Annotated in this window: 106 protein-coding genes and 2 pseudogenes (1 of these 108 running past the window's edge); 66 read left to right on the forward strand and 42 right to left on the reverse strand. The window is 61.4% G+C overall.

The features are described from left to right. A partial coding sequence (locus WH91_RS00365; protein WP_046169027.1) for an IS5/IS1182 family transposase occupies positions 1-230 on the forward strand: 230 nt, incomplete at its 5' end. A 93-nt stretch (positions 231-323) separates the two neighbouring features. Here the strand turns inward: WH91_RS00365 and rpmG are convergent. The 3 genes from rpmG to rnr form a co-directional block, all read right to left on the reverse strand. Further along, on the reverse strand, positions 324-491 hold the full coding sequence (gene rpmG / locus WH91_RS00370) for a 50S ribosomal protein L33 (protein ID WP_035096841.1): 168 nt from the start codon (positions 489-491) through the stop codon (positions 324-326). Between the two features lie 93 nt (positions 492-584). After that, on the reverse strand, positions 585-974 hold the full coding sequence (locus tag WH91_RS00375) for a DUF983 domain-containing protein (protein WP_244542298.1): 390 nt from the start codon (positions 972-974) through the stop codon (positions 585-587). A gap of 4 nt (positions 975-978) precedes the next feature. After that, on the reverse strand, positions 979-3,264 hold the full coding sequence (rnr, locus tag WH91_RS00380; protein ID WP_046169182.1) for a ribonuclease R: 2,286 nt from the start codon (positions 3,262-3,264) through the stop codon (positions 979-981). A 94-nt stretch (positions 3,265-3,358) separates the two neighbouring features. Between rnr and WH91_RS00385 the strand changes: the two genes are divergently transcribed. Beyond that, positions 3,359-4,402, forward strand: coding sequence for a dipeptidase (locus WH91_RS00385; protein WP_046169029.1), 1,044 nt, complete (start codon positions 3,359-3,361; stop codon positions 4,400-4,402). A gap of 60 nt (positions 4,403-4,462) precedes the next feature. Here the strand turns inward: WH91_RS00385 and topA are convergent, their stop codons facing one another. Further along, a complete protein-coding gene (topA, locus tag WH91_RS00390; protein WP_046169030.1) occupies positions 4,463-7,102 on the reverse strand; it encodes a type I DNA topoisomerase in 2,640 nt (879 codons plus the stop codon). A gap of 199 nt (positions 7,103-7,301) precedes the next feature. On the opposite strand from topA, the gene WH91_RS00395 reads away from it, so the two are divergent. Beyond that, positions 7,302-8,327 carry an aldo/keto reductase gene (locus WH91_RS00395; protein WP_046169031.1) on the forward strand — a complete coding sequence of 342 codons (1,026 nt, stop codon included), beginning with the start codon at positions 7,302-7,304 and terminating at the stop codon, positions 8,325-8,327. A 147-nt stretch (positions 8,328-8,474) separates the two neighbouring features. Here the strand turns inward: WH91_RS00395 and dprA are convergent, their stop codons facing one another. The 5 genes from dprA to ruvX all read right to left on the reverse strand — a co-directional run bounded on the left by dprA (position 8,475) and on the right by ruvX (position 13,025). After that, complete coding sequence (gene dprA / locus WH91_RS00400; RefSeq protein WP_046169032.1) at positions 8,475-9,596, reverse strand: DNA-processing protein DprA; 1,122 nt, start codon at positions 9,594-9,596, stop codon at positions 8,475-8,477. Positions 9,597-9,600: 4 nt separating this feature from the next. Next, positions 9,601-10,200 carry a glycerol-3-phosphate 1-O-acyltransferase PlsY gene (gene plsY, locus WH91_RS00405; protein WP_046169033.1) on the reverse strand — a complete coding sequence of 200 codons (600 nt, stop codon included), beginning with the start codon at positions 10,198-10,200 and terminating at the stop codon, positions 9,601-9,603. 4 nt (positions 10,201-10,204) lie between these two features. After that, positions 10,205-11,497, reverse strand: coding sequence for a dihydroorotase (gene pyrC / locus WH91_RS00410; RefSeq protein ID WP_046169034.1), 1,293 nt, complete (start codon positions 11,495-11,497; stop codon positions 10,205-10,207). Further along, positions 11,494-12,483: an aspartate carbamoyltransferase catalytic subunit gene (locus WH91_RS00415; protein ID WP_046169035.1), complete on the reverse strand. Its 990-nt coding sequence runs from the start codon at positions 12,481-12,483 to the stop codon at positions 11,494-11,496. Before WH91_RS00415 ends, pyrC begins: the two co-directional genes overlap by 4 nt. A gap of 71 nt (positions 12,484-12,554) precedes the next feature. Further along, positions 12,555-13,025: a Holliday junction resolvase RuvX gene (ruvX, locus tag WH91_RS00420; RefSeq protein WP_046169036.1), complete on the reverse strand. Its 471-nt coding sequence runs from the start codon at positions 13,023-13,025 to the stop codon at positions 12,555-12,557. A 69-nt stretch (positions 13,026-13,094) separates the two neighbouring features. Here ruvX and WH91_RS00425 point away from each other — a divergent pair, with 69 nt between their 5' ends. From WH91_RS00425 to WH91_RS00455, 7 genes are all read left to right on the forward strand, one after another. Then, a complete protein-coding gene (locus WH91_RS00425; RefSeq protein WP_046169037.1) occupies positions 13,095-13,628 on the forward strand; it encodes a hypothetical protein in 534 nt (177 codons plus the stop codon). A gap of 87 nt (positions 13,629-13,715) precedes the next feature. Further along, the gene (gene gatC / locus WH91_RS00430) at positions 13,716-14,003 is read left to right on the forward strand and encodes an Asp-tRNA(Asn)/Glu-tRNA(Gln) amidotransferase subunit GatC (RefSeq protein WP_046169038.1); all 288 of its coding nucleotides are present in this window, start codon (positions 13,716-13,718) and stop codon (positions 14,001-14,003) included. Further along, a complete protein-coding gene (locus tag WH91_RS00435; protein WP_046169039.1) occupies positions 14,003-14,485 on the forward strand; it encodes a GNAT family N-acetyltransferase in 483 nt (160 codons plus the stop codon). Before gatC ends, WH91_RS00435 begins: the two co-directional genes overlap by 1 nt. After that, the gene (locus tag WH91_RS00440) at positions 14,482-14,970 is read left to right on the forward strand and encodes a hypothetical protein (RefSeq protein WP_046169040.1); all 489 of its coding nucleotides are present in this window, start codon (positions 14,482-14,484) and stop codon (positions 14,968-14,970) included. Before WH91_RS00435 ends, WH91_RS00440 begins: the two co-directional genes overlap by 4 nt. Next, complete coding sequence (locus tag WH91_RS00445) at positions 14,967-15,422, forward strand: hypothetical protein (RefSeq protein ID WP_046169041.1); 456 nt, start codon at positions 14,967-14,969, stop codon at positions 15,420-15,422. The genes WH91_RS00440 and WH91_RS00445 overlap by 4 nt, the downstream gene beginning before the upstream one ends. Next, positions 15,415-16,899: an Asp-tRNA(Asn)/Glu-tRNA(Gln) amidotransferase subunit GatA gene (gene gatA, locus WH91_RS00450; RefSeq protein ID WP_046169042.1), complete on the forward strand. Its 1,485-nt coding sequence runs from the start codon at positions 15,415-15,417 to the stop codon at positions 16,897-16,899. The genes WH91_RS00445 and gatA overlap by 8 nt, the downstream gene beginning before the upstream one ends. A 120-nt stretch (positions 16,900-17,019) precedes the next feature. Continuing rightward, positions 17,020-17,337, forward strand: a complete 318-nt coding sequence (locus WH91_RS00455) for a hypothetical protein (RefSeq protein WP_046169043.1) — start codon at positions 17,020-17,022, stop codon at positions 17,335-17,337. A 7-nt stretch (positions 17,338-17,344) separates the two neighbouring features. Here WH91_RS00455 and WH91_RS00460 read toward each other — a convergent pair whose 3' ends face one another. After that, positions 17,345-17,983, reverse strand: coding sequence for a DUF998 domain-containing protein (locus tag WH91_RS00460; protein WP_046169044.1), 639 nt, complete (start codon positions 17,981-17,983; stop codon positions 17,345-17,347). A 154-nt stretch (positions 17,984-18,137) separates the two neighbouring features. On the opposite strand from WH91_RS00460, the gene WH91_RS00465 reads away from it, so the two are divergent. The 3 genes from WH91_RS00465 (at position 18,138) to gatB (ending at position 20,724) form a co-directional block, all read left to right on the forward strand. After that, the gene (locus tag WH91_RS00465; protein ID WP_046169045.1) at positions 18,138-18,449 is read left to right on the forward strand and encodes a chorismate mutase; all 312 of its coding nucleotides are present in this window, start codon (positions 18,138-18,140) and stop codon (positions 18,447-18,449) included. Positions 18,450-18,467: 18 nt separating this feature from the next. Next, on the forward strand, positions 18,468-18,980 hold the full coding sequence (locus WH91_RS00470; protein ID WP_046169046.1) for a GNAT family N-acetyltransferase: 513 nt from the start codon (positions 18,468-18,470) through the stop codon (positions 18,978-18,980). Positions 18,981-19,224: 244 nt separating this feature from the next. Continuing rightward, positions 19,225-20,724, forward strand: a complete 1,500-nt coding sequence (gatB, locus tag WH91_RS00475; RefSeq protein ID WP_046169047.1) for an Asp-tRNA(Asn)/Glu-tRNA(Gln) amidotransferase subunit GatB — start codon at positions 19,225-19,227, stop codon at positions 20,722-20,724. 299 nt (positions 20,725-21,023) lie between these two features. Here gatB and WH91_RS00480 read toward each other — a convergent pair whose 3' ends face one another. From WH91_RS00480 to purM, 3 genes are all read right to left on the reverse strand, one after another. Beyond that, a complete protein-coding gene (locus tag WH91_RS00480; RefSeq protein ID WP_046169048.1) occupies positions 21,024-21,914 on the reverse strand; it encodes a DMT family transporter in 891 nt (296 codons plus the stop codon). Positions 21,915-22,098: 184 nt separating this feature from the next. Then, on the reverse strand, positions 22,099-22,686 hold the full coding sequence (gene purN, locus WH91_RS00485; protein WP_046169049.1) for a phosphoribosylglycinamide formyltransferase: 588 nt from the start codon (positions 22,684-22,686) through the stop codon (positions 22,099-22,101). Continuing rightward, positions 22,683-23,759 carry a phosphoribosylformylglycinamidine cyclo-ligase gene (gene purM, locus WH91_RS00490; RefSeq protein WP_046169050.1) on the reverse strand — a complete coding sequence of 359 codons (1,077 nt, stop codon included), beginning with the start codon at positions 23,757-23,759 and terminating at the stop codon, positions 22,683-22,685. The genes purN and purM overlap by 4 nt, the downstream gene beginning before the upstream one ends. A 132-nt stretch (positions 23,760-23,891) precedes the next feature. On the opposite strand from purM, the gene WH91_RS00495 reads away from it, so the two are divergent. From WH91_RS00495 to WH91_RS00510, 4 genes are read left to right on the forward strand one after another with little or no spacing between them, the layout of a single operon-like run. Further along, positions 23,892-24,977 (forward strand): AI-2E family transporter, encoded by a 1,086-nt coding sequence (locus WH91_RS00495; RefSeq protein ID WP_046169051.1) that lies wholly within the window; start codon positions 23,892-23,894, stop codon positions 24,975-24,977. Beyond that, positions 24,961-25,707, forward strand: coding sequence for a P-loop NTPase family protein (locus WH91_RS00500; RefSeq protein ID WP_046169052.1), 747 nt, complete (start codon positions 24,961-24,963; stop codon positions 25,705-25,707). The genes WH91_RS00495 and WH91_RS00500 overlap by 17 nt, the downstream gene beginning before the upstream one ends. After that, entirely contained in the window at positions 25,700-27,868 is a 2,169-nt protein-coding gene (locus tag WH91_RS00505) for an RNA degradosome polyphosphate kinase (protein ID WP_046169053.1), read from the forward strand. The genes WH91_RS00500 and WH91_RS00505 overlap by 8 nt, the downstream gene beginning before the upstream one ends. After that, a complete protein-coding gene (locus WH91_RS00510) occupies positions 27,865-29,400 on the forward strand; it encodes a Ppx/GppA phosphatase family protein (protein WP_046169054.1) in 1,536 nt (511 codons plus the stop codon). Before WH91_RS00505 ends, WH91_RS00510 begins: the two co-directional genes overlap by 4 nt. A 41-nt stretch (positions 29,401-29,441) precedes the next feature. Here the strand turns inward: WH91_RS00510 and rnd are convergent, their stop codons facing one another. After that, positions 29,442-30,611 carry a ribonuclease D gene (gene rnd / locus WH91_RS00515; RefSeq protein WP_046169055.1) on the reverse strand — a complete coding sequence of 390 codons (1,170 nt, stop codon included), beginning with the start codon at positions 30,609-30,611 and terminating at the stop codon, positions 29,442-29,444. 200 nt (positions 30,612-30,811) lie between these two features. Between rnd and aspS the strand changes: the two genes are divergently transcribed. The 15 genes from aspS to WH91_RS00590 all read left to right on the forward strand — a co-directional run bounded on the left by aspS (position 30,812) and on the right by WH91_RS00590 (position 47,163). Then, a complete protein-coding gene (gene aspS / locus WH91_RS00520; RefSeq protein ID WP_046169056.1) occupies positions 30,812-32,602 on the forward strand; it encodes an aspartate--tRNA ligase in 1,791 nt (596 codons plus the stop codon). Between the two features lie 168 nt (positions 32,603-32,770). Continuing rightward, positions 32,771-34,372 carry an EAL domain-containing protein gene (locus tag WH91_RS22255; RefSeq protein WP_052952491.1) on the forward strand — a complete coding sequence of 534 codons (1,602 nt, stop codon included), beginning with the start codon at positions 32,771-32,773 and terminating at the stop codon, positions 34,370-34,372. Positions 34,373-34,474: 102 nt separating this feature from the next. Continuing rightward, positions 34,475-36,781: an NADP-dependent malic enzyme gene (locus WH91_RS00530; protein WP_046169057.1), complete on the forward strand. Its 2,307-nt coding sequence runs from the start codon at positions 34,475-34,477 to the stop codon at positions 36,779-36,781. Further along, the gene (locus tag WH91_RS00535) at positions 36,778-37,068 is read left to right on the forward strand and encodes a Dabb family protein (RefSeq protein WP_046169058.1); all 291 of its coding nucleotides are present in this window, start codon (positions 36,778-36,780) and stop codon (positions 37,066-37,068) included. The genes WH91_RS00530 and WH91_RS00535 overlap by 4 nt, the downstream gene beginning before the upstream one ends. Positions 37,069-37,173: 105 nt before the next feature. Next, entirely contained in the window at positions 37,174-37,572 is a 399-nt protein-coding gene (locus WH91_RS00540) for an FtsB family cell division protein (protein ID WP_046169059.1), read from the forward strand. A 115-nt stretch (positions 37,573-37,687) separates the two neighbouring features. Continuing rightward, a complete protein-coding gene (gene pdhA / locus WH91_RS00545) occupies positions 37,688-38,707 on the forward strand; it encodes a pyruvate dehydrogenase (acetyl-transferring) E1 component subunit alpha (RefSeq protein ID WP_046169060.1) in 1,020 nt (339 codons plus the stop codon). 8 nt (positions 38,708-38,715) lie between these two features. Then, positions 38,716-39,105: a hypothetical protein gene (locus tag WH91_RS00550; protein ID WP_046169061.1), complete on the forward strand. Its 390-nt coding sequence runs from the start codon at positions 38,716-38,718 to the stop codon at positions 39,103-39,105. Between the two features lies 1 nt (position 39,106). Next, positions 39,107-40,495: a pyruvate dehydrogenase complex E1 component subunit beta gene (locus WH91_RS00555; protein ID WP_046169062.1), complete on the forward strand. Its 1,389-nt coding sequence runs from the start codon at positions 39,107-39,109 to the stop codon at positions 40,493-40,495. Between the two features lie 50 nt (positions 40,496-40,545). After that, positions 40,546-41,904 (forward strand): pyruvate dehydrogenase complex dihydrolipoamide acetyltransferase, encoded by a 1,359-nt coding sequence (locus WH91_RS00560; protein WP_425285331.1) that lies wholly within the window; start codon positions 40,546-40,548, stop codon positions 41,902-41,904. A 12-nt stretch (positions 41,905-41,916) separates the two neighbouring features. Then, positions 41,917-42,564 carry an SGNH/GDSL hydrolase family protein gene (locus WH91_RS00565; RefSeq protein ID WP_046169064.1) on the forward strand — a complete coding sequence of 216 codons (648 nt, stop codon included), beginning with the start codon at positions 41,917-41,919 and terminating at the stop codon, positions 42,562-42,564. Positions 42,565-42,566: 2 nt separating this feature from the next. Further along, positions 42,567-43,151 (forward strand): GNAT family N-acetyltransferase, encoded by a 585-nt coding sequence (locus WH91_RS00570; RefSeq protein ID WP_052952492.1) that lies wholly within the window; start codon positions 42,567-42,569, stop codon positions 43,149-43,151. Between the two features lie 3 nt (positions 43,152-43,154). Further along, on the forward strand, positions 43,155-44,594 hold the full coding sequence (gene lpdA, locus WH91_RS00575) for a dihydrolipoyl dehydrogenase (protein WP_046169066.1): 1,440 nt from the start codon (positions 43,155-43,157) through the stop codon (positions 44,592-44,594). Between the two features lie 47 nt (positions 44,595-44,641). Continuing rightward, entirely contained in the window at positions 44,642-45,679 is a 1,038-nt protein-coding gene (locus tag WH91_RS00580; RefSeq protein WP_046169067.1) for a Gfo/Idh/MocA family protein, read from the forward strand. 87 nt (positions 45,680-45,766) lie between these two features. After that, on the forward strand, positions 45,767-46,720 hold the full coding sequence (gene lipA, locus WH91_RS00585) for a lipoyl synthase (RefSeq protein WP_046169068.1): 954 nt from the start codon (positions 45,767-45,769) through the stop codon (positions 46,718-46,720). After that, positions 46,720-47,163: a type II toxin-antitoxin system RatA family toxin gene (locus WH91_RS00590; RefSeq protein WP_052952493.1), complete on the forward strand. Its 444-nt coding sequence runs from the start codon at positions 46,720-46,722 to the stop codon at positions 47,161-47,163. Before lipA ends, WH91_RS00590 begins: the two co-directional genes overlap by 1 nt. 149 nt (positions 47,164-47,312) lie before the next feature. Here the strand turns inward: WH91_RS00590 and WH91_RS00595 are convergent, their stop codons facing one another. Next, positions 47,313-47,819, reverse strand: a complete 507-nt coding sequence (locus WH91_RS00595) for a CinA family protein (RefSeq protein WP_082101922.1) — start codon at positions 47,817-47,819, stop codon at positions 47,313-47,315. Continuing rightward, positions 47,819-49,009: a bifunctional 2-C-methyl-D-erythritol 4-phosphate cytidylyltransferase/2-C-methyl-D-erythritol 2,4-cyclodiphosphate synthase gene (locus WH91_RS00600; protein ID WP_046169069.1), complete on the reverse strand. Its 1,191-nt coding sequence runs from the start codon at positions 49,007-49,009 to the stop codon at positions 47,819-47,821. Before WH91_RS00600 ends, WH91_RS00595 begins: the two co-directional genes overlap by 1 nt. 178 nt (positions 49,010-49,187) lie before the next feature. Between WH91_RS00600 and dusB the strand changes: the two genes are divergently transcribed. The 7 genes from dusB to hflX all read left to right on the forward strand — a co-directional run bounded on the left by dusB (position 49,188) and on the right by hflX (position 58,554). Continuing rightward, complete coding sequence (dusB, locus tag WH91_RS00605; RefSeq protein WP_074797224.1) at positions 49,188-50,189, forward strand: tRNA dihydrouridine synthase DusB; 1,002 nt, start codon at positions 49,188-49,190, stop codon at positions 50,187-50,189. Then, positions 50,186-51,331: a two-component system sensor histidine kinase NtrB gene (locus WH91_RS00610; protein ID WP_046169070.1), complete on the forward strand. Its 1,146-nt coding sequence runs from the start codon at positions 50,186-50,188 to the stop codon at positions 51,329-51,331. The genes dusB and WH91_RS00610 overlap by 4 nt, the downstream gene beginning before the upstream one ends. Then, positions 51,328-52,776 carry a nitrogen regulation protein NR(I) gene (ntrC, locus tag WH91_RS00615; protein WP_046169071.1) on the forward strand — a complete coding sequence of 483 codons (1,449 nt, stop codon included), beginning with the start codon at positions 51,328-51,330 and terminating at the stop codon, positions 52,774-52,776. The genes WH91_RS00610 and ntrC overlap by 4 nt, the downstream gene beginning before the upstream one ends. 196 nt (positions 52,777-52,972) lie before the next feature. Next, positions 52,973-55,309 (forward strand): sensor histidine kinase NtrY-like, encoded by a 2,337-nt coding sequence (locus WH91_RS00620; protein ID WP_074797227.1) that lies wholly within the window; start codon positions 52,973-52,975, stop codon positions 55,307-55,309. Further along, positions 55,309-56,691, forward strand: coding sequence for a nitrogen assimilation response regulator NtrX (gene ntrX, locus WH91_RS00625; protein ID WP_046169073.1), 1,383 nt, complete (start codon positions 55,309-55,311; stop codon positions 56,689-56,691). Before WH91_RS00620 ends, ntrX begins: the two co-directional genes overlap by 1 nt. 183 nt (positions 56,692-56,874) lie before the next feature. After that, positions 56,875-57,123 carry an RNA chaperone Hfq gene (gene hfq / locus WH91_RS00630; protein ID WP_046169187.1) on the forward strand — a complete coding sequence of 83 codons (249 nt, stop codon included), beginning with the start codon at positions 56,875-56,877 and terminating at the stop codon, positions 57,121-57,123. Between the two features lie 75 nt (positions 57,124-57,198). Continuing rightward, entirely contained in the window at positions 57,199-58,554 is a 1,356-nt protein-coding gene (hflX, locus tag WH91_RS00635; protein WP_082101923.1) for a GTPase HflX, read from the forward strand. Here the strand turns inward: hflX and mazG are convergent. Next, complete coding sequence (gene mazG, locus WH91_RS00640) at positions 58,551-59,360, reverse strand: nucleoside triphosphate pyrophosphohydrolase (RefSeq protein WP_046169074.1); 810 nt, start codon at positions 59,358-59,360, stop codon at positions 58,551-58,553. The two genes, hflX and mazG, sit on opposite strands and share 4 nt — an antisense overlap. Before the next feature lie 400 nt (positions 59,361-59,760). On the opposite strand from mazG, the pseudogene WH91_RS22955 reads away from it, so the two are divergent. Next, positions 59,761-59,955: pseudogene (locus WH91_RS22955) on the forward strand (transposase); the annotation flags it as partial. A gap of 8 nt (positions 59,956-59,963) precedes the next feature. Here WH91_RS22955 and WH91_RS00645 read toward each other — a convergent pair. Next, positions 59,964-60,284 (reverse strand): hypothetical protein, encoded by a 321-nt coding sequence (locus WH91_RS00645; RefSeq protein WP_143078000.1) that lies wholly within the window; start codon positions 60,282-60,284, stop codon positions 59,964-59,966. Positions 60,285-60,764: 480 nt separating this feature from the next. Beyond that, positions 60,765-61,685, reverse strand: coding sequence for an MYG1 family protein (locus tag WH91_RS00650; protein ID WP_046169076.1), 921 nt, complete (start codon positions 61,683-61,685; stop codon positions 60,765-60,767). Positions 61,686-61,840: 155 nt separating this feature from the next. On the opposite strand from WH91_RS00650, the gene fgd reads away from it, so the two are divergent. The 6 genes from fgd to WH91_RS00680 all read left to right on the forward strand — a co-directional run bounded on the left by fgd (position 61,841) and on the right by WH91_RS00680 (position 67,635). Beyond that, entirely contained in the window at positions 61,841-62,857 is a 1,017-nt protein-coding gene (gene fgd / locus WH91_RS00655; RefSeq protein ID WP_046169077.1) for a glucose-6-phosphate dehydrogenase (coenzyme-F420), read from the forward strand. Positions 62,858-62,872: 15 nt separating this feature from the next. Beyond that, positions 62,873-63,688, forward strand: a complete 816-nt coding sequence (gene cofE, locus WH91_RS00660) for a coenzyme F420-0:L-glutamate ligase (protein WP_082101931.1) — start codon at positions 62,873-62,875, stop codon at positions 63,686-63,688. Positions 63,689-63,695: 7 nt separating this feature from the next. Further along, positions 63,696-64,637, forward strand: a complete 942-nt coding sequence (locus WH91_RS00665) for a putative F420-0 ABC transporter substrate-binding protein (protein ID WP_052952494.1) — start codon at positions 63,696-63,698, stop codon at positions 64,635-64,637. Between the two features lie 97 nt (positions 64,638-64,734). Next, positions 64,735-65,751, forward strand: a complete 1,017-nt coding sequence (locus WH91_RS00670; protein ID WP_046169079.1) for a putative F420-0 ABC transporter permease subunit — start codon at positions 64,735-64,737, stop codon at positions 65,749-65,751. Continuing rightward, positions 65,748-66,560: an ABC transporter ATP-binding protein gene (locus WH91_RS00675; protein WP_046169080.1), complete on the forward strand. Its 813-nt coding sequence runs from the start codon at positions 65,748-65,750 to the stop codon at positions 66,558-66,560. Before WH91_RS00670 ends, WH91_RS00675 begins: the two co-directional genes overlap by 4 nt. 73 nt (positions 66,561-66,633) lie before the next feature. Next, a complete protein-coding gene (locus WH91_RS00680; RefSeq protein WP_046169081.1) occupies positions 66,634-67,635 on the forward strand; it encodes a TIGR03842 family LLM class F420-dependent oxidoreductase in 1,002 nt (333 codons plus the stop codon). Positions 67,636-67,769: 134 nt separating this feature from the next. Here WH91_RS00680 and WH91_RS00685 read toward each other — a convergent pair whose 3' ends face one another. From WH91_RS00685 to WH91_RS25705, 7 genes are read right to left on the reverse strand one after another with little or no spacing between them, the layout of a single operon-like run. Beyond that, on the reverse strand, positions 67,770-68,606 hold the full coding sequence (locus WH91_RS00685; RefSeq protein ID WP_046169082.1) for an MBL fold metallo-hydrolase: 837 nt from the start codon (positions 68,604-68,606) through the stop codon (positions 67,770-67,772). A 3-nt stretch (positions 68,607-68,609) separates the two neighbouring features. Then, the gene (locus tag WH91_RS00690; protein WP_046169083.1) at positions 68,610-69,389 is read right to left on the reverse strand and encodes a TatD family hydrolase; all 780 of its coding nucleotides are present in this window, start codon (positions 69,387-69,389) and stop codon (positions 68,610-68,612) included. Between the two features lie 3 nt (positions 69,390-69,392). Beyond that, positions 69,393-70,943 (reverse strand): methionine--tRNA ligase, encoded by a 1,551-nt coding sequence (metG, locus tag WH91_RS00695; RefSeq protein WP_046169084.1) that lies wholly within the window; start codon positions 70,941-70,943, stop codon positions 69,393-69,395. After that, positions 70,940-71,962: an AAA family ATPase gene (locus WH91_RS22260; protein ID WP_052952495.1), complete on the reverse strand. Its 1,023-nt coding sequence runs from the start codon at positions 71,960-71,962 to the stop codon at positions 70,940-70,942. Before WH91_RS22260 ends, metG begins: the two co-directional genes overlap by 4 nt. Further along, positions 71,959-72,645: a dTMP kinase gene (gene tmk / locus WH91_RS00705; protein ID WP_046169085.1), complete on the reverse strand. Its 687-nt coding sequence runs from the start codon at positions 72,643-72,645 to the stop codon at positions 71,959-71,961. Before tmk ends, WH91_RS22260 begins: the two co-directional genes overlap by 4 nt. A gap of 20 nt (positions 72,646-72,665) precedes the next feature. After that, positions 72,666-73,811, reverse strand: a complete 1,146-nt coding sequence (locus tag WH91_RS00710; RefSeq protein WP_158409493.1) for a D-alanyl-D-alanine carboxypeptidase family protein — start codon at positions 73,809-73,811, stop codon at positions 72,666-72,668. Between the two features lie 29 nt (positions 73,812-73,840). Next, positions 73,841-74,875, reverse strand: a complete 1,035-nt coding sequence (locus WH91_RS25705; protein WP_074797231.1) for a septal ring lytic transglycosylase RlpA family protein — start codon at positions 74,873-74,875, stop codon at positions 73,841-73,843. 256 nt (positions 74,876-75,131) lie between these two features. Between WH91_RS25705 and metH the strand changes: the two genes are divergently transcribed. Continuing rightward, positions 75,132-78,884 carry a methionine synthase gene (metH, locus tag WH91_RS00720; RefSeq protein ID WP_046169192.1) on the forward strand — a complete coding sequence of 1,251 codons (3,753 nt, stop codon included), beginning with the start codon at positions 75,132-75,134 and terminating at the stop codon, positions 78,882-78,884. 141 nt (positions 78,885-79,025) lie between these two features. Further along, positions 79,026-79,376 carry a hypothetical protein gene (locus tag WH91_RS00725; RefSeq protein WP_046169087.1) on the forward strand — a complete coding sequence of 117 codons (351 nt, stop codon included), beginning with the start codon at positions 79,026-79,028 and terminating at the stop codon, positions 79,374-79,376. Here WH91_RS00725 and WH91_RS00730 read toward each other — a convergent pair. After that, complete coding sequence (locus WH91_RS00730; protein WP_046169088.1) at positions 79,373-79,924, reverse strand: DUF1643 domain-containing protein; 552 nt, start codon at positions 79,922-79,924, stop codon at positions 79,373-79,375. The genes WH91_RS00725 and WH91_RS00730 overlap by 4 nt on opposite strands. Beyond that, the gene (folD, locus tag WH91_RS00735) at positions 79,921-80,823 is read right to left on the reverse strand and encodes a bifunctional methylenetetrahydrofolate dehydrogenase/methenyltetrahydrofolate cyclohydrolase FolD (protein ID WP_046169089.1); all 903 of its coding nucleotides are present in this window, start codon (positions 80,821-80,823) and stop codon (positions 79,921-79,923) included. Before folD ends, WH91_RS00730 begins: the two co-directional genes overlap by 4 nt. A 500-nt stretch (positions 80,824-81,323) precedes the next feature. Here folD and WH91_RS00740 point away from each other — a divergent pair, with 500 nt between their 5' ends. Together WH91_RS00740 and arr are read left to right on the forward strand one after the other, a co-directional pair. Continuing rightward, positions 81,324-82,799, forward strand: coding sequence for an AMP nucleosidase (locus WH91_RS00740; protein ID WP_046169090.1), 1,476 nt, complete (start codon positions 81,324-81,326; stop codon positions 82,797-82,799). A 139-nt stretch (positions 82,800-82,938) separates the two neighbouring features. Next, positions 82,939-83,340, forward strand: coding sequence for an NAD(+)--rifampin ADP-ribosyltransferase (gene arr / locus WH91_RS00745; protein WP_046169091.1), 402 nt, complete (start codon positions 82,939-82,941; stop codon positions 83,338-83,340). A 72-nt stretch (positions 83,341-83,412) separates the two neighbouring features. On the opposite strand, the gene eno is transcribed toward arr, so the two are convergent. The 7 genes from eno to tpiA form a co-directional block, all read right to left on the reverse strand. Beyond that, positions 83,413-84,690: a phosphopyruvate hydratase gene (eno, locus tag WH91_RS00750; RefSeq protein ID WP_046169092.1), complete on the reverse strand. Its 1,278-nt coding sequence runs from the start codon at positions 84,688-84,690 to the stop codon at positions 83,413-83,415. A 116-nt stretch (positions 84,691-84,806) separates the two neighbouring features. Further along, on the reverse strand, positions 84,807-85,763 hold the full coding sequence (locus WH91_RS00755; RefSeq protein WP_046169093.1) for an NAD-dependent epimerase/dehydratase family protein: 957 nt from the start codon (positions 85,761-85,763) through the stop codon (positions 84,807-84,809). Positions 85,764-86,002: 239 nt separating this feature from the next. Beyond that, positions 86,003-87,070, reverse strand: a complete 1,068-nt coding sequence (locus tag WH91_RS00760; RefSeq protein WP_046169094.1) for a Gfo/Idh/MocA family protein — start codon at positions 87,068-87,070, stop codon at positions 86,003-86,005. 72 nt (positions 87,071-87,142) lie between these two features. After that, on the reverse strand, positions 87,143-87,319 hold the full coding sequence (locus tag WH91_RS22960) for a DUF4169 family protein (RefSeq protein WP_074797233.1): 177 nt from the start codon (positions 87,317-87,319) through the stop codon (positions 87,143-87,145). A 24-nt stretch (positions 87,320-87,343) separates the two neighbouring features. Beyond that, on the reverse strand, positions 87,344-88,972 hold the full coding sequence (pyrG, locus tag WH91_RS00765; protein ID WP_046169095.1) for a CTP synthase: 1,629 nt from the start codon (positions 88,970-88,972) through the stop codon (positions 87,344-87,346). Positions 88,973-89,083: 111 nt separating this feature from the next. Continuing rightward, positions 89,084-89,599 (reverse strand): preprotein translocase subunit SecG, encoded by a 516-nt coding sequence (gene secG / locus WH91_RS00770; protein ID WP_046169096.1) that lies wholly within the window; start codon positions 89,597-89,599, stop codon positions 89,084-89,086. Between the two features lie 111 nt (positions 89,600-89,710). Further along, positions 89,711-90,466, reverse strand: a complete 756-nt coding sequence (gene tpiA / locus WH91_RS00775) for a triose-phosphate isomerase (protein WP_199533482.1) — start codon at positions 90,464-90,466, stop codon at positions 89,711-89,713. Between the two features lie 125 nt (positions 90,467-90,591). Between tpiA and WH91_RS00780 the strand changes: the two genes are divergently transcribed. The 10 genes and pseudogenes from WH91_RS00780 (at position 90,592) to WH91_RS22965 (ending at position 99,908) form a co-directional block, all read left to right on the forward strand. Next, positions 90,592-92,463: a peptidylprolyl isomerase gene (locus WH91_RS00780; protein WP_046169098.1), complete on the forward strand. Its 1,872-nt coding sequence runs from the start codon at positions 90,592-90,594 to the stop codon at positions 92,461-92,463. 38 nt (positions 92,464-92,501) lie between these two features. Beyond that, the gene (gene trpE / locus WH91_RS00785) at positions 92,502-94,010 is read left to right on the forward strand and encodes an anthranilate synthase component I (protein ID WP_046169099.1); all 1,509 of its coding nucleotides are present in this window, start codon (positions 92,502-92,504) and stop codon (positions 94,008-94,010) included. 86 nt (positions 94,011-94,096) lie between these two features. Further along, the gene (locus tag WH91_RS00790; protein WP_046169100.1) at positions 94,097-94,696 is read left to right on the forward strand and encodes an anthranilate synthase component II; all 600 of its coding nucleotides are present in this window, start codon (positions 94,097-94,099) and stop codon (positions 94,694-94,696) included. Next, positions 94,693-95,712, forward strand: coding sequence for an anthranilate phosphoribosyltransferase (trpD, locus tag WH91_RS00795; RefSeq protein WP_046169101.1), 1,020 nt, complete (start codon positions 94,693-94,695; stop codon positions 95,710-95,712). The genes WH91_RS00790 and trpD overlap by 4 nt, the downstream gene beginning before the upstream one ends. Continuing rightward, entirely contained in the window at positions 95,712-96,524 is an 813-nt protein-coding gene (gene trpC, locus WH91_RS00800; RefSeq protein WP_046169102.1) for an indole-3-glycerol phosphate synthase TrpC, read from the forward strand. Before trpD ends, trpC begins: the two co-directional genes overlap by 1 nt. Next, entirely contained in the window at positions 96,524-97,000 is a 477-nt protein-coding gene (gene moaC, locus WH91_RS00805; protein WP_046169103.1) for a cyclic pyranopterin monophosphate synthase MoaC, read from the forward strand. Before trpC ends, moaC begins: the two co-directional genes overlap by 1 nt. Next, positions 96,997-98,199 (forward strand): molybdopterin molybdotransferase MoeA, encoded by a 1,203-nt coding sequence (locus WH91_RS00810; protein WP_046169104.1) that lies wholly within the window; start codon positions 96,997-96,999, stop codon positions 98,197-98,199. Before moaC ends, WH91_RS00810 begins: the two co-directional genes overlap by 4 nt. A 107-nt stretch (positions 98,200-98,306) precedes the next feature. Then, positions 98,307-99,023 carry a transcriptional repressor LexA gene (gene lexA, locus WH91_RS00815; RefSeq protein ID WP_046169105.1) on the forward strand — a complete coding sequence of 239 codons (717 nt, stop codon included), beginning with the start codon at positions 98,307-98,309 and terminating at the stop codon, positions 99,021-99,023. Continuing rightward, complete coding sequence (locus WH91_RS00820) at positions 99,023-99,355, forward strand: hypothetical protein (RefSeq protein ID WP_046169106.1); 333 nt, start codon at positions 99,023-99,025, stop codon at positions 99,353-99,355. Before lexA ends, WH91_RS00820 begins: the two co-directional genes overlap by 1 nt. A 368-nt stretch (positions 99,356-99,723) precedes the next feature. Next, a pseudogene (locus WH91_RS22965) lies at positions 99,724-99,908 on the forward strand (cold-shock protein). 190 nt (positions 99,909-100,098) lie between these two features. Here WH91_RS22965 and WH91_RS00825 read toward each other — a convergent pair. Next, positions 100,099-101,907 (reverse strand): IlvD/Edd family dehydratase, encoded by a 1,809-nt coding sequence (locus WH91_RS00825; RefSeq protein WP_046169107.1) that lies wholly within the window; start codon positions 101,905-101,907, stop codon positions 100,099-100,101. A gap of 289 nt (positions 101,908-102,196) precedes the next feature. Between WH91_RS00825 and WH91_RS00830 the strand changes: the two genes are divergently transcribed. Genes WH91_RS00830 through WH91_RS00845 form a run of 4 tightly spaced genes read left to right on the forward strand, consistent with a single transcriptional unit; the run spans position 102,197 to position 106,589 of the window. After that, complete coding sequence (locus WH91_RS00830) at positions 102,197-103,117, forward strand: 2-dehydro-3-deoxygalactonokinase (RefSeq protein WP_046169108.1); 921 nt, start codon at positions 102,197-102,199, stop codon at positions 103,115-103,117. A gap of 16 nt (positions 103,118-103,133) precedes the next feature. Beyond that, positions 103,134-103,745, forward strand: coding sequence for a 2-dehydro-3-deoxy-6-phosphogalactonate aldolase (locus tag WH91_RS00835; RefSeq protein WP_046169109.1), 612 nt, complete (start codon positions 103,134-103,136; stop codon positions 103,743-103,745). Continuing rightward, positions 103,742-104,620: an SMP-30/gluconolactonase/LRE family protein gene (locus WH91_RS00840; protein ID WP_046169110.1), complete on the forward strand. Its 879-nt coding sequence runs from the start codon at positions 103,742-103,744 to the stop codon at positions 104,618-104,620. The genes WH91_RS00835 and WH91_RS00840 overlap by 4 nt, the downstream gene beginning before the upstream one ends. Positions 104,621-104,630: 10 nt before the next feature. After that, positions 104,631-106,589, forward strand: a complete 1,959-nt coding sequence (locus WH91_RS00845; protein WP_074797235.1) for a beta-galactosidase — start codon at positions 104,631-104,633, stop codon at positions 106,587-106,589. Here the strand turns inward: WH91_RS00845 and WH91_RS00850 are convergent. Continuing rightward, positions 106,558-108,678, reverse strand: coding sequence for a ComEC/Rec2 family competence protein (locus WH91_RS00850; protein WP_046169111.1), 2,121 nt, complete (start codon positions 108,676-108,678; stop codon positions 106,558-106,560). The genes WH91_RS00845 and WH91_RS00850 overlap by 32 nt on opposite strands. Positions 108,679-108,755: 77 nt before the next feature. Here WH91_RS00850 and gltX point away from each other — a divergent pair, with 77 nt between their 5' ends. Continuing rightward, entirely contained in the window at positions 108,756-110,174 is a 1,419-nt protein-coding gene (gene gltX, locus WH91_RS00855) for a glutamate--tRNA ligase (RefSeq protein WP_046169112.1), read from the forward strand. A 147-nt stretch (positions 110,175-110,321) separates the two neighbouring features. After that, positions 110,322-111,611 (forward strand): citrate synthase, encoded by a 1,290-nt coding sequence (gene gltA / locus WH91_RS00860; protein ID WP_046169113.1) that lies wholly within the window; start codon positions 110,322-110,324, stop codon positions 111,609-111,611. Here gltA and WH91_RS00865 read toward each other — a convergent pair. The 5 genes from WH91_RS00865 to bamA form a co-directional block, all read right to left on the reverse strand. Continuing rightward, entirely contained in the window at positions 111,587-112,741 is a 1,155-nt protein-coding gene (locus WH91_RS00865; RefSeq protein WP_046169114.1) for a lipid-A-disaccharide synthase, read from the reverse strand. The two genes, gltA and WH91_RS00865, sit on opposite strands and share 25 nt — an antisense overlap. Then, on the reverse strand, positions 112,742-113,551 hold the full coding sequence (gene lpxA, locus WH91_RS00870) for an acyl-ACP--UDP-N-acetylglucosamine O-acyltransferase (RefSeq protein ID WP_046169115.1): 810 nt from the start codon (positions 113,549-113,551) through the stop codon (positions 112,742-112,744). It abuts the gene before it with no gap. Then, entirely contained in the window at positions 113,548-114,024 is a 477-nt protein-coding gene (gene fabZ / locus WH91_RS00875; RefSeq protein ID WP_046169116.1) for a 3-hydroxyacyl-ACP dehydratase FabZ, read from the reverse strand. Before fabZ ends, lpxA begins: the two co-directional genes overlap by 4 nt. Beyond that, positions 114,021-115,049 carry a UDP-3-O-(3-hydroxymyristoyl)glucosamine N-acyltransferase gene (gene lpxD / locus WH91_RS00880; protein WP_046169117.1) on the reverse strand — a complete coding sequence of 343 codons (1,029 nt, stop codon included), beginning with the start codon at positions 115,047-115,049 and terminating at the stop codon, positions 114,021-114,023. The genes fabZ and lpxD overlap by 4 nt, the downstream gene beginning before the upstream one ends. 76 nt (positions 115,050-115,125) lie before the next feature. Then, a protein-coding gene (bamA, locus tag WH91_RS00885) for an outer membrane protein assembly factor BamA (protein ID WP_143078004.1) crosses the window boundary here: on the reverse strand, positions 115,126-115,343 show its end. Its footprint extends 1,903 nt past the window's final position; only the last 218 of its 2,121 coding nucleotides appear in the window; its start codon lies off the right edge, out of view — the gene reads right to left on this strand; the stop codon is at positions 115,126-115,128.

Consider the following 115,343-nt stretch of genomic DNA (forward strand, 5'->3'; position numbering starts at 1 on the left):
TGTTGAGCGGCATTGTTCCGGTGATCCCACCCAAAGCCAACCGCAAGAACCCGCCCCCATGCGACTTCAAGGCATACAAGGACCGCAACCGCATCGAACGCATGTTCAACAGGCTCAAGCAGTTCCGCCGCATCGCAACACGCTTCGACAAGACCGCGAAATCCTTCGCGGCCTTCCTCGCCTTAGCCGCTGTAAGGATATGGATACCGTACTTTGTCAACAGGACCTAGCGTCGAGATTAGCATTCTGTACGTTTCGATAGCAAAAAGCCCCGCATCGGTGATGCGGGGCTTTTTGATGTCATATAACCGACAGGCGCCAGATTACTTAATCTTGGCTTCCTTGAACTCGACGTGCTTGCGCACTACGGGATCGTACTTGTTGTACGAGAGCTTCTCGGTCTGGGTACGAGCGTTCTTCTTGGTGACGTAGTAGAAGCCAGTATCAGCCGTCGACACGAGCTTGATCTTGACGGAAGCGGCTTTTGCCATTTGTCAGTCCTTACAATAACAACAGCGCCGAGGGTTCCCCGGCGCCGGAATTTGAGCGCAAACTAAGGATTTGCGTCTGAATGTCAAGCTAGATCAATCGCTCTGGCCGGTGCCGAAACCGTACATGTGGTTGGCCCACTGCAGTCCGACGATGGCGCCCTTGATCGAGGGCAGCAAGGCCAATGGAAGGATAACCGCGAGAGGGACCATGGTGTAGAGATAGGTCAGCGGATTGACCTGTCCTACCATTTCCATGTGCATCATGGCCAGGATGAGGATGTGGCCAACTATCGTGATGGCGATATAGGGCGGGAAATCGTCGGCGCGGTGCAGGTTGAGCTGCTCGCCGCAGACGTTGCATTCGTCCGCCACCTTTAGGTAGGCGCGGTACAGCTTGCCCTTGCCGCAGTGGGGACACCTGCAGAGGGTGCCACGCCAGATTGCCTGGCCGACGCTGCGCTCTTCGAGACTCTTCGTGCCCACTACATCACCTCTTTGTACGACCTTTGGGGCCATAACTCTTAGGTGGGCGCTTCTGGTTCCGTCTGACAGATGACGGATTGCCGCGCGCGCCCTCGGAGAGCAATTCAAAGCGCAGGGCACCGGCCACTGGTGCGGCTTCGAGTAGCCGGACGGTTACCCGATCCCCAAGTGCGAATTTCTCGCCGGTACGATCGCCGATCATGGCCTGCTGGTCTTCGGTGTAGCGATAGAAATCCTGGCCCAGGGTGGACGCGGGAATGAAGCCATCGGCGCCGGTTTCGAGCAGGCGCACGAACAGGCCGGAGCGGGTGACGCCGGAAATGCGGCCGTCGAACTTTGCACCGATCTGGGCTGCGAGGAATTGCGCCAGCAGGCGATCGGCGGTTTCACGCTCGGCCATCATGGCGCGGCGCTCGGTGGCCGAGATGTGTTGGGCAATGCCCGAGAGGCGCAAGCCCTCGTTTTCGCTGAGGCCGTCGTCGCCAAGGCCCAGGGCCGCAACCAGCGCCCGATGCACGATCAGATCGGCATAGCGGCGAATCGGCGAGGTGAAGTGGGCGTAGCGGTCGAGGTTGAGGCCAAAGTGGCCGAGGTTTTCGTTGTCGTAGACAGCCTGCGCCTGGCTGCGCAGCACCATCTCGGACACCTGCTCGACATTTCCGGCCTTACGGGCCTGACGTAGGATGCCGTTGAAGTCGGAAGCGCGAACGCTGTCGGACTTCTTGATGGCGATATCGAGCGAACCGAGGAAGTCGCGCAGGGCCTGCAGCTTTTCCGAGCTTGGCTCGTCGTGGACGCGGTAGAGCAGGGGCGAGCGCTTGGCCTCCAGCGTCTCGGCGGCGGCTACGTTGGCGGCGATCATCATCTCCTCGATGAGGCGATGGGCAACAAGCCGCTCAGGGATGCGGATGTCTTGCACCATGCCCTTGTCGTCAAGCACGATCTTGCGCTCGGGCAGGTCGAGTTCCAGCGGGCCACGGGCATCGCGGGCTGCGGCCATGGCGTCATAAGCGGCGTAGAGGGGCCGCAGGATTGGATCGAGCAGCGGGCCGGTCTTGTCATCTGCCTGACCGTCCATCGCCGCCTGGGCCTGCTGGTAGCTCAGCTTGGCGGCCGAGCGCATCAAGATGCGATGGAAGCTGTGGCTGCGCTTCTTGCCATCTGCACCGATGACCATGCGGACGGCGAGGGCAGCGCGTGGCTCGCCTTCCTTGAGCGAGCACAGCTCGTTGGAAATGCGCTCGGGCAGCATGGGCACGACGCGGTCGGGGAAATATACCGAGTTGCCGCGCAGGTAGGCTTCGCGATCAAGCGCTGTACCGGGGCGCACATAGGCGGCGACGTCGGCAATGGCGACATAGACGACGTGACCGCCGGGGTTGGCCAGATCGTCGTCGGGCTGGGCATAGACGGCGTCGTCGTGGTCCTTGGCATCGAACGGGTCGATAGTGATGAGCGGCAGGTCGCGCCAGTCCTCACGGCCCTTGAGGTTGGCCTCCTTTGCCTCCTCGGCCTCGCGAATCACCGAGGCGGGGAAGTTGTAGGGGATTTCGAGATTGTGGATGGCGATCAGGCTGACGGCGCCTTCCGACATCGGATTGCCGATGACCTTGGTCACCTTGGCGCGCGGGATCATCAGCCGGCCGGACAGCTTGACGTCGACTTCGACGAGATCGCCCTCGCTGGCGTCGAGCAGGTCACCCAGCGGGATGCGCATTTCCTTCTGCTTGCGATCGACCGGGATGAGGCGAGCGCCATCGTCGTCCATGCGGACGATGCCGATCTGGCCCCGACGCGGCTTGTCGAGGATTTTCATCGCCTTGGCGGTGTAGTGCGGCACGTCGTCTTCGCCGGCATCGATGCGGGCAAGAATACGATCGCCGGGCGCTGGCACGACGCGGGCATCGCGGCCGCTCAGCACGGTGACGCGGGGCTTTTCGCCTTCTTCGTCGTTCCACTGAGCCGGATAGGCATGCATGTCATCGGGATCGGAGTCGGCCGGAATGTCGAGTACGGTCACATGGGGCAGGGCGGCAGTGCGGCGCAACGCCTTGCGAGTGCGCGTGATGATGCCATCGCCCTCCAGTTCGGCCAGCATGGCCTTGAAGGGGCGGCGCATATCGCCACGAATGCCGAACACTTTCGCCAGGTCGCGCTTGCCCTTGATGTCAGACTGCTCGGCCAACGCGGCGAGCAGTTGCTCGCGGGTTGGCAGCGTATCGGCGCGGGGCTGGGACGGACGGCTGGGGCCGGACGTGTTTCTCGGTCTTGCAGGTTTTTTGGTTGTCATGTTGAGCGATATGTAGGGGATGATGGGCGGTTTGCCAAATGGCGCCTCACTTGGTGCTAGACTCAGCTTGATTTCTTGATTCCCGGACCCTGTGATGACCATTCCCTTTTTTGACGGCCACAACGATACCTTGCTGCGTTTGCTCGAGGCGCCGATTGCCGAGCAGGACAAGCTGTTCATCGAGGGCAACGGGACGGGACACATCGATTTGCCGCGCGCCAAGGCAGCGGGCATGGCGGGCGGGTTTTTTGCGATGTTTCCGCCGCCTTTGAAGAGCAATTTGGCGACAGTTGCGAACAGTCCGGGCCTGAGCCCCAATCTGCCGCCGGAGCTAGCGGTGACAGATGCACTGGCGTCGACCAATGGCATGGCATCGGTGATGTTCCGGCTGGAGCGGGCCGGGGCGCTGGCGGTGTGCCGCACTGCGGCAGAAATCCGCGCGGCGATGGAAAAGGACGCGCTGGCGGCGATCTTTCATATCGAAGGCGCGGAGGCGATCGACACGGATTTCCGCTCGCTGGACGTGCTGTATGCCGCTGGCCTGCGCTCGATCGGCATAAGCTGGAGCCGGGCCAATGCCTTTGGCACCGGCGTGCCGTTTCGTCATAATGTCGATCCAGACATTGGACCGGGACTGAGCGATGCCGGCAAGGAGCTGGTGCGGCGGTGTAACGCCATGGGCGTGATGATCGATCTAAGCCATCTCAATGCGGCTGGTTTCCGCGACGTGGCGGCGGTGAGTTCGCATCCGCTGGTGGCGACGCATTCCAATGTGCACGCTATCTGCCCGCATGCGCGAAACCTCGTCGACTGGCAACTGGCGGCGATCCGCGAAACAGGCGGCATAGTGGGGCTGAACTTTGCCACTGGCTTCCTGCGGCCGGACGGCAAGTTCACGACGGACACCGATATCGAATTAATGGTGCGCCATGTCGATGCCCTAGTGAAGGCGCTGGGCGAGGATGGCGTGGCGCTGGGCAGCGATTTCGACGGCGCCCAGATGCCGGCGCCGATCGCCGACGTGACCGGTGTGCCCAAGCTGCTGCAGGCCCTGTTGGACAAAGGCTATGGCGAGCAACTGGTGACCAAGATCGCGCTGGGGAACTGGCTGCGGATGGTCGAGACGGTGATGGGCTAGAAGGCTGGAGTTCCTGACTTGGCCTCCCCCGTGTTGGGGGAGCCCAAGAGATAGTTTCCGCTAAAAGGGCACGTCTTCGGCCTTTATGGTCTTTTTTGCCGGCGATTTTTTGGCAGCCGGCTTTTTTTCATCCGTCGCTGCCTTGGTCGCGGTCTTTTTTGCGGCAGGCTTTTTAGCGGCGGCTTTCTTGGCCGGGGCCTTCTTGATTTTTGTGCCGCTGGCTTCGGCGCGGGCAGCGATCAACTGCAAGGCCTGGTCCAGGGTCACGGCTTCCGGCGCCACGTCCTTGGGGATCGTGGCGTTGATCTTGCCCTGGTTGACATAGGGGCCGTATTTGCCCGGGCGGACCGTGATGGGTCCGTTGTCGTGCTCGAAGGTCTGGATGGCAGCCACAGAGGCACCGCCGCCGCGCTTGAAGCCGCCAGCGGCCTTCTGGGCCAACAGGTCGACGGCGCGGTTAAGGCCGACGGTGAAGATTTCCTCGACGTCCGGCAGGTTGGCATATTTGCCGTCATGCAGGATGAAGGGACCATAGCGGCCGAGACCGGCGACGATGGGCAGGCCGCCATCGGGATGCAGGCCCACATCGCGCGGCAGTGACAGCAGCTGCAGCGCCTTGTCGAGGGTCATCGCCGCCGGTTCCCAGCCCTTGGGCAAGGACGAGCGTTTCGGCTCCTTGCCGTCGCCGAGCTGGACATAGGGACCAAAGCGCCCGGACTTGAGATGGACTTCCTCGCCCGATTCCGGGTCGGTGCCGAGTATGCCGTCGCCGGCTGCAGCTTCCGAGGACGTGCCATTGGCCGCGTCGGACAGCTGCATGGTGTGCTTGCACTCGGGGTAGTTCGAGCAACCGATGAAGGCGCCGAACTTGCCGAGCTTGAGCGAAAGCTGGCCGGTGCCACAGGTGGGGCAGAGGCGCGGATCACCACCGTCTTCCTTGGGCGGGAAAATGCGGCTGGCCAGCACCTCATTGAGGGTATCGAGCACTTCGGAGACGCGCAGATCCTTGATTTCGTCGGTGGCGGCGGTGAAATCCTTCCAGAAATCACGCAGCACGATCTTGTAGTCGAGCTCGCCGGCCGAAACTTGGTCGAGCTGTTCCTCGAGGCCGGCGGTAAAGCCATATTCGACATAGCGGTTAAAGAAGCTCTCGAGAAAAGCCGTGACGATGCGGCCGCGATCCTCTGGATGCAGTGCCTTGCCCTCAAGCCGGACATAGTCGCGGTCCTTGAGCGTGGTGAGCGTCGCCGCATAGGTCGAGGGACGGCCGATGCCGAGCTCTTCCATCTTCTTGATCAGGCTGGCTTCGGTGTAGCGGCTCGGCGGCTGGGTGAAATGCTGCTCGATCTCGACAGCCTTCAGCTCCGGCTTGTCGCCAACGGCCATCGGCGGCAGTTCGCGATCGTCCTCGTCCTCGGTGTCTTCGTCGGACTTGGCTTCGACACCCCAGAGCTTGAGGAAGCCGGGGAAGGTGACGACGGAGCCGACAGCGCGCAGTTCGACTGCGCGGCCGGGGACGTTGACGGCGATGTCGACGGTGGTGCGGTCGATCTCGGCAGACTTCATTTGCGACGCCAGCGTACGGCGCCAGATCAGGCCGTAGAGCTTACTCTGGTCGGCATCGAGATGCAGTTGTTCCGGGCGCTTGAACATATCCGTCGGGCGGATCGCCTCATGCGCCTCCTGGGCGTTCTTGGCCTTTGTCTGGTAGATGCGCGGCTTGTCCGGGAGGTATTCCTCGCCAAAGTATTTGCCGATCACCGAGCGCGCCATGGCGATGCCTTCGGGCGCCATCTGCACGGCGTCGGTACGCATGTAGGTGATGAGACCGTCTTCGTAGAGGCGCTGAGCGATCTGCATGGTGCGCGACGGCGACAGGCCGAGGCGGGAGGAGGCATCCTGCTGCAGCGACGAGGTGGTGAAAGGCGCATAGGGATTGCGCTTGGTGGGCTTCTTCTCGACCGAGGAAACGTTGAACTGGCCGCTCTCGATCAGTTTTTTCAGCTCGGCGGCATTTTCGCCGGTCTTGATATCGAGCTTGTCGGTCTTCTTGCCATCGACCGAGAACAGGCGGGCGAGGAAGCTCTTGCCGGACTGCGCCAGCTTGGCTTCGACCGACCAGTATTCGTCGGTCTTGAACTTCTCGATCTCGGCTTCGCGGTCCGAGACCAGGCGCAAAGCCACTGACTGCACGCGTCCGGCCGAGCGGGAGCCTGGCAGCTTGCGCCACAGGATCGGCGAAAGCGTAAAGCCGACGAGATAGTCGAGGGCGCGGCGGGCCAGGTAGGCATCGACCAGCGGCATGTCGATTTCGCGTGGATTGGCCATCGCGGTGGTGACGGCATCCTTGGTGATGGCGTTGAACACCACGCGCTGAACCGTCATGTCCTTCTTGATCGACTTCTTGGCCTTGAGCACGTCGAGGATGTGCCACGAAATGGCTTCGCCTTCGCGATCCGGATCGGTTGCGAGAATCAGACCATCGGCGCCCTTGAGCGCGTTGGATATGTCGGCAAGGCGCTTCTTGGAGGCGGTATCGACCTCCCAGGACATTGCGAAGTCTTCGTCGGGACGAACTGAGCCGTCTTTGGCGGGTAGGTCGCGGACATGGCCGAACGAGGCGAGGACTTCATAGCCCGAGCCCAGATATTTGTTGATTGTCTTGGCTTTAGCCGGACTTTCAACGACGACGACCTTCATGGAGTATCCGTTCCGCAACGCTTGGTAAGAAGTGGCGGAACATGGTGGAGCGAGGGGAAGGTGTCAACGGGCGGAAAATGGGGTCTGCGGCGCTCTCTCTTAGAGAGAGGAAAATTTGCGGCCTTGTTGAAAGCTGTGGCGTTGTCTTGCATCTGCCATACCAGCGGTGCATCGCTGGGGCCTACTAGAGGAGTCTACAATGCAATATCGCAAGCTCGGCAATAGCGGCGCGGTGGTTTCGGCCTACTGCCTCGGCACCATGACCTTTGGCGCGGAATCCGACGAGGCGACGTCGTTCAAGCTGATGGATGACTATGTGGCGGCTGGCGGCAATTTCATCGACACCGCAAATGTGTATAGCGCTGGCGTGTCGGAGGAGATCGTTGGCAAATGGCTCAAGGGCAAGAAGCTGCGCGACCTGGTCATCACCACCAAGGGTCGGTTTCCGATGGGCGACGGCCCCAATCATCACGGCCTGTCGCGCAAGAACCTCAATGAGGCGCTGGATGCGTCTCTGAAGCGGCTTGGCGTCGAGCATATCGACCTCTACCAGATACACGCCTTCGACGCGCTGACGCCGCTGGAGGAAACACTGCGGTTTCTCGATGATTCTACCCTTAACGGCAAGATTGCCTATTACGGTCTGTCCAACTTTCTCGGCTGGCAGTTGACCAAGGCTGTGTGGCTAGCGAAAGCCAATGGCTATCAGCCACCGGTGACGCTGCAGCCGCAATATAACCTGCTGGTGCGCGACATCGAGCATGAGGTGGTGCCGGCGGCGCTGGACGCTGGGATCGGGCTGCTGCCATGGTCGCCGCTGGGTGGTGGCTGGCTCAGCGGCAAGTACAAGCGTGACCAGATGCCGACCGGCGCAACGCGGCTGGGCGAGAACCCGGCGCGCGGTATGGAAGCGTTCGACAAGCGCAATTCCAAGTCGGTGACTTGGGACGTGATCGGTGCGGTAGAGGACATCGCAGAAGCACGCCGCGCGACGATGGCGCAGGTGGCACTTGCCTGGGTGGCGGCGCAGCCGGCGGTGACATCGGTGATCCTCGGGGCGCGGACGACGGAGCAGTTGGCGGATAATCTCGGAGCCGCGGGATTGGAATTGTCGACCCATGAGATTGCGACGCTGAGTGCTGTTAGCAAGCCGGAGATGTCGGATTATCCGTATGGCGAGGGCGGGATTGGGCAGCGGAACCGGAAGCTTGAGGGTGGAAGGTAAGAGTCATTGTTAGAGGTACCCCCACCTCGCCTCCCCCTGATGAGGGGGAGGAATCTGGCCGGTGGTTTGGACTCGATAGTGCCCAATACTTGATGGGATTCCTCCCCCTTTTCAGGGGGAGGCGAGGTGGGGGTATTCTTCCCTCGCCTACGAATACCGCAGTGCCACCAACTGCCCGCTCGACCATTCGATCTGGCCGGCGAGGTCAAGTTCCAGCAGCAGCATTTGCATGGCGGAGACGGTGAGGCCCGATTGGCGGACCAGTTCGTCGACTTCGATTGGTGTGGCGGTTAGGGCAGACAGCAGTCGGGATTTGTCGTCTTCGGTGGGTGGGGGCGTGTCGGGGGTCAGGTCCGGTTCCCAGTCGCGGTCGAAGAGGGCGCCGCTAGCGGGGTCGGCGCTGCCGAGGGTTTCGATGATGTCTTCGGCGCAGGTGATCAGCCGGGCGCCTTGTTGGATCAGCGCATTGCCGCCTTCGGCGCGGGGATCGAGCGGCGAGCCGGGGACGGCGAAGACGTCGCGGTTTTGTTCCAGCGCCAGGCGGGCGGTGATCAGCGAGCCGCTGCGCTTGGCGGCTTCGACCACGACGATGCCGAGCGACAGGCCGGAGACCAGGCGGTTGCGGCGCGGGAAATCGCGGGCGCGGGGCTCCCAACCCAAGGGCATTTCGGTGAGTAGCGCGCCGCCGTTGTCGAGAATGTCGTGGGCCAGGGGGATGTTTTCGTCCGGGTAAATCTTGTCGAAGCCACCGGCGAGCACGGCGATGGTGCCGGTGATCAGCGTCGCCTGGTGGGCTGCGGTGTCAATGCCGCGAGCGAGGCCGGAGACTACGGTGTAGCCGCGCTCGCCGAGATCAGTGGCAAGCATTCGCGTCATCTTGATACCGGCAGACGATGCATTGCGGGCACCGACGATGCCAACGGTGCGCTGCCAGTCGAGGTTGACGCCCCCGGCCATGGTGACGAGGGGCGGCGAGGCGGGAATGTAGCCCAGCAGTTCCGGATAATCGGCCTCGCCCGAGGCAACGAGGCGGGCGCCAAAGCGCATCAGGCAGGCGATCTCGTCTTCCGCCGCGGCCTGGCTAGCGATTCGAGCCGGCTTGCCGGTGCGTTGCAACAGGCCGGGCAGGGCGTCTAGGGCTGCCTCGGCGGTGCCAAAGCGGTTGAGCAGTTGGCGGAAGGTGGCCGGACCCACATTGTCGGTGCGGATCAGGCGGAGCCAGGCGACGCGCTGCGCATCGGTGAGAGCGGCACTCAGGCGCGCCGCCACCGGACTACTTCGCCGTCTTTTCGGAGCCGATTTTCGGCTCCGTTCCAGCCATCAGGCGAACGATATTGGCGCGGTGCTGGAAGAACAGCATCAGGGCCATGACGGCGACGGCTCCGGCCAGCCATTCATTGACCACGACGAAGGCAAAAATCGGCGCGGTGGCGGCGGCGGTGAGCGCGGCAAGCGAGGACAATTTCTGGGCAAAAGCGATGACCAGCCAGACGGCGCAGAAGATCAGGCCGACGGGCCAGCTCAGTGCGAGCAGCGAACCGATCATCACGGCGACCCCTTTGCCGCCCTTGAAATTGAGCCAGACCGGAAAGCAATGGCCGAGGAATGCGAAGATGGCGGCCAGCATGGCGGCGTTTTCGCCCCAATAGTAGCGCGCGACGAGGATAGGCAGGGCGGCTTTGGCGGCGTCGAGAATCAATGTGGCGGCAGCGAGCCAGCGGTTGCCGGTGCGCAGCACATTGGTGGCGCCGATATTGCCCGAGCCGATGTTGCGGATATCGCCGAGGCCGGCAGCCCGGGTCAGCAGCAAGCCAAACGGGACCGAGCCGCAGAGATAGGCGAACACCGCCGCGTAGAGCAGATTGACGTCCATTGGCTTAGTCCTCGTGCGTGTGAACGGTTTGCCCGCCCACGATGGTTCGCATCACCTTGCCAGCAAGCCGCGCGCCTTCAAAGCTGGTATTGCGCGATCTTGAGCGTATTTCCCGTTCCGAGACCTGCCACGGGTAATCCAGATCGAACAGGATCAGGTCGCCCGGGGCGCCCTTGGCGATGCGGCCTGAGGGCAGGCCGAGAATTTCGGCGGGGCGACTGGTCATGGCGCGGAGCACTGTGAGGAGGTCTACATCGCCGGAATGCACCAGACGCAGTGCGGCAGCCAGCAGAGTTTCGAGACCGATGGCGCCATCGGAGGCTTCGGCGAAGGGCTGGCGCTTGACCTCGGTGTCCTGCGGATCGTGATCGGAGTGGATGGTGTCGATGGTGCCGTTGCGCAGGCCCTCGATCATCGCCTGCCGGTCGTCTTCCGAACGCAGCGGGGTGCTGAGCTTAAAGAAGGTGCGGTAACGGCCAATGTCGTTCTCGTTGAGCGCGAGGTTATTGATGGAAATACCTGCGGTAACTGCCTTGTTACGCTTCTTGGCGGCAGCCATCAGCTCTACCGAGCCGGCGCAGGAGATTTGAGCGGCGTGGTATCTGGTACCGGTCAGCGCCGCCAATTGCAGGTCGCGGGCCAGTGGAATGGTCTCGGCTTCCCGCGGAATGCCCTTGAGGCCAAGGATAGTGGCGAACAGGCCCTCGTTCATCACGCCTTCGCCGGTGAGGCTGTGATCGGAGACGTGGTGCACGACCGTCATGCCATAATTGGCGGCATAGCTCATGACGGTGCGCAGCAGCGAGGCCGACTGGATCGAGTGGCGGCCATCGGTGAGGCAGACGGCGCCTGCTTCCTGCAGCAGGCCGAACTCGGTCATTTCGAGACCAGCCAAGCCCTTGGTGATGGCACCGGCGGGCAGCACATTGACCTTGGAGGTGGCCTTGGCACGGCGGATCAGGAAATCCACCAGTGCGCCATCGTCGACCACCGGAGCGGTATCGGGCATCATGACGAAGCTGGTGACGCCACCGGCTGCCGCGGCATCGCCGGCAGATTGAAGGGTTTCGCGATATTCCTTGCCGGGTTCACCGGTGAAAACCCGCATGTCGATCAGGCCCGGGGCGAGAATCAGCCCGCCTGCATTGATGACTTCGGCGTCGTCTGGGACGCCGACCGGGCCGTTCAGCGCCACCTCAGTGATCAGGCCGTTTTCGACAAGAACAGCGCCGCGGGCATCGGTGCCCGAGGCAGGATCCAGGATACGGGCATTTTCGATCAGCAGCGGTCGGATCATGCGTGGTCTCCCGCGGGGAGCAGCGCATCGAGTACGGCCATGCGGACGGCGACGCCCATTTCGACTTGTTCAGTGATGACGGACTGCACGCCATCGGCGATGGCCGGGTCGATCTCGACGCCGCGGTTCATCGGGCCGGGATGCATGACGATGGCGTCGGGCTTGGCGAAGCTGAGCTTTTCGGCGTCGAGACCGTAGAAGTGGTAATATTCGCGGACCGAGGGGATCATCCGGCCATTGGCGCGCTCGTGTTGCAGGCGCAGCATCATTACCACGTCGCAGCCTTTGAGGCCTTCGCGCATGTCGGTGAAGACCTCGGTGGCGAGGTGTTCGATGCCGGCCGGCAGCAGGTTGCGCGGTGCAATGACCCGGGTGCGGACATTGAGTGCGCCGAGTAGCAGCAGGTTTGAGCGGACGACGCGGGAATTGGCGATATCGCCGCAGATGGCGACGGTGAGCCCGGAAATGCGGCCCTTGTGGCGGCGGATAGTCAGCGCGTCGAGCAGGGCCTGGGTGGGGTGCTCATGCGCGCCGTCGCCGGCGTTGATCACCGCGCAGCCAACCTTTTGGGACAGCAGTTCTACCGCGCCGGCTGCCGAGTGGCGCACCACGATGACGTCGGGGCGCATGGCGTTTAGAGTCGCAGCGGTGTCGACCAGGGTTTCGCCCTTGGAGACCGAGCTGGACTTGACCGACATGTTCATCACCAGCGCGCCGAGGCGCTTGCCGGCGATCTCGAAAGAGCCCTGGGTACGGGTCGATGGCTCAAAGAACAGGTTGATCTGGGTCTTGCCAGCCAGCGTCGGATGACTTTTCCGCTCCTGCCGCGAGACCGGGACCATGCGCTCGGCCCGATCGAGCAGGTCGATGATCTCGTGCTGCTTGAGATCGGCGATCGACAGCAGATGGCGCTGTTTGAAAGGGGGAAAATCGCCGGACGAACCGGCGGGCGTGGTGGTGGCTGTCGCCGCGCTTGCTTGGGCCATGCGCTCCCGTCCCTGATGTTCAGCGGGGTGTAGTGGAGGGGGGCGTCGTAATCAACATATTGTTGAGCCGCCTACAGCCGAAGCCGATCCAGCGCGCCCTGCAGAATGTAGCTGGCGGCGAGTTTATCGACCACTTCGGCACGGCGGTCGCGGCGCAGGTCGGCCTCGATCATCATACGTGTAACGGCGCTGGTGGAGAGGCGTTCGTCCCAGAAGGCGATCGGCAGCGCGGTCTTTTGCGCCAGGTTGCGGGCGAAGGCGCGGGTCGATTGCACGCGCGGCCCCTCGGAGCCATCCATATTGAGCGGCAGGCCGAGGATGATGGCGGCGATCTGATTCTCGCCGATCAACTGGATCAGGCGCTCGGCATCCTGGGTGAACTTGGTGCGCCTGATGGTTTCGAGCGGCGTGGCCGAATAGCGCATGCCATCGCTGATGGCCACGCCGATGGTCTTGGTGCCAAGATCCAGCGCCATGATGCGGCCGGTCGCGGGAATGGAAGCGAGCGGATTGGCAAACTCGGGAATGGGCTCTTCGGTCATCTGGGGCTCGCTTGCCACTTTGGCGTCGTCCTATAGGGTGCGGACGGACTTGGCGACAGGAAAGCGCGGATGAAACTCACCTGGTTTGGCGGCACGACGATCCGCATTCATATCGGCGGGGCGATTCTGGTAATCGACCCGGAAGGGGCGCCGGCTGGGATTGCCACGGCGGAACTGGTGAGTGGGGCGGATTCCATTATCGAGGGTTTTGGAGTTGATCTGGAGGAAGTTGACTTGGTTACGTGGAAGCCTCGCAAGGTGCCACGGCTGCTGGATGAGGGTGATTCCCTGCCTTTAGTGCAGGCGTGGGTCGCCGACCGGGGTGCGATACTCATCGAAGCTGTTGGCGAACCGCCCTTGCTCCTCGTGAGCCTCGATATTCCGACAGTTGGCCGTTGGACAGAACATGCCGTTGTCGTTGTCTTTGGTGACGCAAATGAGCTGCGGGCGAGGGGAGGGCACGTTGTCGGGCAGTTCGGCGCAAGACTGCTTGCGCTGGCCGGGAACGAGGCCGCTGTGGACGAGGCGATACCCGCTTTGCGCGACTCGCTCGATGAAACCGGACTGGTCGCGCTCGAAGCTGGGCTGGCTCTTGAAGTCTGATCTGTCGCATCAGCCATTTTCATTGTCTTTTGTGGCCGGTGATTGCTAATACGGCCATCAACGAGCCGTTCTTTTCTGGAGTTTCCCATGTCCGTCGACGCAGCAACCGTAAAGCGCATCGGGCGCCTGGCGCGCATTCGCATCGAAGAGAATGAGGTGGAAAGCTATCAGAGCGAGCTCAATGCCATCCTTGGCTTCATCGAGCAGCTTGGTGAAATCAACGTCGACGGCATCGAGCCGATGACCTCGGTGACGCCGATGACGCTGCGCCGCCGCGACGACGTGATCAGCGACGGCGGCTATGCCGAAAAGATCGTCGCCAATGCGCCGCTGACCGAAGACAATTTCTTCATGGTGCCCAAGGTGATTGAATAATGGCGGTTTCCATCGCCATCGAGACACCGCTGCAGGACGATGTGCGCGGCCTAGTGGCGCGCCTCAACGACCATTTGCAGCCGCTGTCGCCTCCTGAATTCCAGTTCAAGATGACCGTGGATCAGATGGCCGGCGCCGATACTACTGTGTTTGTGGCCCGCGACGAAAGCGGCAAGGCTATCGGCATGGGCGCGCTGAAGCTGCATTCGGCTGAACTGGGCGAAGTGAAGCGCATGTTCACCGACGCCGAAGTGCGCGGCAAGCGCGTCGGTTCGGCGCTGCTGGAGGCTATCGTCGGCCTGGCGCGCCAGAAGAACCTGTCCACGGTCGTGCTGGAAACCGGCACCGGCGAGGGAATGGCGGAGGCGCATCGTCTCTACACCCGCAGTGGGTTCGTGACCCGCGGGGCCTTTCTGGATTATCCCGCTAGCGAATGGTCTGCATTCTTTGAAATGCCGTTGAACCAGGAACAGCCCGCATGAAATTTCGTTTTGCGACAGTGATGATGCTCGCTTCGATCGGTTCTGCCATGGCGGCGGATCAGTATGATGCGGTTTATGCCACCGACCCGGCGGCCTGCGAACGTACCGGCGCGGAGCTGGGGCAGGCGCTGTTCGAGCTGCAGGCAGCTATCGTCGCGCCGCGGGTCGGCATCTGGATGGGCGAGCTGGAGTGCATTTTCAACGATGTACGGATGAACCCGTCGCCTTGGGGCGCCGTCAAGGAAGTCTACGCGACCGCACGTTGCGAGGGGCCGTATCTGGCGTTCATTGACCAGGTCGCTGTCACCTCGGATTCGGGCAATATCAACCTGGCCTGGGGCGACCAGGAGGGCACGCCGCCGGCCATGGTGGAAATCCTCTCGATGAAGCACGGTGAAAGCACCGATGCTGCACGCGAACCGCTGGATTATGCCGGCGTTTACACGCTGTGCGAAGGGCTGACTGCGGCGGACCTCGTGCCATGATGCGATTGGCGCTGGCCTTTGCTGTGCTGGCGACGCCTGTTGTGGCGCAGGAAGACATGGTTATCGACCAGACCAAGATCTATGCCAGCGATCCGGCTGCCTGCGCGGCGCTGGAGAGCAAGGGAATCGATGCCTTCACGGACAGTGATTTTCTTGTATTGAAATTCCCCGACGGCATTCAGTCGATGGAATTCCAGTGCAATTTCTATGATATCAAGAGCCGACCCAACACGCCGCTGCTGCATGTTTCTGCGGTATGCGAGGCGCCGGGAGAGCTTTATCCCGATACGTTTGCCATCGCGCCTTTTGCTGAGAATGCCATCCAAGTGGTTTCGAGCTATGATGCCATGATGGTGACGGCCGGCATTTATCCGCCACCCGGGCCGACCACCAATCCCGGCGTGACCATCTATACCCGCTGCGACAATCTGAGCGAGATTCCCGTTGACTGACCTGACCAAACTCAGCCTGGCCGATGCCCGCAAGGGCCTCAAGGCAAAGAGCTTTACCGCTACCGAACTGACCGGCGCCTATCTCACGGCGATCGACGCGGCCAACCCGAGCCTCAACGCTTATGTGGCGGTGACGCCGGACAAGGCGCTCGAGATGGCGAAAGCCAGCGACGAAAAGCTGATGCAGGGGCAGGGCGGCACGCTGGAAGGCATTCCGCTCGGCATCAAGGACCTGTTCGCCACCAAGGGCGTGCATACCCAGGCGGCCAGCCACATCCTCGACGGCTTCAAGCCCGAGTATGAATCGACCGTCACGGCGAACCTGTGGCGCGATGGTGCCGTCATGCTGGGCAAGCTCAACATGGACGAGTTCGCCATGGGGTCGTCCAACGAGACGTCCTATTACGGCCCGGTAGTCAGCCCGTTCCGCGCCGAGGGCAGCAATGCCAAGCTGGTGCCGGGTGGCTCGTCCGGCGGTTCGGCGGCGGCGGTGTCGGCATGGCTCTGCGCCGCCGCGACGGCAACAGATACCGGCGGCTCGATCCGCCAGCCAGCGGCATTTACCGGCACTGTCGGCATCAAGCCAACCTATGGACGTTGCTCGCGTTGGGGCACGGTCGCGTTTGCATCTTCGCTCGATCAGGCTGGCCCGATCGCCCGCACGGTGGAAGACGCCGCCATGATGATGACCTCAATGTCGGGCTTCGACGTCAAGGATTCCACCAGCGTCGATCTGGCGGTGCCGGACTTTGCCGCTGCCGTCGAACGTGGCGTCAAAGGCCTCGTCATTGGCGTGCCGCGCGAATATCGCATGGACGGCATGCCGGTGGAGATCGAGAAGCTGTGGAGCCAGGGCCTTGAATGGCTCAAGGCCGAAGGCGCCACTGTCCGCGACATTTCACTGCCACATACCAAATACGCCCTGCCTGCATACTACATCGTCGCCCCGGCCGAAGCCTCGTCAAACCTTGCACGCTACGACGGCGTCAAGTATGGCCTGCGTGTTTCGGGCAAGGACATCACCGACATGTACGAACTGACCCGCGCCGCCGGCTTCGGCCGCGAGGTGAAGCGCCGCATCATGATTGGGACATACGTGCTGTCTGCAGGTTATTTTGACGCATTCTATGTCAAGGCACAGAAAGTCCGTACGCTGATCAAGAAGGATTTCGAGGACGCCTTCAATGACGGCGTCGACGCCATCCTGACGCCCGCCACGCCATCTGCCGCTTTCGGCATCGGTGACGAGGCGCTGGCTGCCGATCCGGTGGCGATGTATCTCAACGACGTCTTTACCGTGACGGTCAACATGGCGGGCCTACCGGGTATCGCCGTGCCCGCCGGCAAGGACGCTGCCGGGTTGCCGCTCGGCCTGCAGCTGATCGGCAAGCCGTTCGACGAGGAAACGCTGTTTGCGGCCGCTCGCGTCATCGAAAAGAGCGCCGCCATGGACTTCTCGCCGAAGCCCTGGTGGTAAGCCTAAAGCAAGGCGCCCCTTGATCGGGGCGCCGTTCGGCCTTATTTGGCCCCCATGCACAAATTGAAATTGGTTGTGATGCCGCCCAGGCAGGCGTCCGGGCCAACAAGGGTTTCACCGATGGCCGCTGACATTTTCTCATCGCTCGACTGGTCCGAGCCGCCCAAGGACATGAGCAAACCGCTCCAGGCCCTATGGTGGCTGAAGAAGGGCGAACTGCGCGTCGGCCCCGAATGGGAGCAGGCGCATAACATTGTGCAGTCGATGGAAGGCGTTGCCGCATTCGACTGGGTGCATGCGCTGATGCACTGGATAGAGGCCGACATGGGCAACGCGGATTATTGGTATCGCCGCGCCGGCAAGAAGCGGGCGACCGCGAGCGTGGCCAACGAGTGGGAACACATCGCGGCATCGCTGAGTGACGTGACGAGGCACTGAGGGCAGACTATACTGCGCGGGTAAAATATCCGCGCAGGATCAAGCCGCCAGCCACGATATACCATAGTGTATGCGGCCAGGCGGCGATGCGCTCCATAGTGCCGCGGCCAAGGCCGAGATAAATTTCCAAAGCGTAGAGCACGAAGGCGACCAAGGTGATAGCGCCGGTGGCTAGGGTGTAGACCGCGAAACCCCTGTATCGGCGCCATAGTGCTGCGCTCATTGCCAGCATGCCGAAGCCCGCGACGAACAGTGCCAGGATGGCGCCGACTATGTGCATTGGCAATGAGATATCGAGCGGGAACAGGCCAACGAGGATGCTGCCGTCACCGCCGCCAACAGCGAGAATCCAGAGCGCAGCCGTGGTCAGTGGACCCTGCGGCCACAGTTTGCGGGTGAACCAGACACCAAGCACCACCAGCGCGCCATTGATAGCCATGCCGGCATTGAACACCAGGCTGAGTGGTGAGCAGACCGGGGCGAACGCATTGGGGTCGACGCCGGAACAGGAGGAGACACCCAGCAGGCTGATATCCATGTGTGCAAGCGAATAGCCTGGGAAGGCCGCCTGCGCCACGGCTTGGGCGATGAAGAATTCCACGGTCAGCAGCCAAAAAATGGCGCCAAGACGAATCTGGCTGGTCATAAAGCCTCCTGTAGTACGCGCAGTGGGGAGCGGGTCAGGGTTTTTGTCAAATCACCGCTGTGCGTGGCCATGGCATTTGCATGCCGGACTGTTGAAATCGCGGCGCGGGCGGTGCAAACCAGCATCAGCAAGACAAGCCAGACGGGAAGCCGAAGTGAGCGCCACCAAATTGCCCGACGCCTGCGAAACCAAGGATGACGTCCGCGCCCAGATCGATCGGATTGATCACGCGCTGCTGACGCTGTTTGCCGAGCGGCACGCCTATGTGACGCGCATGGCGCAGATCAAGACCGATCCGCATGAGGCGCGCGACCCGGCCCGCATCGAGGCCGTCATCGCCAAGGTCCGCGACCGCAGTTTCGCTCTTGATCTTGATGAGGATCAGGCCGAACTTGTGTGGCGGACCCTGATCGATTGGAACATCAATTACGAGAAGGGCATCATCGCGGGGCGGCGCCGCAGCTAGTCATCGGCAGGAGGCACTATGCCAAGGATCAGCATTCGCAAGGCGGAAAAGACCGACGCCCATCGGCTGGCCGACATCGCCTATCGCGCCTGGGAAGCCGGAATTTATCCGCTGCTGACCAAGCAGCCGGGCCTCAGAGAGGCCGAGCAGCGCCGGCTGTCGCAGGCCGTGGCCGAAACTCTGGGCCGGATTATTGTAGCGGAGATGGACGGGATCGTCGTGGCCTGGTGCTCGCGCTCGGCGCGGCGGGCGTATATTCCGTTTCTGTTCGTGATGCCGGAGCTGCAGGGCAACCGCATCGGCTCGATGCTGCTGCGCCGCATGGAGAGCATGCTGGAACTCGAAGGCGCCGAACGCGTGCAGCTCGAGACGCCTGCCGACAATGTGCGGGCGGTGAAGTTTTACGAAAAGCAGGGTTATAGGATTTTGGCACTACGGCCAGATGGGCGGGCGGCGCATGAGCCGTTTATGAGCGTGCATCTGGAAAAGCGGTTGGCGCCGTTTTATGGAGAGATTGACGAGGAGGACTGAGGGGACTCTTCGTTAAGTGGGGTATCCCCTCATAGCCTCCCCCTGATGAGGGGGAGGAATCCCTCTGGTGGTTGCCCGCAAATCTAGTCTCGAACTGGATTGGCTCCTTCTCATTTTCAGGGGGAGGTTAGGTGGGTATTCTTCCTTGCTTTCAGAGGTGTGGTGACGGTCCGTGGGTTGCAACGCCGGGTCAACACCAGTAATCACTTATTCAACTTTCGCCTTGCCTCGCAGGACCGCAAAATTGACCCTTATCGACACGCGCACGCCCAATCCCAAGAGCTTTATTTCCGGCTCGACCGGCGACTGGGAGGTGGTCATCGGCATGGAAGTGCATGCGCAGGTGACCAGCGAGAGCAAGCTGTTCTCGGGTTCGTCGACCCAGTTCGGCAATCCGCCCAATTCCAACGTGTCGTTCGTGGACGCGGCCATGCCTGGCATGCTGCCCACTATCAACGAAGAATGCGTGCGGCAGGCCGTGCGCACCGGGCTTGGGCTCAAGGCCGCGATCAACAAGCGCAGCGTGTTCGACCGCAAGAATTATTTCTATCCGGATCTGCCGCAGGGCTATCAGATCAGCCAGTTCAAGGACCCGATCGTTGGCGAAGGCGTCGTTTATCTCGACATGCCTGATGGCCAGATCGAGATCGGCGTCGAGCGCCTGCATCTGGAGCAGGACGCCGGCAAGTCGATCCATGACCAGCATCCGAGCATGAGCTATGTCGACCTCAACCGGTCCGGCGTGGCGCTGATGGAAATCGTATCGAAGCCCGACCTGCGCTCGTCCGAGGAAGCCAAGGAATATCTCGGCAAGCTGCGGACCATCCTGCGCTATCTCGGCACCTGCGACGGCAATATGGAGCAGGGTTCGATGCGCGCCGACGTCAACGTCTCGGTGCGCAAGCCGGGTGGCGAGTTTGGCACGCGCTGCGAAATCAAGAATGTGAACTCGATCCGCTTTGCCGGCCAGGCGATCGAGTACGAGGCACGTCGCCAGATCGATATTCTGGAAGGTGGCGGCAAGATCGACCAGGAGACCCGTCTGTACGATCCAAAGACCGGCGAAACGCGCTCGATGCGCAGTAAGGAAGAAGCGCATGATTATCGCTACTTCCCCGATCCTGACCTGCTGCCGCTCGAATTCGACGACGCTTTCATTGCCAAGCTGGCCGAAGGCCTGCCCGAACTGCCGGACGAAAAAAAGGCGCGTTTCGTGGGCGACTATGGTGTAACCACCTATGACGCCATGGTGCTGACTCTGGACCGCGAAACGGCCGATTATTACGAGAGTTGCGTGGCTTTCGGCGGAGCCAAGCGCGACGGCAAGGCCGTGGCCAATATCCTCAATGCCGACGTGGCGGCCTTTGCCAACAGCCAGGGCCTCGCTGTGTGGGAAACCCATATCAAGCCGAGCCAGGTTGCCGGTATCGTTGACCTGGTCGCAGCCGGGACCATCTCGTCCAAGGGCGCCAAGGACCTGTTGCAGGTGATCATCGCCGAGGAGCCCGAGGGCGAACCGGCCGAAATCGTCGAGCGCCGGGGCATGACGCAGGTTACCGATCTCGGCGCCATCGAAGCGATCATCGACGAGATTATCGCCGCCAATCCCGATCAGGTAGCCAAGGTACTGGCCAAGCCGACAATGATAGGCTGGTTTGTCGGCCAGGCCATGAAGGCCTCGGGTGGCAAGGCCAACCCGCAGGCGCTGAACGACCTGATGAAAAAGAAACTCGGCATCGAGTAGAGAGGGAACGGCGCCCACGAGGCGCCGTTTTTGATTTCAGGTTCAGAGCCGCGTCGGGGGCTGGTCGTTGCCCGGGCCAGGTATAGGGTCCGGCTGTCCCGGCGTTGGGTCCTCTACTGGCTGAGGCACATCGGGCAGTTCCTGCGGGTGCGGCGGTACCGGGTCGACCGGCTGCGGCGGTAGCGGTACGGGTTGCGGTACGATCTCGGGGATCGGGCGCGGATCGATGTCGGGCTTGTTCTGGTTCATGGGCTGGCTCCTATTAGAAACGCAACTCCATTGGCCGAATGCCGGTTCCGTCAGGCCGCTGCGGGCTTGCGGCGCCGCACCAGCCGCCCATCCATGAAAATCAACCCGGTGAAGATAACGCAGATGCCCAGCACATGGGCCATCTCGAACCGCTCGTGCAGCACCAGCACGCCGAGCAGGATGGCCGAAATAGGCGTAATGAAGGTGTTGAGCGACAAATTGGTGGCGCCCACCTTGGGAAGCAGCCAATAGACCAGAAGGAAACTGAAGCTGGTCGAGAAGGCCGCAATGCCGAACAGCGCACCCCAGGTTTCGATGCGGGTGATGACGGGGATGCCGCTGACCATCAAAGCGATGGGGACAGAGAACAGTGCTGCCGCGGTCAGCGAGACCGTGGCCACGGCCGCCGAGTCGATGTCCTTGAAGCGGCGGGCATAGTTGAGCGTTAGCGCGTAGCAGAGGGTGGCACCAAGCGCCGCGAGCAGGCCGAGCACCTGGCCGGATGCGCCGGCGCCCAGGGATGGCGAGGCCAGGATAATGGCGCCGCCGAGACCGATGAAGACGCCGACCACCTTGTTCCAGGTGGCCTTTTCGCCGCCGGGCCACAGTTGGGAGACGATCACCGTGCTCATCGGGGTCAGGCCGTTGATGACGCCGACGATGGAACTGGCGACGGTCTGCTCGGCGAAGGGGAACAGCGTGAAGGGAATGGCGTAGTTGAGGATGCCGAGCACCAGCAACTGGGCATAGATGCGCCAGTCATTGGGCAGGGTTTTGCGCATGGCGAGGAAATACACCCAGCAGATGGCGGCCCCGATGGTGACGCGGCCGGCCGAGACCCAGAACGGGCTGATTTCGCGGATCAGTACGGCGTTGAACAGGAACGAACAGCCCCAGACTGCGCCAAGCAGAAAGATCAGTAGCCAATAGCGCAAGGGCATTCGTGTTCTCCATTTGTGCCGAGGTGTAGTGGAGATGCAGAGGCGCGTCGAACCGATTTTGACGATGGGGCGGATCAATTTGGGTGATGGGAGCACTTATTGGTGCCGCGTGCGGAGTCAGCACCTCTCTCCTCGACGGAGGAGGTTGGGTAGGGTGCGAGAGCCCGATGTGGGGCGGATTGGCTTAGGGCGCCAGAGCTTGCGTCGAGGCCAGCGTCCGCAGGGCCTCGGGGTAAATCCGGTGTTCTTCGATTAGTACGCGCGCCGACAGGCTTTCCGGCGTATCGCCGGGCAGTACCGGCACTTCGGCTTGCAGGATGGGTGCGCCCTCATCGAGGCCGGGCGTCACAAAATGCACGGTGCAGCCGTGGACTTTGGCGCCATCGGCCAGCGCCCGCTCATGGGTGTGGAGGCCCTTGTAGAGCGGTAGCAGCGAAGGGTGGATGTTGATCATCTTGCCGGCCCAGCGGGTGACGAAATCCTCGCCGAGGATGCGCATGAAGCCGGCGAGGCAGACGATGTCGACGTCCCAGCTTTCCAGCATCTGGGTCATGATGTCTTCGAACATGTCGCGGCTGGGAAAGCGGCTCTGCGCCAGCGAGGCGGTGGCAATGCCATGCGACGCCGCGATCTCGAGGCCCGGCGCGGCGGCACGATTGGACAGCACGCCGACAATCTCGGCCGGGTAGTCGGGCGCCTTGGCAGCCTCGATCAGCGCCGACATATTCGAGCCGCGGCCTGAAATCAGGATAGCGACCCTGATGCGGCTCATAGGGCCAGCTTGCCTTCGAAGGTGACGGGCTCGCCGGTGCGGGCGGTGAGCTTGCCGACCACGGATGCAATCTCGCCGGCTGCGGTGAGATGGGCGACCAGGGTGTCGGCGTCTTCCGGCGTCACGGCGACCAGCATGCCGACGCCGCAGTTGAAGGTGCGCAGCATTTCGCGCTCCTCGATGCCGCCGACATGGCTGAGCCAGCCGAACACTTTCGGGACGGTGACGGCGTTGAGATCGACATGGGCAGCCAAGTGCTCGGGCAGCACGCGCGGGATATTGTCGATGAAGCCGCCGCCGGTGATATGCGCCAAAGCCTTGATGGCGATGCCTGCCTTGAGCGCTGAGAGCAGCGGCTTCACATAGATGCGGGTCGGGGTCAGCAGTGCCTCGGAGAGCGAGGTGCCGGGCGCGAAGGGCGCGTCCATATACCAGTCGATGCCCGAAAGCTCGACGATCTTGCGGACCAGCGAATAGCCATTGGAATGTACGCCCGACGAAGCGATTGCGACCAGAGTGTCGCCTTCGGCAATATCGGGGCGAGGCAGCAGGGTACCACGCTCGGCAGCGCCGACGGCAAAGCCGGCCAGGTCATAATCCTTGCCATGATACATGCCCGGCATTTCGGCGGTTTCACCACCCAGCAACGCGCAGCCGGCAATGCGACAGCCTTCGGCAATGCCGTTGACGATGGCGGTGCCCTGTTCGACATCGAGCTTGCCGGTGGCAAAGTAGTCGAGGAAGAACAGCGGCTCGGCGCCCTGCACGATAATGTCATTGACGCACATCGCCACGAGGTCTTGCCCGATGGTCGAATGATTGCCGGTATCGATGGCGATCTTGAGCTTAGTGCCGACGCCGTCATTGGCGGCGACCAATACCGGATCGATAAAGCCGGCGGCCTTGAGATCGAACAACCCGCCGAAACCGCCGATTTCGCCATCCGCTCCGGGCCGGCGCGTCGAACGCACCGCGGGCTTGATGGCTTGAACCAAGGCATTGCCAGCATCGATATCGACGCCGGCCTGCTTGTAAGACAGACCGTTTGATGTCAGGTTTTGCGGATCGGACATGGGCCTCAACACCGTGTAGTGAAAGTGTGCAAACGCGTTACCGGAAGACCAAGGCGGTTGCCAATTCCGGAGCCGGAAGCTAGATGGCCTGATAGCTTCTCCACCACACCGACGCAAGGGCTGCACGGCACCATGACGCTACGAAATCAAGTGCTGATCTGGGTAGGGCTATTTGTCGCCCTCGTCCTCATGCTGTGGGTGTTCCGCAGCATCATGCTGCCCTTCGTTGTCGGTGCGGCGCTGGCCTATCTGCTTAACCCGCTGGTCAACCAGTTGCAGAAGTGGCGCTTCAACCGTGCATGGGCGACGACGGTGGTGCTGCTCAGCGTCATCACGATCGTGCTCAGCATATTCTTCATGTTCGTGCCGCTGATCGGCCAGCAGATCATTGGGCTTATCCAGCGCATGCCGGGCTATGTGGCCGATCTGCAAGCCTTGTTCGCGCGCTGGTCGCCCCAGATCAACGAATGGCTTGGCCCTGAACGGGCCCAACAGCTGCAGACCAGCCTCAACGACCTGGCGCGCCAGGCGCTTGGCTTTATCGCCACTATTCCCGGCGAGCTGGTCAATATCGGCATAACCGGCGCCACCGTTATCGGAGTGACGGTGCTAACCCCGGTTGTGGCGTTTTACCTGTTGCTCGATTGGGAAGGCATGGTGCGCGGCATCGAAGGTCTGCTTCCTAAGGAGCATAAGGGCGAGATCAACGCGATCCTTCGCGATATCGACAAGTCCATGGCCGGGGTGATCCGCGGGCAGGGCGGCGTGTTGCTGATCGATGCCGCGTTTTATGCCACGGCGCTGAGCCTGATCGGGCTTAATTTCGGTCTGGTCGTCGGATTGATCGCGGGCCTTCTCAGCTTCGTGCCATTCGTGGGCTTCGTGTTTGGCTTTGGCCTGTCGGTTGGTATTGCGCTGGTTCAGTTCTGGCCGAACTGGTGGATGGTGTTGCTGGTAGCCGGGATTTTCATGTTCTGGCAGTTCATCGAGGGCAACATTTTATATCCCAAGCTGGTGGGCTCGGCGATCAGCATCAATCCGGTCTGGATGATGTTTGCGCTGCTGGCCCTTGGCGCGGTGTTCGGCTTTGTCGGGCTGCTGCTGGCGGTGCCGATGGCGGCCATTGCCTCGGTGCTGGTGCGCTACGGCGTGCGAAAGTACAAGGAGAGCACGCTCTATCTTGGGCGGAACGGCGGCCCCGATGGCAGCGTCGGCTAGTCCCGATATCGGCACGGTCAAAGAGCAGTTGGCGCTTGAGCTGGGCCATACGGCGGCTCAGGGAGAGGGCGATTTCCTCGTTGGTGAAGGCAATGCGCTGGCGCATAGCCGCATCATGGCCTTTCCGCAGTGGTCCGATGCGATCACGCTGCTGACTGGCCCCGCCAAGTCGGGCAAGTCACACCTGGCGCGCATTTTCGCCGACCGCAGTGGTGCGTTGTTTGCCGCGACCACCGACCTCGAAAACCTCGCCACCCAGGGCGGCACCGCGCCGCTGATTATCGAGGATGTCGACCGGCTCGACTATGACGAGGCCGGGCTGTTTCATTTGCTCAATCAGTCGATGCGCGAGCAGCGGCCAATTTTGCTGACGGCGCGGGAAGACGTTGCGAACTGGCCGCTGGCGACCGATGATGTGCGATCGCGGATGCGTCGTGCGGCCGCCTTCACGCTTGAGCTGACCGATGACATCCAATTGTCACAGATGTTCGTGAAGCTGTTCGGCGATCGCCAGATTGCGGTCGATCCGAAAATCATCGCCTATCTGGTGGCGCGCATGGAGCGGTCGACCGAGGAAGTTGTGATTCTCACCGACCTCATGGACCGGATGGCACTCGGCAAGGGGACGGCCATCACCCGCAGTATCGCGGCCGACGCGCTGGACCGCAGGCGGGCGGCGCGCGGCCAGGCAAGCCAAGAACAGGACCGGGAAGTAGAAGACGATGAATGAGATGGGTGAGTTTGCCGAAACCGACGTCTCGGCCACGGATATCGAGGCTCTGCGCAAGAGCCCAGCGCGTTTCGTCAACCGCGAAGTCAGCTGGCTGCAGTTCAACATGCGCGTTCTGGAAGAGGCGGGCAACGTCAATCACCCGCTGCTCGAGCGGCTGCGCTTCGTCTCCATCTCGGCCAATAATCTCGACGAATTCTATATGGTCCGTCTTGCCGGCCTCAAGGGCCAGATGCGGGCTGGCCTGACCAAGCTGAGCGCTGACGGACTGACGCCTGCCGAGCAGATGGAAGAAATTGCGACGCTCGCGCAGCATTTGCAGCTTGAGCAGCAGGACCATTGGCAGGGCTTGCGCGAGGAGCTGTTTGCACAGAATGTGGTGATCCATGAGGCCGATGACCTGACCATCGAGCAGATCAGCTTTTTGCAAAAACTATTCCGCGAAGAGATTTTCCCGGTTTTGACGCCAATCGCCGTCGATCCGGCGCATCCGTTTCCGTTCATTCCCAATCTTGGATTGGCGCTGGCTTTTGAACTGAAGCGTCCGGACAATGATATCTCGCTGACTGCGCTGGTGCGCATTCCCGGCATTCTAGACCGCTTCATCAATCTGCCGAGCGGTCTGGTTTCGGAAGGCCGCAGCGAAGTCGTGACCATCGATACGCTGGTCAAGCTGTTCTTCCACAAGATGTTTCCGGGCCATGAAGTGGTTGGATCGGGTGCCTTCCGCGTCATCCGCGATAGCGAAATCGAAATTGACGACGAAGCCGCCGACCTGGTGGTGGAGTTCGAGTCGGCCCTGCGCCAGCGCCGCCGCGGTCAGGTAATCCGTCTCGAAATCGAAAGCTCGATGCCGCGTGCGCTGAAGCGCCAGATCGGCGAGCAGCTTGGCGTCAAGGAAGCCGATGTATTCGAAGTGCAGGGTTTCCTCGGCCTCGCCGATGCCCGCAAGGTCTGCGACGTCGATCGTCCCGACCTCAAGTTCACGCCATACCATGCGCGTTTCCCGGAGCGCATCCGCGACTATAACGGCGACAACTTTGCCGCCATTCGTGCCAAGGACATCCTCGTGCATCATCCGTTCGAAAGCTTCGACGTGGTGGCGCAGTTCCTGATGCAGGCAGCGCGCGACCCCGACGTGGTCGCCATCAAGCAGACGCTGTATCGCACCTCGGCCGATAGCCCGATCATCAAGGCGCTGGTGCTGGCTGCCGAAGCCGGCAAGTCGGTGACCTGTCTCGTCGAACTCAAGGCGCGTTTCGACGAAGAGGCCAATATCCGCTGGGCGCGCGATCTGGAGCGGGCAGGGGCGCAAGTGGTGTTCGGCTTTATTGAGCTCAAGACTCACGCCAAGCTCAGCCAGGTGGTGCGGCGCGAAAAAGGCAAGCTGGTCAGCTATTGCCATATCGGCACCGGCAACTATCACCCGATTACCGCCAAGATTTATACCGATCTGAGCTACTTCACCATCGACCCGGCGATCACCCGCGACGTGGCCCGCGTGTTCAATTTCATCACGGGCTATGCAAGGCCAACCGAACTCGAAACCATTGCGGTGTCGCCGGTCAATCTGCGCCAGACCTTGCTGAACGACATCGCGGCCGAGATGGAATTTGCCCGCAACGGTCAGGCGGCGAGCATCCTGCTCAAAATGAATTCGCTGGTCGATCCCCCGATCATCGACGCGCTTTACGATGCCAGCCAGGCCGGGGTGAAGATCGACCTCATCGTGCGCGGCATCTGCTGCCTGCGGCCAGGCATTCCAGGTTTTTCGGACAATATCCGGGTCAAATCGGTGGTCGGTCGTTTCCTCGAGCACAGCCGCATCTATTGCTTTGGCAATGGCGAGGCCATGCCAAACCCGCGCACCAAGGTGTATATTTCTTCGGCGGACCTGATGGGCCGCAACCTCGACGGGCGGGTCGAAGTGATGGTGCCGATCCTCAACAGGACCGTGCATAAGCAAATCCTCGACGTTATTCTGGTTGCCTATCTGCGTGACAACCAGCAGAGCTGGGAAGTGCTGCCCGATGGCAGTTCGCATCGCCTGCGTGTTGCCGAGGGTGATGAGCCCTTTAATGCGCAGAATTATTTCATGACCAACCCCTCGCTGTCCGGCCGTGGCAGCGCCGGGGGTGTCGACGACGAGGGTCTGGCTTGAATCAATTCTGGGGCGTCGATGCCGATCCGACCGCGCAGGGCCGCATCAAGGGCGCGAGGCCCGTGGCCGTGCTCGACATCGGATCGAACTCGGTCCGTCTTGTGGTCTATGAACGCCATGCACGGGCGTTAACGCCGCTGTATAACGAGAAATCTGCTTGCGCCCTCGGGCGCGGAGTAGGCCAGACGGGACGGCTTGCTGACGCGAATGTGGCGCAGGCACTCGACGCCATCAAGCGCTTCGCGCTGGTGGCCCGCATGATGCGGGTCGGCAAGGTGCATGTGCTGGCGACGTCGGCGGTACGTGAGGCTGCGAACCGCCAGGAATTCGTCGATGCTGTCGAGGCGCTGATGGAAACCAACGTTAACGTGCTGAGCGGCGAGCAGGAAGCCCATTTTGCGGCGCTGGGAGCCGTCGCGGGCATTCCGGGTTTTATCGGCGTGGTCGGCGATCTCGGTGGCGGCAGCCTCGAATTGTCCAGCATTCGTAATGGGTCAGATACCGATGGCGTTTCATTCGAACTCGGCGTTATCCGCCTGCAGGACGACAGCAAGGGCGCGCCGTCCCGCGCAGCCGTGATCGTGCAGGAGCAGTTGGCCAAATCACGGCTGGCCGAGGTCGAGAAGGGTCTGTCGTTCGCGGCTATCGGCGGTACCTGGCGCTCGCTGGCCAAGCTGCACCAGATCGTTCGCGGTTATCCTTTGCGCATGGTGCAGCACTATGTCGTGCCAGCAGCCGAGATGATCGCCTTCTGCGAAGCTATCGTCGGCGCCAACTCACTCAAGGGCTACGAAGGCTCAGAGAATGTCAGCTCTTCGCGCCGCGAATTGGTGCCGTTCGGCGCCGCGGTGATGCTGGAAGTGCTCAAGGCCGGCCAGTTCGCCGATGTGGTGTTTTCAGCGCTGGGCGTGCGCGAAGGCTACCTATATGGCCTGCTCGACAAGCGCGAACAGGCCATAGATCCATTGATCCAGGGGGCGGAAGAACTGTCGGTCCTGCGATCGCGGTCACCGGCCCATGCCAACGACCTTATCGAATTCACCGGGCAATTCCTGAGCGTATCGGGAACCGCCGAATCCGCCGAGGAGAGCCGGTTGCGCAGGGTGGCCTGCCTGCTCTCCGATATCGGCTGGCGTGCCCATCCCGATTATCGTGGTCCGCAAAGCGTCGATGCCGTGGCCTATGGTTCGCTGAGCGGGGTGGACCATCCGGGCCGGGCCTTCCTCGCGCAGGTCATAGCCATGCGGTATGACGGGCTCAAGAGCAAAACGGCCGCACCGCTGTCGGGTTTGGGATCGCCTGAATTGACCGCTCGTGCCAGGCTGATTGGCGCGCTGTTCCGTGTCGCTTACCCGATGACGGCGGCAATGCCGGGAATCCTGCCGCGCATTCGCTTCGACGCGCAGAATGATGTCTTGTCACTAGTCCTGCCCAGGGACCTGACCTTCCTCGGTGGGGAACACCTGCGCGGCCGACTGGACCAGTTCGCCACTGTGGCGGGGTTCAAGAACTCCGCGGTTCGGGTGGAGTAGCGGCAATCATTGCGTCGATGGCGACCTCCAAATTCGCCGAGTTACTCCGCCGGTGTGGTGTCCTTGATGGCGATCTCGACGACGCCTTTGCGGGTGGCGACGAGGCCGATGCGGCCGTGTTTGATGTCGAGCGCTTTGTCGCCGAACAGCTTGCGGCGCCAGCCTTTGAGGGCAGGGACGTCGGCGTCGTCATCGAGCACCAGTGCGTCGATTTCGTCCGAGGTCGCGAGGATGCGGGCGGCGACGCCATGCTGCTCGGCAACTGATTTCAGAAGCACGCGGATCAGGTCACCGACTGCGCCCTTCGGTGACGGTCCGCGATAGCGCTCCGGCATGATTGGCAGGTCGGTCTTGCTCAGCGCTTCCACATCCCTGAGCAGGACCATGATCTCGCTGGCGGCCGAGCTGCGGCCAAAACCGCGCGGCACGGCGCGGAGTTTTTCGAAGGCATCGGCAGTTAGCGGGCGCTGCTGCGCCAGTTCGAACAACACATCGTCCTTGAGCACACGGCTGCGCGGCTGGTCGCCGTCCTGGGCGCGCTTCTCACGCCAGGCGGCCAGCTTCTTGAGCGCTGCCAGGTCGCGTGGCCGATTGATCTTCATCTTGAGGCGTTCCCACGCCTGCTCGGGCTGCACCACATAGGTGTCGATGCTGCGCAGCACGCCGAGTTCGTCCTCGACCCAATCCCAGCGTTTGGTGGCGTCGACCTGCTTGCGCAATTCGCGGTAAATGTCGCGCAGGTGGGTCACGTCGGCCACCGCGTAAAGCAGCTGCTTTTCCGTGAGGGGACGCACCGACCAGTCGGTAAAGCGCGATGACTTGTCGAGCTCCACATTGGTGATCGAGCGCACCAAGTTGTCGTAGGAGACGCTGTCGCCGAAGCCGCAGACGCTGGCGGCGATCTGGGTGTCAAAAATATTGACCGGTACTTTGCCCGTCATCTTGACGAAGATTTCGATATCCTGACGGGCGGCGTGGAACACCTTGGTGATGTTCGGATTGGCCAAAAGCACAAAGAAGGAAGACAGGTCGAGGCCCGGCGCCAGCGGATCGATTAGTACAGCCTCTTCATCGGTCGCCACCTGGATCAGGCAGAGTTTTGGCCAATAGGTGGTCTCGCGCAGGAACTCGGTATCCACTGTCACAAAATCAAACTTGTCCGCGCGCTCGCAGAATGCAGCGAGCACATCTGTGGAAATTATGAGGTTCATACCGCCGTCCGTCTCAAATTCGTCAATATTCTTCCTAGCAGGTGAACAAGGCCCACTCCAGACCGGAATTGTCGAGTGGATAGGATGAGTTATGCCGACTACGTACGCCGATGGCGTGAAGCGTCCCTTTACCTTGACAAAAACCGGCTCACATGCGCTTTTCCCGCGCAGATTCCGGCCTTTTTCCTAGAGTTTCGACCATGACAACACATCGCTATCGCTCGCATACCTGCGGGGCCCTCACTGCCCAGGAAGCCGGCCAAACCGTGCGCCTCAGCGGCTGGGTGCATCGTATCCGCGATCATGGCGGCCTGCTGTTCATCGATCTGCGCGACCATTACGGCCTGACACAGGCTGTCATCGACCCCGATTCTCCCGCTTTTGCCGCTGCCGAAAAGGTGCGCTCCGAGTGGGTGATCCGCATCGACGGCGAAGTGAAACTGCGCGATGCCTCGGTGGTGAACCCCAACCTGCCCACCGGCACGATTGAGGTGTTCATTCAAGAGATTGAAGTGCTATCGGTCGCCAAGGAATTGCCACTGCCGGTGTTCGGCGATCAGGATTATCCCGAGGATGTCCGCCTGCGGTATCGCTTCCTCGACTTGCGCCGCGAAAAGCTGCATGCCAACATCGTCCGGCGTACCAAGGTGATCGCCGCGATGCGTAACGGCATGACCGAGCAGGGTTTTGCCGAATATTCGACACCGATCCTGACCGCGTCTTCGCCTGAAGGCGCGCGCGATTTCTTGGTGCCGAGCCGCATCCATCCCGGCAAGTTCTTTGCGCTGCCGCAGGCGCCGCAGCAGTATAAGCAATTGCTGATGGTGGCGGGCTTTGACCGCTACTTCCAAATCGCGCCATGCTTCCGCGACGAAGACCCGCGCGCCGACCGCCTGCCGGGCGAATTCTACCAGCTCGACATGGAGATGAGTTTCGTTACGCAGGAAGACGTGTGGAACACCATGACGCCGGTGATCACGGACATCTTCGAGAAGTTCGCGGATGGCAAGCGCGTTACGAAGGAATGGCCGCGGATTCCCTATGACACGGCCATCCGCAAATACGGCTCGGACAAGCCCGACTTGCGCAACCCGATCGAACTTCAGGCTGTGACCGAGCATTTCGCCGGTTCCGGATTCAAGGTTTTTGCCGGTCAAATCGAAGCCGATCCAAAGGTCGAAATCTGGGCCGTGCCGGCCAAGAACAAGGTGGGCGCCGAGCCCATCGGCCGCGCCTTCTGCGATCGCATGAACGCCTGGGCGCAGGGCGAAGGTCAGCCGGGTCTTGGCTATATCTTCTTCAAGGATGGGCAGGGCTCGGGTCCTGTCGCCAAGAACATTGGTGAGGAACGCACTGCTGCGCTCAAGGCTCAGCTTGGCCTAGAAGACGGCGATGCGGTGTTCTTCGTCGCTGGTCGCCCGGAGAAGTTCTACAAGTTTGCCGGCGAAGCCCGCACCAAGGTCGGCACCGACCTAGGGGTGGTCGATACCGAGCAGTTCGCGCTGTGCTGGATCGTCGACTTTCCATTCTATGAGTGGAGCGAAGAAGAAAAGCGCGTCGATTTTGCGCATAACCCGTTCTCAATGCCGCAGGGCGGCATTGATGCGCTGAATAGCCAGGATCCGCTAACCATCAAGGCCTATCAGTATGATGCGGTCTGCAACGGCTACGAAATCGCCTCTGGCTCGATCCGTAACCAACTGCCTGAAACCATGGTCAAGGCGTTCGAACTGACTGGCAAGAGCCGCGACGAGGTCGAAGAGCAGTTCGGCGGCCTTTACCGCGCTTTCCAGTATGGCGCTCCGCCGCATGGTGGCGCTGCCTTTGGCGTGGATCGTATCGTGATGCTGATCTGCGGCGTGCAGAACCTGCGTGAAATCACGGCGTTCCCGATGAACCAGCAGGCCGAAGACCTGTTGATGGGTGCCCCGAGCCCGGCCGCTGCCAAGCAGCTGCGCGAGCTGAGCATCCGCATCAACGTCCAGCCGTAGCGAAAATCATGCTGCAGGAAAGGCGGCGTCCGGAAACGGGCGCTGCCTTTTTGTTTTGTGGCAGCACTTGGCTGGTCGTGCGTTCGCACTCGGTTAATGAGCATTAATGATCCGTTAAAGGCTGAGGGTTACCGATGGAAGGGCAAAGGTCTTTTTCGGATTCGTATCGTGAAGTCGAAATACTCTCATATCCTGACGCTGCTGGGTGCGTTGCTCGCATTCGTACCCATTGTCGCCGTGGATTTCCTGCTGGACAGCTATGTCCGCGTGAGAGAAAAGATCAATACGGAGCAATATGTTCAGTCTGTTAGCTCACAGATTGAAATAGGCGTGACCGACGCGATTAACTCGATGAGACGCATTCTTGCCGAGAGCCCTTCGCTCTGCACTCCTACCTTTATCGCCAATGTGCAGCGAGAGATCGAATCCAGCCTCAATATGAAACAAGTGCTGGTCGAGAACGCCGATGGCGTTCAGTATTGCGATGCCGTTGGCCGAACGGTCGCTTACTCGCCGCTATCGACCAGTTTACCGATACCCGGCCACACCGAAACGATTACCGTAGTTAAGCTCGGTGAAATGGCCATGCCGGCACTCAAGATAACCCAGTCTTTCGGCGAAACACGGCGTGTCTCCGCCTTTGTGCCGCTGGTCGGGCAGACTGAGGGCAGTCTTGCACAGGCCCTCGCCAATGCGGCCATGATGCGCATCCAGCTAACCAATGGCACATCGGTGCTGACCGTCGGAGACTCGGCTGCTTTTGACCGCCGCGACGGCACCACCGAATTCGTCTTCGCTCAGGGCTTTGCCGGCGAGCTGCCGCTGAAGGTGGAATATGCCATCCCGTTTGCCATGGCGCGCGCCAGCTATACCGACCTCGACATCAGTTTCACCATCATTGCCTGCATCATGAGCGCGGCATTCCTGATCCTGTCGCTGAACTACGTGCGCCGCTCCAGGGTGCCGGCCTTCGATTTGGAGCGCGCTATCGCACGAGGCGAGATCAAGCCCTATTACCAGCCGGTGATCAATTTGCGGACCGGGGAGCTGATGGGCTGCGAAGTGCTGTGCCGATGGGAGAAAAAGAACGGCGAGGTTGTGCCCCCGGGTGCCTTCATCGACTATGCCGAAATCACCGGCCTTGCCATTCCGATGACCCTGTCGCTGATGCAGCAGGTCAAATTCGATTTGGGCGACCTTAGTCAGATGATGCCGGGTCTAAAAATTTCTATCAACCTGTTCGAGGGTCATTTCCGCGACGGCAGCATCGTGGAAGATGTGCAGGCGATTTACGGCAACTCCAAAATCGCCTTCCGACAACTGGTGTTCGAGATCACCGAGCGCCATCCGCTTGGCAATTCGCAAGTGGCGCACAGCGTCATTGCTGGCCTGCATGCCTTGGGCTGCAAGCTGGCGCTGGACGATGCCGGCACCGGCCACTCCAACCTAGCCTACATTGGAACACTAGGCTGCGACATCATCAAGATCGACCGCGTTTTCGTCGATATGGTCAAGCCGGGTACCACGCAGGTCCCGGTGCTCGACGGCTTGATAACCATGGCGCGGGACCTCGACTGCGAGATCGTTGCCGAGGGCGTCGAGACCGAGGAACAGGCGCTCTACCTGCGCGCCCGCGGCGTGATCCAGGCCCAGGGCTTTATTTTTGCGCCAGCCCTCAAGGTCGGCCCCTTCCGTGACCTGGCAACGGCGCTGCATGCCTCGTACGAGCCGCGCAATGGCCTGCAGAACGTGGTCGCCAGCGCGGCATGACCCGAGTGCAACTTTAGTTGCACTATCCAACCGACATAGAGACTTTTCATTGTCGTGGTTTGGTGGCACCTACGCTGCCATAAACATGCGAGCCGCACGACTATGCGGGCCAGGAGGACTTCTGTGACGACTGACGTCAACGAACAGCGCAAGGCCCTGCGCGAAGCGGCACTGCATTTCCATGAATTCCCCAAGCCCGGCAAGCTGGAAATCCAGCCCACCAAGCCGCTCGGCAACCAGCGCGACCTCGCCTTGGCCTACTCGCCGGGCGTTGCGGCTCCTTGCGAGGAAATTGCCGCCAACCCCGATAGCGTCTCGCGGTACACCTCGCGGCAGAACCTCGTGGCCGTTATCTCCAATGGCACGGCCGTGCTGGGCCTTGGCAACATCGGCGCACTGGCGAGCAAGCCGGTGATGGAAGGCAAGGCGGTGTTGTTCAAGAAGTTTGCCGGCATCGACGTGTTCGATCTCGAAATCGACGAAACCGACCCGCAGAAGTTTATCGACGCCGTCGCGCCGCTGTGGCCGACGTTTGGTGGCATCAATCTTGAAGATATACGCGCGCCGGACTGCTTCGAGATCGAAGAAACCCTGCGCGCCCGCATGCCGATTCCGGTGTTCCATGATGACCAGCATGGCACGGCGATCATCGTCGGTGCCGCGGTGCTCAATGGGCTGGAGCTCAAGGGCAAGCGGATCGAGGACGTCAAGATTTGCGCCTCCGGGGCAGGGGCGGCCGCCATTGCCTGCCTCAACGTGCTGGTGGCCCTCGGCGCCAAGCATGAGAATATCTGGGTTGCCGACAAGGATGGCCTCGTCACCCACAAGCGCAATGACGTCAACGACAAGTGGCGCGGCCAGTATCGCCGCCAGAGCGAAGCGACCACGCTGGCCGAAGTCATCGACGGCGCTGATATTTTCCTCGGACTGTCGGCTGCAGGCGCGCTCAAGCCTGAAATGCTGGCGAAGATGGCGCCCAAGCCGCTGATCCTGGCGCTGGCCAATCCGAACCCTGAAATTACGCCGGAACTGGCTAAGGCGACGCGTCCCGATGCGATGATCTGCACCGGCCGGTCGGACTATCCGAACCAGGTCAACAACGTGCTGTGCTTTCCGTTCATCTTCCGTGGCGCGCTCGATGTCAGTGCCACGACGATCAACGAGGAAATGAAGCTGGCGGCGGTGCGCGCCATCGCCAAGCTGGCGCATGAGCCGGGACTGGAAGTGTCGCCATCCGGCGCGCCTGCCGTGTTCGGCCCTGACCACATTATTCCCAATCCGTTTGACCAGCGGTTGATCCTGCGCATCGCGCCAGCCGTGGCGCGCGCCGCCATGGAATCGGGCGTTGCCAAAAAGCCGATCACCGACTGGAACGCCTATCAGGACAGCCTGAACCGCTTTGTGTTCCGCTCGGGCCTCGTGATGAAGCCGATCATCGATCGTGCCCAGGGCCAGAACAAGCGCATCGCCTTTGCCGATGGTGAGGACGAACGCGTATTGCGCGCGACGCAGGTGCTGCTCGAAGAGCGCATTGCCCGCCCGATCCTGATCGGCCGTCCGGCGGTCATCGAGCAGCGCATCGAGCGCTTTGGGCTCAACCTGCGTCCGGGCGTGGATTTCGAGATCATCAACCCCGAGGACGATCCGCGCTATCGCGATTATGTCAGCCTGTTCCACTCGCTGGTCGGCCGAAATGGCGTCACACCCGATACCGCACGTCAGGTGGTCCGCACCAATACGACGGTGATCGGAGCGCTCGCCGTCAAGCGCGGCGAGGCCGATGCGCTGATCTGTGGCCTGCAGGGTCGCTACATCAAGCATGTGCGCGACATTCGCTCGATCATCGGCCTGCAGGATGGCGTTGCCGACGTGTCGGCGCTGTCGCTGCTGATCATGCCGCGCGGCGCCTTCTTCCTCGCCGATACCTATGTGAACCCAGACCCGACGCCCGACGAAATCGTGGGCATTGCACTGCAGGCGCGCCATCATCTCAAGCGCTTCAATATCGAGGCCAAGGTGGCGCTGCTGAGCTATTCCAACTTCGGTTCGCGCGATGGCGACAGCGCCTTCAAGATGCGCGAGGCCTATAACAAACTCAAGGCTGTGGCCCCCGACATGATCGTCGAAGGCGAAATGCAGGGCGATCTGGCGCTGAACCAGGAGCTGCGCGAGCGCTATGTGCCCGACAGCGTGCTGGGCGGCGAAGCCAACCTGCTGATCTTCCCGAACCTCGATGCCGCCAACCTTTCGATGACCCTGCTCAAGGAAATGAACAACGCGCTGGCCGTCGGCCCCATCCTCATGGGTCCGAAATCGCCAGCACATATCCTCGCGCCATCAACCACCAGCCGTGGCATCGTCAACATGGCGGCTATTGCGGCCACTGAATCGATCGGAATGGAAGCGTGATCCGTCACACTGTTGTTTTTACCCTCAAGCACGCCGCTGGTTCGGCGGAGGAGGGCGCTTTCCTCCGCGACGCCAAGGTGCTCGCCGCCATTCCGGGCGTCGAAAAGTTCGAGCAGTTGCGCCAGGTCAGTCCCAAGACCGACTATGCCTTCGGCTTCTCCATGGAGTTTGCCGACCAGGCTGCCTATTCGGGCTACAACGAGCACTCCGACCATGTGGCTTTCGTGCGTGACCGTTGGGTGCCGGAAGTCGCGAAATTCATGGAAATTGATTACGTGGCGATTTGACAGGCTAGACTTTGCTCACCTCTTCTTTTGGGGAGAGGTCAGCGCCTCAACCCGATGTTAAACCCTTGTCAGTCATAGTGGTCTTATTCATTCCCTGGTTTGCTCATGCCCACTCGCCTCAAACGTCCCGCAATCTGGCGCCCACTGGCACTGACCGTGGCGCTGCTTGGCTTTCAGGGCTATCTCGGCTTTTCGGCGATCGGGGGCCAGTTCGGCATTGAAAGCCGGACGCAGATTCTGCTCGATATCGATCAGCTCAAGGGCAAGTCCGCCGCGCTGCAGGCCGAAATCGACTCGTACCGGCACCGTGCCACACTGATGGACACACGCCGGCTCGACCCCGATATCGTCACCGAACGGGCTCGTGCACTGCTGAATATGGCCAATGCCGACGACATCATCGTCATGGTTGACCCGGTATCCGGTAAACCACTTTCCGGTAAATTCGAAGAATTAGCCGGAGATAAGTTAACTCACCTTCTCGAAGCAGATTCAATCCTTTAGCTCCGGTTTGGTACGGAGCAGGGGCATTGCTTTCTGCCTTATCCTTGCGCTATGATAGGCAAGTGTGGCCAGATCGGGCCAAGCGGCAATTCCATTCCGATGCGGAGCGTTTTCTATGGCGCGTAAGGCTGTGGCCACCAAGGCCAAGACGCAATCCAATATTCCCGAATTTACCAAGGAACAGGACCTCGAAGCGTATCGCGAAATGCTGCTGATCCGGCGTTTCGAGGAAAAGGCCGGCCAGATGTATGGCATGGGCCTGATCGGCGGGTTCTGTCACCTTTATATCGGCCAGGAAGCGGTCGTGACCGGCATCACCATGGCCAGCGAAAAGGGCAAGGATGCCCAGATCACCGGCTATCGCGATCACGGCCACATGCTGGTCATGGGCCTCGACCCCAAGGGCGTCATGGCCGAGTTGACCGGCCGCTCCGGCGGTCTCAGTCGTGGCAAGGGCGGCTCGATGCACATGTTCTCGAATGAGCATCGCTTCTATGGCGGCAACGGCATCGTTGGCGCCCAGGCTTCGCTCGGCACCGGCCTGGCTTTTGCAGCGAAATACAAAGGCGACGGCTCGGTCTCAATAGCCTATTTCGGCGACGGTGCAGCCAACCAGGGCCAGGTCTACGAGAGTTTCAACATGGCCAAGCTGTGGAAGCTGCCGGTCGTGTTCATCATCGAAAACAACAAATACGCTATGGGCACCTCGATCGAGCGCGCCTCGGCAACCACCGATTTCTCGCAGCGCGGCGCCTCGTTCGATATTCCGGGCGAGCAGGTCGACGGCATGGACGTTCGCATGGTTTATGACGCTGCCCAGCGCGCTATCGAACATGCTCGCTCCGGCAAGGGCCCGTTCATCCTCGAAATGCTGACCTATCGGTATCGCGGCCACTCGATGTCCGATCCGGCAAAATACCGGACCAAGGAAGAAGTGACGCAGTATCGGCAGGAGCGCGATCCGATCGAGCAGGTCAAGGCGCGCCTAATTGCGGGTGGCTTCCAGACCGAGGAAGAACTCAAGGCCATCGAGAACGGCATTCGTGCCATCGTCACCGAAGCCGCCGATTTCGCCACCAATGATCCTGAGCCCGATGCTGCCGAGCTCTGGACCGACATAACCATCAGCGCCTGAGGCGATAGATGAGCATCCTGCTCGGAGTCATCCTGCTGTTTGCGGTGCTCACGCTGGTCGTGGCGGTCATGCAGGCCGTCGCCATTGTTCGCGTGGCGCCGGCCGGCGAACGGCTGGCTGGTTTCATGCCGCTGGGCTGGTGGAAATTCCGCCAGATCGAGCAGAAGGCCGGACCTGCCGCCGCAGCGCCGCTCAATATTTACAAGCGTGCCGTCATCGCTTTCCTGGTTTTCCTGCTGCTGGGCGTCGTGCTCAGCGGCTGGGCGGTGAACCAGCGACCGGCGCCTGCTACGGCCTCTCTTGGGGCTGAAACAAGCGTCATTCGTTCCGAATTCGCCTTCAATACTGACCTTCGCCGCGTGGCCACCATGCCCGGCGCACTATTCCTGGAGAGCTGATATGCCCCAAATCCTGATGCCCGCGCTGTCGCCCACCATGGAAGAGGGCAAGCTGAGCAAGTGGCTGGTCAAGGTCGGCGATACCGTCTCGTCCGGCGACGTGCTGGCCGAAATCGAGACCGACAAGGCCACGATGGAAGTCGAGTCGATCGATAGCGGCGTGGTCACCGAACTGCTGGTCGCCGAAGGCACCGAAGGCGTTCCGGTGAATACCCCGATTGCAGTGATCCTGGCGGAAGGAGAAAGCGCTGCACCGGCCCCCGTCGCCAAGACTGCACCCGAACCCTCTGAGGCGCCAGTCGTGCCTGCAGAGAAGGCCGCCGAGGCCGCGCCGTCGCAAGCATCCGTGCCGGCGGCTCCGAAGTTCCAGGCCGAGAACGATCCCGACCTGCCCGAAGGCGTCGAGATGGTCGAGATGACCGTCCGCCAGGCGCTGAACGAGGCGATGGCCGAAGAACTGCGCCGCGATAAGGACGTCTTTATCATCGGCGAGGAAGTTGCCGAATATCAGGGCGCCTACAAGATTACCCAGAACCTGCTGCAGGAGTTTGGCCCTGAGCGCATCATCGACACGCCAATCACCGAGCATGGCTTTGCCGGTCTCGCGGTTGGGGCCGCCTTTGCCGGGCTCAAGCCGATCGTCGAATTTATGACCTGGAATTTTGCGATGCAGGCAATCGACCAGATCATCAACTCGGCCGCCAAGCAGCTCTATATGTCGGGCGGTCAGGTCAAGGCGCCGATGGTGTTCCGCGGCCCCAACGGCGTTGCCTCGCGCGTCGGCGCCCAGCACAGCCAGGATTATTCTGCCTGGTACAGCCACATTCCGGGCCTCACCGTCATCGCGCCTTACAGCGCTGCCGACGCCAAGGGCCTGCTCAAGGCGGCTATTCGTTCGCCCAATCCCGTTATCTTCCTCGAAAACGAAGTGCTGTACGGCTCGACCGGCCTCGTCCCCAAGATGGACGATTTCCTGCTGCCCATCGGCAAGGCTCGCATCGCCCGCAGGGGCGCCGATGTCACCATCGTGTCGTTCTCGATGGGCATGCGCTACGCCACCCAGGCCACCGAAAAGCTGGTCGCTGCCGGCGTGGACGTTGAACTGATCGATTTGCGCACGCTGCGCCCGCTCGACAGCGACACAGTCATTGAATCGGTCAAGAAGACCGGTCGCCTGGTCACCGTCGAAGAAGGCTGGCCGCAGGGCGGTATTGGCGCCGAACTGTCGGCCCGCGTCATGGAGCAGGCGTTCGATTATCTCGATGCGCCAGTGCTGCGCGTCACCGGCAAGGATGTACCGATGCCCTACGCCGCCAACCTCGAAAAGCTGGCGCTGCCCAACGTCGATGAAGTCATCGCGGCAGTGAATGCCGTGACCTATCGCTCGTAAGGAGAACCGGGATGCCAATCAATATCACCATGCCGGCGCTCTCCCCCACGATGGAAGAGGGCAAGCTTGCCAAGTGGCACGTCAAGGAAGGCGACAGCGTCTCATCCGGTGACGTGATCGCCGAGATCGAAACCGACAAGGCCACGATGGAAGTTGAGGCTGTCGACGAGGGCAAGATCGGCAAGATTCTCGTGGCCGAAGGCACCGAGAACGTGAAGGTCAATGCCGTGATCGCCGTGCTGCTGCAGGACGGCGAAAGCGCCGACGCAGTGCCCGCGCCACAGGCTGAAGCTCCGAAGGCTGCTCCGGCTGCCGAGGCGCCCAAGGCTGACGCCGGTACGGTGACCCGCGCCGATGCGGCAACGCAGACCGCGCCGACCGCCAAGGCTGACACCAACAGCAATTCTGGCTCTAGCGCTCCGGCTGCAAAGCCTGCGGCTGCTCCGGCGCCTGCCAAGTCCGACGGCGGCAAGGTGTTTGCCTCGCCACTGGCACGGCGTCTGGCCAAGGAAGCCGGCATTGAGGTTTCTGCCATTTCCGGCACTGGGCCCAAGGGGCGCGTCGTCAAGTCCGACGTCGAAGCCGCCAAGTCCGGCAAGACGCCGCTCAAGGCCGCAACGGCTTCTGCTGCATCGGCTCCAGCCGCTGGCGGCGCTGCGCCGACCGGGATGACCAAGGCGCAGGTTATCGCGCTGTACGAGGAAGGCAGCTTCGAACTGGTGCCCAACGATGGCATGCGCAAGGTCGTCGCCGCGCGCCTCACCGAGTCGAAGCAAACCGTGCCGCATTTCTATCTGTCGCTCGATTGCAAGATCGATGCGCTGATGTCGGCTCGCGAGCAGATTAATGCGACTGCGCCAAAATCCAAGGACGGCAAGCCGGCCTTCAAGCTGTCGGTCAATGACTTCGTAATGAAGGCCTGGGCTGTCGCTCTGCAGCGCGTGCCGATGGCCAATGCCACCTGGGCCGGTGACTCGATCCTCTATCACAAGCGCTCGGACGTGGCGGTTGCCGTGGCAGTGCCGGGCGGCCTGTTCACGCCCGTTGTCAAATCCTGCGATACCAAGACGCTTCGGGAAATCTCCGAAGAGGTCAAGGACCTTGCAGGCCGCGCCAAGTCCAAGAAGCTCGCGCCGCATGAGTATCAGGGCGGCGCCTCCTCGGTGTCCAACCTCGGCATGTTCGGCATCAAGAGCTTTTCGGCCGTGATCAACCCGCCGCATGGCACCATCCTTGCGGTCGGTGTCGGCGAAGAGCGCGTCTATGCCGACGCTGGCCAAGTCAAGATCGCCAACTTCATGACCGTGACCCTGAGCTGTGATCACCGCGCCGTCGATGGTGCCCTCGGCGCCGAACTGCTCGGCGTCTTCAAGGGCCTGATCGAAAACCCGGTAATGATGCTGGCCTAGGGGCAGGGCGCCATGAAAACCATTCTAGCCTATGGCGACAGCCTGACTTATGGCGCTAATCCGCGGCCCGATGGGCTGCGGCATGCCTATGAGAACCGCTGGCCGACCGTGCTGGAACAGGGGCTTGGCGGCAATGTCCGGGTTATTGCCGAGGGCCTTGGTGGCCGCACTACGGCGTTCGACGATGGCTCGGCCTTGTCGGACCGCAATGGCGCGCGCATCCTTCCGGTGCTGCTCGACACGCACAAGCCACTCGATATTGTCATCATCATGCTCGGCTCCAATGACCTGAAGCCGGCGATCCACGGCCGCGCGATTACCGCGTCCTATGGCATTCGCAAGCTGATGCAGGTGGTGCGCGGCCATTTCGTGCAGCCCGGCGATTTGATGCCCAAGCTGCTGATCGTCAGCCCGCCGCATCTGGTTGAGACGAAACATCCCGAGATGGGACTTCACTTTGGCGGCGAGGCTGCCATCGCTGAGTCCAAGGCCATGGCTGGCTATGCCCGCACCCGCGCGGCTGAATATGGCGCCGAGTTCTACGATGCCGCCGACGTGGCGCACGCGGACCCGCTCGATGGGGTGCATCTCGACCCGGCCAATACCCGCGCCATCGGCACGGGGCTGATCCCGCTCGTTAAATCCATGCTGGGCCTTTGAGCATGTCGATTTCTGTCAGGCCGGCCCGCAAGTCCGATGCCGCCGAGATTGCCTTGCTGGTCAATATCGCGGTGCATGGCAGCGTGGCGAAGGGCTGGGCGCAGGACAAGCAGGCTGAGGGCACCTATGAGCCGCTCGAAGTCGGCCGGCTGGAAATGCTGAAAGACGATACACCCTTCGGCTGGCGCAGCGCCTTCATGGCCGAGGCGGACGATGAAGTGGCGGGCATGCTGCTGGGCTACCGCAAACCCGATGCACGCGAGCCGGTGCCGGTGAATACCTGGGCGCCGATGCGCCCGATCCAGGAGCTGGAAGCGGAGGCCCATGGCCGCTGGTTCATCTCAATGCTGGGCGTGCACAAGACCTGGCGCGGCAAGGGCATAGGCTCGGTGCTGCTCGACCATGCCGAGGCACAGGCAAAAAATACACAGGCGCGCGGCCAGGCATTGGTCGTCGAAGACGCCAATGCCGGCGCTCGCAAACTTTATGAAAGCCGGGGTTTCTCGGTGACAGCAAGCCGTCCCATGGTGCCGTTCCCCGGAACGCCGCAACATGGTTCGGACTGGCTTCTGATGGTGAAGGAATAAATCATGGCTGACCAATACGATCTTCTCATCATCGGCGCCGGCCCCGGCGGCTACGTCGCGGCCATTCGCGGCGCGCAACTGGGCATGAAGGTGGGCATTATCGAGCGCGAGCATATGGCTGGCATCTGCTCCAACTGGGGCTGCATTCCCACCAAGGCGCTGCTGCGCTCGGCCGAAATCTACGGCCACATGAGCCATGCCAAGGACTATGGCCTGACCGCTGAAAAGTTCGGCTTCGACGTCGACGGCATCGTCAAGCGTTCGCGCGCCATTGCGGCGCAGATGAACAATGGCGTGCAGTTCCTGATGAAGAAGAACAAGGTCGACATCATCTGGGGCGAGGCCGTCATCACCAAGCCGGGCGAGGTCAAGGTCGCGCCGACCAAGAAGGCCATCGTGCAACCGCAGGGGCCGGTGCCGAAAAACCCGCTCGGCGAGGGCACCTACACCGCCAAGCACATTATCATCGCCACCGGCGCACGGCCGCGCGTGCTGCCCGGCATCGAACCCGACGGCGACAGGATATGGACCTATTTCGAGGCGATGATGCCGGCCGCCATGCCCAAGTCGCTGGTGGTGATGGGTTCGGGCGCCATCGGCGTCGAGTTTGCCTCCTTCTACCGCTCGATGGGTGCGGACGTGACCATCATCGAACTGCTGCCGCAAATCATGCCGGTCGAAGATGCCGAGATCGCCGGCCTTGCCCGCAAGCGCCTCGAAAAGCGCGGCATCAAGATCCTCACCGATGCGAAGGTCGCCAAGGTCGAGAATACGGCTGACGGCGTCACCGCCCATGTCGAACTCAAGGACGGCTCCAAGAAGCAGATTTCTGGCGAGAAGCTGATCTCGGCTGTCGGCGTGATGTGCAATATCGAAGGCCTCGGCCTCGAGACAGTCGGCGTCAAGACCGACCGCGGCGCGATTGTAATCGACCAATACGGCGCGACCAACGTTGCCGGCATCTGGGCCATCGGCGACGTCGCCGGGCCGCCCATGCTTGCGCACAAGGCCGAGCACGAAGCGGTCATTACCGTCGAAAAAATCGCTGGCCTCAAGGTGCATGGCCTCGACAAAACCAAGGTGCCCGGCTGCACCTATTGCGAGCCGCAGGTGGCCAGCGTCGGGCTGACCGAAGCCAAGGCCAAGGAACTGGGCCGCGAGATCAAGGTCGGGCGCTTCCCCTTCGCCGGCAACGGCAAGGCGATCGCGCTAGGCGAACCGGATGGTCTTGTGAAAACCATCTTCGATGCCAAAACGGGAGAACTGCTCGGCGCCCATATGGTGGGCGCGGAAGTCACCGAGTTGATCCAGGGCTTCGTCATCGCGATGAACCTCGAGACCACCGAGGAAGAGCTGATCCACACGATTTTCCCGCATCCGACATTGAGCGAGACGATGAAGGAAAGCGTTCTGGCTGCTTATGGGCGCGCGCTGAACATCTAGCCGCCGCTTTCCACAGGCATCACACAGGTTTTCAAGGAGTTATCCACATGGTCAAGGCGATACAGGTCGGCCTCGGACACTGGGGATTTAGCTGGACCAAGGAAGTTATCCCCAAAGTTCCCAATATTGAGATGGTGGGCTATGTGGACAACAATCCCGAGGCGACCAAGCGGGTTCAGACCGAGCTCGGGATCGACGAGAAACTGTGCTTCCTCAACCTCGAGGATGCGTCCGCCGTGGGTGCCGACCTGGCGATCTGCACGTTGCGGACCGAGGCGCATTATCCGGTGGTGAAGCGCTGCCTCGAACTGGGGCTCAATGTCATCGTCGAAAAGCCGTTTGCGTCGACCATTGCGCAGGCCAGGGAACTGGTGGAACTGGCGCGTGCCAATGGCCGCGTGCTGATGGTCAGCCAGAATTATCGCTTCCAGCCGGCGCCGATTGCTGCGGCCGAGCTGATCGGCGCGCAAAAGTTCGGCCCGGTGAACCTGGTGTCGATCGAATTCCGCCGCCACGCCCCGAGCCAGGGCTACCGCTATTGGGACATGCCAGATCCGCTGCTGGCCGACATGTCGATCCACCATTTCGACCTGATGCGCATGGTGCTGGGCGACGAGCCCAAGCGCGTTTCGTGCCGCACCTGGAACCCAACCGCCAGTCCCTTCGGTCACCACCCAATCGGCGTGGCGACACTGGAATTCGAAAAGGGCACCATCGCCTCCTATCGTGGCAGCTGGATGAGCAGCGGCCCAGTGACGCCCTGGGCGGGCGAATGGACCATGGATTGCTCGGAAGGCGAGATCATCTGGAGCTCGCGTGACCACTTCATGGGCAAGGCCGGTCCGGACAAGCTCAGCCTGCGCGAGCGTGATGGGGAGGCTAAGCCGCTCGACCTGCCACCGATCGAGCTGGCCGACCGTACCGGCACGCTGGGCGCCATCGCCAAGGTGATCGAGACAGGCTCCATGCCGGCGCGTTTCAGCTCAGGGGAAGATAACCTCCACTCGCTGGCGCTGGTGCAGGCGACGATCCTGTCTGCCTCACGCGGTGGCGACTGGGTCGATATCGCCGAGATCATGCAATAGGCGACTGCGCGCTAGGCAAAAAGGCCGGGTTGAACTGGCCGCCTTTGGGAGCGATATAACGGGCACACTGCCCAGTCAGGACCTCAAGTGGTTACGCTCATAGACAATTCGGCTCTCAAGCCGCGCCACCCTGAAAAGGCCAATCGGCCAGATAGCGTGGTTTTGCGCAAGCCGGACTGGATCCGCGTCAAGGCGCCGGGATCCCCGGTCTACAAGGAAACCCAGCAGATCGTGCGCGAGCATGGGCTGGTAACAGTGTGCGAAGAGGCCGGCTGCCCCAATATCGGCGAGTGCTGGTCCAAGAAGCACGCCACCATGATGATCATGGGCGAGATCTGTACCCGCGCCTGCGCCTTCTGCAACGTGCGCACCGGCATGCCTGGACCGCTCGATCCCAACGAACCCGAGAACGTGGCCAGCGCTGTCGCCAAGCTGGGCCTGCAGCATGTCGTGATCACGTCGGTCGACCGCGACGATCTGGCCGATGGCGGCGCGCAGCACTTCGCCGACGTCATCCGCGCCATCCGCGCTGCGACGCCGATGACCACTATCGAAATCCTGACGCCGGACTTTCTGCGCAAGGATGGCGCGCTCGAGATCGTCGTGGCGGCCAAGCCCGATGTATTCAATCACAACCTCGAAACCGTGCCGTCGAAATACCTCAAGGTGCGTCCCGGCGCCCGCTATTTTCATTCGATCAGGCTGCTTCAAAAGGTCAAGGAACTCGACCCCACCATGTTCACCAAGTCTGGGATCATGGTCGGCCTCGGCGAAGAACGGAATGAAGTGCTGCAGTTGATGGACGACCTGCGATCAGCCGACGTGGATTTCCTGACCATTGGCCAATATTTGCAGCCGACCAAGAAGCACTATCCCTTGCAGCGTTTCGTGACGCCGGACGAATTCAAGTCGTTCGCCACGGTCGCCACTGCCAAGGGTTTTGCACTGGTCTCCTCCAGCCCGCTGACACGCTCCTCGCACCATGCCGGTGAAGACTTCGCGCGCCTCAAGGGTGCTCGCTTGGCCAAGATGGGTCACTGATGAAACGCTTCTTCGAGCGGCATGTGCCGCACCTGCCGCAGCGCATGTATGAAATCGTCGCTGATCTCAGCGATTATCCGCGCTTCATTCCCAACTGCAAGGCGATGGATGTCCGCCCGGACCCCGCCGCCGGCGATGCCGATATCCGCCTCGCCAGGATGACGCTGAATTTCGGCCCGGTCACCCAGACCTATACCAGCCGCGTTAAGCTCGACCCGGTCGCGCAGACCATAACGGCCAAGGCCGTCGATGGACCCTTCGCCTATCTCGACAGCGTTTGGAGCTTCGAGCCCGAAGGCATGGGCACCCAGGTGCGCTTCCTGATCGACTTCAAGATATCCAATCCCTTCATCGCCGCCGTGGCCGAACCCGCCTTCGCCGCCAAGCAGGAAGAGATCATGCGCGCCTTTGCCGACGAGGCGGATAGCCGGTTCGGGAACTGATCCCAGCGTCGCATTTGTCAAGCAGGTCATGACCATTGCTCGTGCGCGCAGCCTACGTAGCGGGCCGGGACGCCATCAATTGGACATCTGGCAGCAGGCGATCGTGCCAGCCCTCGCATGGCTGGCACCCGTATCGGCGCAAGCCGCGACTAGTCCTCGACGCCCGTCAGCACCTGGAGCACTAAATCCAGCGCGGCCTTGACGCTGGCCTTGCGGATTTCGTCGCGGCCAAGGTCGCCAAAGCGATGCTCAATGACCACCGTAGCCAGTTCTGAAGATACCGCGACATAGACGAGGCCAACCGGCTTCCTGTCGCTGCCGCCGTCGGGACCGGCGATACCGGTGACCGCTACTGCATAGTCCGCATGCGCCGTGTTGCGTGCCCCGTCAGCCATGGCGCGGGCGACCTGATTGGACACCGCGCCATAATCGCGTATCAGCCGCGCCTGCACGTGGATCATCCGCGTCTTGGCTGTATTGGCATAGGTGACGTAGCCGCCATATAACGCCGCCGAGGCCCCCGGAATATCGGTTAGCGCCGCGGCGATCATGCCGCCCGTGCAGCTTTCGGCAGTGACGATGGTCTTCTTTTTTTCGGTGAGCAGATCGATGATCTGTTTGCCCTGATCAGGGGTTGCCGGTGCTTTGGCTGCCATTAGTCCCCCCTCGGCATTTCTACACTTGCGCTCGCCATGGCCACAATTCCTTCCTCCCGCCCGGTAAACCCGAGCTGCTCGCTTGTTGTCGCCTTGACCGCGATTCTGAATGTCGCAATTCCCAGCGCCGCCCCGATGACTTCGCGCATCGCCGGAACGTGGACAGCAATCCTCGGCGCTTCGCAGACGATTGTCACGTCCAGATTGACGATGCGGCCGCCTGCTTCATTAACAAGTTTGCCGGCATGCTTGAGGAACACCGTGGAGGCCATGCCGCGCCACTGCATGTCGGATGGCGGGAAATGGACGCCGATATCGCCTTCGCCAATGGCTCCCAGAATGGCGTCGGTCAGCGCGTGCAGCGCCACGTCGGCGTCGGAGTGGCCCTTGAGCTTCTTGTCATGCGGAATTTTGACCCCGCCCAGCCAGACGCCGTCGCCGGGCTCGAAGGGATGCACGTCAAAGCCGGTACCGACGCGGGTTTCCATGGCGATATCTCCACCAAAAATGCGCTCTGCCCGCGCAAAGTCCTCGGGACGTGTAATCTTGAAGCTGTCGACGTGCCCCGCAACCATTGCGACGCGCAGGCCGGCCCATTCGGCGATTTCTGCATCGTCGGTGAACTGCCGGCGGATTGTCGACGCCCGCATGTGGGCGGAGAAGATTTGCCCGAAGCGGAAACCCTGCGGCGTCTGGGCGGCAAACAGCTGTTCGCGGTCCTCGGTGGCCGCGACCTGGCGCCCATCCAGCGAGCGCTTGATGGTGTCAATGACGCGAAGTGTGGGCAGGGCGCCTTCAAATCGCTCGAGCGCCTCCACCACATCACCAATGACTTGGGGGGGTGCGAAAGGCCGGGCCGCATCCTGGATCAACACCAGGTCGGGTCGCTGCGGCGCCAAGGCCTTGAGACCTTCAAGCACCGAGGCTTGGCGCGACGTGCCACCGATGACGGGCGCAAGTAGGCGCTCATTTGAAAAACCTAGCGCGGCGTAGCGGTCTGCATGGTCCGCATGGATAACAGCTGTTACCGATGTCACGAAGGGAAGATCCAGAAAGGCCTGAACCGTCCGCGCCAATACGGGTTTACCGCCGACAGGCCGATACTGCTTGGGGTCGATCGAGCCGTCGAGGCTGGCACGTTCCCCTTTTCCCGCAGCGACGATGATGACGGCAATGGACTTTGGACGCATGGAAACCGGGCACTCTAGACTTGAAAACGTCATATCGTCGTGGTCTAGCGCCCACTATGCCATGCGGCAAGTGCAGGGCTGCCGCACTCTGTCCAGAGCCATTTAAGGTGTTGCGCTGGACACTGATTTGACTATTGTGCAGGCAATATTTCAAAAGTGACCATTTCTGGGGCAGTTTGTGTCGGACAGTGCCTGCAAGTTGAGCATCGGGAGCCACGTGGTTCGCAACAATGCTTTCCTGGCGCCCATGGCCGGAATCACCGATCGCCCCATGCGCAAGCTGGCCGAACGCTTTGGCGCTGGCATGGTGGTTTCCGAAATGATCGCCAGCAATGCACTCGCCGTCGGCAACCAGGATATGGCGCGCAAGCTGGGGAAGCCGGGCACGCTGCCGCATATGGTGCAACTGGCCGGCTGCGAGGCCGAATGGATGATCCGCGGTGCCAAGATGGCGCAGGATGCTGGTGCGGATATAATCGACATCAATTTTGGCTGCCCGGCCAAGCGCGTCACCAACGGATTTTCGGGCTCAGCGCTGATGCGCGTGCCCGACCATGCCATGACCCTGATCGAGGCCGTGGTCAGAGCCACGCCGCTGCCGGTCACGGTCAAGATGCGGTTGGGCTGGGACGACGAAAGCCTCAATGCGCCCGAGATGGCGCGGCGCGCCGTCGATGCCGGCGTCAAGATGATCACGGTGCATGGTCGTACCCGCCAGCAGTTCTATAAGGGCAGCGCCCGTTGGGAATTGGTGCGCGCCGTCGTGGAAGCCGTAAATGTGCCAGTCGTGGTCAATGGCGACATCATCGACCTAGCGACCGCTCGCGAGGCGCTTGAGAAATCCGGTGCCGCTGGGGTGATGCTGGGCCGCGGCGCGCAGGGCCGCCCCTGGGCCGTGGCGCAGATCGGGGCAGGGCTCTCGGGACAGGCTGGACCCACCATACCGCAGGGCGCCGAACTGGCCGCGCTGGTGGTTGAGCATTACGAAGACATGCTGATCGAATATGGCATTGCCGTTGGCCTGCGCGCCGCGCGCAAGCATCTCGGCTGGTATACCGAGGCAGCGGGCATCGTGCTGGGCAAGCCTGCGCGCAATGCCTTCCTCAATAACGAAGAGCCGGCTGACGTCCTGCGTCAGATTCAGAGTATCTTTGCCAACGAACAAAGGGCGGCCGCATGAGTGCGATCGAGGCTGCGTCATCCTCTCCCATCAACGATCCGGCCGCTGCCACTGCGGTGTTGCAGGCCTTGCCGCAGCCAATTATCGTCTGCGCTGAAGACCGTCAGATCACCTTCGTCAATTACGCCGCCGAGGCGTTTTTCGGTGCTTCGCTGAGCGTGCTCACCCGGCAGCGGCTGGACGACTTGATCGCCTTCGGCTCGCCCATCATCAGTCTTGTCGAGACCGTGGGTCTCCGCCGCGCCCCAATGACCGAGTATCGCGTCCGTGTCGGCTCATCGCGTTTTGGCGACGAGCGGATTGCGGACGTATTCGCAAGCCCTCTGTCTGACAATGATGGCCGTGTTGCCCTCCTGATCCAGGAGCGCACCATGGCCGACAAGATCGACCGCCAGATGGTGTCGCGTGGCGCAGCGCGCTCGGTGACAGGGCTTGCCTCGATGCTGGCCCACGAGATCAAGAACCCGCTCTCGGGCATTCGTGGCGCAGCGCAACTGCTGGAACAAACCGTTAGCAGCGATGAGATCCCGCTGGCGCGCCTGATCCGCGAGGAAACCGACCGCATCGTGCACCTGATTGACCGGGTCGAAGTGTTCGGCGACGAGCGTCCTATGGAACGCGAGCCGATCAATATCCACGTCGTTCTGGACCGGGTAAAGCTGCTGGCCCGCAACGGCGTGTCGCGCGGCATAGCCTTCTCCGAAGAATACGATCCGTCATTGCCGCCGGTCTATGGCAACCGCGACCAGCTGATCCAAGTCTTCTTAAACTTGGTGAAAAACGCCTCGGAAGCCCTTGAACGTACTCAAAAACCGGAAATAAAGTTCTCGACGGCCTTCCGCCCCGGCATCCGAATTGCGGTGCTTGGGGTCTCGGAGCGCATCTCACTGCCGCTCGAAATCGTCATCGAGGACAACGGTCCCGGCGTACCACCCGATATCCTGCCATTCCTGTTCGATCCTTTCGTGACCACCAAGCCCAATGGCTCGGGCCTCGGCCTGGCACTGGTTGCCAAGATCATCGGTGATCATGGCGGCGTCATCGATTGCGAAAGCAGGCCGGGTCGCACCAGATTCAGAATTCTACTCCCCGTCGCGAGTGGGGCCTTCCAGGCATCAATTGAAGAGGAAGTGGCAAAATGAGCCGTGTTGTCCTGCTCGCCGATGACGACGCAGCAATTCGTATGGTGCTCAACCAGGCGCTGACCCGCGCCGGATACGAAGTGCGTCCAACCGGCAATATCTCCACCATGTGGAACTGGGTGAGCCGCGGCGAGGGCGATGTGCTCATCACTGACGTCGCGATGCCCGATGGCAATGCCTTCGAGGTCATGCCCAAGATCAAGAAGCTGCGCCCCGACCTGCCGATGATTGTGATGAGCGCCCAGAACACCTTCATGACGGCGATCCGCGCCTCGGAAGTCGGCGCCTACGAATACCTGCCCAAGCCCTTCGATATCACTGAAGTGCTGTCGGTGGTGGCCCGTGCCCTGGCCGATGCCAAGAAGCCGACCAATGCCGAGCGCAAGGCCGCCGAAGAGCCTGGCGAGACCATGCCGCTCGTCGGTCGTTCTACCGCCATGCAGGACATCTACCGCGCCCTGGCACGGCTGATGCAGACCGACCTCACGGTGATGATCACCGGCGAGAGCGGCACCGGCAAAGAGCTGGTGGCTCGCGCCCTGCATGACTTCGGCAAGCGCCGCAATGGACCCTTCGTCGCCATCAACATGGCCGCCATCCCGCGTGATTTGATCGAAGCCGAACTGTTCGGCCACGAGAAGGGAGCCTTCACCGGCGCCAATACGCGCTCGTCGGGCCGCTTCGAGCAAGCGGAGGGCGGCACGCTGTTCCTCGACGAAATCGGCGACATGCCGATGGATGCGCAGACCCGCCTGCTTCGCGTGCTCCAGGAAGGCGAGTACACGATGGTTGGCGGTCGGTCCTCGATCAAGACCAACGTCCGTATCGTGGCGGCGACGCACCGCGATCTCAGCCAGATGATCCGCCAGGGCTTGTTCCGCGAGGATCTCTACTACCGTCTCAACGTCGTTCCGATCCGCCTGCCGCCACTGCGCGAGCGCGTCGACGACGTCGGTGACCTGGCAGCCCACTTCCTTCGCGTCGCGCAGCGCGAGGGCGAGCCGGTCAAGACCATTTCGGCCGATGCCATCCGGCTGATGCAAAACTATTCCTGGCCGGGCAACGTCCGCGAGCTGGAAAACCTGGTGCGGCGGCTTTCCGCGCTTTATGCCGACGAAAGCATCTCCGCCGAGATCGTTCAGAACGAACTCAACATCACCGAACGGCCCTCGTCGCCGGGCGCAGCCGGACCGATGGATGTATCCATGGCGGTGGAAACCCATGTGGGGCAACTGCTGCGAGAATATGAACCCAGTCTGCCGCCGCCGGGCCTCTACCAGCGGGTGATCGACAAGGTGGAAGCCCCGCTGATCGCCATGGCGCTCAATGCCTGCGGCGGCAACCAGATCAAGGCTGCCGATCTGCTGGGATTGAACCGCAACACGCTGCGAAAGAAAATCCGGACGCATAGCATCGAGATCGTCAAGCACAGCCGGCGAAATTAGAGCGGAATTACGAGGTATCCGGGTCCCGCGAGCCTAGTTCTCCGGGCGTAGAGGTCTGAAAACGCGCCACCGGCGCGTTTTTGCGGCGCAGTCGCCGACCTCTACTGTCACATTTTGGCAACATTTGTCTTGAAGGGTCGGCTGAATTGGGTCAGACTCGATCTTTTCGACGGAGACGGAGTGCCTTCGGGCATTGATGAGTGAACTAACGGCAACAGAACAACGGAACCTGCGGGGTCTGGTGAGCGACAAGGGCAAGCCGGTCAGTTCGCTGTTTTCGTCTGCCCACAACAATCGTCCACTACGCATCCTCGGCTTCATCGTGGTGTTTGCCTCGGTGCTGATGTCGTCGATCTCGTTCCTGATCCTGACCCGCGCCACCAATATCGAGCCGTCGACCACCGTCTGGACCATCATCTGGATCGTCACCGGCATACTCGTGCTGCTGGTGATCGCGCTGGTGGTGACCGAGGCGACGCTGCTGATCCAGGCGCGCATCCAGCGCCAGCCCGGCGCCGGCATGCAGATCCGCATGGTGACGATGTTCGCGCTTGTCGCGGCCCTACCGGCGGCTCTGGTGGCTGTGGTGGCGACGATCGCGCTTAATCAGGGCCTCGACCAATGGTTCTCGGAGCGCACCCGCTCCATGGTGGAAAGTTCACGCCTCGTCGCCCGCTCTTACATGCTCGAGCATGCCCAGGTGCTCCGCGACGACGTGATCTGGGTGGCCTCGGAGCTGGAGCAGGCACACGCCACCTACGACCAAGACCAGGAACGTTTCCAGCGCATCCTCACTGCGCTAGCGGTAACCCGCTCGCTGCCATTCACCTCGCTGGTCACCGCCGACGGCGAGACGCTAATGCGCGCCCAGATCGCCGTGCAGGGCGCCTATCCGCAATTGCCCGAGGGAATCACCGACGGTCTGGTGGAAGGCATTCCTGCCGCCATTGCGCCCGGCCGCATCAACCTTGTCGGCTCGGTGATCAAGCTACGGGGCTACGAAAACACCTATCTGTTTGTTGCCCGGCCGGTCGAGGCCGAGGTGCTCGAATACATGCAGCTCACCGACCAGAACGTCACCGAGTATCGACAATATGCGTCGAACCGGCTGGTGTTCCAGATCACCTTCACCATCCTTTATGTCGGCCTCGCAGTGGTGCTCTTGCTGGCCGCTTTGTGGATCGGTATCGCGCTGGCCAACCGCTTTGTCGATCCGATCCGTAACCTGATGGTTGCCTCGAACCGCGTCAGTAACGGCGACCTCGATGTGCAGGTGCCGGTGCTGGAGGGCAGGGGCGATCTGCGCGACTTGTCCAACGGCTTCAACCGCATGACGCTTCAACTCAAGAGCCAGCGCGAGGCGTTGGTCACCGCCAGCGAGATGAACGAAAAGCGCCGCCAGTTCACCGAGGCCGTGGTGGAAGGCGTGTCGGCCGGCATTATCGGTCTCGACGCCTTCGGGGCGGTAAACCTCGTAAATGCGCGCGCCTGCGACATGCTGGGTCGTAACGAAGTCGACCTGATGGGCGAGCCCATGGAACAGGTCATGCCGCTGCTGGCACCCACGCTGGAACGCGCCCGCTCTGCTCGTCGTGGCCAGGTACGTGACCAAATCCAGCTCGGCAATGAGACCGACCGGCGCACCTACCAGGTGCAGTTGACGCGCGAGGGCTCGATCACGGAGTCCAAGGGCTATGTGCTGACATTCGACGATATTACCGATCTTGAATCCGCGCAGCGCACTAGCGCCTGGGCCGACGTGGCGCGCCGCATTGCACACGAGATCAAGAATCCGCTGACGCCCATCCAGCTCTCCGCCGAGCGCCTTCGCCGCCGCTATGGCAGCCGGCTGGAAGATGACCGTGATGTGTTCGACAAATGTATCAATACCATCGTCCGCCAGGTTGGCGATATTGGCCGCATGGTCGATGAGTTCTCGGCCTTTGCACGCATGCCTGAAGCCGCGCCCGAGATCGCCGACCTGTCTGACACCGTCCGCCAGGCCGTGTTCCTCGAAAGCGTCCGGCTGCCCCAAATCACCATTCGCACCCTGCTGCCCGCAGAGTCGATCCATGCCTGGTTTGACAACCGGCTGATAGCCCAGTCGCTGACAAACCTGATCAAGAATGCGGTTGAGGCCTTCGAAATGGTTGATCTGACCGAAGGCTGGGAGCCCACTATAACCGTCGAGGCGCAACTGGAAGGCAATCATGCTCGCGTTGCCGTGTCGGACAATGGTAATGGCTGGCCAAAGGATAACCGCCAGCGACTGCTTGAGCCCTACATGACCACGCGCGAGAAGGGCACCGGCCTCGGTCTCGCGATTGTCGCAAAAATCATCGAACAGCATCACGGCATTGTGGAGCTGATCGACGCCGAGCCAGATCCATACGGACGGGTTGGCGCCTGCGTGACTTTTACGCTACCCCTGCAATCGCCCATGAAGTCACTAGAGGCGAAAAGCTCCAATCTCTCGGAGCCTACATCTGCCCAACAGGAGGAACCGCTGACGACAGCGGTGGTTCATAAGTAATGGCACTCGATATTCTTATCATCGACGACGAAGACGACATCCGCGATCTTATCGCCGGAATCCTTGAGGACGAGGGCTTCGAAACGCGGCAGGCGCATGACGCCGATAGCGGATTGAACGAAATCGCCCGCCGGCGACCCAGCCTGGTGTTTCTCGATATCTGGATGCAGGGCTCGCGGCTCGACGGGCTGCAACTGCTCGATGTATTCCAGAGCCAGCACCCGGACATGCCGGTAGTGATGATTTCCGGGCATGGCAATGTCGAGACGGCCGTGTCAGCCATACGCCGCGGCGCCTACGACTATATCGAGAAGCCGTTCAAGATCGACCGGCTGCTACACATCACCCAACGCGCCATGGAGGCGACCAAGCTGCGCAGCGAAGTTGCCGAGCTCAAGGAGCGTTCGGCCAGCAAGAACGCCGAACTCGTCGGCACTTCGCCGGCCTTGCAGCAGGTGCGCGGCACTATCGAGAAGTCCGCCCCGACCAATTCGCGCATATTCATTTCTGGCCCGTCTGGCGCCGGCAAGGGGCAGGTGGCCCGGCTGATCCATCAGCGCAGCCCGCGCACCGACTCGCCCTTCGTCGAGATCAACGCCTCGCTCTATGCCCCCGACGAAGTGCCGGTGGTGCTGTTCGGGCGCGAAACGCGCGAAAAGACCGGCATCCTCAAGGTGGAAGTGGGTGCGCTGGAAAAGGCTCATGGCGGCACGCTCTACCTGTCAGAAGTGACGACGCTGCCACCCCAGACTCAGGCCGTCCTGCTGCGTACGCTGGTGGAAAACCGCTTCAACCGCGTCGGCGGCACGCAGGCAGTGCCGATCGACGTGCGCATCATCTCCTCAAGCTCCCAGAACGTGGCGGCGCAGATCGAAGCAGGCGAATTCCGCTCCGACCTGTTCCATCGCCTGTCGATCGTCCCGCTGCCGATAACGCCGCTCAAGGAGCGTCGCGAGGACGTGCCGCCATTGGTGGCCCTATTCATCGAACAGGTCTGCCGCATGCACAACCTGCAACGTGTCACCGTCGGAGACGATGCCTTGGCCGTGCTGCAGGCCCAGGAATGGCCTGGCAATGCCCGACAATTGCGCAACTCCATCGAACGCTTGTTGATCCTGATGAAGGACCAACAGCCCGAGGATGGGATCATCACCGCCTCGATGTTGCCGTCGGATATCGGCGAAGTGCTGCCTACCGTAGGCGATACCGACGCATCAGCCCACCTGATGAGCCTCCCGCTGCGCGACGCCCGCGAAGTGTTCGAGCGCCAGTATTTGCTTGCGCAGATCGAACGCTTTGGCGGCAATATCTCCAAGACCGCTGAGTTTGTTGGCATGGAGCGCAGCGCGCTGCATCGCAAAATCAAATCGCTCGGGCTGTAGTGACCGGCGAAATATTCTGACGTGCCATGCAAATGGCGCGGTAGGCATAAAAAAGGATCTATGCCATAGTGGTGAGGGAGTGATGACACCATATTGGCGGGGACTGGGCGGCAGTTCTCTTGTCAGATGACAGCAAACTCACCGATAACAGCGACAATCAATGCCGCGACAAAAGAGGCCCGAATGCCCAGCGAAAAACAGCCTAATCTCCAGGATTCTTTCCTCAACCATGTGCGAAAGCAGAAGGTACCGGTCACGATATTTCTCGTGAACGGCGTGAAGTTGCAGGGTGTCATCACCTGGTTCGACAATTTCTGCCTGTTATTACGCCGCGACGCGCAGTCGCAGTTGGTCTACAAGCACGCCATCTCGACCATTATGCCCGGCGCGCCGATCCAACTGTTCGACCCCGAGACAAACACTGACGACTGAAGCGTCATTCGCATGGCGAAGGCGCAGTAACACACATGGTCGCTTCGGCGTTCCGAAGCGACCCAGCGAGCTGCAATGACAGAATTTGATGACGAAGAGGCCGTCCAGAAGGGCGGCCCGCAGGCGTTTATCGACAGGCGTTCCCAACAGACCCGCGCTGGTCTGGTCGTGCCCGACGTACGAGGACACACGTCCCAGCATTCCATCGAGGCCCGCAAGGCGGAGTTCGAAGGACTGGCGCATGCCATCCACCTGGATGTGGCATTTTCCGAGATCATCAAGGTCCGCGAGGTCAAGCCGGCCACGTTCATCGGCGGCGGCCATACCGAAAACCTGGCGGCCCGCGTCAAGGCCGAGGATATCGATATCCTGCTGATCGACGTGTCGCTGACCGCGATCCAGCAGCGCAATCTCGAGAAGGAAACCGGCGCCAAGGTGCTTGATCGCACTGCGCTGATCCTCGAGATTTTCGGCGAACGCGCTGCCACCCGCGAAGGCGTGCTCCAGGTCGAACTGGCCCATCTCAATTACCAGAAGGGGCGCCTCGTCCGCTCCTGGACCCACCTTGAACGCCAGCGCGGCTCCGGCGGTTATGGCTTTATGGGCGGCCCGGGCGAAACCCAGATCGAAAGCGATCGCCGCCAGATCACTGACCGTATTGTGCTGCTCGAGGACCGGCTGGAAAAGGTCAAGAAGACCCGCGCCCAGCAGCGCCAGCAGCGTTCGGACACGCCAATTGTCGCCCTCGTCGGCTATACAAATGCCGGAAAATCCAGCCTGTTCAATACCTTGACTGGGGCAGGGGTGTTTGCCGAAGACCTGCTGTTCGCAACCCTCGACACCACCGTGCGCAAGCTTGAACTGCCACATGGTCGTGAGGTCGTATTGAGCGACACGGTTGGCTTCGTCGCTGATCTGCCGACCGACCTGGTTGCTGCCTTCCGCGCCACGTTGGAAGAAGTGCTCGATGCCGACGTCATCCTGCATGCTCGCGACATCGCTAACGAGGATCATGCGGCCCAGGCGCAGGATGTGCTCAAGGTTCTCGGCGATCTCGGCGTTTCAGCCGAAACCACGTCGATCATCGAAGTCTGGAATAAGGTTGATCTGGTCAATGAAGCCGATCTGGTCGGCATCGCTCCTGCTAGCAAGGTTGCCGGTGTTGTGCACGCATCGGCCAAGACCGGGCAGGGCCTCGAAGACCTGAAACTGGCGATTGAGAAGGCACTGGGCGAGAAAAGCCGGACCTATCACGTCAATGTGCCGCATACGGCTGGTGCTGATATCGGCTGGCTGCATTCGCACTCGGAAATCGTCTCGCGCGACGAGCCGACGGAGCAGGGCTCCGGCTTCACGGTCCGCGTCGAACCCCGCCACAAGGCCGCCTTCCTCGAACGTTTCAACGGACGCATCAAAAGCTCTGACGCCTAGGCCTTATCAGCGGCGCGGATCTCGTTCCAATAACCGTCTAACCGATCGAGCCCGGCTTCCCTGGGCTCGATGCCGTCTTCGCGGCAACGCGCCTCGACGTGATGAAACCGCCGCGTAAACTTGAAATTGGCATCGCGCAGCGCTGCTTCGGGATCGAAACCGGCATGGCGCGCCAAATTGGCGACGGCAAACAGCAGGTCGCCGATCTCTTCCTGCACCGCAGCTTGGTCACCCGACGCATACGCCTCGACAACTTCAGCGAGTTCCTCATCGACCTTCGCCTTGACCGAGGCAAAGTCCGGCCAGTCAAAGCCTACCTTGGCAGCGCGTTTGGTCAGCTTGCCGGCGCGTGCCAAGGCAGGGAGCACGTTAGGAACGTCGTCGAGCAACGACGGCGTAGCGTCGCCCTTGCGCCCGGCCTTGGCCGCACGTTCCTGCGCCTTGATGGCCTCCCAGCGGTTCTCGGACGCCGCCGATGTTCCTGCCACCACATCGCCGAACACATGCGGGTGCCGCCGGATCAGCTTCTCGGTGATCGCCAGCACTACGTCGCCAATGTCGAAATGACCGGCCTCACTGGCCATCTGGGCATGATAAATTGGCTGCAGCAGCAGATCGCCGAGTTCTTCGCGCAGGTCAGAAAAATCCTTGCGCTCGATCGCGTCGGCGACCTCATAGGCTTCCTCGATCGTGTAGTGCCGAATCGAGGCAAAGTCCTGTTCCAGATCCCAGGGACAGCCACCATCAGGATTGCGCAGGGCGGCCATGATCTCGATGAGGCGGGAAATGTCGCGGGAAGGCAGCATGGTCATCTCCAATATATTCGTTGTCATGCCAGTCCGGCAGATCAGCCTGCGCCTCGCTGTCGCGGCTACTTCAATTTGACACTGGCCGACGCTTAGAACCAGGGAAAACCTGGCTTTACGCAGGTGCCCAATTTGGCACTGCCGTGGTCCATTCTGGCACTGCGCGGAATTTCGCAGGCGAATCTGGCACTACGCGGATGAGTCGTCATCGGCGTTCGAGGCTAGATTAATCGAACTTGAAATAAATTGCGGGAAGGTGGGGGCGTTATGCACACCTAAGGGCACCGATGGACCAGTTCCCCACGCCACATCCCGACGATCCTGGTTTCGTATTCGAGAACGCGATGTTCCGCGCGCTCGCCGATCCGGCGGCACGACACATCCTTGAAATTCTGAGGCAGCCGGCGCCAGCCTGATCGCATCCTTTGCCAGGGGTATCACCAATGATAAATCCGCCATCCGCGCGGCGATCACCCAGCCATGGTCCAACGGTCAGGTCGAAGGGCAGATCACCAAGCTCAAGCTCGTCAAACGTCAGATGTACGGTCGCGCCAAGCTTGACCTGCTCCAGGCCAGACTGATCGGAGCAACATGATCCTGCGATCATCGAATGTGCGTCAGAGCCCTGACATGTCCCCCGAACAGGGGTGCGCCGCGGAACTGGGCGCCGTTCTCTAGAGAGAAATTCTGGACGGGACTATCGCACGTTACGGCATTGCGCTGGATGGCATCCTCATCCACACCCGCGAGGATGGCGAGCCGACGAAGAGCCGAAGTGGGGTAGGTTCCCTCGTTGAACGATACGATGCCGGACAGCAGATAGTGCCGTACGAACTCCTGGCTCGTCATGCAGCCATTTTCGGCCATTCGAACGACCAGCGAGTTTATGTCCTCGTCGTCATGGAATGCAGCAGGAAACGCCATGGCCGGCTGAATACGTCGGTCACTTCGGCCTTCTCTGGATGCGACTGCCCTTCGGACGCTTAGGCCGAGGAGCATCGTCCAAATCAAAGCCTTGATCACTCTCCTGATCGAGGTTCAGAGGAATGGTCGGCAACTTGCCTACATGCACGAATGGATTGATACCGAGCATCTGACTTTCCTCGATCAACGCGATATCGAAAGCCTCTGCCAGATGATTATCTGTTGCGAGTGAGGGACACGCTCAACATCTCACGCGGCAAAAATTCTTCCCGACTTAAAACTCTTTCCAAGCTCTTAGAAGACTGACTAGGTTGAGCGACACCCGAGCAATCCACTCAGCCAGTGCCAAATTGGATTGGGGCCAGTGTCAAATTGGATTGGGCGCGACACTCGCAGGGCACTCCCGGCTGCACATCAAAATTTCGCATAATATATATTATGGAACTGAAAACTGTATCAAAAGGCCCGGAATGCCTGAATTCAGCCTTCCTTCAACGCTTCCGCCACGGCGATATCCGCCATCGCTAGAGCCGCCTCACGGGTCTTTGCTGCCGCGACGAACCGGCCGTTGTGGCAGAAGCTCGCGCCGGTAATGCCGCTGGCTGCTTCGAGCTCGCCATTGGTCAATCCAGCCCATGACGCTGGTAGATCGGCGCGCGCCTCGAAGCCTTCGTCGGCCTTTCGGATGGTGGTCAGGCACCAGTCCTTGTCGCGCGGATGCACCACGAACAGCAGATGATTGGCGCCCGCCTTTATGATGCTGGGCCGGAACGGCATGCCCATTGGCAACTCAAGCACGCGTCTTTCGCCAGCAGCCGCGATGGCCGACTGCACGACAGCCTCGGCGCGCAGCTTGGCGGCGCTGCGGCCAATGCTGGCTTCAACGAAGCTGCGGGCAATCGCCAGCGCAATATGGAACTGTCGGTCATCGGCGCCGGGCTCGCTGTCGTCGAACACCGGCTTCAACGTTTCCAGCAGCGACGGCAAGGTCAGACCTGCAAGCAGCCCGGTCGGGCTAAGAGCGCCATTGTCGGTCAAATCGATCGGCAGCACGAAGCTGCCATCGAATTTCTCATGCACGGTCTCGATATCCGCCGCTGCAATGCCCGACGCCGCCAGATAGTCGCGGCCGTAGTGCTTCCAAACCAGCCCGAACGAGCTGTACGGTTGGCCATCGTCCCGCAGCGGTGCGCCGCGCTGGTGGTGGTCGAAAATGCGGTTTTCCGCCTCGTAGGCGCCACCAACGTCATAGATAATGCGATCGGCAGCAGGCGAAATCCACTCCGGCGCCCTGCTCCGCACGATCTTGGCTTGCGGAAATAGTCGAGTCAGGATGACACTCGACAGCAGTTCGTCGGCATGGAAGCCACCGGAATGGGTGACGAGATAATCGGGAATCATGCCGGAATTACCTTGCTGTTCGCGGGGATAGCCGCCTGAGGATGGCAATCAGATAGCCATTGCCGGGCGCTAGCTCAAGCAATCAACGAATCCGATGGACATTTTTGACCAATTGGTCAAAATATGACGGCGTCCGGCGAGCATTGGGGAATGGAATGCGCTTCGGTTATAAAGCTTCTGCTGAACAGTTTGCACCCAATACATTGCTGCGCTTCGCCATCGAGGCCGAGCAGGCCGGCTTTGAGTCGGTGTTCATCAGCGATCACTTCCAGCCCTGGAAACACACCGACGGCCACGCGCCCTTCGCCCCGTCCTGGATGGCGGCGGCTTTGGCTCGCACCGAAAAGCTGGTAGTCGGCACCTCGGTGCTGACGCCGACGTTCCGGCTACATCCCTCAGTCGTGGCCCATGCTTTCGGCACGCTTGGCGCTATGTTTCCCGAACGCGTCATTCTCGGCGTCGGCACCGGCGAGTCGCTGAATGAAGTGCCCTCCACCGGCATGGTCTGGCCTGAGCTCAAGGAACGCTCAGCGCGCCTGCGCGAGGCCGTAACGCTAATCCGCAAGCTGTGGAGCGAGGATCGCGTCACCTTCGATGGCGAATATTATAAGACCCAGAACGCCACCATCTATGACAAGCCCGACACGATGGTGCCGATCTACCTGGCCGCCGGCGGGCCGCTCAATGCCAAATATGCCGGTCGCGCTGGCGATGGTTTCATCTGCACATCGGGCAAGGGCGCCAAGCTCTATGTCGATCAACTGCTGCCCAATGTTGCCATCGGACGAGCCGAATCCGGCCGTGAAGCACTGCCGTTCGAGCGCATGATCGAAGTAAAGGTTTCGTTCGACACTGACGCCGCAGCGGCTCTCGAAAGTACCCGAGGCTGGGCCGCTCTTTCTTTGAGCGCCGAAGAAAAACACTCTGTCGAAGACCCCGCCGAAATGGAACGCCTCGCATCTCAACTGCCCATCGAGCGCATCGCCAAGCGCTGGATCGTGTCGAGCGATCCCGACGAGCACGTCGCGGCCATCAAGACCTATATGGACTACGGCTTTGATCATCTGGTGTTCCATGCCCCGGGCGAGGACCAGAGCCGCTTCATCGCGCTTTACGCCCAGGAAATCCTGCCGCGCCTGCGGGCGCTCGTGCCAAACGTCCCGGCCCTTTAGGTCCACGATATGTCCATGCCGCGCTATTCAGTTTGGGGCGTTACCGGAATGCCGGAGATCGACGCGGGCGATGACCTCGTCGCGCTGATCGCCGACGCCGTCCAGACGTCGATCGCTGAGGACTCCGACGCATTCTTGCGCGATGGCGACATTCTGGTCATCACCAGCAAGATCATCTCCAAAGCCGAGGGCATGCAGGTGCCCGCTGCCGACCGCGAAAAGGCCATCGCAATGGACACCGTGCGTGTCGTCGCTGAGCGCATCCATCCGGGCGGCGTCACCCAGATCGTCGAAACTCGTCATGGCCTCGTCATGGCAGCCGCCGGCATAGACACCTCCAACGTACCCGACGGTTTGGCGCTGCGCCTGCCCGAAGACCCGGACCGCTCCGCACGTGCGCTGTGTGAAGGCCTACGCCAGCATTTCGGCGTCTCGCTCGGCATTATCGTCACCGACACATTCGGCCGCCCATGGCGTGTCGGCCAGACCGACGTGGCCATCGGTGCAGCCGGCATCATTGTCACCGACGACTTGCGTGGGGGCGTCGATGCCAACGGCCGCCCGCTCAACGTTACCATCACGGTGCTCGCCGATGAACTTGCGGGAGCCGCCGACTTGGTCAAGGGCAAGGCGAGCGGCATTCCCGTCGCCGTGGTGCGCGGCTTGGGCAAACTTGTCACCGACATCGATGCCCCCGGTGCCCGCACACTGACCCGCGTCGGCGACGACGACATGTTCCGCTTCGGCTCAGCCGAGGCTTATCAACTGGGCTACGATGCCGCGCAGGCCGAACGCGCCCAAATACCTGCTAAACGCGTCACACAGGACTGAACCCCAAATGCGCACCCTTCCCCATCTGCTTAGCCTTGCCGTGCTTGCCCTGTCTGCCAGCGTTGCGACGGCGCAGACTACATATCCGCTGATGCTGGACAATTGCGGCGTCGAAATCACCCTGGCCGCGGCGCCGGCCAAGGTGGTCACCATCAAATCGACCGCCACCGAAATGCTGCTGGCGCTGGGCCTCGGCAACCACATTGTCGGCGTCGGTTTCCAGGATGGCCCGGCGCCCGAGCCATGGACCGCAGGAGCCGCAGCCTTGCCGGTGCTGTCCGACAAGCTACCCTCCCAGGAAGTGGTGCTCGAAGCCGAACCCGACTTCGTCTACGGCGGGTGGGAGAGCAACTTTGCCGCAGACGGCGCCGGTGAACGTCCAACCTTAACCGCGCTTGGCGTCGCCACCTACGTCTCACCGGCAGCCTGCCGTTCCGTCAAACCAGCCAAGCTGACGTTTGACGAGGTGTTCTCGGAGATCGACGAGATGGGCGTGATATTTGACGCTAAACCCGCCGCCGACGTTTTGATCGCCGAGCAGCGGGCAGCACTCGAGGCTATTCCCGCCGACGAGCGCGGCCTCACCGCCGTCTGGTATTCCTCAGGCACCAAAGCGCCTTATATCGGCGCTGGTAGCGGTGCTCCGCAGATGATGCTGGAAGCCCTAGGCCTCGACAACATCATGGCCAGCCAGGACGAAGGCTGGCTTTCCAGCAGTTGGGAGGCCGTGGTCGATGCCAACCCGGATGTGATCGTATTGGTCGATGCCACCTGGAACTCCGCCGAGCACAAGAAAAAGCTGCTGGCCGAAAACCCCATCACCAGCAAGCTCGACGCCGTGATCAACCAGCGCTACCTCGTGGTGCCCTTTCCGGCCTCAGAAGCCGGCGTGCGCAATGTTAGCGCAACGGCAGACATGGCGGCACAACTGGCCGATCTTTCCTTCTGAAACCGACCAGAGTGTTTGGTCGTCCCCACAACCCCGATCTGCGCCTCCCCCTTGACGGGGGAGGCTGGGCGAGGGCGGCCACGCGCTCCCGTCAACGATGAGTTCACAGACCCGTCTGGCAACGATCAGCCTGAGCCTGCTGGCATTGTTGCTAGCCAGCCTCGTGCTGGCCGTCATTTTCGGGCCGGCAGACATAGAGCCTGTCGAAGTCTGGCAGACCATCCTCCATCATTTAGGCCTGATCGCAGAAAGCCCCGTCAGCCGCCTGCGCGATGCCATAATCTGGGAACTGCGCCTGCCCCGCGTTCTTGCTGCGGCAGCCGTCGGCGCCGGCCTCGCCTTGTGCGGCGCCGTGATGCAGGCGCTGACCCGCAATCCGCTGGCCGATCCTTACCTGCTCGGCCTATCATCAGGGGCGTCGCTCGGCGCCGTGGCCTTCCTGCTGCTCGGCGCTTCCCTTCTCATGTCGCTGGGTGCCTTCCTCGGCGCTGGTGCAGCAATGGCCCTAACCCTGCTGGTCACTCAATTGCTTGGCGGCGCCACGCCAACCCGTGCAATCCTGGCCGGCATTTCTGTCTCGGCCCTCGCCGCCGCTGCCACATCCTTCCTGATTTTCTGGTCCGCTACCGGCGATTCCTACCGCGAAATCCTGAGCTGGCTGATGGGCTCGCTCAGCGGCGTAGTCTGGTCCGAGGCACTGCTGGTCATCGGCACACTCGCTCTAACCGGCCTGCCCATCCTCCTCTCCGGCCGTGCCCTCGACGCCTTCGCCTTCGGCGACACGGCCGCCGCCACGCTGGGTGTCGATGTCCCGCGCCTTCGCTGGTGGCTACTCGGGGGCACTGCCCTGCTCACCGGCGTACTTGTATCCGTCGGCGGCGCCATCGGCTTTGTCGGCCTGATCATCCCCCACGTCGTCCGGCTGATAACCGGTTCGCGCCATCGCGTCTTGCTGCCCATCGCCATGCTGCTTGGCGCCAGCTTCATGGTCTGGACCGATACCGCCGCCCGCAGCATGTTCGCTCCACGCGAACTGCCAGTCGGCATCATCACCGCCCTGCTCGGCGCCCCAATCTTCCTCATGGTGCTGCTCCGCTACCGGCGCATCACATGAGCGGCCTGATTGTCTCCAACCTCAGTGTGACGCTGGGCGAGAAAACCATTCTCAGTGACATTGCACTCACAGCCATGCCCGGGAGCATGACTGGATTAATTGGTCCCAATGGTGCCGGCAAATCCACGCTGATGCGCGCCATGCTCAAGCTGACGCCGCTGAGTTCTGGCACGATAACCTTCGACGGCACCAACCTGCTCGCCATGCCAGGTCGGGCCCGCGCCCAACTCACCGCCTTTGTTGAACAGAGCGGCAGCACCGATTCCCGCCTCACTGCCCGGGAAGTCGTCATGCTCGGTCGCATCCCGTTCCAGTCCGTCTGGCAATCCATGCCATCGCCCGCCGACTTAACCGAAGCCGAAACCGCGCTCGCCGCCGTCAACATGACCGCTTTCGCCGAGCGCCTGTTCCACACTCTCTCCGGCGGCGAACAGCAGCGCATCCTGATCGCCCGCGCTATCGCCCAGCAACCGCGCCTGCTTATCCTCGACGAGCCGACCAGCCATCTCGACGTCCATGCTCAGCTGATCACGCTCGACCTGCTACGCGGCCGCGCCCAAGCCGGCGCCACCGTGGTGCTGGCCTTGCACGATCTCAACCTCGCCGCCGCCTTCTGTGACACTCTGGTCGTCCTGCATGATGGGCACTTGGCGGGACAAGGCACCGCCGAACAAGTGCTCACCCCGGCCCTGCTTCGCACCGTCTACGGCGTCGAGGCTACCCTGCTGCAGCACCCCAAAACTGGACGTCCCCTGATCGCCTACGACCTGCCGAGCCGATTACGCATGGCCCCACCTAATAGCGATTGACAATTTTCCGGCGCCGACCCAAATTTTGATCGTCTGGTCAAAAATTAGACCATGGGCATTCGGGGAGGCATTCATGGAATTCGGCATCACCTTCAAAGGCTTCATCGAGGCCGACCGCGCCCGCTATCTGGTTCGTGCCGCCGAATATGCCGGCTTCTCCTACTGCTGGTTTTACGACTCGCACATTCTATGGCGCGATTGCTATGCCGCCATCGCCATGTGCATGGAACACACCGAACACATGCGGTTTGGGCCTTTGGTGACAAACCCGGACGTGCGCGACTGGTCGGTCGCGGCCTCGATCTTCGGCTCGCTGTCCAAACAATCCGGCGGCCGCTTTGACCTCGCCGTTGGCCGCGGCGACTCGTCGATGCGTGTTATGGGCAAAAAGCCCGCTACCCTCGCTCGCGTCGCTGAATTCATCGCCAAGACCCAGGCCATGGTGCGCGGCGAAGAGGTCTCTTATGGCGAGATTCCGGCTGCCGTGAAATTTCCATGGGCCGTCGGCCACGAAATGCCAAGCTGGATCGCCGCCTACGGCCCGCTTGCCCTCAAGACCGCTGGGGAACATGCCGGTGGCGTCGTGCTGCAACTGGCCGATCCCGGCCTTTGCAAATGGTTCACTGATCAGTGCATCGACGCCGGCAAGGCCGCAGGCAAAGACATGTCGAACTTCCGCTCTATGGCCGCCGCTCCCGCCTATTTCGGCGACAAGGCCCGCGCCATCGAGGCCACCAAGTGGTTCCCCGCCATGGTCGGCAACCACGTCGCCGACATCGTCGAAAAATACGGCGCCGACAGCGACAAGGTTCCGGCCTCACTCACCAGCTACATCGAAAAGCGCCGCGGCTACGACTATTCCAAACATGGCCAGGCCGATAACCCGTTCCTCGATTTCATCACCCCGGACGTGGTCGAAAACTTTTGCGTGCTCGGCGAACCCGAAGACCACATCACCAAGATCCACGCGCTCGAAGAAGCCGGCGTCACCCAGTTCAACATCTATCTCGACAGCGGCGACGAAGAAGAAATCATCGCCAACTACGGCCGCCACGTCATCCCGGCATTCCGCTAAGCGTCAAGACGGCGCCCCTCCACTTTATCCCTCGGGCTTGACCCGAGGGCCAGTCTCCACTCGGCGCAAACTCTCAAAGGCCCTCGGGTCAAGGCTGAGGGAAAACGGTGGATGGGGGAACCACGCAGCACCGGCTACCGGTTCAATATAATCCCGCTCAACACATCCACCTGCATTCCATCAAACGCCGGGGTCACATTCCCCGGCGTTTCTGCGTCGGTGCGGGCATAATCCAGGTCGATATGCATATTGGTCAGCACCGCCTGCCTCGGCGCAAACCGCGCGATCCAGTCCAACGTTTCAGGCAGGCTGAGATGACTAGGATGCGGCGTGGGCCGCAGCGCATCTACGATCCACAAATCGAGCCCGGAGATCGCGGGGAATGAAGCCTCGGGAAAGCCCGACAGGTCGCACGAATAAGCGACATTGCCGACGCGATAACCGAGCGAATTGATATTGCCGTGGGTCTGCTTGAACACGCCCACAGTGATCGAGCCGCCCGGCCCATCGACCTCCACCACATCACCGGGCACGATCTCGTGCGCATTGAGAATAGGCGGATAGTCGCTGCCCGGCGGCGAGACAAAGCAATAGCCGAACGCCTCGTTCAGCCGCGCGCCGGTCTCCGCATCAAAATACACATCGACCCGCCTGCGGTTATGCAGCGCCAGCACGCGCAAGTCGTCGATGCCATGGGTATGGTCGGCATGGGCGTGGGTGTAGAGCACCGCCTCGACCCGATCAACATTGGCCGCCAGCATCTGCTCGCGCAGATCACAGCCTGTATCGACCACGATCCGGGTCGGATCACCGCTGCCCTCGATGAAACCCTCGATCAGCAGCGAACAGCGCAAGCGCCGGTTGCGTGGCTCAGTAGGATCGCATCTCCCCCAGTCATTGCCGATGCGCGGCACGCCGCCAGATGACCCGCAGCCCAGAATGGTCGCGACGATCCGTTGCGCTGCAGGCATGGGTCAGACAGGTCCCACTTTGGTGAACAGTCGGTGAAAATTGGCGGTGGTCTCCGCCCCGAGCTGTTCGAGGCTTATCCCACGTACCTCAGCTACCTTTTCGGCCGTGTGGCGCACGAAGCTGGGCTCGTTGCTTTCGCCGCGATGCGGGATCGGCGCAAGATAAGGTGCATCAGTTTCAACCAGATAGCGATCGGCTGGAACGAACTTGGCGACCTCGCGAATTTCCTCGGCATTGCGGAAAGTGATGATGCCGGAAAAGGAGATATATCCGCCGAGGTCGAGCGCCGTGCGGGCGAGGCTTTCACTTGCAGTGAAACAATGCAGCAGGAAGGGAAAGGTCCCCTGCGCCGTCTCTTGGCGCAGGATTGCCGCCATGTCGTCATCGCACTTGCGGCTGTGGATAACCAGTGGAAGACCGGTGATCCGGGCCGCCGCAATGTGACGATGCAGACCGGTGGCCTGTGCCTCGCGCGGCGCATTATCGTAGAAGTAGTCAAGCCCCGCTTCGCCGATAGCAACGCAACGGGGATGGGCACTTAGACGGACTAGATCATCTGTTTGAATATGCAATTCTTCGTCGGCGTGGTGCGGATGCGTGCCTACCGAGCACCAGACGTTCGGGTAACGTTCCGCGATGGCGGCGTATGTGGAAAACTTATCCACATACGTGGATATCGTCACCATCCCGGTCACACCAGCCGCCGCCGCGCGCTCCAGAACGCCGTCGATATCAGCGGCCAGCGCCTCGAAGTCCAGGTGGCAATGGCTGTCGATCAACATCGCCTATTCCGCCTTGCGATCGATGCGCGCGAACACACCCTGCGGCACAGGTAGCTCGGTTCCTGCTGCCAGCAAACCAGGAATCTTGCTGTCAGCCAGCGTGCGGTTTTCTGCCGGCACGCCGAGCTGGTCCAGCAAACGAGCCGCCGAGGCCGGCACGAAAGCCAGCATCGGAATTGTCAGGCGCCGCACCGCATCGGCCGTAACGTAGAGTACGGTAGCCATCCGCGCGGGATCGGTCTTTTTCAGCGCCCAGGGTTCCTGAGCGGCGAAGTAATTATTGGCAGAGCTCAATGCCGTGATGATCGCGCCAGTCGCTTCGTGCACCAACTGCTCGTCCATAGCCTTCTGCGCTGCTTCGATCGCCTCTGTGACTTCGGCGGTGATCGCATTGTCGGCGTCGCTCAGCGCACCGGGCGTCGGCACCCTGGCATCGCAGTTCTTGTTGATCATCGATAGCGAGCGCTGCGCCAGGTTGCCCAGATTGTTGGCCAGATCGGCATTGACCCGCAGCGTCAGCTTCTCGTTGCTATAGTCGCCGTCATTGCCGAAGGAAACTTCGCGCAGGAAGAAATAGCGCACCGCATCGGCCCCGAACTCTTCGACCAATTCGAACGGATCGATGACATTGCCTAGCGATTTGCTCATCTTCTGACCATCGACGGTTAGGAACCCATGCGCAAACACGCGATGCTGCACTTCTATGCCTGCGCTCATCAGGAAGGCGGGCCAATAGACGGTGTGGAAGCGGATGATGTCCTTGCCGATGACATGTAGGTCCGCCGGCCAGAATTTCTTGAACAGCTCGCTGCCTTCATCGGGGAAGCCTACGCCGGTGATGTAGTTGGTCAGCGCGTCGACCCAGACATACATCACATGCCCCTCGGCGCCAGGCACAGGAATGCCCCAGTCGAAGGTGGTGCGTGAGATCGAAAGGTCCTGCAGCCCGCCCTTCACAAACGAGATGATCTCGTTGCGGCGCTCTTTGGGAGCGATGAAATCCGGATTGGTCTCGTAAAGGTCCAGCAGTTTCTGCTGATAGGCCGATAGGCGGAAGAAATAGGTCGGCTCTTCGACCCAGTTCACTTCGGCGCCGGTCGGGGCAAGCTTCTTTCCGTCTTTTTCGGTCAGCTCGGCCTCGTCAAAATAGGCCTCGTCGCGGACCGAATACCAGCCCTTGTAGGTCGACTGGAAGATGTCGCCGTTGTTGCCGGCGGCCATTTTGGTCCAGATCGCCTGGCTGGCCTCGTGGTGGCGCTGCTCGGTCGTGCGGATGAAATCGTCGTTCGAGACGTTCAGCGTCTCCGCCAGCTTACGGAACTCCGCCGAATTCTTGTCTGCGAGTTCGCGTGGCGTTACGCCCTGCGCTGCAGCCGTCTGCACCATCTTGATGCCGTGTTCGTCGGTGCCGGTCAGGAAATATACCTCGCGGCCTTCCAGCCGCTTCCAGCGAGCGATGGCGTCGGTCGCGATCATCTCATAGGCGTGGCCGATATGCGGTGCGCCATTGGGGTAGGAGATTGCGGTCGTGACGTAGAACGGCTTGGAGGTCATAAGGGCTCGGCTGAAACTGTAGTGGCTACATGCTTCCTGATCGCATCGAAGATGGCGACAAGCGTCTGTTTCATATCCAGACTGATGCTGTCGGCCTCGGCAAAAAGGGCGTGAGCCTTGTCCCATAGCTCGTTGGCAGAGGCAAGACGCATGCGTGCGCCTGGCTGCATTGCTGCATTTCGGGCCTCGTCAGCCAGCCAGTCATCAAGCATTTCACGAGCAAAGGTGAGCTCGGTGCTCTGGCGCTCCGCTCCCAGCGCGTCAGAAAGTTGCAGGGCAACACTGGCTGGATGCTGCGCCGGATTTAATAGCCACGCCTGCAATGCACCCAGTGCCGAGTCCGCCTCCAAGGCCAGCGTCTCAAAAGCCCGGCGTGGACGACCACCCGCGAGGGCGACAGCGCGGTCTAGCTCAGTCTGGCCTAGGCTTGCATCATGATCGAGCAGCACGGCGCGCACATCATCCTGACCAACCGAGCGCAAAGCAACGTTGTGGCAGCGCGACTTGATGGTAGGCAGCAACTGCCCGGGTCGATGCGAGATCAGCAGGAAGATCGTCTCGGGCGGCGGTTCTTCCAGCGTCTTCAGCAAGGCGTTGGCGGCTGACGGATTGCAATGGTCGATCGTATCGATGATCGAAACGCGATACCCCGCCCTGCCCCGCGTGTGGTGCAGGCTGTCACGCAACTCGCGCACATCCTCGACACGGATGACGGTGTAAAAGCTTTTAGCGTCCTTGGGACGGCGGCGCAGTAGGAACAGGTTCGGATGCGACAGCGCCCCGATTTGCTCCTCAACGCGATGACCGTCTTCGTCACCGGTCTGCGTCAGAATGGCGGCCGCCAGCTCGAAGGCAAACGTCGCCTTGCCGATGCCCTGCGGCCCATGCAGCAAGATAGCGCCCGGTAGCCGGCGATCAGCAAGCTGCGCGAGGATCGGCGCCCGCACCCGCTCATGCCCGCGCGCCAATTGGCGGCGTTCGGGCGGTAGCACGTCTTCAAGCGCGTCAGGATCCGTCACGCTTGCGAACCAGCCAGCAATTCCGGAAACCGTTGGCTGGCAGCCTTCCAGATCGCCGCCTCCAGCGTCTCTTCGGGCTGGGCCGCGGAAATCACCACGCAGCGTTCGGGATTATCCTTGGCGATGCGCAGGAAGCCATCGCGCAGGCGCTTGTGCCACTCGATCTCTTCTTTCTCGAAGCGATCGCCGGATACTTGAAGCCCATCTTCGACCGCACGTTCGGCCACCCGCTTGAACGCGGCGTCGGGATCCATGTCGAGGACGATGGTCAGATCAGGCGTGTGGCCGTCGAGGGCAAGGGCTTCAAGGCCGGCAATCAGCTTGTCATCCACACCACCGGTCAGCCCCTGATAGGCGCGGGTCGAATCATGAAACCGGTCCGACAGCACCCATGTGCCGTTGCGCAGGTTGGGCGCAATCAACTGATTGACGTGGTCGAGCCGCGCCGCCGCGAAGAGTACCGCCTCGCCGCCGGGGCCCCAGCTTTCCGAGCGGCCTTGCAAGATGAACGAGCGGATGGCTTCAGCCTTTGGCGTACCACCGGGTTCGCGCGTGCGAATGGCCTCTATCGAGTGCCGCTGCAGGTTTTGCAGCAGGCGCTTGACCTGGGTGGATTTGCCGACGCCTTCGCCACCTTCAAAGGTGATGAAACGGGCGTGACTGATTTTGGGCGCATCGAGCATGACGGCTTTCTATACGAGTCTCACATCCAGCCAAGAGCAAGCTGCTTGAGGGCGTCAGTTGCCTTGCGCACGATATCGCCTTCTTTGACGGTCTCCGCGGCAAACAGCGGCGCAACCTGCACCAGTTGATCGTCGCAGAACACGTGCAGCTCGGCGATCTTGTCGCCCTGCATCACGGGCGGCATCAGCGGGCTTGTATAGGATACCGATGCGCTAAGGCATTTGCGCGACCCGCGCGGCAGATAGAGCGCGACCTCGCCGTCACCAACCAGCGCCACACTCGCACTGGTGCCGCCATAAACATTGGCATAGGCAACTACGGCGCCATCGGGATAGGCCGAGAAACGCTCGAACGCCCGGGCGCCCCAGGTGATCAGCTTGCGCCCCTCTTCGGTGCGCTGGGCCATCGACGTCAGGCCATGCACCACGGCGATCAGGCGTCGTCCGCCATCCTTGGTGGAAATAACAGACCCATAACCGGCAGATTCCGTATGGCCAGTCTTGAGCCCGTCGACGCCGATGCCGAGTTCTACGAGAGAATTCCGGTTCGGCTGCTTGATGCCGTTCCACTCCATCTCGGGCTCCGAGAAGTAGTGATAATAATCGGGAAATTTGCTGATCAGGTATCGCGCCAGATCGGCCAAATCCCGCGCAGTCACATGCATATCCGGGTCTGGCAGGCCGGTGGGATTGGTGAAATGGGAATCGGATAGCCCAATTTCTTCGCCGAGCTCGTTCATCATTGCCGCAAAGCTGCCTTCCGAGCCGGCGATGCCTTCAGCTAGTACGATGGCTGCGTCATTGCCCGACTGGATAACGACTGAGCGGACCAGGTTCTCGACGCTGATCTTTGAATTGAGGTCGGCAAACATGGTCGAGCCGCCGGAGGTGGCGCCGCCGGTACGCCACGCGTGTTCGGAAACGAAAAACTCGTCGCTCATTTTGAGTTGGCCATCGCGGATCTGGTGGAACACCACGGCGATCGTCATGAGCTTGGCCATGCTGGCCGGCTCCATCGGCAGGTCGGCATCTTTCTGAAAGATCACCGTGCCGGACTCTTCGTCCATCAGGATGGCGAACTTTGCCTGGGTGTCGAACTGCGCCTGCGCCATGGCGGGCGCGACCAGCGCCAGCGTGATCGCCAGAATTTGCAACAAGCGCGTCACGTCCACCCCTCCCGATGCCGACATTCAGACTAGTTGAGCTTTATGTCATTCAATCCGAGTTCGCGAGCCAGATCGAGAACATCAATGCGTGATACGCCGGGCTTGAGATAGGTCATGCGAAGACGGGTTGCGTCGCGGCCGCCGACAGTGACCGGCTCCTCTGCCACCGACCCGAGGATTGCGAACTGCTCGGTCAGGGCTATCGCATTGTCCTGATTGGAAAAAGTACCAAGCGTAAGGTCGATGGTTCGAGCGTCGGCATCCATCGACTGCACCCAGTCAGCCAGCGCGGGGGACTGTGTGCCCATGGCGTTAACGGCAGCGAAGGCTGTGCCTATATTGGCGTCAGCCTGCTTTGGACCTTCGGCATAAGAGAACATGCCACCAAAGAAATTGCCGGCGATATCGGCCAGGCTATTGGTGCCGTCGGCATAGGCGGTGCGCGTGCTGCCGCCGAAATCGGCTGGGCCGGAGTAGCTGGCCACCAGCCTGCGGGTGTCGTCGCCTTCGAGTGGCGCCGGGCCGACATATTCGGCTTTTATTTGTGTATGACCGTTGTTTACGTAGCCAAGCATTTCTGCGGCGCGGTGTGACAGATCCATGATGCGACCAGGCATATAAGGCCCGCGATCATTGACCCGCACGACCACCGAGCGGCCATTGGCTTCGTTGGTAACGCGGACATAGGACGGCAGCGGTAGAGTTGGGTGGGCGCCGGTGATGGCGTTGGCCGAGAAGATTTCGCCGTTGGCGGTGCGGCGGCCATGGAAGTCGGAGCCGTACCAGGATGCGTCGCCGGTTGCGACGTAGTTGGGTTGTTCGGCTGGGGTGTAGACGTTACCCCGCACGGTATAGGGTTTGCCGACCTGATAGCGGCCGCCGCCCTTGGGTGGATTGGGATTGTTGGTGACGCGGGGCGACACCCCTACCCCATATTCGGATGAGCTGAAGGCGCCGCGCTTTAGGGTTGCGCCGAGACCACCGCCGCCACAGGCAGCGATTATCGGGGCAATCAGGGTTGCCAGAGCGACAAGGCGGATGGCGTTACGCCAAGGGGTCGTCATCACGGTCAAGCAAACTCTTACGCTGGTCACACTACGAGCGTAGATCATAACGCGATCAGGGAACACTCGCGCCTACAGAACCGATTTCTGGTTTCAGCGAGGTTAAAGACAACAGACTGTTAGCACTGAGAGTAGCATTTGAAGCCAATAGGTGACGGATCGGTGGACAAACTCTCCCACTCCCGGCCTTGCATCGAACAGGATATAAAGATATCTTTATATCTTCTGGAAATAGCGAACTTGCAGGTAGATGGCGATGAGCCAAGTCAATGACGCCCACATTCCCGACTGGAACGAGGTCCGCGCCGCGCTGACCAAGGCAGCGCAAGAGCGCATCCTGATTCTGGACGGCGCCATGGGCACCATGATCCAGCGCGAAAAGCTGACCGAGGCGAATTTCCGCGGCGAGCGCTTCAAGGACTGGACGCTGCCGCTGCAAGGCAACAATGACCTGCTGGTTATAACAGAGCCGCAGATCATCGAGGATATCCATTACCAGTATTTCATGGCTGGGGCCGATATCGCCGAGACCAATACGTTCTCGGCGACCTGGGTGGCGCAGGCCGATTATGCCTGCGAGAGCGCGGTTTATGACATCAATTACCAGGGCGTCATCGTGGCGCGCCGGGCCGCCAAGCGCGCCGAGGCCGAGGATGGCCGCCGCCGCTTCGTCGCCGGGGCGCTGGGGCCGACCAACAAGACGTCGTCGATGTCGACCGATGTGACCAGCCCGGGTTTCCGCTCGATCACCTTCGATCAACTGGTGGACGCCTATGGCGAGGCCATCCGCGGGCTGCTCGACGGTGGCGCCGACCTTCTGCTGTTCGAGACCATCACCGATACGCTCAATACCAAGGCCGGCATTTTCGCGGCGCAGCGCATTTTTGAAGAGCGCGGCATCGACGTGCCGATCATGATCTCGGGCACCATCACCGACTTGTCGGGCCGCACCCTGTCCGGCCAGACGCCGACGGCGTTCTGGTATTCGCTGCGGCATGCCAATCCGATCACCATCGGGCTGAACTGCGCGCTGGGCGCCAATGCCATGCGTGCCCATCTGGGCGAGCTGTCGGATGTGGCGGACACGTTCATCTGCGCTTATCCCAATGCCGGCCTGCCGAATGCGTTCGGTCAGTATGACGAGAGCCCGGAGTTCATGGCCGAGCAGATCGAGAGCTTTGCCGAGGCGGGCTATCTTAACATCGTCGGCGGCTGCTGCGGCTCCACGCCGGACCATATCCGTGCCATCGCGCAGGCTGTGGCCAAGCACAAGCCGCGCGTCATCCCGGAAATCGAGAAGATGTTGCGGCTGTCGGGGTTGGAGCCGTTTACGCTGACCAAGGACATCCCCTTCGTCAACATCGGCGAGCGCACCAACGTCACCGGCTCTGCCCGCTTCCGCAAGCTGATCACCGCCGGCGACTATGCCGCCGCGCTCGACGTGGCGCGCGATCAGGTTGCCGCCGGTGCCCAGGTCATCGACATCAACATGGATGAGGGGCTGATCGACTCCAAGCAGGTGATGATCGACTTCCTCAACCTGCTGGCCGCCGAACCCGACATTGCCAAGGTGCCGCTGATGATCGATTCGTCCAAGTGGGACGTGATCGAGGCAGGCCTCAAATGCGTGCAGGGCAAGGCGCTGGTCAATTCGATCTCGATGAAGGAGGGCGAAGAGTCTTTCCTGCACTACGCTCGGCTGGTGCGCTCCTACGGCGCTGCCGTGGTGGTGATGGCCTTCGACGAGCAGGGCCAGGCCGATACGCTGGAGCGCAAGGTCGAGATTTGCACCCGCGCCTACAAGCTGCTCACCGAAGACGTTGGCTTTCCACCGGAAGACATTGTTTTCGATCCCAATGTGTTCGCCGTGGCGACCGGCATCGAGGAACACAATGGTTACGGGGTTGCCTTCATCGAGGCGACCAAGATCATCACCGAGACCCTGCCCCACGTCCATATTTCGGGCGGTATTTCCAACCTGAGCTTCTCGTTCCGTGGCAATGAGCCGGTGCGCGAGGCGATGCATGCGGTGTTTTTGTACTATGCCATCCAGAATGGCATGGACATGGGCATCGTTAATGCCGGTCAGCTTGCCGTCTACGAGAGCATCGACAAGGAACTGCGCGACGCCTGCGAGGACGTGATCCTCAATCGGCGAGACGACGGTACCGATCGCCTGCTGGTGCTGGCAGAACGCTATCGCGGCACGGCTGGCAAGGAAGCCGCTGCGAAGGATCTGCGCTGGCGTGAAAAGTCGGTCGAGGAACGCATTGCCCATGCGCTGGTCAATGGCATCACCGAGTTCATCGACGCCGACACCGAGGAAGCGCGGCTGAAACTGCCGCGGCCGCTGCATGTCATTGAAGGCCCGCTGATGAGCGGCATGAGCATTGTCGGCGACCTGTTCGGTTCCGGCAAGATGTTCCTGCCGCAGGTGGTGAAATCCGCCCGTGTCATGAAGCAGGCCGTGGCGCTGCTGCTCCCCTATATGGAAGCCGAGAAGAACGCCGACGGCAATGCCACCGGCCGCCAGAGCGCCGGCAAGGTGCTGATGGCGACGGTAAAGGGCGACGTGCACGACATCGGCAAGAACATCGTTGGCGTCGTGCTGAGCTGCAACAATTACGAGATTATCGACCTCGGCGTCATGGTGCCGACGGCAAAGATTTTGGCGACGGCGCGGGAGCTGAATGTCGATATCATCGGGCTATCGGGGCTGATCACCCCATCGCTCGACGAGATGGTGCATGTGGCCGCTGAAATGGAGCGTGAAGGTTTCGACATCCCGCTGCTGATCGGCGGGGCAACGACCAGCCGGGTGCATACTGCGGTGAAAATCCACCCGCGCTATAGCGCCGGCCAGGCGGTGCATGTGAACGACGCCAGCCGTGCGGTGGGTGTGGTGGGCAACTTGTTGTCCAAGGACAACAAGGTCAGCTTCATTGCCGATATCCGCGCAGAATATGCCAAGGCCGCCGCAGCGCATGAACGGGCCGAGCACGACAAGAAGCGCGTGCCGCTGACGGTTGCGCGGGCTAACTCGTTCAAGCCGGACTGGGCTGGCTATACGCCGCCGAAACCGAGCTTCCTTGGCACGAAAGTGTTCGACGATGTCGATCTGGGCGACTTGGCCAAGTACATCGACTGGACGCCGTTCTTCCAGACTTGGGAACTCAAGGGGCGCTATCCGGCCATTTTGCAGGACGAGCGGCAGGGCGAGGCGGCGCGGCAGTTGTTTGCCGATGCGCAGGCCATGCTGAAGCAGATCATCGACGAAAAATGGTTCAAGCCCCTCGCCGTGGTCGGCTTCTGGCCGGCCAATGCCGTCGGTGACGATATTCGCCTGTTCAAGGATGAAGGCCGCGCCGAGGAAATCGCCACGCTGTTTACCCTGCGCCAGCAGCTCAGCAAGCGCGATGGCAAGCCGCACATGGCGCTGAGTGACTTCGTGGCACCGGCTGGGACGCCCGACTATATGGGAGCTTTCGTGGTTACCGCCGGGCTTGAGGAAGTCGCCATCGCCGACAGGTTCGAGGCGGCCAACGACGACTATTCGTCGATTTTGGTCAAGGCGCTGGCTGACCGTTTCGCCGAGGCATATGCCGAGATGATGCATGAGCGGGTCCGCAAGGAATATTGGGGCTATGGCGCCGAGGAAAGCTTTGCACCGGACGAGCTATCGGGCGAACCCTACCGCGGTATTCGCCCGGCGCCGGGCTATCCGGCCCAGCCCGACCATACGGAAAAAACCACGCTTTTCCGGCTGCTGGATGCAGAGAAGAATGCTGGCGTGACGCTGACGGAGAGCTATGCGATGTGGCCGGGCTCGTCGGTGTCCGGCGTGTATTTTAGCCATCCGGAGGCGTATTATTTCGGCGTGGCCAAGGTCGAGCGCGACCAGGTGATCGATTATGCGCAGCGGAAGAACATGACCCTGGCCGAGGTCGAGCGCTGGTTGGGGCCGATTTTGAACTACATACCCACCGCGGCGATTGTTGCGGCGGAGTAAGAGTCCTTGTTGGGTACCCCCTCCTAGCCTCCCCCTGATGAGGGGGAGGAATCTGGGCGGCGTTTTACCCACGATATCGCCAAAAAACTGGATGGAATTCCTCCCCCTTTTCAGGGGGAGGCTAGGTGGGGTATTCTTCCTTTGTCACGCATTGAACCCATCGCTGTTACGCTGATCACCGAGCCCGGCCGGCTGCTGGCGCTCGATGGCGATACCGCCCTGCTCCGTCTGCCGGCCAACTCGGGCCATGGGCATGAAGACGGCGGCCAGTGCATCGCCTGCGCCATGCGGACCGATGTGCGTGCGTTGTTGTTTGATATGCTGGAGGGGGCAAAACAGGGTTTGCGGCCAGCGTTCAGCAAGGTCGTGGTGGATGCGAGTGCGGTGAAGGATGTTTCGGTGGTGATCGCGGCGCTCACCGGGAAACTGCCGGCGCAGGCGTTGCGGGATCATACGGTGGCGCGGATGTTTTATCTGGCTGGCGCGGCTTAGCTGGATTGGTACCGCACCAGCGGCGTATCAGCCCGTAGATATAGCGGATGTTTCGGCGAACCATCGCCATTGATGCCGAAGCACCACAGGTCCACGCCATCGGCGCGCAATGCTTCGACTAGCGCCCTGCCGGCGGGAGCCAGGGCCTTGTTGAGCTTGCCGTGGCACAGGATGACGAAATCGGCGCCAGCGGCAGCCTTGCGGATGGCTGGGAGGTTTTCGTCGGATACCGCGACGAGGCCGGGCGCCAGCAGCATTTTAGGATCGGTGGCGCGGTAGTCGCCGACATTGGCCTTGACCATGGCGGTGTAGCCCTCGCGATTGGCGAAGGTCCATTCGCGGGCGCATGTCGGATCATTCGCCGTGGCGTCGGCGGTGCTGGGGTTCATGCCGATGAACAGAATATAACGGATGCTGAATGAATTTCCGGTCCACCGACGCATCAGCTGCCGATAGCGTCCATCGGCGCTGAAGGTGGCGTCGCCTTTAACGCCAGGCATCAGGGCCAAGCGCACCTTGCCGCCGGGGTCGTGGCTGGTGAGGGTCATGCGGTGAGGTCGCTCGGTGGCACGAGGCCATTGATCAGCGAGGCGGTTGTGACGGTGTTGGCCAGGAGGCACGCGATCGTCATCGGGCCGACGCCGCCGGGCACTGGCGTGATGGCACCGGCGACTTCGGCGACTTCGGCAAATGCCACGTCACCCAGCAGGCGGGTCTTGCCTTCGCCGCGCTCCGGCGCGTCGATGCGGTTGATGCCGACGTCGATGACGGTAGCGCCGGGCTTGATCCAGTCGGCCTTGATCATTTCGGGACGGCCGACGGCGGCGATGACAATGTCGGCCTGGCGCACGATACTCGGCAGATCGCGGGTGCGCGAATGCGCCATGGTAACGGTGCAGTTCTCGCGCAGCAGCAATTGCGCAATCGGCTTGCCGACGAGGTTGGAACGGCCGACGACAACGGCGTGCAGGCCGGACAGGTCGCCCAGCGTATCGCGTAGCAGCATCAGGCAGCCGAGCGGCGTGCAGGAGACCGGGCCTGGCAGGCCGATGGCCAGCTTGCCGACGCTGGCAGGCGTGAAGCAATCGACATCCTTGGCCGGGTCGATGGTCTGGATGATCTTGAGGCTATCGATGTGGGCGGGCACCGGCAACTGCACCAGGATACCGTGGATCGCCGGGTCCGCATTGAGCTTTTGAACCAGCGCCAGCACTTCGGCCTCGCTGACGGTTTCAGGCAATTCATACTTTTCGGAATGCATGCCCATTTCGACGGTCTGCTTGGCCTTTTGAGCCACATAGACCTGACTGCCTGGATCGTAGCCGACGATGACCACAGCGAGACCGGGCGTAATGCCGTGCTCGGCCTTGAGGCGCGCTACATGGCCAGCAATGCGACCGCGCAGGCCTTCGGCGAACAGTTTTCCGTCGATGATTTTTGCGGTCATGGGACACTCCAAGGGGTGATGGCGCAGCAATAGAAAACGCCGGGCCATTCGTCCATGGTGGTGGGCAAATAAAAGGGCTGCAATGGCATGACCATTGCAGCCGGTCCGATCATGAAAAGAAAAGGGCTGCAATGGCATGACCATTGCAGCCGGTCCGATCATGAAAAGAAAAGGGCTGCAATGGCATGACCATTGCAGCCCTGGGGAACGTCGGCCAACCGCGCTGTTGAGGGCTTGGGGGACAAGCGGCCTGCCGACACTCCTCGTCCACCGGTTGCATGGGTCGATTGCCGTGCCAGTGAACTGAGTGTCAAGGTGGTGCGCAATTGCGGCAAGAAAAGTCCCCTTCACACCGATGTGAAATCCGGGCCAGCTCGGTGGCCCAGTTGATGGCTTGCCGCGAAGCTGTCATTTCATTGGGCTAGACGCTGCCGGATATGCAGCGCGATTCCGCAGAAGACGGCAGGTTCAATCCGGAACCTGCGATTTGAAAGAGCAAGATGACCACGATCAGCCCGCCGCGCCGTGAAAAGCAGTCCTTCACCGATCCCGAGAAGGCCTGGAAATATCTGGCGGAGCTGTATCACCGCAATACCAGCTTCATCCGCGGTCATCTCGATGCGCTGGCCAAGGGCTCGGTGCCGGAAGGCCGGGTCCGCGCCTGCTATCCTCAGGTGGAAGTGCGTTCGACCAGCTATAGCAAGACCGAGAGTACCCTGCCCTATGGTTTCCTCCATACGCCCGGGCTGTATCGCACCACGGTGACGGCGCCCGACCTGTTCAAGCAGTATTTCCAGGAGCAGTTCACTGTCATCCTCAAGAACCATGGTGGCACCATCGACATCACCGAGTCGGACACGCCGATTCCACTGCATTTTGCGGTGAAGGCCAATGAGCGTATCGACGGCGAGGCGCTCAACGCGCTCAATATTCCGCTGCGCGACGTGTTCGATGCCCCCGACCTTGGCAATACCGATGACGAGATTGCCAACGGCACCTTCGTGCCGCCCAAGGGCGGACCATACCCGCTATCGGCCTTCACCGCGCCGCGGGTGGATTACTCGCTGTTCCGGCTGAGCCATTACACCGGCACCGACGCCAGCCACTTCCAGAATTTTGTGATTTTCACCAACTACGCCTTCTACATCGACGAGTTCTGCCGCATCGCGAAGGGCTATATGGCCGATGGCCACCCGCATTATGAGAGCTTCATCGAGCCCGGCAATGTGGTGACCGACAACGCCCTGCGTGGTGGTGCGGTGGCCGGAACGTCGCCGGTTCGTGCGCCACAAATGCCCGCTTATCACCTGACCGCCGACCGTGGCCGCGGCATCACCATGGTCAATATTGGCGTTGGCCCATCAAATGCCAAAACCATCACCGACCATATCGCGGTACTGCGTCCGCATGCCTGGATCATGCTCGGCCACTGCGCCGGGCTACGCAATTCGCAGGAACTGGGCGACTACGTGCTCGCCCATGCCTATGTGCGAGAGGACCATGTGCTCGATGCCGACTTGCCGCTGTCGGTGCCGATTCCAGCGCTTGCCGAAATCCAGGTCGCGCTTGAGCAGGCGGTGCACGAGATTACCGACACGCAGGGCGTCGAGACCAAGAAGATCATGCGCACCGGCACGGTTGCCACCTTCGACAACCGCAATTGGGAATTGCGCGACCAAGTCGAGATTACGCGTCAGCTGAGCCAGTCTCGCGCCGTAGCGCTGGATATGGAGTCAGCGACGATCGCTGCGAATGGATTCCGCTTTAGGGTGCCTTATGGGACGTTGCTGTGCGTTTCAGACAAGCCGCTACATGGCGAGCTGAAGCTGCCGGGCATGGCCTCGGATTTCTACCGGACGCAGGTCAACCGGCATTTGCAGATTGGGCTGCGGGCGATGGAGATATTGCGCGACCAGCCGGCGGAACGGCTGCATTCGCGGAAGCTGCGCAGTTTTGCGGAGACGGCGTTTCAGTAGGCTTGATTGGTTGAAAAGGGTTGGCGCGTCGTCAAAGCCGGGACGCTGCCTTCACTTTGCATATATGGAGCGCTTGTGGCTTGCTTCAAGCCCCAGACTTGGCAGTAAAAGGGTGCCCTCATCGCTAGAGGAACTTCCCATGACTCCATCCAATGAAGTGTACTACCACGGCACACGCGCCGATCTGCGCGTGGGCGATCTGATCGGCCCCGGATACAAGTCGAACTACGGTCAGCATAAGCTCAATGGCTGGGTCTACTTCGCCGCGACCCAGGAGGCGGCGATCTGGGGTGCTGAACTCGCTATGGGCGACGGACGGCAGCGAATCCACATCGTTGAGCCGACGGGGCCGTTCGTGGACGACCCCAACCTGACGGACAAGAAATTTCCCGGCAATCCGACGAAGTCATATCGCAGCCAGCAGCCGCTGCGGGTGATCGGCGAACTCGAAACCTGGCAGGGGCACCCGCCCGAGCAGGTGCAAAAGATGCTGGATCGCCTGGAAGAGCTGAAACAGCAAGGCATTGAAGCGATCGATTGATGCGGTTTACCAGTATCAGCCATTAAAAAAGCCCGGCATCGCTGCCGGGCTTTTGCATTCAGTGTGGTGAATTTAGCGGCCCTTGACTACCGAGTAGCCGGCATACTTGGCCGAGATGCCGAGCTGCTCTTCGATGCGGATCAGCTGGTTGTACTTGGCCAGGCGATCGGAGCGCGACAGCGAGCCGGTCTTGATCTGACCGCAGTTGAGCGCGACCGCCAGGTCGGCGATGGTTGAGTCTTCGGTTTCGCCCGAGCGATGGGACATCACCGAGGTGTAGCCGGCGCGGTGCGCGGTTTCGACGGCGTTGAGGGTTTCCGACAGCGAACCGATCTGGTTGACCTTGACCAGGATCGAATTGGCAACGCCCATCTTGATGCCCGAGACGAGGCGCGCGGTGTTGGTGACGAACAGATCGTCACCGACCAGTTGGACCTTGCCGCCGATAGCGTCGGTCAGGGCCTTCCAGCCCTCCCAGTCGTCTTCGCTCATGCCGTCTTCGATCGAGATGATCGGATAGCGGGCAGCGAGATCGGCGAGGAAGGTGACGTTTTCGTCGGACGACAGCGACTTGCCTTCGCCGACCATCTCGTACTTGCCGCCCTTGTAATATTCGGTGGCAGCGCAATCGAGGCCGAGGAAGATGTCCTCGCCGGGACGGTAGCCGGCCTTTTCGATCGAGCGCATGATGAAGCCCAGCGCGTCGTCGGCCGACTTCAGGTAGGGCGCAAAGCCGCCTTCGTCTCCCACGGCGGTGTTGTGGCCTTCGGCCGACAGGCCCTTCTTGAGGGTGTGAAAGATTTCCGAGCCGATGCGCACGGCGTCAGCAAGGTTTTCGGCGCCGACTGGCAGGATCATGAATTCCTGCATGTCGATCGGGTTGTCGGCATGCTCGCCGCCATTGATGATGTTCATCATCGGCACCGGCAAGACATGGGCGTTGGGGCCGCCGATATAGCGATAGAACGGTAACTCGCTCGACTCGGCAGCGGCCTTGGCTACGGCCAGCGACACGCCGAGAATGGCGTTGGCGCCGAGGCGCGACTTGTTGGGGGTACCGTCGAGGTCGATCATCGCCTGGTCGACGGCGAGCTGGTCGAGCGCGTCCATGCCCTGGATTTCGTCGAAGATCGCGGTGTTGACGTTTTCCACTGCCTGGGTGACGCCCTTGCCGCCATATTTCTTGCCGCCATCGCGCAGCTCGACGGCTTCATGGGCGCCGGTGGACGCACCAGAGGGAACGGCTGCGCGGCCGAAGCTGCCGTCGTCCAGCACCACATCGACTTCGACGGTGGGATTGCCGCGGCTATCATAGATCTGACGGCCAGAGACGTGGATGATTGAAGACATGGTGGCGCCCTTCCCGAATGGGTTCTGTCGGTTTCAGCGCCTCTCGTAGACGCCCCTTGTGACAAGTAAAAGAGGGCAGATACAAAAAACCGCCACGCGCGCCTGTAAGCCAGGCGTCAGATGCTCAATTTGCCATTAGCGATCAACCAGGACACCGATTGCTGGACCGCCGCGAGCGATGAGTAACGCGGCACATGTCCAAGCAGGCGTCGGCCCTTGTCTATCGAACAGTTGGGACTGCGGGAAATATGCCCCCAGCTCGATTCCGCATTCTCGGCCGATTGCCGTGACTTCCAGTCTTCCCAAGGCAGAAATTCAAGATTGGGTTCATGGCCAAACCACCTCGACATCGCCTCGGCGTAATGACGCAGTGTAATGGCTCCGGGCGACACAGCATGAAAGGCCTCACCCGTGGACGCACCCCAATTGGCGATAGCCAGCATCATCAATTGCGCAATGTCGTCGGCGTGGACATGATGTACCGTCTCCATGCCGAAGTTGGGCAGTGCCAGCCGCTTTCCATGCGCCAGGGTGGCGAACGCTGCATCGTCAAAATGGCCGGCCGGATTGAGCGGCGACCAACCCTCGCCCACAATATGGCCGGGATGCAGGATGGTCACAGGAAAGCCCCGTCGCCGGGCCAGGTCGAGCAGATACCGCTCAATGGCGGCCTTTTGGATGCCATAGTCGCCGAAGGGCCGCTTGGTGACATCCTCTGGCGTCGGCACGACCTCGGAAAAGCCATGCGTCCAGATCGTGCCAATATGCAGGAAGTGCTGGACCTTTCCGATCAGCGCTTCCGCCAACTGCGACGCGCTGGCAAGCGTAAAGCAGATATTGTCGATGACGATCTCTGGCTTGAGCGCGGCTATGGCGGTGCCGAATTCCCCTTGTTTTTCGAGAAGATCGCGGTCCAGCGTGACCCGTTCCACCACAGCCCAAGTCGGATCATCGGCGTAGGGCTTTGACGCACCGCGCGTTACCGCCGCGACCTCATGACCCGCCCGGACAAGGCGCGGGACGAGATAGCTGCCGATGTGCCCCGTGGCTCCGATGACAACGATGCGCGCCATGATGAAATCTCATTTCCGGTTATGGATTAGCCAAGCTGCGGCTTTGTCCTAGCATGTCAGTGCATCGTGTGTAGAACACGTTCCTGAGGAGGACGGTTGCGAGAAAACGCTGCTGTAGCGGCGACATTGGCCGTCCGTGCCCTGGAACGACGATGCTGGCCGGAGGGAGGTCCAGGCGAGACCGGGTGTAACGCTCGGTACGGCTGCGATCAAGCGCTGATTGGGCTTGCTGGAATTGGCTAGCCCAGCTTTTGTGCCGCACCGGCTGCGGCATGCTCGGTGCGGTCTTTCTCGGTGACCGCGGCCAGATCGATAATTCTCTGCAGATTGGCGGCGTGTCGGAAGCTTGGTTCCTGATTGACGCCGGTGCGGACTGCCTCGGTGAAGCGGGCATAATTGGTTGGCGTTGGTTCGACGGCGACCTCGGTCCATGTTGCGGCTTCGACGTCACCGCCGAGGCAGGTCATCAGCTTGGGATTGAAGTTGGTGTCTGTGACTTCGATACCACCCTTCTCTCCGTAGATCCTCAGGCGCAGGTCATTGAGGTGGCCCGAGCCCCAACGGGTGGCGTGGATGGCGGCCATGGCGCCATTGTCCATTTCGGCGGTCATGACGAAGGTGTCGTTGGCGTCGAGGTCATACTCGCCGATGCGGGAATCCTCGGCCTTGTGGAAGGTCTGAAGGCGGAAGAACGCCGTCTTGTAGTCGCAGCCGGCTGCATAGGAGGCGAAGTCGAGGATATGGATGCCGATGTCGCCCAGCACACCATTTGAGCCGTGCCTGGTGCTAAGGCGCCAGAGCCAGGTCGGCGAGCTGCGCCAATCGCCCCAGGCCTTCGATACCAGCCAGCTTTGCAGATAGCTGGCCTCGATATGCTTGACCTCACCGATAGCGCCAGCGGCGATCAGGTCATGGGCTTTCTGCAGTTGCGGCACGTTGCGATAGGTCAGGTTGACCATGTTGATCAGGCCGAGCCTTTCGGCCAGTTCAGTCATTTCTACGGTTTTGGCGTGGTCAGTCGCCAGCGGCTTTTCACAGAACACATGCTTGCCAGCATTCAGGATGGCGAGGGTTGTAGGGTAATGCACGCGGTCAGGTGTGATATTAGTGACGGCGTCAAACTCGCCCCAGGCAAGCGCCTCTTCGAGGGTCAAAAATCCGCGTGGAATGCCATGCAGTTCGCGGAACTCGGTGAGCTTGGCCTCGTCGGTATCGACCGCCGCAACGATCTCAACGCCCTCGATTTCGTTGAACCCCTTGACGTGAAGCCGGGCCATGCCGCCGGTGCCGAGCATGAGAAGTCGCATTGGAAACCCCTGGGTTACGGAACGTTGCGTCAGCTGCAAGGCTAAAGTCGTCCGCGACCGGAAGGGTTGCCACTAGTCTTTCAGCTTGTGGCCGTCGATCTTTTTCTGGGCCAGCGCCTTTTCGGCTGCCTGCTGCAGTTTTTCGCCCTTGGTGCGGCCGAACAGCAGACGATTTTGGGCTGCTTGATCGTCCTTGGACGCGCGGGCCTTCTGCTTGCGGACGGTGCGGAGATTGATGATTTCAGCCATGCGAGGATTTTAGCAGGATTTCAGTCATACCAGCCGGCTTTGGTCCATTGCGGCGGCAATGAAGCTGGCGAACAGCGGATGCGGCTCGAACGGCTTGGACTTGAGTTCGGGGTGGAACTGCACGCCGATGAACCACGGATGGTCGGTGCGCTCGACGATCTCGGGCAGCTTGCCATCGGGTGACACGCCTGAAAACAGCAGGCCATTCTTCTCAAGCAGCTTGCGGTAATCCATGTTCACCTCATAGCGGTGACGATGACGTTCCGAAATGCGGGTGGTGCCGTAAATGTCGGCTACGCGGGAGCCGCGCGTCAGCTGAGCAGGATAGGCGCCGAGGCGCATGGTGCCGCCGAGATCGCCTTCGTTGGCGCGCTTCTCGGTCTCGTTGCCCTTGACCCATTCGGTCATCATGCCAACAATCGGTTCCTTGCTCGGGCCGAACTCCGTCGAGGAGGCATTCTTGATGCCGGCAGTATTACGAGCCGCTTCGACGCAGGCCATCTGCATACCAAAGCAGATGCCGAAATAGGGTACGTCCTTGACCCGGGCAAAGCGCGCGGCTTCGATCTTGCCCTGCGCCCCACGTTCGCCGAAGCCGCCGGGCACGATGATGCCATGAACATGCTCGAGATAGGGCGCTGGATCGTCACGCTCGAATACTTCCGAGTCGATCCACTGCAGGTTGACCTTGACCTTGTTGGCGATGCCGCCATGGGTCAGGGCTTCGGACAAGGATTTGTAGGCGTCCTTGAGGCCGGTGTATTTCCCCACGATGGCGATATTCACTTCGCCTTCGGGGTTGTGCAGACGGGTCGATACTTCTTCCCAGGCCGACATGTCCGGCGCCGGTGCATCCTTGATACCGAAAGCAGCAAGGACTTCGCGGTCCAGGCCTTCCTTGTGATAGGCCAGCGGCACGTCGTAGATCGAGCCGACGTCGAGGCCCTGGATAACGGCGCTTTCGCGCACGTTGCAGAACAGGGAAAGCTTCTTCTTTTCGCCCTCGGGAATCGGGCGATCGCAGCGCACCAGCAGGATATCGGGCGCGATACCGATCGAGCGCAATTCCTTGACGGAGTGCTGCGTCGGCTTGGTCTTGAGCTCGCCGGCCGAGGGAATATAGGGCATCAGCGTCAGGTGCAGGTAGCAGGTGTCACCGCGCGGCAGGTCGTTGCCAAGCTGGCGGATCGCCTCGAAGAACGGCAGGCCTTCGATGTCGCCGACGGTGCCGCCGATTTCCACCAGCACGAAATCGAACTCGTCATTGCCCTCGACGACGAAGTTCTTGATGGCGTCGGTGACGTGCGGAATGACCTGCACGGTGGCGCCGAGATATTCGCCACGGCGTTCCTTGGCGAGAATGTCGGAATAGATGCGGCCGGTGGTGATATTGTCGCGCTTGGTGGCGGCCCGGCCGGTGAAGCGCTCGTAGTGACCGAGATCGAGATCGGTCTCGGCGCCGTCGTCGGTCACGAAGACCTCGCCGTGCTGGGTGGGCGACATGGTGCCCGGATCGATGTTGAGATAGGGGTCGAGCTTGCGAAGGCGAACCTTGTAGCCGCGTGCTTGCAGCACGGCGCCGAGCGCCGCCGATGCAAGACCTTTACCCAATGAGGAGACCACGCCTCCGGTGATGAATACGTACCGAGCCATGGGCGTTCACCTTAATCACATCAGCGTCGATTCGTAGAGCTAGCTTTGCGCTCTACACAAAAAGAAAGAAGGGGATGTTTCCATCCCCCTCTTTGTGTCGCCTTGCGGCGCTTAGTTGGTCGCCGGAGCGACCGGCGTTTCAGCGGGGGTCGCCGCCGGAGCATCCGGCACCGGCAGGTCACTGTTGGCGTCGGGAGCCGCAGGCGCAGCGTCAGTCGCAGCTGGCGCAATGTCTTGGGTGACCGGATCGGCGCCGGCAGGTGCCGTCGGATCAGATGCAGGAACCGGAAGGTCGGAGGTCGTGCCGCCCTGCAGTGAATTCAGCGCATCGAGCACGCTGGTCGGCGCGGCGCCATCTTCCGTTGCCGTCGCACGCTCGAGAATTCCCGAGGTGGTGCGATCCAGTTCCGAGATAATGGTCAGGCCAATCGCCGTGGCGAAGAACAGCGTCGCCAGAATCGCCGTGGTACGGGTCAGCAGGTTCGCCGAGCCGCGGGCGGTCATGAAACCACCACCGCCGCCGCCACCGCCAATGCCCAGCGCGCCGCCCTCGGAGCGCTGCAGCAGGATAACTGCAATCAGCGCCAGGACGATCAGCAAATAGGCCACAATCAGGACGTTTGCCATTCTGTCTCAGTCTATTGGTCTGTCAAAAGATGGCGCGTCTTACACGCCCCTGCCAGCAAATGCCATAGGCCAGCCGGAATTTCCAACCGGCCTCACAGCATCAGCCTTGCACTACACAGCCGAGATAATGGTGTAGAAGTCTTTTGCCAAGAGGCTGGCGCCGCCGACGAGGCCTCCGTTGACGTTTTCGATCTGCAGAATCTCGCGCGCATTCTGCGGCTTGAGCGAACCGCCATAGAGAATGTGGATCGATGCGCCCTTGTCGCCGAAGCGATCAACGAGCTGGCGACGGATTGAATTGTGCATCTGGGCAATGTCGTCATTACTTGGGGTGCGGCCGGTGCCGATGGCCCATATCGGCTCATAGGCTATGATGACCTGATGCAGCTCGGCGGCATCGGGAATTGAGGCGGCGAGCTGGGCGGCCACCACGGAATCAGCCGTGCCGCCATCGCGCTGCGCTTCGGTCTCTCCGACACAGATGATCGGCTTGAGCCCAGACCCGATAGCCGCTTCAGCCTTCGCCCTGACCTGATCGTCGGTTTCGCCATGATTGGCGCGGCGCTCGGAATGGCCCACGATGACATACTGCGCGCCAGCATCGGCGAGCATCGAGGCGGAAACGTCGCCTGTATGGGCGCCTGATGCCACAGCATGGCAATCCTGTCCGCCGGCCAGTATGCCGGCACTAGCGCCTTGGCGAGCAACGGCGGCAAGAATGGTAGCGGGGGGGCAGATAACGACCAACGCCCGGGGTGCTTCGCCGGTGGTGAGCATGCCTGCAAGCGTCGTCAACTCCTCCAGCGAGCCCCTCAGGCCGTTCATTTTCCAGTTCCCTGCGATCAGCGGCGTAATTGTCGTTGTCACTCTTTGCTCCTGCATGCCTCTTGCACCGGGACTAGGTTTGCCCTAACCCCGGCTGTCAAAATGGATTACTAGTGCCCTCCCGCTATCGCGGTAAAGCCTCGTGTTGCCCAAATGGAACGTCTCAGATGCTTGATAGTTTGCGTGTTTTTGCAAAATCCTGGCCCGGTAAGATCATGGGCGGCTTCCTGCTTGTTGGTATCGCCGGCTTTGGCATCAACAATGTCATCACCGATCTGGGCAGCAACACTGTAGCCCGAGTCGGTAACGCAGAAATCAATTCCCGCGAGTTCCTGCGCGCTTATCAAAACCAGCTGAACCAGGTGGCTCAGCAGATTGGCTCCGTGCCGACGGCAGAGGAAGCCGTCAACCTGGGCGTACCTTCCATGGTGCTGCAGAACCTTGCACAAGATGCGGCTCTCGATCAGGTAGCTGACGATTTTGGCCTGGGCGTGTCCGAGGACCAGCTCAGCAAGATGCTGCGCGCCGATCCATCGTTCCAGAACGCATTGGGGGTGTTTGATCCCTCCAGCTTCACCCAGGTGCTGCAGTCGAGCGGCCTGACAGAGGCAGAATATTTCGAGAGCCAGACTGAGTCAGCACGCCGCCAGCAGCTCGTGCTGAGCCTGTTTGGTGACACCAAGCTGCCGGCTACGGCGTCAACCCTCGTCAATCGCTATGCAGCCGACCGTCGTACCATCGACTATTTCGTGCTGGGCGAGACCAATGTCGAAACCCCAGCTGCGCCGACCGAAGCCGAGCTGGCCGCCTACCTGACCGAGCATCAGGCAGAGTTCCGCACGGTCGAAACTCGCTCGGTGCAGATGCTGCGCCTGACCACTGCCGACCTGGCGGCGACCAAGACCATAAGCGAAGACGCGGTTGCGGCGGAATTTGAGCGCACCAAGGCGAGCCTCGTGCAGGCCGAACGCCGCACCATCCAGCAGGTCGTGCTGAACGATGAGCAGGTTGCAGCTTTCCAAGCTGGCCTCGCTGCCGGCACGCCGTTTGAAGGTCTGGTTGCAGAAGCCGGCGTTACGCCGACCGACCTCGGTAGCCTGACTCAGGCCCAGATCAACGATACCAATCTGGCCGCAGCAGCCTTTGGCGTTGCACAGGGCAGCTTCGTCATCATCGACGGCGTAGCCGGCAAGCGCGCCGTACACGTCTCTGCCATCGAAGGCGGCGGCGAGCCGAACCTTGAAGGCTCCCGCGAACAGATTACCCAGAACCTCGCGCTTGCCGAAGCCCGCGACGAACTGGCCGAAGTGCAGGACCAGATCGAAGAACTGCGCGCCGCATTCCGCCCGCTGAGCGAGATTGCCACACGGTTCAACCTCGACCTCTATGAGACCAATGTCACCGCCGCCGGCACCGAACTCGACGTGCTGCCGGACCTGAGCACCGAGGATCGTCCGCGGGTGACGCAGGCCGTCTTCAAGGCTACCGAAGGCGCGCTTACACCAGCCATCACTCTGGCAGGCAATGGCAACCTTTGGTTCGACCTCAACAAGATCGATCCGGCGCGCGACCAGACGCTGGACGAGGTACGTGACCAGGTTGCGACGGCCTTGACCACCGAACGTACGAATAATGCGATCATTGCGGCCCAGGCCGAGGCTGTGAAACGTCTCGACAATGGCGAAGCGATTGCCGATGTCGCGACGTCTTACAACGTGTTCCCGCAGCTCAGCCCGCCGTTCACCCGCTTCGGCTCGGATGACGGTACTGTAGATGCTGCTGTCGCGTCTGCCGCATTTTCTGGCGCTGCCGATCATCACGGTTCGGCGGTCAATCAGGCGGGCGAATTCATCGTGTTCCAGGTGACCGACCTGACCGCGGCTGAAGGCGCTTTGGCAAAGGCTGCCAATGACAGCCTCGAGAACGAGCAGCGCGTCGGCATCTATGGCGACTTCGTCACCGCTGTGCGCGACGATGCCGGACTGCGCATCAACCAACAGGCACTCAGCGCCGCGCTGGCACTCAATACCGGCCTGTAATCCACGGGCCGGCCCAACCCAAAATGGATACCATAACGATGGGCGACGACCTCTTTCTGCGCTTCTCCGAGCAATACACTGCTGGAAAATCGCAGATCGTCTGGCGTCGCATCGTGGCCGATCTGGAAACGCCGGTCGGCACCTATCTCAAACTCGCGCAGGGACGGAAAAATACGTTCCTGCTCGAGTCGGTGCAGGATGCTTCGGTCCGCGGGCGCTATTCGATCATCGGCACCCAGCCGGACGTGATCCTCAAGGTCGAGGCCGGCGCTGCCACCATCAACCGTGGGGCGCAGGTCGATGAGACCAGCTTCGAGCCGCTATCCGAGCTTCCGCTCGATGCGCTTCGCAGCCTGGTGGCGGATAGCAAGATCGACGTGCCCGCCTGCCTGCCACCGCAATCGGCCGGCATCTACGGTTACCTCGGCTATGAAATGGTCCGCTACATGGAAGTGCTGCCCGACAGCAATCCGGACCATCTGCAGACGCCCGAAGCCATCTTGATGCGACCATCGCTGCTGGCCATTTTCGATACGCTCAAGGACGAGCTGTATCTGACCGCGCCGGTCTATGTTCGTGATGGTGTGTCGGCCCGGCACGCTTATGAAGCCGCCGAATCGCGGATCGACGACGCCATTGCCCGGCTGAGCCAGGCCATGCCGGCAACCCCTGCCCTGCCCGACCTGGCATCCATCACCGTCACCAGCAACACGTCGCAAGACGAGTATTTCGCCATGGTGGCCAGGGCCAAGGACTACATCACGGCAGGCGACATTTTCCAGGTTGTGCTGAGCCAACGCTTCGAGGCGGAATTCACCCTGCCTCCGACCGCGCTTTATCGCGCGCTGCGCCGCACCAATCCCAGCCCCTACATGTATTTCCTCGATTTCGGGGATTTCGCGGTTGCGGGGTCAAGCCCCGAGATATTGGTCCGCGTGCAGGACGGCGAGATTACGATCCGCCCGATCGCCGGGACGCGCAAGCGCGGCTCTACGCCGACGCGGGACCAGGAACTGGCGGCCGAACTGCTGGCCGATCCCAAGGAGATGGCCGAACACCTGATGCTGCTCGACCTCGGCCGCAACGACGTCGGCCGCGTCGCCAAGACCGGCACGGTCAAGGTCACCGACAAGTTCTTCCTCGAATTTTATTCCCACGTCATGCACATCGTCTCCAACGTCGTCGGCGTGCTGGATCCTAAATACGACTTCGTCGACGCGCTCTCGGCGGGCTTCCCGGCTGGCACTGTCTCAGGGGCGCCAAAAGTGCGCGCCATGGAGATCATCGACGAGCTGGAAAAATCGCGTCGCGGCATCTATGGCGGCTGCGTCGGCTATTTCAGCGCCGATGGCACCATGGACACCTGCATCGTGCTGCGTACCGCCATCCTCAAGGACGGCAAGCTTTACGCCCAGGCTGGTGCAGGCATCGTCGCCGACAGCGTTCCCGAACTCGAGCACATGGAATGCGAAAACAAGGCCCGTGCCCTTTTCAGCGCCGCCGAGGAAGCGCTACGCTATGCCGGCGAGGCGAGGATCGGGCAATGATGGCGCAGGCATTCTTTCAACATCGATGGCGGAACTGGTTCTGAACACCGAACCCGTTACCCCAAAGCCGCGCTGGAACCAGATAAATGACCCGCACGCTCGTCATCGATAACTACGACAGCTTTACCTACAATCTCGTCCATTTCCTGGGCGAACTCGGCGCCGACATCACTGTCAGGCGTAACGACAAGATCACGCTCGATGAAATTGCCGAGATGGCGCCCGAAGCCATACTGCTATCGCCCGGCCCGGCCACGCCCAATGAGGCCGGCATCTGCCTGGCGCTGATCGAGCGCTTTGCGGCTACCACGCCGATCCTCGGCGTGTGCCTCGGCCATCAGGCCATCGGCCAGGCCATGGGCGGCGACGTGATCCGCGCCCCCCACCTGGTGCATGGCAAGACTTCCAGGATCCATCACACCGGCCAGGGCCTGTTCCGCGGCCTCAACAACGATTTCGAGGCGACGCGCTACCACTCGCTGATCGTGCAGCAGGATACCTTGCCCGACGTGCTCGAAGTGACGGCGACAACCGACGACGGGCTAATCATGGGCATGCAGCACAAGACGCTGCCGGTGCATGGCGTGCAGTTCCACCCCGAGAGCATCGCCAGCGAGAACGGCCATGCCCTGCTGCAGAATTTCCTCAACCTGGCCAGCGACTTCAACGCAAAGAAGGCCGCGTGATGGACATCAAGCAGGCACTCAACAAAATTGCCGACCGCCATGACCTGACCGGCGAGGAAATGCGTAGCGTCATGCGCATCATCATGGCCGGGGAAGCCACCCCAAGCCAGATCGGCGCCTTCCTGATGGGCATGCGCATCAAGGGCGAAAGCGTCGGCGAAATCGCCGCGGCGGTCTCGATCCTGCGCGAGCAGATGGTGCCGGTCATCGCGCCCGAGAACGCCATCGACATCGTCGGCACCGGCGGTGACGGCGTCGGCAGCCTCAATATCTCTACGGCCACGGCGTTGGTCGTGGCAGCAGCAGGCGTGCCGGTGGCAAAGCATGGCAACAAAGCGCTGTCGTCGCGCTCGGGCTCGTCGCAAGCGCTGGAAGCGCTTGGCGTCAAGCTGGACCTGACGCCCGAGCAGATCGGCCACACCATCGCGAACGTCGGCATCGGCTTCATGTTCGCGCCGAGCCATCACCCGGCAATGCGCCATGTCGGGCCAGCCCGGACCGAAATGGGCGTCCGGACGCTGTTCAACCTATTGGGACCGCAGTCCAATCCGGCCGGCGTGCGGCGCTACTTGCTCGGCGTCTATTCCCAGCAGTGGGTCGAGCCGGTGGCGGCGGCCTTGCTGGCCAATCGCGCGATCAAAGCCTGGGTGGTGCATTCTAGCGAGGGCCTCGACGAACTGTCGACGTCGGGTCCGAACTTCGTCGCTCAGATTGCCAATGGCGACCTGCGCAGCTTCGAGCTGCATCCCGAAAAGGTTGGCCTCAAGCTGACCGATCCCAAAGGCCTGCTCGGCGGCGAGCCCGCAGACAACGCTGCGGCTATTGTCGCATTGTTCGATGGCGCGCCGGGCGCCTATCGTGAAACCGTCCTGCTCAATGCCGGCGCGGCGCTGCTTGTCGCCGACAAGGTTCAAACCATCGAAGATGGCATTGCCCTGGCGCGCGAAACCATCGACGCGGGCAAGGCCAAACACACACTCGCCCGCCTCGTGGCGGTATCGAACGGACACGATTGATGAGCGATATCCTGCAGCAGATCGAAGCCTACAAGCGCGAGGAAATCGCGGCGGCCAAGGCCATGCGGCCGTGGGCCGAGGTGGTGGCACAGGCCCATGACCAGCCAGCTCCGCGCGGCTTCATCAGGGCGATCAAGGCCAAGCGCGACCAGGGTCAATATGCCCTGATCGCCGAGGTCAAGAAGGCCAGTCCCTCCAAGGGCCTGATCCGCGCCGATTTCAACCCCGCCGAAATCGCTCGCGCCTATGAAATGGCCGGCGCTGCCTGTCTCTCGGTGCTGACCGATCGCCCGAGTTTCCAGGGCTCGCCGAGCTATTTGATCGAGGCCCGCGCGGCGACGCAATTGCCGGTGCTGCGCAAAGACTTCCTGTTCGAAACCTACCAGGTCGCCGAAGCCCGGGCCTGGGGGGCCGATTGCATCCTGATCATCCTCGCTGCCGTCGGCGATGACGTGGCGCGCTACCTGCTGGACGCCGCCGAAGAATGGGGCATGGACGCCCTGGTCGAAGTGCATGACCAGATCGAGTTGGACCGCGCGCTTTTGCTCGGCGCCGAGTTCATCGGCATCAACAATCGTAACCTGCGCACTTTCGAGACGACGCTGGAAACCTCGGTGGCGCTCGCCATCGGCGTGCCGAAGAATACGTTGCTGGTCAGCGAGAGCGGCATCGTCAGCCACGAGCATGTCTTGATGCTCGACCAGCGGGCCAATATCAGTACGTTCCTTGTTGGTGAAAGCCTGATGCGCCAAGACGATGTGGCGGCGGCAACCCGGGCGCTGCTGATGGGCGCCCCCCAGGCAGTGCGCTGATGGCTGGCGGCCTGACCCATCTCAACGAAAAGGGCGAGGCGCATATCGTCGATATCGGTGACAAGGCGGTTACCCGTCGCAGGGCCGTGGCGCAGGCGAGACTGGTAGCCAAGGTGGAAACCATCGCTGCCATCATGGGCGGAAGCCTTAAGAAGGGCGACGCGCTGGCAGTGGCCCGCATTGCCGGCATTATGGCTGCCAAAAAGACTTCAGAGTTGATCCCCCTCTGCCACCCGCTCGCCCTGACCAAGGTCGTCATCAACATCGACGTCGAAGACATGGATGCTATCCGCATCGAGGCAATCGCTGAAACTACAGGACAAACCGGGGTCGAGATGGAAGCCCTGGTTGCGGCGTCAACTGCCGCTTTGACGCTTTATGATATGGCAAAGGCCATCGACAAAGCCATGGTGATTACCAATCTGATGCTCGTCGAAAAATCCGGCGGCAAATCTGGTGACTTTACGCGGTTATGAACCTGCTCCCTGTCGAAGACGCCATCACGGCCATCCTGAAACGCGTACCGGAACCCATAGCAGAAACCGTCGAGCTTGCGGTTGCCGCTGGCCGCGTGCTGCTGCAGCCAGTTATCGCCACACATGACCAGCCACCGTTCAATGCCAGCGCCATGGACGGCTATGCCATGCGGGCTGCCGATGTGGTCGATGGACACACGCTAAAGCTCATCGGCACGTCCCAGGCGGGCGCCGGCTTTCCCGGTTCTGTCGGTGAGGGCGAAGCAGTCCGCATCTTTACCGGCGCCCCGGTGCCGGCAGGCGCTGATACCGTCATCATGCAGGAAGAAGCTGTCGCGGATGGCGGATTTGTTTCCTTCACCGTCCCTGCCCGGCTCGGACACAGCGTCCGGCCCTTGGGCAATGATTTCGCCAAGGGCCAAGTGCTGGTCGAAGCCGGCGTGCGCCTAGCGCCGATGCAATTGGCTGTAGCAGCAGCGGCGAATGCCGCGACGCTTCAGGTAGCGAAACGTCCGTGCGTCAGCTTGTTGGCGACCGGCGACGAGCTGGTGCTGCCCGGTTCGGTAGTCGGCACCGACCAGATCGTGGCCTCCAACAGCTCTGGTCTGCGTCCGCTGCTGATCCCTTATGCCGAAACCGTCATCGACCACGGCATTGCCCGCGACACGCGCGACGAATTGCGTAGCAAGCTCGATGAGGTCTTTGCCAGCCAGCCCGATATCGTCATCACCACGGGGGGCGCCAGCGTCGGTGACCACGACATCGTCAGGGACATCCTGCTCGAGCTCGGCGTGACGCTGGATTTCTGGAAGATCAACATGCGCCCGGGCAAGCCGTTGATGTTCGGCACTCGGGGCAAGACCCTAGTGTTTGGCCTGCCGGGCAACCCGGTGTCGGCCATGGTCACCGCCCTGGTGTTCATTCGCCCGGCCCTGCGCCAATGGCTAGGCTATCCCGAACCCATGCTGTGGCGGCTGCCCCTGGCGGCCCCCACCCCTCCCAATAGCGCTCGCCGCCACTTCATGCGCGCCCAGCTGGTCCATACACCGACGGGGCCGGAACTGCTGCCAATACCGCAGACCGACAGCGGCCATACCTCGTCGCTGGCGCGCGCTGACATGCTGATTGTGCAGCCGGGGGGCGATCCGGGCCAGCAGGCCGGCGCAATTGTCGAAGCACTTCCACTGGACTATTTCTAAGGGCGGAGGCGCACAATATTCCGAAAATACGCGGGGATATTGCGGAACATAACTAGAACACGTATTGTCGTTCTGCCTACGTTCCGATTCTGTCCTCGAGGGGCCCCATGCTCACGCGCAAACAACACGAGCTGCTGATGTTCATCCACGAGCGGATGAAGGAAAGCGGTATTCCGCCATCGTTCGACGAGATGAAGGATGCGCTCGATCTGGCGTCCAAGTCCGGCATCCATCGTCTGATTACGGCGCTGGAAGAGCGCGGTTTCATCCGCCGACTGCCGAACCGGGCTCGCGCGCTGGAAGTCGTCAAGCTCCCCGATTCGATGAACCCGTCGCTTGGCGGTCGCAAGACACGCTTTGAGCCCTCGGTCATCGAAGGCAGCCTGGGAAAAGTCAGCGCCACGACATCTCGCGCTCTTAGCGCACAAGATGAATATGCACGACCGATTGCCATTCCCGTCATGGGCCGCATCGCCGCGGGTACTCCGATCGAGGCAATCCAAACTCATTCGCACACCATCATGGTGCCGCCCGAAATGCTGGGTGCCGGCGAGCACTATGCGCTTGAAGTGCGCGGCGACTCGATGATCGATGCCGGAATTTTCGATGGCGATACCGTCCTGATTAAGAAGCAGGATCAGGCATCGACCGGCGAGATCGTTGTAGCGCTAGTAGACGACGAAGAAGCCACGCTGAAGCGACTGCGCCGCAAGGGCGATACGATAGCTCTGGAGGCCGCCAATCCAGCCTATGAGACCCGTATTTTCCCACCTCACCGCGTCAAGGTGCAGGGCCGCCTCGTTGGCCTGCTGAGGAAATACTGATGCGCATTGCCCTGCTTTTCGTGGGAATTATTGCGGTCCTGGGCGGACCGACGTCAGCGCAGGAGGCTAGCGTCAAAGAGACCCGATGCTGGGTGGGTGGGGTGACATTCTCGGCCGGCGCTGGGATCAATGCTGGCGACGGCATTGCGACCTGTCAGGCGGGAACAGGCTGGCAAAAAGCCGCAACAGGCGCCTTGGTAAGCGGCTGCATGCTGGAAGGAAAGCTATCCTCTGTTGGCGCGGTTATCGGCATTCGCAACAATGACAGCTTGTTACTGCAATGCGACGCCAGCGGCCGTTGGACGACGATTGGTACTCTATCGGAAAGTTGATGCTGCGGCCGGCGTTAGCTGCCTACCATCAATGAGCCTCTTCAGTCCTGCTGCGTTGCAACGCGGCGGGGCTATTTTTATGTCCGGCCTCGCGCAGGTGTAACCAAGCTTCTCAAGCCGTTGATTGACATGTCATGCCTTTGCCAATGCTCGTCAGAAAGTTGCTTGCGTTGCATACGTTTGCAAAGTCATCGTTTGGCAAGAACTTGAGGATTGCCTGGCTTCGTGCCATTTATAGGGCATAGGTTTTCAGCCTAAGTCGGCTGCCTGATGCCGGTTCGCCGGACCGTGGCTACCTACTCGACCATGCGAACGTTATGTCCCTTTGGCATCTTGCCACTGGATAACCGCTCGTTACGAGCACAGTCGTGTCCGCAATCATCGGCGCCGTTAAATTCTTCAACACCACCAAGGGCTTCAGCTTCATCTCGACTGAAAATGGCGGCAAGGATGCCTTCTCCACATCTCCGCCGTTCAGCGTTCGGGCCTCCAGGGCCTGTATGAGAGCGACAAGGTAACCTGCGAGATCGAGACAGGCCGTGACGGCAAGTAATCGGTCACCAACCTGACCCTGCTCTAGTCGTATCAGGCTTTACGCAGCGAGAGCGCTCCCGGCGCTGCTCGAGAGAACCACCGCAGTTCCTGCGGTGGTTCTTGTGTGCCCGGGTTGTGCCAGGACTTGTAGCAAACGAAAGGCCCGCGCATCCTCGCGCGGGCCTTTCTGATTCAGTGGTCGAACAGACTTAGTGGTTGTCGCGCGGGATGCCGTTGGTCTGGGCGATGCGCTGGTACTTTTCGGCGGGCTTGAGGATGGCGCCGTCGCCGAGCTGCCCGACGATGCCGCGCTGGATTTCCTGCCACGGCGTCTGGTGCTTGGGATACTTGTAACCGCCCGACGCTTCGAGATCCGCACGGCGGGTCGCGATTTCCTCGTCCGAAATCAGGATATTGGCCTGGCCGATATTGAGATCGATCCGCACCCGGTCGCCGGTCTTGAGGATAGCGAGATTGCCACCCGCGGCCGCTTCCGGGGATGCGTTGAGGATCGAGGGCGATCCCGAGGTGCCCGACTGGCGGCCATCGCCGATACAGGCCAGGGCATGAATGCCACGCTTGATCAGGTAGTTGGGCGGCCGCATGTTGACCACCTCGGCAGCCCCCGGATAACCGATCGGGCCAGCGCCGCGCATGAACAGCAGTGTATGCTCGTCGATATCGAGCGAGGGATCGTCGATCCGGTGGTGATAATCTTCCGGACCATCGAACACGACAGCCTTGCCCTCGAACATGCCCGGATGATCCGGGTTGGTCAGGTAGCGGTCACGAAACTCAGTCGAGATCACGCTGGTCTTCATGATGGCGTTGTCGAACATATTGCCGCGCAGCACGAGGAAGCCCGCTTCGGTCTTGAGCGGATTGTCGAAGCGGCGGATCACCTTGTCGTCCTGGATCGTCGTATTGCGGCAGTTCTCGCCAATGGTCTTACCGTTGACGGTGGGCGCGTTTTCGCGGATCAGGCCCTGGGTCATCAACTCGTTGACCACCGCCGGCACGCCGCCAGCATGGTAATAGTCTTCGCCGAGATACTCGCCAGCGGGCTGAAGGTTCACCAGCAGCGGCACCTTGTGGCCATAGGTCTGGAAATCCTGCAGCTCCAGTTCGACGCCGATATGCTTGGCGATGGCCTGGATATGGATCGGCGCATTGGTCGAGCCACCGATCGCCGAATTGACGACGATGGTGTTGATGAAATTGTCCTTGGTCAGGATGTCGGAGGGCTTGAGGTCCTCGCGCACCATGTCGACGATGCGCTTGCCGGTACGATAGGCCATTTCCTGGCGGTCGCGATACGGCGCCGGAATGGCGGCCGAACCCGGCAGCTGCATGCCCAGCGACTCGGCCAGCGAGTTCATGGTCGATGCGGTGCCCATGGTGTTGCAATAGCCGGTCGACGGCGCCGACGATGCCACCAGTTCAATAAACTGGGCATAGTCGATCTCGCCGGCCGCCATCATCTGGCGCGCCTTCCAAACGATGGTGCCGGAGCCGGTGCGTTCGCCCTTGTGCCAGCCGTTCAGCATCGGGCCGACCGACAGCGCGATGGCGGGAATATTGACGGTCGCCGCGCCCATCAGCATGGCCGGGGTGGTCTTGTCGCAGCCGATGGTCAGCACGACGCCGTCGAGCGGATAGCCATACAGCACTTCGACGAGGCCGAGATAGGCGAGGTTGCGGTCGAGGCCGGCCGTCGGGCGCTTGCCGGTTTCCTGGATCGGGTGCACCGGAAATTCGATGGCGATGCCACCGGCTTCACGGATGCCTTCGCGGACGCGCTCGGCCAGGACTATATGATGACGGTTGCAAGGGCTGAGATCAGAGCCGGTCTGGGCAATGCCGATGATCGGCTTGTCGGACTGCAGCTCTTCGCGCGACACACCGAAATTCATGTAGCGCTCAAGATAGAGCGCGGTCATATCCGGGTTGTCCGGGTTGTCGAACCAGGCGCGTGAACGCAGTTTCTGCTTTGCCGAACCGGCGTTGTCTGCCGTCATGTGATGTTCCTCTACAGTCCGCGGACGTGCCCACGTTTGGAGTCGTTTTAACATGGCAATGGCCGCTGTGAATGCCCCTCGCGAGAAAAAATCATACAAATGAGCGCTCGGTGAAATTTGCTCACGAGCGACATTCCCGAACGCGCTGAAAATCTTACCAAACGAGGCGATTTTTTTGGGCAGTGGGCGCAGTTGTGCCCCACCGCGCCGACCACAGAATCGGACTGGCTGAAACAACTGCCAGCCTTTAGGGTCGCGCCGCGATAAGGCTCCGCGGTGAGGAAAATTCGTGACTGGAAACGTTGATTGGGTTGCTGTTGACTGGGGAACTTCGAACCTCCGCGGCTGGGGCATTGCCGAAGATGGGTCGGTGGTGTTCGAAAAGACATCGCCCAAGGGCATGGGAAAGCTGACGCGCGAGGAATTCCCCGCAGCGCTGGCCGAACTGCTCGAGGGTGTGGCCCCTGGCCGCTCGGGCAAGCTGGAAGTACTGATCTGCGGCATGGCCGGCGCCCGACAGGGCTGGCTCGAAGCGCCATACCTTGAGGCACCGACCGACCTGCGCGGCCTGCTCGATGGCGCCGTGCACCCCGACATGGGCGACAGCCCGATCCGCGCCTCTATCCTGCCTGGCGTTTGCCAGAAGGCCGGCGGCGACAATGTGATGCGTGGCGAAGAAACCCAACTTCTGGGCCTCGCTTCGCTCAATCCGGGTTTTTCCGGCATGGTCTGCATGCCCGGCACACATTCCAAATGGGCCCAGCTATCCGGCAGCCGCATCGAACGCTTCTCGACGGCGATGACCGGCGAAATGTTCGAACTGCTGCGCACCCATTCGGTATTGCGCCATTCGCTGGCTGGCGATCTCGACGGTCCCGGCCGTTCTGATGGTTTCAAGGCAGGCGCCGAAGCGGGTCTTGCCCATCCCGAACAATTGCTCGGCACGCTGTTCCAGGTCCGCGCCGGCGCGCTGCTTTCGGGTCGTCAGCCTGATTGGTGTGCTGGCTATCTATCGGGGTTGCTGATTGGAACCGAAGTGGGCAGCAACCGTCATCTGGTTGGCGACGCGACCGTGCCACTGATCGGCGCGCCTGCACTGTGTGCGCTTTATGCGCAGGTGCTGGAAATGGCTGGCGCCAGCGGCGCCCCCAAGGACGCCACCGAAATCGTGCTGGCCGGCCTCAAGGCCGCGCGCAGCTTTGCAGCTTAGACCGGAGTACGGGTCAATGGAACATCGTCATCTCATCGCCATCCTGCGTGGCATCACCCCGCCCGAAACCGTGGACGTGTGCCAGGCGCTGATCAGCGCCGGCATCACCATGATCGAAGTGCCGTTGAATTCGCCCGATGCGCTGACCAGCATTGCGCTGGCCTCCAATTCGTTGAGCGAGCAGGCCGCAATCGGCGCCGGCACGGTGTTGACCAAGAAGCAGGTCTGGGCCGTATCCGACGCGGGCGGCACGTTCATCGTCTCACCCGACACCAACAAGCAGGTGATCGAGGAAACCGTTCGACTGCAGCTGCTGTCCTATCCCGGCGTGTTCACCCCGTCCGATGCGTTCCGCGCTATCAAGGCCGGTGCCAGCGGACTCAAGTTCTTCCCCGCCGAAGTGCTCGGCCCCAAGGGTATCAAGGCCATCAAGGCGGTGCTGCCGCCGGAGTTGCCGATCTATGCCGTGGGCGGCGCCAATCCGGATAACTTCACCGAGTATTTCGCCGCCGGCTGCACCGGCTTTGGTCTCGGCACCTATGTTTATAAGCCCGGCATGACCGCAGCCGACGTCGCCGAGCGCGCCGCCACCGCCGTGGCCGCCTATGACGCGGGAAAACCCCAATGACCGAGACAGCAAAGCTCCTGCTCGATAGCAAATGCCAGCTTGGCGAAGGCCCGCTTTGGCACCCCGGGCGCCAGCAACTGTTCTTCTTCGATATCAACGAACAGTCGCTGTTCGCTGTCACGGCTCAGGGCGAGATCGCCGATAGCTGGCTGTTCAACGAATTTATAGCAGCAGCCGCCATTCTCGATGATCACACGCTGGTGCTGGCCACCGATACCGGCCTCAAGGAATTCGATCTCAATACTGGCGGCATGAACCGCATCAACGAGGTCGAAGCCGATAACCCCAAGACCCGCACTAACGACAGCCGCGTGCATCCGTCCGGCGCCTTCTGGTTCAGCACTATGATCAACAGCGAAGACGAGGCCGCTATCGGCTCGCTGTATCATTACCGTGCCGGCGTGCTGACGACGCTCAAGTCCGGAGTTAAGATTTCCAACGCCACCTGTTTCTCGCCCGATGGCAAAAAAGCGTATTGGACCGATACCCCGACCAAACAGATCATGCAGGTCGATACCGATCCGGCTACCGGCCTGCCGATCGGCGAATGGGCCCTGTTCGCCGACGTGTCTGAAGGTCGCGGCTATCCCGATGGCGCAGTGGTCGATAGCGAAGGTTACCTATGGAACGCCAAGTGGGGCGGATCCTGTGTCGTACGCCATGCCCCGGACGGCTCGATCGACCGCATCGTTGAAGTCCCCGTCAGCCAAGTCACCTGCCCGGCTTTTGGTGGCCCGCATCTCAAGACGCTCTACATCACTACCGCCGCGAAAAATCTCAGCAACATACAGCTTGTATCCGAAAAACATGCAGGCAGTTTGTTTGCGATTGATCTCGACATTGCCGGCTTGCCCGAAACGCCCATTACTCTCTGAGACAACTGCCATGACCGCACCATCCCTCGGCGTCTGCTACTATCCCGAACACTGGCCTGAGGAGGTTTGGGAGCGCGACGCTGCGCGGATGGCCGAAGTCGGCATAACCTGGGTGCGTATCGGCGAATTCGCCTGGTCCAAGCTGGAGCCAACGCCGGGCAACCTGACGTTCGACTGGATCATCCGGGCAATGGATGTGCTGGGCAGGCACGGGCTCAAGGTGGTGTTCGGCACGCCGACCGCCACGCCGCCACGCTGGATGGTGGACAAGCACCCCGACATGCTGGCGGTCGACGCCCGCGGCCAGCGCAAGGGTTTTGGCTCGCGCCGCCACTATGATTTCAGCCATCTCGGCTATCGCGAGGAGGCCGGTCGCATCACGCGGCTGTTGGCTGGTGCGGTTGGCCAGCACCCTGCGCTTGGCGCCTGGCAAACCGATAATGAATATGGCTGCCACGGCACCACCTATTCCTACTCGCCTGCCGCCAGGCAAGGCTTCCAGCTATGGCTGCAGGACAAATACAGCACCGTCGATGCGCTGAACCAGGCCTGGGGCAACGTGTTCTGGTCGATGGAATACAACCGCTTCGACCAGATCGATCTGCCAAACCTGCTGGTCTGCGAAGCTGCACCGGCGCATGACATGGATTTCCGCCGCTATGCGTCCGACCAGGTCGCCGCCTTCAACAAGGTGCAGTACGACATCCTGAAGCAAGTGCGGCCCGACCTGCCGGTGATCCACAATTTCATGAGCCGCACCAGCGACTTCGACCACTACGAGGTGGCCAAGACGCTCGATATTGCCAGCTGGGACAGTTATCCGCTCGGCCACCTTGCGGTTAGCAACGAACCCGAGGAAACCAAGCGCCTCTACATGCGCCAGGGCGATCCGGACAATGCCGCCTTCCATCACGATCTTTATCGCACCGTGGGCCATGGCCGCTGGTGGATTATGGAGCAGCAGCCCGGCCCGGTGAACTGGGCGCAGTTCAATCCAGATCCCCTGCCTGGCATGGCCCGCCTCTGGGCCTGGGAAGCCTTCGCCCATGGCGCAGAGGTTGTCACATATTTCCGCTGGCGCCAGGCGCCGTTTGCGCAGGAACAGATGCATGCCGGCCTGCTTCGGCCCGACAGCGAGCCCGCGCCCGCGTACCACGAGGCCATGCAGGTCGCCGAAGAGCTCAAGACCATCAGCCTTGACGGCCCTGCCGCCAAGGGCCGCGTTGCCGTGGTCTACGACTACCAGAGCGAATGGGCATGGGAAATCCAGCCCCAGGCCAAGGGTTTCAGTCACGGGGCCCACGTCCGGGAGCTTTATGCCGCTTTCCGCAAGCATGGCGTGGATATCGACGTGCTACCGCCGAGTACCACGAGCTTTGCCGGTTATGACATCGTAGCCATCCCCGCCCTGTTCGCCTGGAATGATGACCTGCGCACTGCCATTGCCGACTTCGACGGCCACCTGCTGATCGGGCCGCGCTCCGGCTCCAAGACGCAGGATTTTGCCATACCGACAGGACTTGCGCCGGACCTGCCGAGCAACCTGCTCGACGTCAAGGTCATGCGGATCGACAGCATCGATCCAACCCTCGACATCGAAGTCCGGGGCAGTGGTGCGATTCACCACTGGCGCGAGCGGCTCGAAACACGGACCAATGTGGTCATCGAGGATGTCGAAGGATGGCCCGTGCTGGTTAACCAGGGCAAGCTGTTCTACCTCGGTGCCAGCGGCACCAAATCGCTGATCCAGCGCGTGGCGGATTACCTGATCGCCGAGGCAGACCTGCCGACCATTGCCTTGCCGGCCGGCGTCCGATGCCGCACCCGTGCCGGCTTCCGCATCTATGTAAACTACGGCGCTGGCCCGGCTACTCTGGTGCCGGCCTCCGACGAATCCGGTTACGTACTCGGCACTGCTGATATGTTGGCAGCCGGCGTCACCGTGGCGCGACTCGCCACGGGCGGGTGACATTGGGGATGGCGGTGCGGATATCGAACCGCGCCGTCGCTTCGTTCCAGCGTAGCCAGTGAACGCCGCCCGCATACAGAGCATTGCCATCGATCAATTGTCCGCCAACGCAGGTTGATGGCACCCGCATCCGCGCAATGATCAGGTCATGCAACCCGCAATCCTCGGCGAAGGCGGCCGCGTTGCGAATGATGGCTATCGAAAAGCGCTCATTCTGCGCGATGCAGCCGAGCGCATCGCAGCGCGTGCCGGGCACCTCCGAAGCGATGAGCTCCTGATAGTGCTGGCCCCACACCTCGACTGCAAAGCTGCCCACCTTGCCGCTGACCAGGCCCATACCGTCCTCGGTTCGCATCGCCACGGCCTGCGTCGTGTCCGCGATCAACAGATCCGGCCGCTTGTCGAGCCCGACCAACAGGATGAGCGGCAGCGCCAAAGCCGGCCCTGCCAGCCGCCACCAACTGTTGACGAAAGCAAACCAGGCGAGCGCTACGAGGCCGATGATTAAGGCCACACTGGTCAGCAACGGGTTACCGGCCAGGCCCGCGCTCCAGCCCGCTACCAGTGTCGCGCCATCGACCATGCGATCGATGCCCCAGCCCATCGCGATGAGGAACCAACCTTCCATTCCGAACGGCATTGCAAGCACTGACATCACCGCAACAGGCATGACGACGAGGCTCACCACCGGCAGCACCAGCACATTGCCCAACACCCCGAGCGGCGAGGTTTGCTGGAAGTGATAGGCCGAGAAAAGCAAAGTGGCCGTGCCTGCGATTAAGCTGGTTAGCGCTGTCGCCCATACCGTCTTCCATAGCCGCTGGCCCCAGTTGCGATCTCCTTCCGGCGCCTTGCGTGGAATCTCGTAGATGCCGATCAGTGCCACTACGGCGGCGAACGACAGCTGGAAGCTGGCGCGGAACACGCTGGCCGGATCGATCAGGATAATGGCCAGCGCCGCGATGGCGACATTGCGCATGGTAAGCGCTCGCCGTCCGGCCAGCACGGCGCCGAAGATCAGCCCGAGCATGATAGTCGAGCGCAGCGCGGGCACATTTGCCAGCCCACCGGCCAGCAGCAGGTAGAAGATCGCCGCCGCAATGCCACCAGCCGCCGCGATCTTCTTGACCGGCCAGCGGGTTGCAGTTGCCGGGATCGAGGCCAGCAGCAGCCGCAGCAGGAAGAACATGCCACCGGCGACAATCGACAGATGCAGCCCCGAGATCGAATAGATATGCGCCAGCCCAGAGGCCGCCATCACCTCGCGGGTCTCATCATCGATAGCGCTCTGATCACCGACCACCATGGCCCGGCCAATGGCAGCCGAGGAGCCATCCAGCACTGCGTCGATGCGGGCGCCAATCGCCATGCGCAGGCTCTCGATGGCGCGCGTCACGTCGAATGCGGTGCCTGAAGCGACCAAGCTGAACTCGCTGGTCACATTGCCATAGGCACCGATGCCGGCGAAATAGGCGTGGAACTGGCTGTCGAACGCCCCCGGCAGGATCGGCCCCGGCACAGGCGCCAACCGGATTTTGCCGCGAATAATATCACCCGGCGCCAACGGCGGCTGCGGCGGCACCATCAGTCGCGCTTTCGTAACGGGAACCGGGCGATCACCCGTAACCGGAGTGATACCCGACACCACGATACGCCGTGCTTCGTCGGTCGCCGAGATCACTTCATCGACGCGCGCCTCGTAGGTTCCAAATGCCGGCCGCGCCAGCATGGTGGTCCCAAACCACGTTCCATGGAGCGGCAACAGGCAAAAACCCAGCCAGGCGGCAGCAAACACGCAGAACATTGGCAGCATGCTGGCCTGTCGGAGCAATACAATGGCCAGTGCCATTGCCGCGCCGACGCCAGCCAGTGCCCAGCCCTCCGGCTCGAACGGCAGCCCGGCATAGACGATCAAGCCGGCGATCATCGCAAACGGCAGCAGCACGAACAGCCGCCGCGATGTGACGGCACCAGCCAGCGCAAGCCTTGCCGTCCGGGCCTTTCGCGGCAAAATCACCTGTGGCAAAGCCGGGCGCAAGGGCACCAGCAGTGCCCCGTCCTCGCGCTCGCGTGTCTCCGCAACCTGCACCGGCCCTGCCCCCGCCCTTGCGCTCGTGCCGCTCTATGCTACACACGGCGCCTAAATCCTCCAAGCATTCCGGTCTCATGTCCCAAGTCGTCACCCGCTTCGCCCCCTCGCCCACCGGCTACCTCCATATCGGCGGCGCCCGCACTGCGTTGTTCAGCTGGGCCTATGCCCAGAGCAAGGGCGGTAAGATGCTGCTGCGCATCGAAGATACCGATCGCGAACGCTCGACCGAAGCTGCTGTTGTAGCGCTGGTCGATGGTCTCAAGTGGCTCGGCCTCGACTGGGATGGCGAGCCGATAAGCCAGTTCGGCCGCGCCGCGCGCCATGCCGAGGTGGCTCACGAGCTGGTAAAAATGGGCCATGCCTATTATTGCTACTGCTCGCCCGCCGAGCTCGACCAGATGCGCGAAGAGGCCCGCGCTGCCGGTAAGCCGCCGCGCTACAACGGCTACTGGCGCGACCGTGATCAGAGCGAGGCGCCGGCTGGCGTTTCGCCCGTGGTCCGCATCAAGTCTCCGGTTTCCGGCGACATCGTCGTCGACGATCACGTGCAGGGCAAGGTCGTGTTCAAGACCGAGAACCTCGACGACTTCATCATCCTTCGCTCGGACGGAACGCCGACATACATGCATGCCGTGGTGGTGGACGACCATGACATGGGCGTCACCCATATCATTCGAGGCGACGACCACCTGACCAATGCCGCCCGCCAGATCGTCATCTATAATGCGATGGGCTGGACCGTGCCGGAGATGGCGCATATACCCCTGATCCATGGCCCCGATGGCGCCAAGCTGTCAAAGCGCCATGGCGCGCTCGGCGTCGAAGCCTATCGCCAGATGGGCTATCTGCCTGAAGCCGTACGCAATTACCTGGCCCGCCTCGGCTGGAGCCATGGCGACGACGAGATTTTTTCGACCCAGCAGATGATCGAGTGGTTCAGCCTCGAAGGCCTTAATAAGGGTGCGGCGCGCTTCGATTTCGTCAAGCTTGAGAACATCAACGGCCACTATATCCGCGAGGCCGCGCCGGACTACCTGTATGGCGTGATGCTGGCGACTGCTGCCGAAGTCGGCCGTGAGGTCGACGTGGCGGGACTTATTGCAAACAAGGATACGGTGCTCTCCGCCCTGCCCGAGCTGCAGCCGCGCGCCAAGACGGTGCTGGAGCTGATCGACCTGGCCCAGTTCATCTATGCGGTGCGTCCGCTGATCATCGATGCGGCTGCGTCGGCCCATTTGACCGTGGATACGCGCGCCGTTCTCAAGGACATGGCCGAAGTCCTTCGCGGCCTCAATGAATGGTCGGTACCAGCCATCGACGGGGCCATGCGCGAACTGGCAGAAGCCAGGGGCCTCAAGCTCGGCAAGCTGGCCCAGCCTTTGCGTGCAGCCCTGACTGGCCACACGGTTTCGCCCGGCATTTTCGAGGTTATGGTGCTGATCGGCCGCGACGAAAGCATGGCGCGCCTCGAAGACCAAACCGTCACTTTCTAGTGCTATTAGTAGGGTAAGCCTTGCTTACCCATTGGTTGCTTCGGATCGGCAAAAGCGATACCTGTCCGAGGCAGCTACGACTGCCCAGTTTTCGGCCCCGATGACTGCATTCGCGCGGTCTGGTACGGGGCCCTCGAGGAGAGCTCAATGACCGATAAAGTCGCCAAACTCATCGTCGGGGACCAGACGCACGAATTTCCAGTGCTCTCGGGTTCCATCGGGCCGGATGTGATCGATATCCGTTCGCTCTACGCCAAGACCGGCATGTTTACTTACGATCCCGGCTTCACCTCGACGGCGGCGTGCGACAGCTCCATCACCTATATCGACGGCGACAAGGGCCAGTTGCTGTATCGCGGCTACCCGATCGATCAGCTCTCCGAGAAGAGCACCTATATCGAGGTCTGCTACCTCCTGCTGTACGGCGAATTGCCTAACAAGACCCAGCTCGCCGAATTCGAGCAGCTGGTGACGCACCACACCATGGTGCATGAGCAGATGCACTATTTCTATCGTGGCTTCCGCCGCGACGCGCATCCGATGGCCATCATGACCGGCGTCGTCGGCGCCATGGCCGCGTTCTACCATGACTCCACCGACATCACCGATCCGCAGCAGCGCGAGATCGCTTCGATTCGCATGATCGCCAAGATGCCGACAATCGCCGCCATGGCCTACAAGTATTCGGTCGGCCAGCCCTTCGTCTATCCGCGCAATGATCTCGACTACGCGTCGAACTTCTTGCATATGTGCTTCTCGGTTCCGGCAGAAAATTACAAGGTGAACCCAATCATCGCCAAAGCGATGGACCTGATTTTCACCCTGCACGCCGATCATGAGCAGAACGCGTCTACCTCGACCGTGCGTCTTGCCGGCTCATCCGATGCTAATCCCTTCGCCTGTATCGCTGCTGGCGTGGCCTGCCTGTGGGGCCCTGCCCATGGCGGCGCTAACGAAGCCGCGCTCAACATGCTCAAGGAAATTGGCACGGTCGACCGCATTCCCGAATACATCGCCCGCGCCAAGGACAAGTCCGACGGATTCAAGCTGATGGGCTTCGGGCACCGCGTCTACAAGAACTTCGACCCGCGGGCGACCGTGATGCAGAAGACCGCCAAGGAAGTGCTCGACCTGCTGGGCGTGCACAACAACCCAACGCTGCAGGTGGCGCAGGAGCTCGAGAAGATCGCGCTCGAGGACCCCTACTTCATCGAACGCAAGCTGTATCCCAACGTCGATTTTTACTCGGGCATCATCCTTGAGGCCATCGGCTTCCCGACCTCGATGTTCACCGTGTTGTTCTCTGTCGCCCGCACCGTTGGCTGGATCAGCCAGTGGAAGGAAATGATCGCCGATCCGCAGAAGAAAATCGGCCGTCCGCGCCAGCTTTATAATGGTGCGCCAGCTCGCGACTACGAAGCGCCGGGCGCTCGCTGACGCCAATGCGCCAGGATCCGGTCCGCCGGGTCCTGCCGGAGATGGCCTTCGGCGCCAGTCTCCATCAAGTTTGAAAGCTCGCCAAAGGCCTCGATCTGGTCTTTGCGGGCTTTTTTGCTGTCCAGCAAGGCCTGCACTTCGCGCACGATAGCATCTATATCGGGATTAGCCTGGACGAGCTCGGGCACCACGGCACGGCCGAGCACGATATTGGGCAGCGACACCTGCGGCCGGCCCAGCTTGTCGAACACCCTGGCCTGCGGCCTGTCGAGCACGTAGCTCACCACCATCGGCACCTGCGCTAGACCCAGTTCCAGCGTGGCTGTCCCCGAGACCACAACCGCCAGAACGGCGTCGCGATAGATGGCTGCCCGCGCATTCCTGTCCGCCACGACCTGCACAGGCACCGGCCAATCCGCCACGACGCGCTCGATACGCTCCTTGAGAGCCGGCAAAGTTGGAATGATGAAGCCATCGACGGCCGGATTGCCCGACACCCGTTCCGCAAGCTGCTGGAACAACGGCAGGTGTCGGCGCAGCTCCCCGGCACGGCTGCCGGGCAGCAGCAGCAGCGGGCCCCGATCAACGGCTGAGCGAGTCAGCCGCTCGCTGAGAGCCGGATGACCGACATAGAAGGTCGGAGGACCATCAAGTCGCGCCATCACCCCCGGCTCGAAGGGCAGGACCGCCAGCACTTCCTCGAACAGCGGCTTGAGCTTGGCGGCGCGTTGCGGCGCACGGGCCCAGACCGACGGCGCCACATAGAGAATCAGCTTGCCGGCATAGCGGAGCCGCTTCAGCCGTTTGGCCACCAGCTTGGAAAAATCCTGCGCATCGACCAGCACGACGATGTCGGGACTGGCTTTGCGGATGGCCCGTGCGGTCTGCTCCACCCGCCACAGCAGCAAAGGCAGCCGCAGCAGCACATCGCTGATGCCCATGACGGCCAGGTCACTCATCGGGAACAGCGATTTTAGCAGGCCCTCGTCGGCTAACTCCCGCCCGCCGACGCCGATGAAAGCCAGTGGCACGCGTAGCTTGAGCCGGCGAATGAGATCTGCCGCGATGCGGTCACCCGACGGCTCGCCGGCCAGGATGAACAGCTTCAGCCGCTCGGTTGGCTCGCTCATCTACTCTGCGGCATTGCCGTTGCGCGGCAAAAGGATCGGACGGTCCGAAGCCGCGGCAATGAAGGCCACGACCTCCTGCACCAAGGCGTCGTTCTTAAACAGTTCTGCCGCATCCTCGACCCGCTCGCGCAAGGTACCCTCGCTGGCAAATATCTGCCTGTAGGCGGCGCGCAACTGGTGAATTGCCTCGCGGTCGAACTTTCGGCGCTTGAGACCGATCAGGTTGAGACCGGTCAACGTGGCGCGATTGCCGACGGCCATGCCATAGGGAATAACGTCGCCATCGACCATCGACTGCGCGCCGATAAAGGCATGTGCGCCGATGCGGGTAAACTGATGGATGACGCAGGTACCGCCGAAGATGACGTTATCCCCGATCTGGCAATGGCCGGCAATACCGACATAATTGGCCATGATGACGTTGTTGCCAATGATCGCGTCGTGGGCCACATGGGCGCAGGCCATGATCAGGCAGTCGTTCCCGATCTTGGTTAGCATGCCGCCGTTTTCGGTACCCGGATTGATCGTGACCGACTCACGTATCGTGCAACGCTCACCGATAACGAGGCGCGAAGCCTCGCCATGATATTTGAGGTCCTGCGGCTTGTGGCCGATCGAGGCGAACGGATAGACTTGGGTATCCGCACCGATTTCGGTGTGGCCATCGATGGACACATGCGAGACCAGTTCCACGCGGTCATGCAGCACGACATTGCGGCCGACGATGCAAAACGGACCGACCTTGACGCCATTTCCCAGACGAGCACCTGGCGCGACAATCGCGGTCGAATGGACTTCCGCAGAACTCACGCTGTTGCCTCGACGATCATGGCGGTGATTTCGGCCTCGGCAATGATGGTCCCATCCACGATGGCCTTGGCCTCGTAGCGACCGACATTGCGGCGGCGCTGGATCTTGGAGATATGAAACTCGATGACATCGCCTGGCCCGGCCGGTTTGCGGAACTTGGCCTTATCGACACCCAGCATTAGCACGATGTTCTTCTTGCCGCCGCCTGAGTCATGCTTGATGACGATCGCACCGGCGGTCTGGGCCATGCCCTCGATGATCAGCACACCCGGAAAAATCGGGTTCTCCGGGAAATGGCCCTGGAAAATGGGCTCGTTGAAAGTGACATTCTTGATGCCAACGGCAGTTTCGTCGCCATTGATCTTGATGATCTTGTCGATCATCAAGAACGGGTAGCGGTGCGGCAGGCTCTTGAGAATCTCGGCAATGTTCATTGCCGAGAGCTCGGTGCTCGCTGGTACGCTGTCGATCATCCGCGCTTGTCCCCCTTGGAAAGTTTACGCATCGTGGCGAGTTCTCGCCAAAAATCTCTTATATCCTGTGCCGGTGCACCGGCAAGCTTGCTGCCCGGAGGCCAGTTTTTCGTCACCGCCGCACGGCCATTCACCACCGAACCGGCGCCGATCGTGAGGTGGCCCGACGTGCCAACGCCGCCACCCATCAGCACCCCATCGCCAACAACGGTCGATCCGGCAAGCCCGCTCATCGCGGCAATCAGGCAATTGCGCCCGATTTTGCAGTTATGGCCAATCTGCACCAGATTGTCGATTTTGGTGCCTTCACCAATAGTGGTATCGCCGAGCGCGCCACGGTCGATCGTCGAATTGGCGCCGATCTCGACCCGATCCTGTACCAGCACGCGGCCTAGTTGCGGAACTTTCCGATTAGACTGACCAAAGTCGAGCCAGCCAAAGCCCTCGGTGCCAATCCGGACGCCGGAATGGATTACCACTTCATTGCCGATATGGGCACAGTCGATGGTGCAATTGGGGGCGACGGTGCTGTTGCGCCCGATGGTCACGCCTGCACCGATAACGGTATTGGCGCCGACCACAGTGCCGCGGCCAATCTCGACGCCGGGTCCGATCACCACGTTGGAGCCAATCACCACGTCACGCTCGAAGATCGGCGCACCGAGGTCCTCACGGCCAGAAAGGATCACCGCGCGGGTATTGGATGGGTAAAGGTAATCGAGAATATCGGCAAACAGGTGATGCGGTTTGTCGCTGACGATGGCCAGACAATGCGCTGGCACCACATCGCGCAACGCAGGCAGGACCACCACGGCGCCGGCTGAAGTTGAGCGCAGCTCGTCGATGTAATTCATGTGGGCCGCCAGAGCGAGATCGCCGCTATCGGCCAGATCGAGATCGGTGACGCCTGAAATTGACAGTTCCGCACCGGCCAACCCGGCTAGCAGATCATCCCGCCTGAGCGCAGCAAGAATGCTGCCGACCGTATGCGGACCGGCAAAGCGATGAAATCGGGTATCGACCATAAAGGTGTCACTTGAAAATAATTGAGCCGCGGCGCTACCGCCCCGCGGCTCAACGAACTGTCTCACGCTATAGCGACTAGAACAAGCTCTGCATGGTGATCTGAAAGACCTGAGTACGGTCTGTCGTTGACTTGTTCAGCACGTGGGCGACGTCGCCACGCAGCGGGCCAAACGGGCTATCCCAGATCAGCGAGGCACCGATCGACGTTCGGATCGGAACGTCGATGCTGTTCGGGTCCACAGTGTTGCCGCTGAGGCGCGGAACATTGTTGCCGTCGATCCAGGCAGCATCAG

The sequence above is a fragment of the Devosia psychrophila genome (assembly GCF_000971275.1).
GTDB lineage: Bacteria > Pseudomonadota > Alphaproteobacteria > Rhizobiales > Devosiaceae > Devosia > Devosia psychrophila.

Coding starts and splice junctions, on each gene's coding strand:
- WH91_RS00595 (WP_082101922.1), bottom strand. CDS start 47,819: ATGGCAGCCAAAGCACCGGCAACCCCTGATCAGGGCAAACAGATCATC.
- rnr (WP_046169182.1), bottom strand. CDS start 3,264: ATGACAACCAAAAAACCTGCAAGACCGAGAAACACGTCCGGCCCCAGC.
- WH91_RS00760 (WP_046169094.1), bottom strand. CDS start 87,070: ATGCGACTTCTCATGCTCGGCACCGGCGGCATGGCCCGGCTTCACGTC.
- rpmG (WP_035096841.1), bottom strand. CDS start 491: ATGGCAAAAGCCGCTTCCGTCAAGATCAAGCTCGTGTCGACGGCTGAT.
- WH91_RS00610 (WP_046169070.1), top strand. CDS start 50,186: ATGAGTGCGATCGAGGCTGCGTCATCCTCTCCCATCAACGATCCGGCC.
- gatC (WP_046169038.1), top strand. CDS start 13,716: ATGTCCGTCGACGCAGCAACCGTAAAGCGCATCGGGCGCCTGGCGCGC.
- WH91_RS00455 (WP_046169043.1), top strand. CDS start 17,020: ATGGCCGCTGACATTTTCTCATCGCTCGACTGGTCCGAGCCGCCCAAG.
- WH91_RS00645 (WP_143078000.1), bottom strand. CDS start 60,284: ATGGCGTTTCCTGCTGCATTCCATGACGACGAGGACATAAACTCGCTG.
- WH91_RS00845 (WP_074797235.1), top strand. CDS start 104,631: ATGACCGCACCATCCCTCGGCGTCTGCTACTATCCCGAACACTGGCCT.
- lexA (WP_046169105.1), top strand. CDS start 98,307: ATGCTCACGCGCAAACAACACGAGCTGCTGATGTTCATCCACGAGCGG.
- WH91_RS00560 (WP_425285331.1), top strand. CDS start 40,546: ATGGAAGAGGGCAAGCTTGCCAAGTGGCACGTCAAGGAAGGCGACAGC.
- WH91_RS00540 (WP_046169059.1), top strand. CDS start 37,174: ATGCCCACTCGCCTCAAACGTCCCGCAATCTGGCGCCCACTGGCACTG.
- WH91_RS00470 (WP_046169046.1), top strand. CDS start 18,468: ATGCCAAGGATCAGCATTCGCAAGGCGGAAAAGACCGACGCCCATCGG.
- WH91_RS00500 (WP_046169052.1), top strand. CDS start 24,961: ATGGCAGCGTCGGCTAGTCCCGATATCGGCACGGTCAAAGAGCAGTTG.
- gltX (WP_046169112.1), top strand. CDS start 108,756: ATGTCCCAAGTCGTCACCCGCTTCGCCCCCTCGCCCACCGGCTACCTC.
- WH91_RS00825 (WP_046169107.1), bottom strand. CDS start 101,907: ATGACGGCAGACAACGCCGGTTCGGCAAAGCAGAAACTGCGTTCACGC.
- WH91_RS00755 (WP_046169093.1), bottom strand. CDS start 85,763: ATGGCGCGCATCGTTGTCATCGGAGCCACGGGGCACATCGGCAGCTAT.
- WH91_RS00565 (WP_046169064.1), top strand. CDS start 41,917: ATGAAAACCATTCTAGCCTATGGCGACAGCCTGACTTATGGCGCTAAT.
- pyrG (WP_046169095.1), bottom strand. CDS start 88,972: ATGGCTCGGTACGTATTCATCACCGGAGGCGTGGTCTCCTCATTGGGT.
- WH91_RS00435 (WP_046169039.1), top strand. CDS start 14,003: ATGGCGGTTTCCATCGCCATCGAGACACCGCTGCAGGACGATGTGCGC.
- fabZ (WP_046169116.1), bottom strand. CDS start 114,024: ATGATCGACAGCGTACCAGCGAGCACCGAGCTCTCGGCAATGAACATT.
- WH91_RS00685 (WP_046169082.1), bottom strand. CDS start 68,606: ATGCCTGCAGCGCAACGGATCGTCGCGACCATTCTGGGCTGCGGGTCA.
- WH91_RS00665 (WP_052952494.1), top strand. CDS start 63,696: ATGCGCACCCTTCCCCATCTGCTTAGCCTTGCCGTGCTTGCCCTGTCT.
- WH91_RS00570 (WP_052952492.1), top strand. CDS start 42,567: ATGTCGATTTCTGTCAGGCCGGCCCGCAAGTCCGATGCCGCCGAGATT.
- hflX (WP_082101923.1), top strand. CDS start 57,199: ATGACAGAATTTGATGACGAAGAGGCCGTCCAGAAGGGCGGCCCGCAG.
- WH91_RS00415 (WP_046169035.1), bottom strand. CDS start 12,483: ATGGCCCAAGCAAGCGCGGCGACAGCCACCACCACGCCCGCCGGTTCG.
- arr (WP_046169091.1), top strand. CDS start 82,939: ATGACTCCATCCAATGAAGTGTACTACCACGGCACACGCGCCGATCTG.
- WH91_RS00835 (WP_046169109.1), top strand. CDS start 103,134: ATGGAACATCGTCATCTCATCGCCATCCTGCGTGGCATCACCCCGCCC.
- WH91_RS00670 (WP_046169079.1), top strand. CDS start 64,735: ATGAGTTCACAGACCCGTCTGGCAACGATCAGCCTGAGCCTGCTGGCA.
- hfq (WP_046169187.1), top strand. CDS start 56,875: ATGCCCAGCGAAAAACAGCCTAATCTCCAGGATTCTTTCCTCAACCAT.
- WH91_RS22960 (WP_074797233.1), bottom strand. CDS start 87,319: ATGGCTGAAATCATCAATCTCCGCACCGTCCGCAAGCAGAAGGCCCGC.
- WH91_RS00790 (WP_046169100.1), top strand. CDS start 94,097: ATGACCCGCACGCTCGTCATCGATAACTACGACAGCTTTACCTACAAT.
- WH91_RS00690 (WP_046169083.1), bottom strand. CDS start 69,389: ATGTTGATCGACAGCCATTGCCACCTGGACTTCGAGGCGCTGGCCGCT.
- WH91_RS00730 (WP_046169088.1), bottom strand. CDS start 79,924: ATGACCCTCACCAGCCACGACCCCGGCGGCAAGGTGCGCTTGGCCCTG.
- WH91_RS00480 (WP_046169048.1), bottom strand. CDS start 21,914: ATGCCCTTGCGCTATTGGCTACTGATCTTTCTGCTTGGCGCAGTCTGG.
- WH91_RS00445 (WP_046169041.1), top strand. CDS start 14,967: ATGATGCGATTGGCGCTGGCCTTTGCTGTGCTGGCGACGCCTGTTGTG.
- aspS (WP_046169056.1), top strand. CDS start 30,812: ATGACAACACATCGCTATCGCTCGCATACCTGCGGGGCCCTCACTGCC.
- tmk (WP_046169085.1), bottom strand. CDS start 72,645: ATGCTCGATGCGCCCAAAATCAGTCACGCCCGTTTCATCACCTTTGAA.
- eno (WP_046169092.1), bottom strand. CDS start 84,690: ATGTCTTCAATCATCCACGTCTCTGGCCGTCAGATCTATGATAGCCGC.
- ruvX (WP_046169036.1), bottom strand. CDS start 13,025: ATGACCGAAGAGCCCATTCCCGAGTTTGCCAATCCGCTCGCTTCCATT.
- gltA (WP_046169113.1), top strand. CDS start 110,322: ATGACCGATAAAGTCGCCAAACTCATCGTCGGGGACCAGACGCACGAA.
- rnd (WP_046169055.1), bottom strand. CDS start 30,611: ATGAACCTCATAATTTCCACAGATGTGCTCGCTGCATTCTGCGAGCGC.
- WH91_RS00555 (WP_046169062.1), top strand. CDS start 39,107: ATGCCCCAAATCCTGATGCCCGCGCTGTCGCCCACCATGGAAGAGGGC.
- WH91_RS00840 (WP_046169110.1), top strand. CDS start 103,742: ATGACCGAGACAGCAAAGCTCCTGCTCGATAGCAAATGCCAGCTTGGC.
- WH91_RS25705 (WP_074797231.1), bottom strand. CDS start 74,875: ATGACGACCCCTTGGCGTAACGCCATCCGCCTTGTCGCTCTGGCAACC.
- WH91_RS00740 (WP_046169090.1), top strand. CDS start 81,324: ATGACCACGATCAGCCCGCCGCGCCGTGAAAAGCAGTCCTTCACCGAT.
- WH91_RS00780 (WP_046169098.1), top strand. CDS start 90,592: ATGCTTGATAGTTTGCGTGTTTTTGCAAAATCCTGGCCCGGTAAGATC.
- mazG (WP_046169074.1), bottom strand. CDS start 59,360: ATGCTGCCTTCCCGCGACATTTCCCGCCTCATCGAGATCATGGCCGCC.
- metH (WP_046169192.1), top strand. CDS start 75,132: ATGAGCCAAGTCAATGACGCCCACATTCCCGACTGGAACGAGGTCCGC.
- trpE (WP_046169099.1), top strand. CDS start 92,502: ATGGGCGACGACCTCTTTCTGCGCTTCTCCGAGCAATACACTGCTGGA.
- purN (WP_046169049.1), bottom strand. CDS start 22,686: ATGAGCCGCATCAGGGTCGCTATCCTGATTTCAGGCCGCGGCTCGAAT.
- WH91_RS00505 (WP_046169053.1), top strand. CDS start 25,700: ATGAATGAGATGGGTGAGTTTGCCGAAACCGACGTCTCGGCCACGGAT.
- lpxD (WP_046169117.1), bottom strand. CDS start 115,049: ATGGTCGATACCCGATTTCATCGCTTTGCCGGTCCGCATACGGTCGGC.
- WH91_RS00680 (WP_046169081.1), top strand. CDS start 66,634: ATGGAATTCGGCATCACCTTCAAAGGCTTCATCGAGGCCGACCGCGCC.
- WH91_RS00385 (WP_046169029.1), top strand. CDS start 3,359: ATGACCATTCCCTTTTTTGACGGCCACAACGATACCTTGCTGCGTTTG.
- WH91_RS00495 (WP_046169051.1), top strand. CDS start 23,892: ATGACGCTACGAAATCAAGTGCTGATCTGGGTAGGGCTATTTGTCGCC.
- plsY (WP_046169033.1), bottom strand. CDS start 10,200: ATGGACGTCAATCTGCTCTACGCGGCGGTGTTCGCCTATCTCTGCGGC.
- WH91_RS00675 (WP_046169080.1), top strand. CDS start 65,748: ATGAGCGGCCTGATTGTCTCCAACCTCAGTGTGACGCTGGGCGAGAAA.
- WH91_RS00600 (WP_046169069.1), bottom strand. CDS start 49,009: ATGCGTCCAAAGTCCATTGCCGTCATCATCGTCGCTGCGGGAAAAGGG.
- WH91_RS00590 (WP_052952493.1), top strand. CDS start 46,720: ATGAAACGCTTCTTCGAGCGGCATGTGCCGCACCTGCCGCAGCGCATG.
- WH91_RS00820 (WP_046169106.1), top strand. CDS start 99,023: ATGCGCATTGCCCTGCTTTTCGTGGGAATTATTGCGGTCCTGGGCGGA.
- WH91_RS00865 (WP_046169114.1), bottom strand. CDS start 112,741: ATGAGCGAGCCAACCGAGCGGCTGAAGCTGTTCATCCTGGCCGGCGAG.
- WH91_RS00550 (WP_046169061.1), top strand. CDS start 38,716: ATGAGCATCCTGCTCGGAGTCATCCTGCTGTTTGCGGTGCTCACGCTG.
- moaC (WP_046169103.1), top strand. CDS start 96,524: ATGGCTGGCGGCCTGACCCATCTCAACGAAAAGGGCGAGGCGCATATC.
- ntrC (WP_046169071.1), top strand. CDS start 51,328: ATGAGCCGTGTTGTCCTGCTCGCCGATGACGACGCAGCAATTCGTATG.
- WH91_RS00580 (WP_046169067.1), top strand. CDS start 44,642: ATGGTCAAGGCGATACAGGTCGGCCTCGGACACTGGGGATTTAGCTGG.
- WH91_RS00620 (WP_074797227.1), top strand. CDS start 52,973: ATGAGTGAACTAACGGCAACAGAACAACGGAACCTGCGGGGTCTGGTG.
- pdhA (WP_046169060.1), top strand. CDS start 37,688: ATGGCGCGTAAGGCTGTGGCCACCAAGGCCAAGACGCAATCCAATATT.
- WH91_RS00460 (WP_046169044.1), bottom strand. CDS start 17,983: ATGACCAGCCAGATTCGTCTTGGCGCCATTTTTTGGCTGCTGACCGTG.
- WH91_RS00440 (WP_046169040.1), top strand. CDS start 14,482: ATGAAATTTCGTTTTGCGACAGTGATGATGCTCGCTTCGATCGGTTCT.
- cofE (WP_082101931.1), top strand. CDS start 62,873: ATGCCGCGCTATTCAGTTTGGGGCGTTACCGGAATGCCGGAGATCGAC.
- WH91_RS00810 (WP_046169104.1), top strand. CDS start 96,997: ATGAACCTGCTCCCTGTCGAAGACGCCATCACGGCCATCCTGAAACGC.
- topA (WP_046169030.1), bottom strand. CDS start 7,102: ATGAAGGTCGTCGTCGTTGAAAGTCCGGCTAAAGCCAAGACAATCAAC.
- WH91_RS00530 (WP_046169057.1), top strand. CDS start 34,475: ATGCGGGCCAGGAGGACTTCTGTGACGACTGACGTCAACGAACAGCGC.
- lpdA (WP_046169066.1), top strand. CDS start 43,155: ATGGCTGACCAATACGATCTTCTCATCATCGGCGCCGGCCCCGGCGGC.
- WH91_RS00395 (WP_046169031.1), top strand. CDS start 7,302: ATGCAATATCGCAAGCTCGGCAATAGCGGCGCGGTGGTTTCGGCCTAC.
- metG (WP_046169084.1), bottom strand. CDS start 70,943: ATGACCTCCAAGCCGTTCTACGTCACGACCGCAATCTCCTACCCCAAT.
- purM (WP_046169050.1), bottom strand. CDS start 23,759: ATGTCCGATCCGCAAAACCTGACATCAAACGGTCTGTCTTACAAGCAG.
- pyrC (WP_046169034.1), bottom strand. CDS start 11,497: ATGATCCGACCGCTGCTGATCGAAAATGCCCGTATCCTGGATCCTGCC.
- ntrX (WP_046169073.1), top strand. CDS start 55,309: ATGGCACTCGATATTCTTATCATCGACGACGAAGACGACATCCGCGAT.
- folD (WP_046169089.1), bottom strand. CDS start 80,823: ATGACCGCAAAAATCATCGACGGAAAACTGTTCGCCGAAGGCCTGCGC.
- trpC (WP_046169102.1), top strand. CDS start 95,712: ATGAGCGATATCCTGCAGCAGATCGAAGCCTACAAGCGCGAGGAAATC.
- fgd (WP_046169077.1), top strand. CDS start 61,841: ATGCGCTTCGGTTATAAAGCTTCTGCTGAACAGTTTGCACCCAATACA.
- WH91_RS00650 (WP_046169076.1), bottom strand. CDS start 61,685: ATGATTCCCGATTATCTCGTCACCCATTCCGGTGGCTTCCATGCCGAC.
- secG (WP_046169096.1), bottom strand. CDS start 89,599: ATGGCAAACGTCCTGATTGTGGCCTATTTGCTGATCGTCCTGGCGCTG.
- WH91_RS00425 (WP_046169037.1), top strand. CDS start 13,095: ATGAAACTCACCTGGTTTGGCGGCACGACGATCCGCATTCATATCGGC.